The sequence below is a fragment of the Streptomyces rapamycinicus NRRL 5491 genome (assembly GCF_024298965.1).
In the GTDB taxonomy this organism is placed as follows: Bacteria; Actinomycetota; Actinomycetes; order Streptomycetales; family Streptomycetaceae; genus Streptomyces; species Streptomyces rapamycinicus.
Genome location: NZ_CP085193.1, coordinates 10,512,226 through 10,627,568 on the forward strand (window position 1 = coordinate 10,512,226; position 115,343 = coordinate 10,627,568).

Annotated in this window: 77 protein-coding genes and 10 pseudogenes (2 of these 87 only partly in view); 49 read left to right on the forward strand and 38 right to left on the reverse strand. The window is 73.3% G+C overall.

Annotation, left to right across the window (positions count from 1 at the left end; all coding sequences use genetic code 11):
• On the forward strand, nt 1–491 hold the end of the coding sequence (locus tag LIV37_RS43710; protein ID WP_020873479.1) for an ROK family protein. 739 nt of this gene lie to the left of the window's left edge; the window shows 491 of its 1,230 coding nt (coding positions 740–1,230); its start codon lies off the left edge, out of view; its stop codon occupies nt 489–491.
• A gap of 12 nt (nt 492–503) precedes the next feature.
• On the opposite strand, the gene LIV37_RS43715 is transcribed toward LIV37_RS43710, so the two are convergent.
• Nucleotides 504–1,091 carry a DUF4865 family protein gene (locus tag LIV37_RS43715; protein ID WP_121823811.1) on the reverse strand — a complete coding sequence of 196 codons (588 nt, stop codon included), beginning with the start codon at nt 1,089–1,091 and terminating at the stop codon, nt 504–506.
• Nucleotides 1,092–1,322: 231 nt separating this feature from the next.
• Here LIV37_RS43715 and LIV37_RS43720 point away from each other — a divergent pair, with 231 nt between their 5' ends.
• Nucleotides 1,323–1,625, forward strand: coding sequence for an SHOCT domain-containing protein (locus LIV37_RS43720; RefSeq protein WP_020873481.1), 303 nt, complete (start codon nt 1,323–1,325; stop codon nt 1,623–1,625).
• Nucleotides 1,626–2,009: 384 nt separating this feature from the next.
• Here the strand turns inward: LIV37_RS43720 and LIV37_RS43725 are convergent.
• Together LIV37_RS43725 and LIV37_RS43730 are read right to left on the reverse strand one after the other, a co-directional pair.
• A pseudogene (locus tag LIV37_RS43725) lies at nt 2,010–2,450 on the reverse strand (ATP-binding protein); the annotation flags it as partial.
• Between the two features lie 184 nt (nt 2,451–2,634).
• A complete protein-coding gene (locus LIV37_RS43730) occupies nt 2,635–2,970 on the reverse strand; it encodes a hypothetical protein (RefSeq protein ID WP_020873483.1) in 336 nt (111 codons plus the stop codon).
• A 152-nt stretch (nt 2,971–3,122) separates the two neighbouring features.
• Here LIV37_RS43730 and LIV37_RS43735 point away from each other — a divergent pair, with 152 nt between their 5' ends.
• The gene (locus LIV37_RS43735; RefSeq protein WP_020873484.1) at nt 3,123–4,271 is read left to right on the forward strand and encodes a PLP-dependent cysteine synthase family protein; all 1,149 of its coding nucleotides are present in this window, start codon (nt 3,123–3,125) and stop codon (nt 4,269–4,271) included.
• 81 nt (nt 4,272–4,352) lie between these two features.
• On the opposite strand, the gene LIV37_RS43740 is transcribed toward LIV37_RS43735, so the two are convergent.
• Together LIV37_RS43740 and LIV37_RS43745 are read right to left on the reverse strand one after the other, a co-directional pair.
• Nucleotides 4,353–4,823, reverse strand: a complete 471-nt coding sequence (locus tag LIV37_RS43740) for an SRPBCC family protein (RefSeq protein ID WP_121823809.1) — start codon at nt 4,821–4,823, stop codon at nt 4,353–4,355.
• Between the two features lie 24 nt (nt 4,824–4,847).
• On the reverse strand, nt 4,848–5,693 hold the full coding sequence (locus LIV37_RS43745; RefSeq protein ID WP_020873486.1) for a DeoR/GlpR family DNA-binding transcription regulator: 846 nt from the start codon (nt 5,691–5,693) through the stop codon (nt 4,848–4,850).
• A 202-nt stretch (nt 5,694–5,895) separates the two neighbouring features.
• On the opposite strand from LIV37_RS43745, the gene LIV37_RS43750 reads away from it, so the two are divergent.
• A complete protein-coding gene (locus LIV37_RS43750; RefSeq protein WP_373920792.1) occupies nt 5,896–8,280 on the forward strand; it encodes a hypothetical protein in 2,385 nt (794 codons plus the stop codon).
• Here the strand turns inward: LIV37_RS43750 and LIV37_RS43755 are convergent.
• The 5 genes from LIV37_RS43755 to LIV37_RS43775 all read right to left on the reverse strand — a co-directional run bounded on the left by LIV37_RS43755 (nt 8,250) and on the right by LIV37_RS43775 (nt 14,999).
• Complete coding sequence (locus tag LIV37_RS43755) at nt 8,250–10,685, reverse strand: right-handed parallel beta-helix repeat-containing protein (protein WP_020873488.1); 2,436 nt, start codon at nt 10,683–10,685, stop codon at nt 8,250–8,252. The genes LIV37_RS43750 and LIV37_RS43755 overlap by 31 nt on opposite strands.
• A 191-nt stretch (nt 10,686–10,876) precedes the next feature.
• A complete protein-coding gene (locus LIV37_RS43760; protein ID WP_121823808.1) occupies nt 10,877–11,479 on the reverse strand; it encodes an Rv1733c family protein in 603 nt (200 codons plus the stop codon).
• An 80-nt stretch (nt 11,480–11,559) separates the two neighbouring features.
• Nucleotides 11,560–13,317 carry a GAF domain-containing sensor histidine kinase gene (locus LIV37_RS43765; RefSeq protein ID WP_020873490.1) on the reverse strand — a complete coding sequence of 586 codons (1,758 nt, stop codon included), beginning with the start codon at nt 13,315–13,317 and terminating at the stop codon, nt 11,560–11,562.
• 115 nt (nt 13,318–13,432) lie between these two features.
• Complete coding sequence (locus LIV37_RS43770) at nt 13,433–14,482, reverse strand: universal stress protein (RefSeq protein WP_020873491.1); 1,050 nt, start codon at nt 14,480–14,482, stop codon at nt 13,433–13,435.
• A gap of 91 nt (nt 14,483–14,573) precedes the next feature.
• Nucleotides 14,574–14,999 (reverse strand): ATP-binding protein, encoded by a 426-nt coding sequence (locus LIV37_RS43775; RefSeq protein ID WP_051573807.1) that lies wholly within the window; start codon nt 14,997–14,999, stop codon nt 14,574–14,576.
• A 259-nt stretch (nt 15,000–15,258) separates the two neighbouring features.
• On the opposite strand from LIV37_RS43775, the gene LIV37_RS43780 reads away from it, so the two are divergent.
• Nucleotides 15,259–15,708, forward strand: coding sequence for a Crp/Fnr family transcriptional regulator (locus tag LIV37_RS43780; RefSeq protein ID WP_020873493.1), 450 nt, complete (start codon nt 15,259–15,261; stop codon nt 15,706–15,708).
• Nucleotides 15,709–15,831: 123 nt separating this feature from the next.
• Nucleotides 15,832–16,524 (forward strand): response regulator, encoded by a 693-nt coding sequence (locus LIV37_RS43785; protein ID WP_020873494.1) that lies wholly within the window; start codon nt 15,832–15,834, stop codon nt 16,522–16,524.
• Nucleotides 16,525–16,938: 414 nt separating this feature from the next.
• Here LIV37_RS43785 and LIV37_RS43790 read toward each other — a convergent pair whose 3' ends face one another.
• Nucleotides 16,939–17,433 carry a DUF6643 family protein gene (locus tag LIV37_RS43790; RefSeq protein ID WP_020873495.1) on the reverse strand — a complete coding sequence of 165 codons (495 nt, stop codon included), beginning with the start codon at nt 17,431–17,433 and terminating at the stop codon, nt 16,939–16,941.
• A 237-nt stretch (nt 17,434–17,670) separates the two neighbouring features.
• Here LIV37_RS43790 and LIV37_RS43795 point away from each other — a divergent pair, with 237 nt between their 5' ends.
• Nucleotides 17,671–19,065, forward strand: coding sequence for a TerD family protein (locus tag LIV37_RS43795; RefSeq protein ID WP_121823807.1), 1,395 nt, complete (start codon nt 17,671–17,673; stop codon nt 19,063–19,065).
• A 25-nt stretch (nt 19,066–19,090) separates the two neighbouring features.
• Here the strand turns inward: LIV37_RS43795 and LIV37_RS43800 are convergent, their stop codons facing one another.
• Nucleotides 19,091–20,374 (reverse strand): glycosyltransferase, encoded by a 1,284-nt coding sequence (locus LIV37_RS43800; RefSeq protein ID WP_020873496.1) that lies wholly within the window; start codon nt 20,372–20,374, stop codon nt 19,091–19,093.
• A 95-nt stretch (nt 20,375–20,469) separates the two neighbouring features.
• On the opposite strand from LIV37_RS43800, the gene LIV37_RS43805 reads away from it, so the two are divergent.
• Both LIV37_RS43805 and LIV37_RS43810 read left to right on the forward strand, forming a co-directional pair.
• The gene (locus tag LIV37_RS43805; protein WP_020873497.1) at nt 20,470–21,249 is read left to right on the forward strand and encodes a glutamate racemase; all 780 of its coding nucleotides are present in this window, start codon (nt 20,470–20,472) and stop codon (nt 21,247–21,249) included.
• Nucleotides 21,250–21,347: 98 nt separating this feature from the next.
• Nucleotides 21,348–21,905 carry a hypothetical protein gene (locus tag LIV37_RS43810; protein WP_020873498.1) on the forward strand — a complete coding sequence of 186 codons (558 nt, stop codon included), beginning with the start codon at nt 21,348–21,350 and terminating at the stop codon, nt 21,903–21,905.
• 71 nt (nt 21,906–21,976) lie between these two features.
• Here LIV37_RS43810 and LIV37_RS43815 read toward each other — a convergent pair whose 3' ends face one another.
• The gene (locus LIV37_RS43815; RefSeq protein ID WP_309471232.1) at nt 21,977–22,990 is read right to left on the reverse strand and encodes an O-antigen ligase family protein; all 1,014 of its coding nucleotides are present in this window, start codon (nt 22,988–22,990) and stop codon (nt 21,977–21,979) included.
• Between the two features lie 215 nt (nt 22,991–23,205).
• On the opposite strand from LIV37_RS43815, the gene LIV37_RS43820 reads away from it, so the two are divergent.
• From LIV37_RS43820 to LIV37_RS43830, 3 genes are all read left to right on the forward strand, one after another.
• The gene (locus LIV37_RS43820; protein WP_020873501.1) at nt 23,206–23,685 is read left to right on the forward strand and encodes an NUDIX hydrolase; all 480 of its coding nucleotides are present in this window, start codon (nt 23,206–23,208) and stop codon (nt 23,683–23,685) included.
• A 55-nt stretch (nt 23,686–23,740) separates the two neighbouring features.
• The gene (locus tag LIV37_RS43825; protein ID WP_020873502.1) at nt 23,741–24,547 is read left to right on the forward strand and encodes a 3-hydroxybutyrate dehydrogenase; all 807 of its coding nucleotides are present in this window, start codon (nt 23,741–23,743) and stop codon (nt 24,545–24,547) included.
• A 221-nt stretch (nt 24,548–24,768) separates the two neighbouring features.
• Entirely contained in the window at nt 24,769–26,805 is a 2,037-nt protein-coding gene (locus LIV37_RS43830) for a helix-turn-helix domain-containing protein (RefSeq protein WP_121823803.1), read from the forward strand.
• Between the two features lie 14 nt (nt 26,806–26,819).
• Here LIV37_RS43830 and LIV37_RS43835 read toward each other — a convergent pair whose 3' ends face one another.
• Both LIV37_RS43835 and LIV37_RS43840 read right to left on the reverse strand, forming a co-directional pair.
• Nucleotides 26,820–28,253: an MFS transporter gene (locus tag LIV37_RS43835; RefSeq protein WP_020873504.1), complete on the reverse strand. Its 1,434-nt coding sequence runs from the start codon at nt 28,251–28,253 to the stop codon at nt 26,820–26,822.
• Between the two features lie 162 nt (nt 28,254–28,415).
• Nucleotides 28,416–29,096, reverse strand: a complete 681-nt coding sequence (locus LIV37_RS43840) for a TetR/AcrR family transcriptional regulator (RefSeq protein ID WP_020873505.1) — start codon at nt 29,094–29,096, stop codon at nt 28,416–28,418.
• Between the two features lie 123 nt (nt 29,097–29,219).
• On the opposite strand from LIV37_RS43840, the gene LIV37_RS43845 reads away from it, so the two are divergent.
• Nucleotides 29,220–30,431 (forward strand): cytochrome P450 family protein, encoded by a 1,212-nt coding sequence (locus tag LIV37_RS43845; protein ID WP_020873506.1) that lies wholly within the window; start codon nt 29,220–29,222, stop codon nt 30,429–30,431.
• A 74-nt stretch (nt 30,432–30,505) separates the two neighbouring features.
• Here LIV37_RS43845 and LIV37_RS43850 read toward each other — a convergent pair whose 3' ends face one another.
• The 7 genes from LIV37_RS43850 to dhaK all read right to left on the reverse strand — a co-directional run bounded on the left by LIV37_RS43850 (nt 30,506) and on the right by dhaK (nt 38,107).
• A complete protein-coding gene (locus tag LIV37_RS43850) occupies nt 30,506–31,867 on the reverse strand; it encodes a cytochrome P450 (protein WP_020873507.1) in 1,362 nt (453 codons plus the stop codon).
• Between the two features lie 82 nt (nt 31,868–31,949).
• Nucleotides 31,950–33,311 carry a cytochrome P450 gene (locus LIV37_RS43855; RefSeq protein ID WP_020873508.1) on the reverse strand — a complete coding sequence of 454 codons (1,362 nt, stop codon included), beginning with the start codon at nt 33,309–33,311 and terminating at the stop codon, nt 31,950–31,952.
• A gap of 14 nt (nt 33,312–33,325) precedes the next feature.
• Nucleotides 33,326–34,249: a terpene synthase family protein gene (locus tag LIV37_RS43860; RefSeq protein ID WP_020873509.1), complete on the reverse strand. Its 924-nt coding sequence runs from the start codon at nt 34,247–34,249 to the stop codon at nt 33,326–33,328.
• Complete coding sequence (locus LIV37_RS43865; RefSeq protein ID WP_020873510.1) at nt 34,246–35,325, reverse strand: polyprenyl synthetase family protein; 1,080 nt, start codon at nt 35,323–35,325, stop codon at nt 34,246–34,248. Before LIV37_RS43865 ends, LIV37_RS43860 begins: the two co-directional genes overlap by 4 nt.
• A 687-nt stretch (nt 35,326–36,012) precedes the next feature.
• Nucleotides 36,013–36,423: a dihydroxyacetone kinase phosphoryl donor subunit DhaM gene (gene dhaM, locus LIV37_RS43870; RefSeq protein WP_020873511.1), complete on the reverse strand. Its 411-nt coding sequence runs from the start codon at nt 36,421–36,423 to the stop codon at nt 36,013–36,015.
• A complete protein-coding gene (gene dhaL, locus LIV37_RS43875) occupies nt 36,420–37,055 on the reverse strand; it encodes a dihydroxyacetone kinase subunit DhaL (RefSeq protein ID WP_020873512.1) in 636 nt (211 codons plus the stop codon). The genes dhaM and dhaL overlap by 4 nt, the downstream gene beginning before the upstream one ends.
• Nucleotides 37,056–37,114: 59 nt before the next feature.
• Entirely contained in the window at nt 37,115–38,107 is a 993-nt protein-coding gene (gene dhaK / locus LIV37_RS43880; protein WP_121823802.1) for a dihydroxyacetone kinase subunit DhaK, read from the reverse strand.
• Between the two features lie 141 nt (nt 38,108–38,248).
• Between dhaK and LIV37_RS43885 the strand changes: the two genes are divergently transcribed.
• Both LIV37_RS43885 and LIV37_RS43890 read left to right on the forward strand, forming a co-directional pair.
• Nucleotides 38,249–40,357 carry a pyridoxamine 5'-phosphate oxidase family protein gene (locus LIV37_RS43885; protein ID WP_020873514.1) on the forward strand — a complete coding sequence of 703 codons (2,109 nt, stop codon included), beginning with the start codon at nt 38,249–38,251 and terminating at the stop codon, nt 40,355–40,357.
• A gap of 136 nt (nt 40,358–40,493) precedes the next feature.
• The gene (locus LIV37_RS43890; RefSeq protein WP_020873515.1) at nt 40,494–41,684 is read left to right on the forward strand and encodes an acyl-CoA dehydrogenase family protein; all 1,191 of its coding nucleotides are present in this window, start codon (nt 40,494–40,496) and stop codon (nt 41,682–41,684) included.
• A gap of 75 nt (nt 41,685–41,759) precedes the next feature.
• Here LIV37_RS43890 and LIV37_RS43895 read toward each other — a convergent pair whose 3' ends face one another.
• Nucleotides 41,760–44,153 carry an ATP-binding cassette domain-containing protein gene (locus tag LIV37_RS43895; RefSeq protein ID WP_020873516.1) on the reverse strand — a complete coding sequence of 798 codons (2,394 nt, stop codon included), beginning with the start codon at nt 44,151–44,153 and terminating at the stop codon, nt 41,760–41,762.
• 240 nt (nt 44,154–44,393) lie between these two features.
• On the opposite strand from LIV37_RS43895, the gene LIV37_RS43900 reads away from it, so the two are divergent.
• From LIV37_RS43900 to LIV37_RS43935, 8 genes are all read left to right on the forward strand, one after another.
• The gene (locus LIV37_RS43900) at nt 44,394–44,822 is read left to right on the forward strand and encodes a helix-turn-helix transcriptional regulator (RefSeq protein ID WP_020873517.1); all 429 of its coding nucleotides are present in this window, start codon (nt 44,394–44,396) and stop codon (nt 44,820–44,822) included.
• Nucleotides 44,823–44,832: 10 nt separating this feature from the next.
• Nucleotides 44,833–45,249 carry a VOC family protein gene (locus tag LIV37_RS43905; protein ID WP_185058116.1) on the forward strand — a complete coding sequence of 139 codons (417 nt, stop codon included), beginning with the start codon at nt 44,833–44,835 and terminating at the stop codon, nt 45,247–45,249.
• Nucleotides 45,250–45,404: 155 nt separating this feature from the next.
• Nucleotides 45,405–46,355 (forward strand): oxygenase MpaB family protein, encoded by a 951-nt coding sequence (locus tag LIV37_RS43910; RefSeq protein ID WP_020873519.1) that lies wholly within the window; start codon nt 45,405–45,407, stop codon nt 46,353–46,355.
• 22 nt (nt 46,356–46,377) lie between these two features.
• The gene (locus LIV37_RS43915; protein ID WP_121823800.1) at nt 46,378–48,687 is read left to right on the forward strand and encodes a serine/threonine-protein kinase; all 2,310 of its coding nucleotides are present in this window, start codon (nt 46,378–46,380) and stop codon (nt 48,685–48,687) included.
• A 124-nt stretch (nt 48,688–48,811) separates the two neighbouring features.
• The gene (locus LIV37_RS43920) at nt 48,812–50,368 is read left to right on the forward strand and encodes a phytoene desaturase family protein (protein WP_020873520.1); all 1,557 of its coding nucleotides are present in this window, start codon (nt 48,812–48,814) and stop codon (nt 50,366–50,368) included.
• Between the two features lie 108 nt (nt 50,369–50,476).
• Entirely contained in the window at nt 50,477–51,580 is a 1,104-nt protein-coding gene (locus LIV37_RS43925) for an NAD(P)H-dependent flavin oxidoreductase (RefSeq protein WP_020873521.1), read from the forward strand.
• Nucleotides 51,581–51,673: 93 nt separating this feature from the next.
• Entirely contained in the window at nt 51,674–53,245 is a 1,572-nt protein-coding gene (locus LIV37_RS43930; protein ID WP_020873522.1) for an acyl-CoA synthetase, read from the forward strand.
• A gap of 206 nt (nt 53,246–53,451) precedes the next feature.
• On the forward strand, nt 53,452–54,093 hold the full coding sequence (locus LIV37_RS43935) for a chorismate mutase (protein ID WP_020873523.1): 642 nt from the start codon (nt 53,452–53,454) through the stop codon (nt 54,091–54,093).
• An 8-nt stretch (nt 54,094–54,101) separates the two neighbouring features.
• On the opposite strand, the gene LIV37_RS43940 is transcribed toward LIV37_RS43935, so the two are convergent.
• Both LIV37_RS43940 and LIV37_RS43945 read right to left on the reverse strand, forming a co-directional pair.
• A complete protein-coding gene (locus tag LIV37_RS43940; RefSeq protein ID WP_121824925.1) occupies nt 54,102–54,620 on the reverse strand; it encodes a GNAT family N-acetyltransferase in 519 nt (172 codons plus the stop codon).
• A gap of 177 nt (nt 54,621–54,797) precedes the next feature.
• Complete coding sequence (locus LIV37_RS43945; RefSeq protein WP_020873525.1) at nt 54,798–56,435, reverse strand: acyl-CoA synthetase; 1,638 nt, start codon at nt 56,433–56,435, stop codon at nt 54,798–54,800.
• 165 nt (nt 56,436–56,600) lie between these two features.
• Here LIV37_RS43945 and LIV37_RS43950 point away from each other — a divergent pair, with 165 nt between their 5' ends.
• The 6 genes from LIV37_RS43950 to LIV37_RS43975 all read left to right on the forward strand — a co-directional run bounded on the left by LIV37_RS43950 (nt 56,601) and on the right by LIV37_RS43975 (nt 63,190).
• Nucleotides 56,601–57,407 carry a crotonase/enoyl-CoA hydratase family protein gene (locus tag LIV37_RS43950; protein WP_020873526.1) on the forward strand — a complete coding sequence of 269 codons (807 nt, stop codon included), beginning with the start codon at nt 56,601–56,603 and terminating at the stop codon, nt 57,405–57,407.
• Between the two features lie 68 nt (nt 57,408–57,475).
• Nucleotides 57,476–58,435, forward strand: a complete 960-nt coding sequence (locus LIV37_RS43955; protein ID WP_020873527.1) for a Zn-ribbon domain-containing OB-fold protein — start codon at nt 57,476–57,478, stop codon at nt 58,433–58,435.
• Nucleotides 58,436–59,512, forward strand: coding sequence for a thiolase domain-containing protein (locus LIV37_RS43960; RefSeq protein WP_020873528.1), 1,077 nt, complete (start codon nt 58,436–58,438; stop codon nt 59,510–59,512).
• Nucleotides 59,509–60,675, forward strand: coding sequence for a thiolase domain-containing protein (locus tag LIV37_RS43965; protein ID WP_020873529.1), 1,167 nt, complete (start codon nt 59,509–59,511; stop codon nt 60,673–60,675). Before LIV37_RS43960 ends, LIV37_RS43965 begins: the two co-directional genes overlap by 4 nt.
• Nucleotides 60,676–60,768: 93 nt before the next feature.
• Entirely contained in the window at nt 60,769–61,014 is a 246-nt protein-coding gene (locus tag LIV37_RS43970) for a DUF397 domain-containing protein (RefSeq protein ID WP_020873530.1), read from the forward strand.
• A gap of 343 nt (nt 61,015–61,357) precedes the next feature.
• Nucleotides 61,358–63,190, forward strand: coding sequence for an AMP-dependent synthetase/ligase (locus LIV37_RS43975; RefSeq protein WP_121823799.1), 1,833 nt, complete (start codon nt 61,358–61,360; stop codon nt 63,188–63,190).
• A gap of 14 nt (nt 63,191–63,204) precedes the next feature.
• On the opposite strand, the gene LIV37_RS43980 is transcribed toward LIV37_RS43975, so the two are convergent.
• Entirely contained in the window at nt 63,205–64,305 is a 1,101-nt protein-coding gene (locus LIV37_RS43980; protein WP_020873532.1) for an isoafricanol synthase, read from the reverse strand.
• A gap of 252 nt (nt 64,306–64,557) precedes the next feature.
• Here LIV37_RS43980 and LIV37_RS52265 point away from each other — a divergent pair, with 252 nt between their 5' ends.
• Nucleotides 64,558–66,156 (forward strand): ATP-binding protein, encoded by a 1,599-nt coding sequence (locus LIV37_RS52265; protein ID WP_309471230.1) that lies wholly within the window; start codon nt 64,558–64,560, stop codon nt 66,154–66,156.
• Nucleotides 66,157–67,551: 1,395 nt separating this feature from the next.
• Nucleotides 67,552–68,052, forward strand: a complete 501-nt coding sequence (locus LIV37_RS43990) for a hypothetical protein (protein WP_020873536.1) — start codon at nt 67,552–67,554, stop codon at nt 68,050–68,052.
• A gap of 92 nt (nt 68,053–68,144) precedes the next feature.
• Here LIV37_RS43990 and LIV37_RS43995 read toward each other — a convergent pair whose 3' ends face one another.
• Nucleotides 68,145–70,169 (reverse strand): N-acetylmuramoyl-L-alanine amidase, encoded by a 2,025-nt coding sequence (locus LIV37_RS43995; protein ID WP_020873537.1) that lies wholly within the window; start codon nt 70,167–70,169, stop codon nt 68,145–68,147.
• Between the two features lie 168 nt (nt 70,170–70,337).
• Nucleotides 70,338–71,441, reverse strand: a complete 1,104-nt coding sequence (locus tag LIV37_RS44000; RefSeq protein WP_020873538.1) for an aminoglycoside phosphotransferase family protein — start codon at nt 71,439–71,441, stop codon at nt 70,338–70,340.
• A gap of 247 nt (nt 71,442–71,688) precedes the next feature.
• Here LIV37_RS44000 and LIV37_RS44005 point away from each other — a divergent pair, with 247 nt between their 5' ends.
• Entirely contained in the window at nt 71,689–73,197 is a 1,509-nt protein-coding gene (locus LIV37_RS44005) for a DNA-binding protein NsdB (RefSeq protein ID WP_020873539.1), read from the forward strand.
• A gap of 193 nt (nt 73,198–73,390) precedes the next feature.
• On the opposite strand, the gene LIV37_RS44010 is transcribed toward LIV37_RS44005, so the two are convergent.
• Complete coding sequence (locus tag LIV37_RS44010; RefSeq protein ID WP_020873540.1) at nt 73,391–74,974, reverse strand: PP2C family protein-serine/threonine phosphatase; 1,584 nt, start codon at nt 74,972–74,974, stop codon at nt 73,391–73,393.
• 314 nt (nt 74,975–75,288) lie between these two features.
• On the opposite strand from LIV37_RS44010, the gene LIV37_RS44015 reads away from it, so the two are divergent.
• From LIV37_RS44015 to LIV37_RS44040, 6 genes and pseudogenes are all read left to right on the forward strand, one after another.
• The gene (locus LIV37_RS44015) at nt 75,289–76,713 is read left to right on the forward strand and encodes a hypothetical protein (protein WP_020873541.1); all 1,425 of its coding nucleotides are present in this window, start codon (nt 75,289–75,291) and stop codon (nt 76,711–76,713) included.
• Between the two features lie 337 nt (nt 76,714–77,050).
• A complete protein-coding gene (locus LIV37_RS44020; RefSeq protein ID WP_121823798.1) occupies nt 77,051–78,217 on the forward strand; it encodes a glycosyltransferase family 4 protein in 1,167 nt (388 codons plus the stop codon).
• 23 nt (nt 78,218–78,240) lie between these two features.
• A complete protein-coding gene (locus LIV37_RS44025; protein ID WP_121823797.1) occupies nt 78,241–79,470 on the forward strand; it encodes a glycosyltransferase in 1,230 nt (409 codons plus the stop codon).
• Complete coding sequence (locus tag LIV37_RS44030; RefSeq protein ID WP_420834373.1) at nt 79,358–80,653, forward strand: SGNH/GDSL hydrolase family protein; 1,296 nt, start codon at nt 79,358–79,360, stop codon at nt 80,651–80,653. The genes LIV37_RS44025 and LIV37_RS44030 overlap by 113 nt, the downstream gene beginning before the upstream one ends.
• Nucleotides 80,650–84,292 (forward strand): annotated as a pseudogene (locus LIV37_RS44035) (hydantoinase B/oxoprolinase family protein). The gene LIV37_RS44030 and the pseudogene LIV37_RS44035 overlap by 4 nt, the downstream one beginning before the upstream one ends.
• Nucleotides 84,289–84,747, forward strand: a complete 459-nt coding sequence (locus tag LIV37_RS44040; RefSeq protein ID WP_020873546.1) for an ankyrin repeat domain-containing protein — start codon at nt 84,289–84,291, stop codon at nt 84,745–84,747. Before LIV37_RS44035 ends, LIV37_RS44040 begins: the two are co-directional and overlap by 4 nt.
• A gap of 143 nt (nt 84,748–84,890) precedes the next feature.
• Here the strand turns inward: LIV37_RS44040 and LIV37_RS44045 are convergent, their stop codons facing one another.
• A complete protein-coding gene (locus tag LIV37_RS44045) occupies nt 84,891–85,061 on the reverse strand; it encodes a hypothetical protein (RefSeq protein WP_254807152.1) in 171 nt (56 codons plus the stop codon).
• A gap of 84 nt (nt 85,062–85,145) precedes the next feature.
• Between LIV37_RS44045 and LIV37_RS44050 the strand changes: the two genes are divergently transcribed.
• Together LIV37_RS44050 and LIV37_RS44055 are read left to right on the forward strand one after the other, a co-directional pair.
• Nucleotides 85,146–85,307: a hypothetical protein gene (locus tag LIV37_RS44050; RefSeq protein ID WP_254807153.1), complete on the forward strand. Its 162-nt coding sequence runs from the start codon at nt 85,146–85,148 to the stop codon at nt 85,305–85,307.
• A gap of 223 nt (nt 85,308–85,530) precedes the next feature.
• A pseudogene (locus tag LIV37_RS44055) lies at nt 85,531–85,779 on the forward strand (WhiB family transcriptional regulator); the annotation flags it as partial.
• A 172-nt stretch (nt 85,780–85,951) separates the two neighbouring features.
• Here LIV37_RS44055 and LIV37_RS44060 read toward each other — a convergent pair.
• The 3 genes and pseudogenes from LIV37_RS44060 to LIV37_RS44070 all read right to left on the reverse strand — a co-directional run bounded on the left by LIV37_RS44060 (nt 85,952) and on the right by LIV37_RS44070 (nt 88,297).
• A complete protein-coding gene (locus tag LIV37_RS44060) occupies nt 85,952–86,875 on the reverse strand; it encodes a 5-oxoprolinase subunit C family protein (protein ID WP_020873549.1) in 924 nt (307 codons plus the stop codon).
• Nucleotides 86,872–87,515 (reverse strand): annotated as a pseudogene (locus tag LIV37_RS44065) (5-oxoprolinase subunit B family protein). The gene LIV37_RS44060 and the pseudogene LIV37_RS44065 overlap by 4 nt, the downstream one beginning before the upstream one ends.
• A 2-nt stretch (nt 87,516–87,517) precedes the next feature.
• Nucleotides 87,518–88,297: a LamB/YcsF family protein gene (locus LIV37_RS44070; protein WP_020873551.1), complete on the reverse strand. Its 780-nt coding sequence runs from the start codon at nt 88,295–88,297 to the stop codon at nt 87,518–87,520.
• Nucleotides 88,298–88,558: 261 nt separating this feature from the next.
• Here LIV37_RS44070 and LIV37_RS44075 point away from each other — a divergent pair, with 261 nt between their 5' ends.
• The 9 genes and pseudogenes from LIV37_RS44075 to LIV37_RS53085 form a co-directional block, all read left to right on the forward strand.
• Nucleotides 88,559–89,275, forward strand: coding sequence for a GntR family transcriptional regulator (locus LIV37_RS44075; RefSeq protein ID WP_121824922.1), 717 nt, complete (start codon nt 88,559–88,561; stop codon nt 89,273–89,275).
• A gap of 140 nt (nt 89,276–89,415) precedes the next feature.
• On the forward strand, nt 89,416–90,138 hold the full coding sequence (locus tag LIV37_RS44080; protein WP_020873553.1) for a DUF969 domain-containing protein: 723 nt from the start codon (nt 89,416–89,418) through the stop codon (nt 90,136–90,138).
• Nucleotides 90,135–91,102, forward strand: a pseudogene (locus tag LIV37_RS44085) (DUF979 domain-containing protein). Before LIV37_RS44080 ends, LIV37_RS44085 begins: the two are co-directional and overlap by 4 nt.
• A 13-nt stretch (nt 91,103–91,115) precedes the next feature.
• Nucleotides 91,116–91,759: pseudogene (gene pcp, locus LIV37_RS44090) on the forward strand (pyroglutamyl-peptidase I).
• 47 nt (nt 91,760–91,806) lie between these two features.
• Nucleotides 91,807–92,849 (forward strand): annotated as a pseudogene (locus LIV37_RS44095) (DUF2891 domain-containing protein).
• A 128-nt stretch (nt 92,850–92,977) separates the two neighbouring features.
• Nucleotides 92,978–94,508 (forward strand): annotated as a pseudogene (locus LIV37_RS44100) (hypothetical protein).
• Nucleotides 94,509–94,575: 67 nt separating this feature from the next.
• Nucleotides 94,576–95,435 (forward strand): annotated as a pseudogene (locus tag LIV37_RS44105) (hypothetical protein).
• A gap of 63 nt (nt 95,436–95,498) precedes the next feature.
• Complete coding sequence (locus LIV37_RS53080) at nt 95,499–97,868, forward strand: coiled-coil domain-containing protein (RefSeq protein ID WP_254807154.1); 2,370 nt, start codon at nt 95,499–95,501, stop codon at nt 97,866–97,868.
• A 694-nt stretch (nt 97,869–98,562) separates the two neighbouring features.
• Nucleotides 98,563–101,316, forward strand: a pseudogene (locus LIV37_RS53085) (coiled-coil domain-containing protein); the annotation flags it as partial.
• A 10-nt stretch (nt 101,317–101,326) separates the two neighbouring features.
• On the opposite strand, the gene LIV37_RS51915 reads toward LIV37_RS53085, so the two are convergent.
• The 5 genes from LIV37_RS51915 to LIV37_RS44160 form a co-directional block, all read right to left on the reverse strand.
• Entirely contained in the window at nt 101,327–102,634 is a 1,308-nt protein-coding gene (locus tag LIV37_RS51915; protein ID WP_276064750.1) for an Ig-like domain-containing protein, read from the reverse strand.
• A complete protein-coding gene (locus LIV37_RS44135) occupies nt 102,622–110,973 on the reverse strand; it encodes a beta strand repeat-containing protein (protein WP_276064751.1) in 8,352 nt (2,783 codons plus the stop codon). The genes LIV37_RS51915 and LIV37_RS44135 overlap by 13 nt, the downstream gene beginning before the upstream one ends.
• Nucleotides 110,974–111,196: 223 nt before the next feature.
• The gene (locus LIV37_RS44150) at nt 111,197–112,663 is read right to left on the reverse strand and encodes an aldehyde dehydrogenase family protein (RefSeq protein ID WP_020873569.1); all 1,467 of its coding nucleotides are present in this window, start codon (nt 112,661–112,663) and stop codon (nt 111,197–111,199) included.
• A complete protein-coding gene (locus LIV37_RS44155; RefSeq protein ID WP_020873570.1) occupies nt 112,660–113,817 on the reverse strand; it encodes an aromatic ring-hydroxylating oxygenase subunit alpha in 1,158 nt (385 codons plus the stop codon). The genes LIV37_RS44150 and LIV37_RS44155 overlap by 4 nt, the downstream gene beginning before the upstream one ends.
• A 129-nt stretch (nt 113,818–113,946) precedes the next feature.
• Nucleotides 113,947–115,343 carry the 3' portion of a GcvT family protein gene (locus LIV37_RS44160; RefSeq protein WP_214664197.1) on the reverse strand. The gene runs 1,042 nt beyond the window's last position, so 1,397 of the gene's 2,439 nt are visible here — the last part of the coding sequence; its start codon lies off the right edge, out of view; it ends in the stop codon at nt 113,947–113,949.

Below are 115,343 nucleotides of genomic sequence, written 5' to 3' on the forward strand. Positions count from 1 at the left end.
GCGCCGGGCTCGCCCTCGAGGTGGGCCATCTGACCGTCAACCCCGAGGGCCCGCCCTGCCACTGCGGCAGCCGTGGCTGTCTGGACATCGAGACCGATCCGCTCGCCTTCCTCACGGCGGCCGGGCGCGCACCGGGCCCGGAGGTGTCCCTGCTGCAGCAGGCCCGCGATCTGCTGCGCGAGGAGTACGCCACGGCGGCGTCCGTAAGGGCGGCCACCGAGCAGCTCATCGACCGCCTCGGCCTCGGACTCGCCGGTCTGGTCAACATCCTCAACCCGGACCGCATCATCCTCGGCGGGCTGCACCGCGAGCTCCTGGAAGCCGACCCGGAACGGCTGCGCGCGGTGGTGGCTGAGCGCAGCCTGTGGGGCCGGAGCGGGGGCGTGCCGATCCTGCCGTGCACGCTGGACCACAACAGCCTGGTCGGAGCGGCGGAGTTGGCCTGGCAGCCGGTGCTGGACGATCCGCTGGCGGCCCTGGGCGTGGGCTGACCCGCTCAGCGGTCACCAGTGCCGGCCCCGGGGCAGCGCGTCCAGGTCCGGGGTCGACAGATGGAGCACCTGGTAGCGGTCGCCGGGCTCCGAGGGCGGTGCCGACTCCTCCCAGAGGGTGAAGTGGATCAGCTCCCAGCCGTGCGGGTCGACGCCGAGGGCCGTGGTGTGGACGCCGTCCTCACGGGCGCGCTCGGCCAGCCGCGCGAGCGCGCCCCCGACGGCGGAGGCGGGATCGGCGGCGGCCGGGACCGGCTCGGCGTGGCGGGTGGCGGCGCGCGGCACGGTGCCCGCGGCCGGGCCCCGCTCGAAGCCGAGCCCCTGCCAGTGCTCGACCGAGGGCCTGCCGAAGTCCCGGACGATGCCCTGGAACCCAGGGCCCCACAGGAAGCGGTTCATGGCCTCGGGCGAGGTCCACAGATAGAACGGGGCGTACTGATGGACCGGCGAGCCGTCCACACCGCGCTCCCGGATGCCGTACGCCTTGAGGCCCAGCCCTGAGAAGTCGTCGAGCAGTGGCCCCTTCGTCTCCACCCGGTGCCGGATGATCTTCATGTCGTAGTCGGCGGGCAGGGTGATCCGGTACTGCATGGCGAGCATCGGTGAACTCCTGTCGGCGGGGCGTGCGTTCGCGTGGGTGTTCGTTCTCGGCTCCGTTGATCGTACACACTAGTAGGTACAGAATGCGGCCGAGCCGGTGCGCGTACTCCCCGGGAGGTACCGGAACTGTCGTCGGCCGTACGACGACCGGGGCACCGTAAGGGAGTGATCCTCGGGAGTGGCCACGAGATGAGGGCCATGAGAAACCCACTCCCGAGGAGCGCGATCACCATGAACACCCTGGCGCACGGCTTCGCCGACGGCGACGGCCCCGGACCGTGGATTCTGCTCGTCCCGCTGATGTGGGCGCTGGTCGTCGGCGGCGCGGTCTTCGTGCTGCGGCGCGCCGGATGGCGCGGACGCGCCCCCTGGCGGCACGGCCCCGGCCCCGTGGACTTCGGCGAGCGATCGCCGATCGCGGTGCTGGGCCGTCGCTTCGCGGCCGGTGAGATCGACGAGGACGAGTACTGGCGCCGACTGTCGGTCCTGGACGAGCAGTTCGGCCGCCATGCGACGAAGGGCGGGGCCCTCTGACGGCGGAGGCCGGGGCGGTACGGACCGCCGGGCGCATCCGGGCTGTCCCGCCTCGCCGGAGGCGGGACGCTCGCATGCTCAGCGGGCGGCTGCCGACCGGGCGGCCGCGGGGGCCCGCTCGCGCACCGCGGGCGCCGGGGCGGCGGGCGCGGCCGGTGCCGGGGCCGGAGCGGCGACAGCGGGGGCCGGTGCCGCGGCGACGGGTTCGGGGGTGACGGGCGCGGGCGTCGGTGCCGGGGCGACGGGTGCCGGGGCGACAGGCGCCGGTGCCGGGGCGGTGGCGGGCTCGGGCACGGGGCCGGTGAGGGGCACGGTGGGCGCCGGCGCCGGACGGGAGGCACCTGTGCGAAGGGGCGGCGCGGCGCGGCCCGTTCCGGCGCGGCCCGTTCCATGCGACGCGAAGGGCGGCTTGGCGGTGGCGGTGGGCCGCGGCACGGCCAGCGTGAACCAGACGACCTTCCCGCCGCCATCGTCCCGTGCGTGCATCCCCCAGCTCTGGCTGACGGCCGCGACCAGCGCGAGCCCCCTGCCATGCGTGGCGAGGGGATCGCACGCCTGGACGCGAGGCAGTCGCGGATCCTGGTCGCGGACCGAGACGGTCAGCCGGTCCAGCATGAGAGCGATCTCCACCGTGCACTGCTTGTCCGGCTCGGCGTGCCGATGGACATTGGTGAGCAGTTCGGTGACGCCGAGCGCCGCCGGGTCGATGAGCGGATCCAGATGCCAGTAGCGCAACTGCGCCGACACGATTCTGCGGACCTGTCCGATCCGCGACGGCAGGGCCTGCAGCTCCACCGTGCAATGCCTGCTAGGACGACTGATCACGGCTGCGACTCCCTGAAGACGTGGGGCTAGCCTGATTCAGATGCGGGCGACGAACACGTTCAGCAGTGGTGGCTGCTGGGCGCGACCGGTGGGACGGTTCTCAGCGTCACCGCTTGTTGACCCTCAGTGATACTGATACTCGTCCAGGGTCGGTCCCACCGCGCGCACGCGCAACTCGGCCGCGTCACCTCTTCGAGGCATGCCCCCGGGCGGACCGGACGGCGTCGAGGAAGCGGCTGGCGGCGCCCGAGCCGGACTTGGCCGAGGTGGACTTGGCGTCCTGCGAGCCGAGAGTGAGGCGGTAACGGGTGCCGTTCACCGTGGCCATGGCCTGGTCCCCGTCCACGAACCAGGGCTTGCTCGCACGCACCGACTGCACGGGCGCACTGTCGATCTCGCTGCCGTAACTGGTCAGCAACTGCAGCCTGCCGTCCTTGATCATGACCTGTCCGGCGCGGGTGACCGAGCGCAGGAATCGCTCGATCCGCACTCCTCTGGCGTTGAACTCCGTATCGGCCATCACAACCGCCTCCCCGATGGCTCCGGCTGGCACTGTGCCGCCGCCTCTCATTTTCCCTGTTGCGCAGTGTGCCCGTGACCGGCCCCGGACACCAGGGCGCACTGGGGGACAATGAGGATCGAAACGGCATGAGTATGCCACCTGGGCTGGGCATGAGGCACAAGCAGGAGGAGTGGGCGTTGGACGGCACGGCGCGCGGGAGTATCGAGACCATCGACGTGGATCGCAGCGACCACGGCTACCGCGCGTGGCTGAAGGAAGCCGTCCGTAAGGTGCAGGCCGATGCCCAGCGGTCCGCGGACACCCATCTGCTGGGCTTCCCGCTGCCCGAGCGCTGGGGGATCGACCTCTACCTCAAGGACGAGTCCACCCACCCCACGGGAAGTCTCAAGCACCGCCTGGCACGCTCGCTGTTCCTCTACGGGCTGTGCAACGGCTGGATCCGGCCGGGCAAGCCCGTGATCGAGGCGTCCAGCGGCTCGACCGCCGTATCCGAGGCGTACTTCGCCAAGCTGATCGGGGTGCCCTTCATCGCGGTGATGCCCCGCACGACCAGCCGGGAGAAATGCCGCCTGATCGAATTCCATGGCGGCCAGTGCCATTTCGTGGACGACCCGCGGACGATGTACGAGGAGTCCGCCGCCCTCGCGGCGGAATCCGGGGGTCACTACATGGACCAGTTCACCTACGCCGAGCGGGCCACGGACTGGCGCGGCAACAACAACATCGCCGAGTCGATCTATCAGCAGCTGCGTCTGGAGCGCTATCCCGAACCGGCATGGGTCGTGGCCACGGCGGGCACCGGCGGCACCTCGGCGACCATCGCCCGCTATGTCCACTACATGCAGTACGACACCCGGGTGTGCGTCGCCGACCCGGAGAACTCCTGCTTCTTCGACGGCTGGGTCCACCACGACACCCACGCCTCCAGCGACCACGGCTCACGCATCGAGGGCATCGGCCGCCCCCGGATGGAGCCCAGCTTCGTACCGGGCGCGATCGACCGGATGATGAAGGTCCCGGACGCGGCGAGCGTCGCGGCCGTGCGCGCCCTGGAGCGGGCCATCGGCCGTAAGGCGGGCGGCTCCACCGGTACCGGGCTGTGGAGCGCGCTGCGGATCGTCGCGGAGATGGTCGCCGCGGGGCGGACCGGGAGCGTGGTGACGCTGTTGTGCGATCCGGGGGAGCGGTATCTGGACAAGTACTACTCGGACGCGTGGCTCGAGGAGCAGGGGCTGGACATCGAGCCGTATGTGAAGACGCTCGACATCTTCCTCACCACGGGCAACTGGACTGACTGACCTCCGCCCTTACGGCCACCGTCACGCGCGTATGGCCGCCGCCACGTCCTTACGGTCGCCGCCCCGCCCGTACGGCCTTCGTCAGGCCGCCGCCACCATCCGGTCCAGGTTCCGCACCGCCTGGTGGAACGCGCGCCGCAGACCCGGCCGCATCGCCCGTACGGCACCGCGCAGCAGCGCCGTGCCGTCCACCGCGAAGACATAGCGCACCACGGTCCCGCCGTCCGAGGGCCGCAGCGTCCACTCCTCCAGCAGCGCCCGCAGCCCCGGTGCGTTGGTCTCGTCGACACGGTAGGCGTAGCGCTCATGCGGATCCGCCGCCATGACCGTCTCGCGGAAGCGGGTGCCGCCCATGAGGCGGATCTCCCTGCCCTTGCCGCCGTCCGTGGAGCGGGCGTCCTTCACCTGCCGGAACCACCGCGGCCAGCCCTCGACGTCGGTGAACGCTTCGAACACCGCCTCCGGAGCGGCCGAGATCTTGGCGACGAAGACGAGCCGCACCGGGGCGGCCTCGGCGTACTCCAGCCCGACGGAACGCAACCGGTGTGTCATGGACACACGATAACTGCCGGGGTGTCAGATGTCTGCGGTGCGGACCGGCTCGCCCGCCACCACCAGCTCCGGCAGATACTCGGAGATCTCCGCCCGCGCCTCCTCCGGCAGCCCCGGGTCCGTGACCAGCGCGTCCACCTGGTCCAGCGAGGCGAAGGAACTCAGCCCCACCGTGCCCCACTTGGTGTGGTCCGCGACCACCACCACCCGCCGCGCGGCCCGGACGAAGTGGCGGTTGGTCTCCGCCTCGGCGAGGTTCGGCGTGGACAGACCGGCCTCCACCGATATCCCGTGCACCCCGAGGAAGAGCACATCGAAGTGGAGCGAGCGCACCGCCGCGTCCGCGACCGGCCCCACCAGCGTGTCCGACGGCGTCCGCACCCCGCCGGTGAGCACGACGGTGGCCGCGCCGGGGCGCGGGCCCACCCCGCCGAGCGCCGCCGACCGCTGGGCGTTGTAGAACACGTCGGCCACCCGGACCGAATTCGTGACCACCGTCAGATCGGGCACCTCCAGCAGCTGCTGGGCCAGCGCGAACGCCGTCGTGCCCCCGGCCAGGGCGATCGCGGTGCCCGGCGTGGCCATCGCGGCCGCCGCCTTGGCGATGTCCTCCTTGGCGCTCAGCTCGAGCCCCGACTTGGCCTCGAATCCGGGCTCGTACGTGCTCGCCTCGGCCACCGGCACGGCCCCGCCGTGCACCTTCTCCACCACGCCCAGCCTGGCCAGCGCGTCGAGATCGCGACGAACCGTCATGTCCGAGACATTGAGCTTGCGCGTCAGCTCGTTGACCCGCACCCCGCCGCGCCGCCTGACCTCATCGAGAATCAGGGCACGCCGCTGCTCCGCGAGCAGGTTCTGGTTGTCGCTCACCCTGCCACGTCTCCCTCCGGCCGGCCCTCGTCGCCCGCGCGTTCATCTTCGCATGAGGCGAGGACAGCCGAGTGCCGGTGCACCCAGGGTTACGATTTCGCCACGCCCGCCGTGTCAGGGTCGGGGAAGGTGGCCGATGGGCACAATCCTGGAGCCGGCACGACCGCACCACACCGGATCGGGGGACACGGTGCCATCGACCATGCGTACGGACACACCGGCCGACGCGTCGGAACAGGCCATGACGGCCCGCAAGGGCGGGGCGCCACCACCCGATCTCGAACTCCTCGTCCACGGGGTGGGCGGCACCACCCCCGAGGAGATGCTGGGCGATCCGCGCACCAGCCTGGTCACCGGCGACGAGACCGCGGCGGTCTACCGCAGGGCGGACGACATCGACGCCGAGCAGCGCCCGCCGGAGGACCGCGAGGGCCCGGACCGCGACGGCCCGATCCGCGAGGCGTACGTCTGGTGCAACCTCACCTCGGGCAACAGCTCCCGCGCCCTGTGGCTGCTTTTACTGCCGTTCATGGTCGCCAACCTCGCCCACTGGATGCGGCCCCCGGCCGACCGGCGCGAGCGGACCGTGCGCACCTACGGCCTGCTCGTCCGGCTCGTGGCGCTCACCCTGACCGTGCTGCTGATCGCCGGGGCCTGCGAGGTGGCCCTGGACCTGGTCGCCTGGCAGTGCGCCGGTTCGGCCGACTGCGCCGGGGGCAAGTCCTGGCTCGGCTTCCTGTCCCCGGAGAACCACGGCTGGTGGAGCCAGCCCGGCCGCAGGCTCGCCCTCGCCGCGGTGCTGCCCGGCGCGCTCACCGGACTGCTGTGGTACCTGTCCAACCGCACCTGGAGCGCGTACGAGGCCTCCCCGCCGCTGGAGCGCCCCGTCGACGAGTCCGCCCCCGAGGCGGGCAACCGCCCCGCGCTGTGCCTGCCCGGCTTCTGGTACGGCCGCAGGATCGTCGCCCGGCTGCGCGCCGCGCACACCGCCGCGGGCTTCCTCACCATCGCGGCGGGCCTGACCCTGCCCACCACCACCTACGACCGCGAACCGGGCGGCAGCGGGCTGCACGACACCGCGGGCTGGGCGCTGCTCACGCTGCTCTGCGCGTGCGCGGTCACGGTGGTGGCCGTGGTGTGCTACCGCGGCCGCAGCGAGTCCAAGGTCGACGGCGAGCTTGACCGCCTCACCATCACCGCGCTGCCCGGTGCGGCCCTCGCGGTGCTTGCCCTCTCCGTCCTGTACGCCGGCTGGTCCCGCCCGGGCTGGGTCTCCACCGGCCAGCTGCCGGGCAACGAGGCGTTCTGCGCCATCGCCATAGGGGAGGGCGCGCTGATCGTGGCCATGGCGGTGTGCGCCCTGGTCCTGCACCGGGCCGCGCCCGGCCGCACCCCGCTGTACGGGCTCGCCGGACCCGCGGTCGCCGTGCTCGCCTGCGGGCTCGGCGCGGTGCTGGCGGGCGGTGTCGGCCAGCGCTTCGCCGACTGGCTGGACGGCGGCGGCACCCCGGGTGAGGGGCCGGGGACAGCGCCGCCGGTGCTGCTGACCTGGCTGGCCACGGCCATCCCCGCGCTGCTGCTGGTCCTGGTCGTCCTGCTGGTGATCTTCACCGTAAGGGTGTGGCGGGTGCGCAACCGGCTGCTGCCGACCATCATGGACGGCTACCCGGGGGAGCGGCCCGACGCCGTGCGGACCCGGCGGATCGCGGGCACGATCGCCCGCGCGGGACTCACCGACTCCGCCCCCTGGATCGTCGGCCCCGTCGCGCTGCTCACCCTGCTGTTCGGCGCCCTGGCCGTCACCGCGGCCTGGGTCACCCACGAGGTGCCGGGGCGGGCCGCCGACGGCGCGCCCGGAGCCGTGGACGCCGCCGCCCAGACCGCGCAGGCGCTGGGCTCCTGGCTGATGGGGCTGGCCTTCCTGATGCTGGTCACCTGGGCCCGCCGCGCCTACCGCAGCCCCTCCGCGCGCCGCACCATCGGCATCCTGTGGGACGTGGGCACCTTCTGGCCGCGCGCCGCCCACCCCTTCGCGCCGCCGTGCTACGCCGAGCGGGCGGTACCCGATCTCACCTGGCGGATGGAGACCTGGACCCGCCGGCACGGCGGCCGGCTGGTCATCTCCGGCCACTCCCAGGGCAGTGTGCTGGCCGCCGCCGCGGTCTGGCAGGTGGACCACCGCACCCGCGGCCAGGTCGCGCTGCTCACCTACGGCTCACCGCTGGAGCGGCTCTACGGACGCTGGTTCCCCGCCTACTTCGGGCCCACCCAGCTGCTCTCGCTCCACGGCGAGGTGCGCTGCTGGCGCAATCTGTGGCGCTACACCGACCCGATCGGCGGCCCCATCAAGCTGCCCGACGGCAGCGGGCCCGAGGTCGACTGCGGCGCGCTCAAGGACCCGCTGGCCTACGGCCGTACGACCGAACACCCGCTGCCCGCGCCGATCCTGGGACACGGCGACTACCAGGCCGACCCCGTCTTCGACCGGGAGCGGGCCGGGCTGCTGGCCCGGCTCCCGGAGCAGACGCCGCCACCGGCGGAGGAGGAGGCCGTCGGTCAGATGAGCTCCGGCAGGTCCTCGGGGTAGAGCAGCGTGAGGTCGTCCGTGGTCGGGTCGCTCAGCTGGGCGACCCGACCCGCGTGCCGCTCCACCATCGCCTCGAAGGTCTGCCGGGCGGTGCGGCCGTTACCGAACGCCGGGCCCTTCGGAAGCGCCGTGAAGTACTTCAGCAGCCCCTCCGACGCACCCTCGCCGATCCGGTACTCATGCTCCTCGGCCTGCTGCTCCACGATCCGCAGCAGCTCCTCCGGGCTGTAGTCGCCGAAGGTGATGGTGCGCGAGAAACGGGAGGCCACACCGGGGTTGACGGACAGGAAGCGCTCCATCTCCGCCGTGTACCCCGCGACGATGACCACGACCGAGTCCCGGTGGTCCTCCATCAGCTTGACCAGCGTGTCTATGGCCTCCCGGCCGAAGTCCCGGCCGGAGTCCTCCGGGGAGAGGGCGTACGCCTCGTCGATGAACAGCACCCCGCCGCGCGCCCGGTCGAACGCCTCCTGGGTGCGGATGGCCGTGGAGCCGATGTGCTCACCGACCAGGTCCACCCGGGAGACCTCCACCAGATGGCCGCGCTCCAGCACCCCGAGGGAGGCCAGGATCTCCCCGTAGAGCCGGGCCACCGTCGTCTTACCGGTGCCGGGGGAGCCGGTGAAGACCAGATGGCGGCGGACGGAGGCGGCCTTGAGCCCGGCCTCCTGACGCCGCCGGCCCACCTCGATCATGTCGGTGAGGGCCCGCACCTCGCGCTTGACGCTCTCCAGCCCGACCAGCGCGTCCAGCTCGCCCAGCACCGCCGTGGACGGGCGGACGGCGACCGGGGGCTCGGCGGCGGGCGCGGAGGTCTGGGCGGCCCGCTGCGCCGGGACGCCGCCCAGCAGCCCGCCCGTCGAGACGGTCTCCACGGCGGGCGCGGTGATCTGGGGCTGGGCGGGCGCGCCCGGGGAGCCCAGCGCCGTGGTGGCGCTCTCGTCGCTGGTGCAGTCCTCGACGATCGGACCCGCCTCGGAGAACTCGTAGCCCCCGCGCGCACAGCGCTCCGTACGGCACCGGGTCAGCGTGGTGCGGCAGCCGTCGATGATGTGGAAGCCATAGCCCCCGCTGCCGGTCACCCGGCAGCCGGTGAAGGTGCCGCGGCCCTCGGCGGAGACGTAGAACCCGGCCTCCGTCGGCCCGGAGACCGTGGTGCGCTCGACCGTCGGATCGGCGCCCTTGGTGACGATCACTCCGGTGGCCGCGCCGTCTATGGTGCAGTTGGCGAGCGTGCCGCCGCTGCCGTGGTCGCGGAACCACGCCCCGGTGGCCGCCTCCCGGATGCGGCAGTCGTCGAGCTGGACGATGGCCCCGTCGCTGACCGAGACCGCGGTGGAGCGCACCTGGGACAGATCGCTGTCGACCACGTCGACCCGCGACCCCCGGTCCAGGACGAACAGCGCGTCCGGCACCTCGCGCACCCGGCACGAGTCGAGCACCGCGGTGGCCCCGTCGCTCACCCACACCGCCGGATAGTCGCCGGTGCTCTCGTGCAGCTCGCACTGGTTGGCGTCCACCCGGGTGCCCGGATCCCACACCGACAGCCCGTTGCGCCCGAACCGGCGCACCGTGGAGCGGGTCAGCGTCAGCACCGAACGCGACCTCAGGTCGATCGCGTTCTCCGGGACGTCATGGATCTCGCAGTCGGCGAGCGTGAGCACCGCGTCCGTGTCCAGGTTGACCCCGTCGCCCGTCGTACGGTGCACCCGGCAGTCGGTCAGATTCCCCGTCGCACGCCCGGAGACCTGCACCCCGGCGCCCCGGATCTCATACACCTCACAGCCGACGGCCTCCAGCGAGGAGCCCTCGCCGGTCAGCGAGAACCCCGCGCCGGACGCGTGGTGCACCCGGCAGCGGTCCAGGCGCGGGCGGGCGCCGCCGCGCACCGCCACCCCGGACTGCCCGGCGGCCACCACCTCGCACTCCTCGAACACCCCGCCCGCGCCGTCCAGCACGCTGAGCCCGACGCCCGCGGGGTTGTCCACGGTGCAGCGCCGCACGGTCGGGCGGGCGCCGCCGCGCACCTCGATGCCGACCGCCGAGCGCGTGGCCACCCGTACGTCCGTCAGCTCCGGGGTGGCGTCCTCGATCAGCAGCGCGGGGGCGGCCGAGTCCTGGCCCTCGACATGCAGATCCTGGACCACGGCGGAGGCCCGTATCGTCAGCGCGACTCCGTCCACCGGCGCGATCCGCACCGAACCGCGTGCCGAGCCCTCGGGCCCGCGCAGGGTGACGGCCCGGCCCACCACCAGATTCTCGCGGTAGGTGCCGGGCGAGATGGAGAGCACGTCACCGTCCCCGGCGGCCTCCAGGGCCGCCGTGAGGGAGGCGTACTCTCCGGTGCGGCGCCGCCACCGAGACGTTCCGCTGTGCGTCACCTGGACGACCGAGCCCTGTGCCATGGTGCTGCTGTGCCCCCACCTCGTGCGTTGCCGGTGTGCGCGCCTGACCGCCGCTGCTGACTGCCGCTGCGCATATGGAATGCCCCACCGTAGCGTGCGCGAGGCGCCATGAGTTGACGTGGCTGTGGAGCACGGGGGGAGTTGTGTGTTCGTATGACAACTCCCGGCCGGGCGGTGCCCGCTCGCACAGGTCAGCTGTCGGCGTCCGCCCGTCCCCAGTCCTGACCGGCCCGCTCCCAGGCGATGCCCCACTGTGTGTAGCGCCGGCGCATGAGCCGCCATACGACCAGCCGCCGGGCGCCGTCCACCAGGACCACCGTCACCCCGGCCGCGCCGATTCCGGCCAGCACGGCGTGGGTGGCGGCCGTCGCGGTGTCCAGCGGGCGGCCCACCGGGCTGCCGTGGTCGTCGGTCCAGATCCGGAACCGCTCACCGGGATCCGCGCCGGGATGAGCACCCAGCGTGCCCTCGTGTCTGCTGCCGTCCGGCCCCGTCCAGCGGGCGAGGACGCGGCGATGGGCGTCCCTCGCGGAAGCGGTCTCGGGATCGGAGTCGATGGGTGGATGCGGCAGCACCTTCACCACGGTGGCCGAGAGCGGATGGCGCTCGGCGCGCTGCTTCTGCGCGGCCTTCATCAGCGCCCCGTGTGCCAGGGACCCCGACGTCCAGCCGACGGCGGGGGCGACGAGCAGGATGAGCACCGCGGCGACCAGCGCCGCGCACGCCTCCAGCACGTCCGTCTTACGGCGCAGCGGGTTGCGCCGCCAGCGCCACAGCCCCCAGATCATTCGCATGGATCACATACCCCCTTCCCCATTCGTGAGTACCGCATGGCGGGCCGGATATGCGCGTATTCGGCGGAGAGAGAGCAATATCACGGGGCCAGCCCTTTCGCCGTTCCGGCGGGCCGTCGGCGGTACAGGGGGACGCACCAGATCAGCCGGGTGCCGCCCGCCTCGGGCGCCTCGATGTCCAAAGTGCCGCCCAGGAGTTCGGCCCGTGACCGCATATTGATCAGCCCTCCGCTGGGGGCGGCGCCCCCGGTGCCCACCCCGTTGTCCGTGACCTCCAGGGTGATGTCGGCGCCGACGGTCAGCCGCACCTCCACCCGCTGGGCATGGGCGTGCCGCACGGTGTTGCTGAGCGCCTCGGCCAGCACCGCCAGCACATGGTCGCCGGTCTCGTCCGGCACATCGGTGTCCACCGGGCCGTCCATCAGCAGCGACGGGGCGAAGCCCAGGGTGTCCGAGGCCGAGCGGACGGCATTGACCAGCCGGCGCCGCAGCGTGGCGGGTTCACCGCCGTCGTCCCCGACCGTGCGCAGGGCGAAGATCGTGGAGCGGATGATCTTGATGGTCTCGTCCAGGTCGTCGACGGCCCGCCCCACCCGTTCGGCCGCCTCCGGGCGCTCGATCAGCCGACCCGCGCTCTGCAGGGTGAGCCCGGTCGCGAAGAGCCGCTGAATGGCCAGATCGTGAAGGTCCCGGGCGATCCGGTCCCGGTCCTGGAGCAGCGCCATGTGCTCGGACTCGGCGCGGTGCCGAGCCAGTTCCAGGGCCAGGGCCGCCTGCGCCGCGAACCCCGAGAGCAGCTCCACCTCATGGTCGTCGAACGGCTGCCGCCCGGCCAGCCGGCACAGCCGCAGCGCACCGGAGGCCCGCTCGCCCGCGACCAGCGGTACGGCCACCACCGGGCCGAACTCGCTCTCCGGAGCCGGCAGCGGCCAGGACCGGGCCCGCGAGTCCACCCGTACGTCCGAGGCGACCGCGGGGCGCCCGGTGCGGGCCGCGAGCCCGGCCAGCGAGCCGTCGGACGGCACCACGAGCCCGCCGATGAGCTCGGCGTCATGCCCCTCCGCCACCTCGACCATCAGCGAGTCCGTACCGGTGGCCGGCAGCAGGATCGCCGCCGAGTCGGCGAGGGCCACCTGGAGGGCGAGCCGGGCGATCAGACTCAGCACCTCGCCCGCCGAGGTGCCCGCCAGCAGCGTACGGGTGATCACGCCGAGCGCTTCCAGCCACTGCTCGCGGCGCCGGCTCTCGTGGTACAGCCGGGCGTTGTCGATGGCCACCCCGGCGGCGACCGACAAGGTGGTCAGCACCGCCTCGTCATCGGCGTCGAACTGGACGCCGCCGCGCTTCTCGGTCAGGTAGAGGTTCCCGAAGACCTCGTCACGGACCCGGATCGGCACGCCCAGGAACGAGCGCATCGGCGGATGGTGCTCGGGGAAGCCGTAGCTGGCCGGATGCTCCGACAGATCGGTGAGCCGCAGCGGCTGGGGGTGGCGGATCAGCTCGCCCAGCAGCCCGTGGCCACTGGGCAACGGCCCGATGCGGTGCGCCTGTTCCTCGGACATGCCCACCGGCAGGAACTGCGAGAGCCGGTGCCGGTCGACCACGCCCAGCGCGCCGTACTCGGCGTCCGCCAGCACCACCGCGGACTCCACGATCCGGCGCAGCACCTGCTCCAGGTCCAGCTCGCGGCCCACGCTGAGCACGGCCTCCAGGAGGCTGTGCATCCGGTCCTGGGTGGACCGGGCCGCGTCCAGCCGCGCCTGGAGCTCGTCGAGGAGCTGGTCGAGCCGGAGTTGGGGGAGGGCCGGATGGCGCCCCTGGTCCGCACTGCCCGACACCTGGCCTCCATCCCCCCATGACCCGCTCACCAGCAGGGTAGCCGGGGCGGGGGCCGGTGGTGGCGGGGATGGAAGGAACTCGGCCAGGGTCGGGGGGCCGCCGGGGGACCGGCGCCTAGGAAACCGGCACCACGGCGACCGGGCACTTGGCGTGATGCAGTACGGCGTGGTTGACAAGGCCCAGTTGCAGGCCGAAGTGCCCCTGCCGCCGCCGGGCCCCCACCACCAGCAGATCCGCGTGCGCGGAGGCGTCCAGCAGCGCCTTGCGCGCCGAGCCCTCGACCGGGCGGTGGGCCACCGGCACCGGCGGCAGCCCGGCCGCCGTGGCGCCGCCCAGCGTCTCGTCCAGGAGCTCGGCGGCGCGCCGCTCGTGCGCCTCACGCGCGCTTTGCGTCTCACGTGCCCCGTGGGTCTCACGTGTCGCGTGGGCCTCATGTGTCCCTCGCACCTCACGCGCCCCGTGCGTGGCACGTGCCCCTTGCGCCTCACCCGCCCCCTGCTCCCCGTGCGCGCCGTGGTCCCCGCGCCCGCCGTGATTCCCGGGCCTCGCGTGGTCCTCCGGGCCCGCGCAGCGCCAGGCGTGCACCGCCTCCAGCTCGCCGCCGCGCAGCCGCGCCTCGCGGAGGGCGAACGCGACGGCGGCGGAGGGCGGCGCGGGCTCCTGCTCGCCCGGGCGCTCGCGCTCGGCGATCCCCACCACCACCCGGTTCATCCCGCCGCGCACGTTCTCCGCGCGGCCGCGCACCACGACCACCGGGCACTGGGCGCGGGCCGCGATGCCCAGTCCGACCGAGCCGAGCAGCAGCGAGGCGAACTCGCCGCGGCCGCGCGAGCCGACCACCAGCGCCTCGGCGCTCTTCCCGGCGCGCAGCAGCGCGGTCACCGCGTCGTCCGCCGCCAGGTCGGTCATCACCTTCAGGGCCGGTACCCGCCGCCCGGCCCGCTCGGCCGCGGTGGCCAGCACCGCCTCGCTGTGGAGCCGCTCGGCGGGGCGGTCGGCGGCCGTTCCGGGGATGTAGCCCTCGTACCGCTCCCACAGCGAGGCGTGGACGATGCGCAGCGGCAGCCCGCGGCGCCCGGCCATCTCGGCCGCCCAGTCCAGTGCGTCCGAGGCGGCGTCCGAACCGTCGACCCCGACGACCACGGGAAGTTCCACCGTGCCCACCGCCTCTCCTGCCGGCACCTGGGAATGTCCCTTCCCATTGTCCCGCCGATTGTCCCGCCGAAGCGGTCGCCGAGGGAGCCCGGCGGCTCACTCAGCGCAGCCGCATGGCCAGCGTCACCACGGCGCCCACCGCCCCCGCGCTGATCACCAGCCGGTCGGTGACCAGCTGGGTCAGCCACAGCCCGCGGCCGCTGGTCGCGCCGTCCAGCCCCGGCAGGATCCGCGGGATGACGTCCTCGGAGAAGCCGGGCCCGGAGTCGCTGATCCGGCACTCCAGTTCGTCGCCGATCCGCCGCAGCAGCAGGGATCCGGTGCCGCCCGCGTGCTCGATGGCGTTGTTGGCGATCTCGTCCACGGCCAGCACGAAGTCCCCGCGGCGGGTCTCGCTGAGCCCGGCCCAGGCCGCGCACTCCTCGACCTGCACCCGCAGCCGGGGCAGCTCATCGGCGGTGAAATGACGGTGGAGCAGGTGTTCTCCGGCTCGATCGGCGGACCGACGACGAGGGTCGGCTAGCACCAGTGCCTCCCGTTTGGTGACGAGTACGAGCGACAACACAGGGTCGGTGAAGCAGCCGAGGGTACGGGGAGCGGCATCTCATTGGGCACGACGACCACGAATGACGTGTCATATCGGAAACGTGACTGAAAATGGGTAAGGGTGAAGCGATACCCGATCGACGGTGTATCGCTTTGGATCGGCTGCCTCTCGTATCCACAGCTCGTTCGCTCAGAGACGCCGAGGGGCGAGGGGGGAGAGGAGACGGCAGAGTGAGGTCATGATGGGACTGCTGAGCGCGCTGAAGACCGAACACCGTGAGCGGCTGATGGCGCTCGCCCACGATGTGTCCTTCCCCTCGGGCGGCCGCATCTTCGAGGAAGGCCGTAAGGCCGACCGCTTCTGGATCATCCGGACCGGCGCGGTCACCCTCGATCTGCATGTCCCGGGGCGGCGGGCCGCGGTGATCGAAACCCTCGGCCCCGGAGAGCTCATCGGCTGGTCCTGGCTCTTCCCGCCGGACACCTGGCACCTGGGCGCGGAAGCGCTCAGCCCGGTGCGCGCACACGAGTTCAACGCCGAGGCGGTGCGCCGGCTGTGCGACGAGGACCCGGAACTCGGCTACGCCCTCGCGCTGGCCTGCGCCCAGGTGATCGGGCGGCGGCTGCAGAGCGCCCGCACCCGGCTGCTGGACCTGTACGGACCCTACGCGGGCGGGATCTCGCCATGACCGGGCCGGAAGGCGCGGCGGGCGGCCCGGGGGCCGAATGGCCCCTTACGCTGCCCTGCGCCAGAACGTAAAGCTGGGCAGCCGGATCGCGACCGGCGACCCGCGCGCCATGGAGGAGAGGCCGTGCCCCAGACAGCCGACCCCGACGGCCCCATCGGGGTCTTCCTGCTCGACGACCACGAGGTGGTGCGGCGCGGACTGCGTGATCTGCTCGACGCCGAATCCGATCTGAAGGTGGTCGGCGAGGCGGCCAACGCCCGCGAGGCCATCGCCCGCGCCCCCGCCGTACGGCCACACGTCGCGGTGCTCGACGTACGGCTCGGCTCCTCGGGCGAGGGCGGGGACCACGAAGGGATCGAGGTCTGCCGGGAGTTGCGGGCCCGGCTCCCCGACCTCGCCTGTCTGATGCTGACGTCCTTCGACGACGACGAGGCGCTGTTCGACGCCATCATGGCCGGGGCCGCGGGCTATGTGCTCAAGCAGATCAACGGGTCCGACCTGGTGTCCGCGGTGCGCACCGTGGCCGAAGGCCGCTCCATGCTGGACCCCGGCGCCACCTCCCGGGTGATGGCCCGGCTGCGCGGCCCCGCGCCGAGCGGGCCCGTGGAGCTGGAGAAGCTGTCCCCGCGGGAGCGGGAGATCCTCCAGCTCATCGGCGACGGGCTGACCAACCGGCAGATCGCAGAGCGGCTGTTCCTGGCCGAGAAGACCGTCAAGAACCGCATCTCCTCGATCCTGTCCAAGCTGGGCGTGGGACGGCGGATCCAGGCCGCGGTGATCGCCGAGCGGATCAAGGAGCGCGAAGCGGGTCAGTGAGCCCGTGGGCGATGCCCGGTAAGGGTGTCCGGATGACACCCTTACGGTGGCCGTCACGGTGACCGCGTGCGTCTCGTACGGTGGCCGTCACGCTGAACACGTGCGTTTCGCGCGGAGCGCGAGACCGGTCCCCTCCCGGCCCCGCGCCCCACGCCGAACGGGACGGGACCGGTCGACATGCTCATCACCACAGTGGAGTGAGAGCCCGGCCCGCCCCCGGTGGTGGAGTTGGCTCGCGGAACTGCTCGGTCCAGCATCGCGGTGCGCCCCGCCGCCGGGTAGGGGCCGAACGGCCCTCATAAATCGGGCGCGAACGGTCCTCACAACGAATCAGGGGCCGGACGGGGATACCCCATCCGGCCCGGACCTTCCCGCGACCGGGCACTGCCCGGTCGCATCACCTCCCGACGTGTGTCAGTAGCCGCCTCCCGGCTGCGGCCCTCGGCCGCCCGGGTACTGCTGACGCCCGTAAGGGTCGTCGTACGGAGAGGGCGCGGGTGCCGCCGGGCGAGGCGCGACCGGACGCGTCATGGCCGGGCGCATCGCCTCGTACCCCATCGGCGAGGCCGGCGCGGGGCGCTGCATCTGCGGCTGCTGGGCGCCCGGGTAGCCCCGCGGTCCCGTCGGCTGCGGCGGGATGTAGGGCGAGTGCGCCTGCTGCAGGCCGGTGGGCTGCGGCGCGTGCTGCTGGTACCCCTGGTTGGGCTGCGGGGAGGGGGCGGCCGGCAGCGCGGGGAGCGCCGAGGGCAGCGCCGGAAGATGACTTCCGGTGTCATAGGCCGACGGCACCCTGATGGGTGCGATCTGCGGTGTCCCCCGCTCGGCGACAAGACTGTCGTAGATGGGGGTGTCCGGGAAGGACGGCGAGGAGTAGTAGCCGCCACCGTAAGTGCTGCGGGGGGAGGTCATAGACCATAAGTTAAGCCCACCATGTGCTGATTGGGGAGTCCGGTAGGAGGGTTGTTTTCAGTGTTCGGAGTGGCCATGGATCCCCAATCCGAGCGAACCCGGGAAAATCGGTCGTCAGGGTACGTTGAGATCGTGTAAAGAGCGCGTTTTCAGCGGGTAGCCACCCGTCGTCCGCGCTGTGCGACGGCCGAGCGGCCCGATCCGAGCGAACAGAAAGGCAGGGGGACGGAAATGGCGATGCGCAAGGGCGGTAACACGCCAGTACCGGCTGAGGCGGTGCGGATCGAGCTGGGCTGGCGCGCCGGACCAGGGGCGCCGGACGTGGACGCCTCGGCGCTGCTGCTGGTGTCCGGAAAGGTCAGGTCCGACGGGGACTTCGTGTTCTACAACCAGGCGGCGCACTCCTCCGGCGCGGTGCGCCACGAGGGGAAGCGGACCGCGGGTGACACCGTGACCGACACCCTTTCGGTGGACCTCGCCCGGGTCGAGCCCGCCGTCGACACCGTAATCCTCGCGGCCTCGGCCGATGGCGGAACGTTCGGCCAGGTCCCCGGTCTGAACATCCGGGTGCTGAACGCGGCGGGCGGCGCGGAGATCGCCCGCTTCGACAGCGAGGACGCCACCGTCGAGACCGCCTTCGTCCTCGGCGAGCTGTACCGCAGGCAGGGCTCCTGGAAGTTCCGCGCGGTGGGCCAGGGGTACCAGAGCGGTCTCGCGGGGCTCGCCACGGACTTCGGCATCTCGGTCGACGAGCCGCAGCAGGCACCGGCTCGGCCCGCCGCCCCCGTCCCGGCTCCCGCCGCCCCGCCGAACGCCGGGCAGAACCCGTACGCGACCCAGAACCCGTACGCCGCCCCGGCGCCGCCGGCCGCCCCCGCGCCGCCGTCCGGCCCGCCCGCCGGGGCGTACCCGCCTCCGACGCCCACCGCCGTCTCCACGCCCCTGCCGCCGCCCCCGCCCACCGCCCCGGCCCCCGCGCCCGCCGGGGCGCCGGTGAGCCTCAGCAAGGTCACCCTGACGAAGGAGGCGCCCTCGGTCTCGCTGACCAAACAGGGCGGCACCTCCGGCACCATGCGGGTCAACCTCAACTGGCAGGTGCACAAGCAGTTCTCGGGATGGGCCTCCAAGCTCGGCCGGGCCATGGCCATGCACAGCGACCTCGATCTCGACCTGGGGGCGCTGTTCGAACTCGCCGACGGCAGCAAGGGCGTGGTCCAGGCACTCGGCAACTCCTTCGGCTCGCTGCACCAGCCGCCCTTCATCCACCTGGACGCCGACGACCGCACCGGTGCCCGGGCGGCCGGTGAGAACCTCACCATCAACCTCGACCACCAGAAGCTGTTCCGCCGGATCCTGATCTTCGTGACCATCTACGAAGGTGCCCGCAGCTTCGCCAACCTCCACGCCACGGTCACCCTGCAGCCGCAGTTCGGCGCCCCGATCGACTTCTCGCTCGACGAGTGCACCGTGCCGTCCCCGGTCTGCGCGCTCGCACTCATCACCAACACCGGCGGCGAACTCGTCGTCCAGCGCGAGGCCCGCTATCTGGTGCCGCAGCGCGGCACCAGCCCGCAGCGCACCCTCGACCACGCCTACGGCTGGGGCATGAACTGGACCCCCGGCCGCAAGTGAAACCCCGGTGCACGGGGCGCGGCCGTCAGGGCGCGGCGCTGGGGCGGGCGTAGGTGCGCCCCTTCCAGGCCGCGCCCTGCCCCAGGTGGTGCCGCACCGCCGAGTCCACCGTCATCAGCAGATAGAGAAGCGCCGTCAGGGGCAGCAGCGGCGCCAGCCACAGCGTCTGACGGTAGTAGCGCAGCATCGGGATGTAGCTGCCCGCCATCAGCGCCCAGGCGGCGGCGCCCAGCACCAGCGGGACGGAACGCCCCGTCAGCACCCCGGCGACCACGGCCGCGGGCGGCACGAGATACACCACCGCCAGCCCCGCGACCGTCACCAGCAACAGCAGCGGATTGTGCCGCAGCTGGGTGTACGCGCTGCGCGAGACCATCCGCCACAGCTCGCCCAGCCGCGGATACGGCCGCACGCTGTCGACCCGGTCGGCCAGCCCCAGCCAGATCCGACCGCCGGACCGTTTCACCGCGCGGGCCAGCGCCACGTCGTCGATGACCGCCTGCCGGATCGCCTCCGGGACCCCGGCCCGCTCGGCCGCCTCCCGGCGCAGCAGCACACAGCCGCCCGCGGCCGCCGCGGTGCGCCCCCGGGGCCGGTTGACCCACCGAAAGGGGTACAGCTGCGCGAAGAAGTAGACAAAGGCGGGCACGATCAGCCGCTCCCAGTAGGTCACCACCCGCAGCCGCGCCATCTGGGAGACCAGATCCAGCCCGTCCACCTCGGCCGCGCGCACCAACTCCCGCAGGGAGTCCGGCTCATGGGCGATGTCCGCGTCCGTCAGCAGCAGGTAGTCCACGCCGCCGTCGTCGCCCTTACGGTCCGCGTCCCGGCCGTCCGCGTCCTTACGGTCCGCACCGTCCGCGTTCCCACGGTCCGCGGCGAGGCGGGTCGTGGCGAGCGCCATGCCGTGCCGCACCGCCCACAGCTTGCCGGTCCAGCCGGGGCCGGGTTCGCCGGGGGAGTCGACGGTCAGCGGCAGCCCGCCGTGTTCGTCGGCCAGTTCACGGGCCAGCTTTCCGGTGCCGTCCGAGCTGCCGTCGTCGATCAGGAAGATCTCCGCCGGGCCCGGATAGTCCTGGGCGAGCAGCGAGGGCAGACTGGCCGGAAGCACCGCGGACTCGTCCCGGGCGGGCACCACGACGGCCACCGAGGGCCACAACGCGGGCTCCGGCGGCCCGGACCCGTCCGGTTCCGGCGGCCCCGAGCCACCCGGGCCGCTCCGGGGCAGCCGTACGTCCGTACGCCAGAAGAAGCCCTGGCCCAGCAGCAGCCACAGCCATGCGGCCAACGACCCGGCGGCGATCCACATCAGCGCGCTCACCCGCCGAAGTCTGCCCGAAGGTGTGCCCGGCCGCCGGGCGCACGGGACCGATCCATTAAAGTGACCGGGTGAAGATCGCGCTTATGGACTCCGGAATCGGGCTGTTGCCCACCGCCGCCGCGATGCGCCGACTGCGACCGGACGCCGATCTCGTCGTCTCCTCCGACCCCGCCACCATGCCGTGGGGCCCGCGCACCCCCGAGGACGTCACCGGGCTGGCCCTGGGCTGCGCCCGGGCCGCCGCCGCGCACCGTCCCGACGCGCTGATCGTCGCCTGCAACACCGCCTCCGTCCACGCCCTGCCCGCACTGCGCGCCGAACTGGAGCCCGGGTTGCCGATCATCGGCACCGTGCCCGCCATCAAGCCCGCGGCGGCAGGGGGAGGGCCGATCGCGATCTGGGCCACCCCGGCCACCACCGGCAGCCCGTACCAGCGCGGACTGATCCGTGACTTCGCGGACGGCGTCGAGGTGACCGAGGTGCCGTGCCCGGGGCTCGCGGACGCGGTGCAGCACGCCGACAACGAGGGGATCGACGCCGCGGTGGCCGCCGCGGCGGCCCGCACCCCGCGCGATGTCACGACCGTCGTCCTGGGCTGCACCCATTACGAACTCGTCGCCGACCGGATCCGGACCGCCGTACAGCGGCCGGACGCGCCGCCGATCGTCCTCCACGGCTCGGCCGGAGCCGTCGCCGCCCAGGCCCTGCGCCGGATCGGCGCCGACCCCTTCCCGCCGGACGGCCCGGTCACCCCGGGTGGTCTGACCGTCATCCTCAGCGGACGCGAGGCCGTCCTGCCGGAGGTCGCCCTGACCTACGCCGAAGGCGTGCTGCTGGCACCCGTCGCCCCGACGCGCGCCTGACGGCGACGCCTCCTGCGGTGAGCTGACCGAAACGCTCCTCACCAGCGGATTCACCCGCCCCGCTGCCGTGGTGCCGGAAGGTGGGTACGCTGCCAACCATGAGGCACCACGACCACGGAGAGCCGAGCGCCCACGGGCAGCCGCCCGCGGTCTGGATCGGACGCGCCCACAATCGCGTGCAGTGGCTGCTGGCCGTGGCGGGCGCCGCGTGCCTGGCGCTCGGTGTCGACCTCGCCGTCGACTCGCCCTGGGGCTCGGGCATCGCCCCGCTCCTGATGGCCGTCATCGGCTGTGTCGCCGCCGGGCTGCTGATGCTCTTCGGCACCCTCGCCTTCGTCCATGTGGCGGTACGGGTCGACGACGAGGTGCTGGAGATCCGCTGCGGCCATATGGGGCTCCCACGCCGCCGCATCCGGCTCAGCGACGTGGTCCACGCCGATGTGGCCCGTAAGGTCACCCCCTGCCAGTGGGGCGGCTGGGGCTACCGCTGGCGCCCGGAGAAGGGCACGGCGGTGGTCGTGCGCCGGGGCGAGGGCCTGGTGGTCCGCCTCGGGGACGGCCGCGTCTTCACGGTCACGGTGGACGACGCGGAGGCGGCGGTCCGGGTCATCCGCGACCGGCTGCGGCTGATCGCGGCCCGCACCTCCCAGGTCTAGGGGTCTTCTGACGGATCCCCGTTCCCCTCTTTCGGGGGACGCGTTCCCCCTCGCGGCCTCCGGGGGCTCGCTCATGGCACCGCTCCCGGGCCGTCGTCCAGGCGGCGGGCGGTCGCCAGTCCGGCGAGGAGGCCCGCCCCCGCGGTGATCTGGGAGAAACTGAGGGCGTTGCCCAGACAGGACTCGACGGCCAGGGCCGTGAGGGTCGCGGCCGCCGTAAGGACCACGGGAGTGGGGCGCGGGGAGCGCCACAGGGCGTGGAGCAGCCAGCCGAAGGCCGCGCCCAGCAGGGCCACCCCCGGCAGCCCCTGACCGGCCGCCTGCTGGAGCGGCGCCGAATGCGGCTTGGCCTCCGGGCCCAGCGGCTGGGCCGCCGCGGGGCTCAGCTCACCGAAGCGGTCCGGGCCCACGCCGCGCAGCGGATCCGTCTCCCCGATGCGGGCGGCGTCCTGCCACAGCCGGATCCGGTGCTCGGTGAGATGGGCGCGCAGGGCGGGCGGCAGTCCACCCGGGAACGAGCCCTTGGCCACCGCCCAGGTGCCGCCGACCGAGACCGCCGCGATCAGCGCGCAGGCGGCGAGCGCCGGCAGCCGCCGCCGGGGCCGGGCGGCGAGGAGCGAGCACACCAGGACGGCGCCGCTCGCCACCCAGCCGACCGTCGAGCCGGCCGCCACCGCCGTGAGCGTGATCGCCGCGGCCGGCAGCCACAGCGCCGGGCGGAGGATCCGCGGGGCGGCCCAGGCCGCGCAGCAGAGGGCGCCCGTGGCCAGGGTGAGCTGGGCCGCGCCCGGTCCCTCGTGGCCGGTGAGCCCGTACGGCGAGGTGCAGGCCAGACCGAACCCGGCGAACCCGGCGGCCGCCGCTCCGGCGACCGGCAGCAGTGCTCCGGCGATCCGGCCGCAGGCGTACCCGGCGGCCACCGCCAACACCGCCAGCAGGACCCCCTCGGGGCGGGCCGGGCGCCCCATGGCCGCGATCAGCGCCCATACGGCGCAACCGGCGAGGATCAGAACCCCCGCGACATCGGACGCACCGGCGCAGCCGGTGGCCGGTCTGCCGTGGTCCTGCACGACAGGTTCCACCACTGATGACGTCATCCCGCCGACCCCCCGTCGTGACGGGCATCGCGCCGGCGCCCTTACGGCCGTCGCGCGAGCCATGACACCCGAAACCGTAGCGCTTGTCGTAAGGAATGTGTATATGGTGCGCAGAAACGATGAGTCGGTCGTGAATCGCCCGCCGTGGAGGGCGCCGTACGGCCGCCGCGCGCGCCCCCATTTCCGCCCGATACCCTCGGCCCATGGCGACCCCCGACTTCATCCGTGACCTCAGGGCCTCCATCGGCCACGAACTGCTCTATCTGCCGGGCGTGAGCGCCGTGGTCTTCGACGACCAGGACCGGGTGCTGCTGGGCCGCCGGGCCGACAACGGCCGCTGGACCATCATCTGCGGCATCCCCGAACCCGGTGAGCAGCCGGCCACGGCGGTGGTCCGCGAGGTCGAGGAGGAGACCGCGGTGCGCTGCGTCCCCGAACGCATCGTGCTCGTACGGACCCTGGCGCCGGTGACCTACCCCAACGACGACAAGTGCCAGTTCGTGGACGTCTGCTTCCGCTGCCGCGCCGTCGGCGGCGAGGCGCGGGTGAACGACGACGAGTCGCTGGACGTCGGCTGGTTCCCGCTCGACGCGCTGCCCGAGATGGAGGACTTCTCCCGGTCCCGGATCAAGCAGGCGATCGAGGACGGCCCGACATGGTTCGAGCCCATCGTCGAGGAGTGAAGTATGTGCCGCCCCCACATCGGTCCGGGCCCGACGGCTGCCTAATGTGCCCCTCATGAGCGCGTCCACCACACCAGGCCCGGACTCACGGCCGTCCGGCGGCCTCGACCTCTCCGGCCGTACCGCACTCGTCACGGGCGCCGCCGGGGGCATCGGCCGGGCCTGCGCGCTGCGGCTGGCCACCGCCGGGGCGCGGGTGCGGGCCGTCGACCTGGATGCCGAGGGCCTCAGCGACCTCGTCGCCGCGGCCACCGGACTGCCGGGCCCGGTCGAGGCCCACCCCTTGGACCTCACCGGCCTCGACGCGGCCGAGCGGGTCGCCGCGGGCACCGACATCCTGGTCAACAACGCCGGGCTCCAACTCGTCCGGCCCATCGAGGACTTTCCGCCCGAGGTCTTCTCCCGGGTGCTCACCGTGATGCTCGAGGCCCCCTTCCGGCTGGTGCGCGGCGCGCTGCCGCATATGTACGCCCAGGGCTGGGGCCGGATCGTGAACATCTCATCGGTGCACGGGCTGCGCGCCTCCCCCTACAAGTCGGCCTATGTGGCCGCCAAACACGGTCTGGAAGGGCTCTCCAAGGTCGCCGCCCTGGAGGGCGCGGAGCACGGGGTGACCTCCAACTGCGTCAACCCCGGCTATGTGCGCACCCCGCTCGTCGAGCGGCAGATCGCCGACCAGGCCGAGGCCCACGGGATCTCGCCGGAGCGGGTGGTCTCCGAGGTGATGCTGGCCGACGCGGCGGTCAAGCGGTTGGTCGAGCCCGAGGAGGTCGCCGAGGCCGTCGCGTACCTCTGCGGTCCGCACACGTCCTTCATCACCGGGGCCTCGCTCAGCATGGACGGCGGATGGACCGCCCACTGAGCGGCCCGTCGGATCGGCCACCGGCCCTCGATGGCCGATTGGCTCAGCCACTGGACCATGAAAGCGGATTGGCCGGGCCACCGGCGGACAGTGGCCGATTGACCGAGCCACCTCCGGACGATGGCCAATTGGCTCAGCCACCGGACCGCCTGCTGCCCGGCCGCCCCGTCGACAAGGCACCGGGCCGCCTTACAGCTGGCGCCGCCGCGCCCGGCGGGAGTATGCCTGTGCCCATGCCCGACGACCGGCCGGAGAACCCCTACCTGGAACTGCTCGCACGCGGCGCGCCCGCCGAGGCGTACGAGCGTCCGGTGCTGCGTGCCCGTGCCGACAAAGCCCCGGCCGACCGGCTGGCGGCCCTGGAGGCCGCCAAGCTGCTCGCTCTGCGGGTGCGCGGTGAGCTGGAGGGGCGGCGGCGCCGCGAGGCCGAGCTCTCCGCGCTCTTCGAGACCGCCCACGACCTGGCGGGGCTGCGCGACCTGGACGCGGTGCTCCAGGCCATCGTGCAGCGCGCCCGCTCGCTGCTGGGTACCGAGGTGGCCTATCTGACGCTCAACGACCCGACGGCCGGTGACACCTATATGAGGGTCACCGACGGTTCGGTCTCGGCCCGCTTCCAGCAGCTGCGGCTCGGCATGGGGGAGGGGCTCGGCGGTCTGGTGGCCCAGACCGCCCGCCCATACGTGACCGAGAGCTACTTCCACGATCCGCGGTTCCAGCACACCCACGCCATCGACGCGGGCGTCAGGGACGAGGGGCTCGTCGCCATCCTCGGGGTGCCGCTGCTGCTCGGCAGCGGTGTCATCGGGGTGCTGTTCGCGGCCGACCGCCGGGCCCGGGTGTTCGAACGCGAGCAGATCGCGCTGGTCGGCTCGTTCGCCGCCCACGCGGCCGTGGCCATCGACACCGCCCATCTGCTCGCCGAGACCCGTACGGCGCTCGCCGAGCTGGAGGCCGCCAACGAGATCATCCGGGACCGCAGCCGGGTCATCGAGCGCGCCTCGGACGTCCACGACCGGCTCACCGAGCTGGTGCTGCGCGGTGGCGGGGTGCACGACGTGGCCGACGCCGTGGCCGAGGTGCTCAGCGGCTCGGTGGAGTTCCTCGAGTCCGGCGAGGCGCCCGCGGCAGCCGTCGACCGGTCCCGGGCCGACGGCCACGCGGTGCGCGACGGCGAGGAGGACTGGGTCGCCGCGGTCTCGGCGGGCGGCGAACTGCTCGGCGCGCTCGTGCTGCGCGGCCACCCCCGGCTCGACCCCGTGGACCAGCGCACCCTGGAACGCGCGGCGATGGTCACCTCACTGCTGCAGCTTGCCCGCCGCTCAGCGGGCGAGGCCGAACAGCGGGTGCGCGGCGAGCTCCTGGACGACCTACTCGACGCCCCCGACCGCGAGCCCCGGCTGCTGCGCGAGCGCGCCGCGCGGCTCCAGGCGGACCTGGACACGCCCCATGTGGTGCTCGCGGCGGGCATCGAGGCCCCGGGCATGGGCACACCCAGCACCGGGTCCGGCAACGCCCACGGCACCCCGCACGCCGCCGCACACGGAAGCGGGCCCGGAAGCACGTCCGGCACGTCCGGCACGTCCAGCGGCGCGCCCGCCGAGGACGCCGCGGGCCGGCGGCGGCTGTGGTCCGCCGCGTCCCATCTGGCGGCCACTCGGCACGGTCTGGCCGCCGCCCGCGACGGCGGCACCGTCCTGCTGCTGCCGCTCGCCGACGGCGACACCGCCGACGCCCTCGCCCGCCGCACCGCCCGGCAACTGGGCACCGCCGTGCACGCCGCGGTCACCGTGGGCGCCTCCGCGTCCGTTCCCGCGCCCGCCGCACGGCCCGGGGAGGTCGCCGCGGGCTACGCCGAGGCGCGACGCTGTCTGGCCGCCCTGCGGGTGCTGGGCCGGGCCGGGCAGGGCGCCGCCGCCGAGGACTTCGGCTTCCTCGGTCTGCTGCTGGCCGGGACCCGCGAGGGTGCCCCGGACGGCACCGGCGTCCAGGACTTCGTGCACCGCACCGTGGGCGCCGTCATCGACTACGACGAGCGGCGCGGCACCGAACTGATCCGCACGCTCGACGCGTACTTCGCCGGCGGGATGAGCCCGGCCCGTACGAAGGACGCCCTCCACGTGCACGTCAACACGGTGGCGCAGCGGCTGGAGCGGGTCGGGCGGCTGCTCGGTCCCGACTGGCAGTCGCCCGCCCGCTCCCTGGAGATCCAGCTCGCCCTGCGGCTGCACCGCCTGACCTCGGCCGTGGGCTACTGAGCCTCGGCCGTGGGCTACTGAGGCGAGGACGAACGGGCCGCGCGCTTCGCCGTCTCCGTCTCCGTCGTCGGCCCGGGGGAGGGGGCCGAGGTCGGTTCGACGGCGGCCAGATCGCGGTCCCGGGTCTCCTTGGCGACGCCCACGGCCACCAGGGTGAGCAGGGCCGCCGCGATCACGTAGAGGGCGATCGGCGTGGCGCTGTCGTAGTCGGCCAGCAGCGCGGTGGCGATGAGCGGGGCGGGCGCACCGGCCGCGACGGACGAGAACTGCGCGCCGATCGACGCCCCCGAATACCGCATCCGGGTCGCGAACATCTCGGAGAAGAAGGCCGCCTGCGGCGCGTACATCGCCCCGTGGAAGACCAGCCCGACCGTCACGGCGAGTACCAGGGCCGGGAAGCCCTTGGTGTCGATGAGGAGGAAGAACGGAAAGGCCCACGCGCCCACGCCGACCGCGCCCAGGAGGTACACCGGGCGGCGCCCGACCCGGTCCGACAGCGCGCCCCACGCCGGGATGACCGCGAAGTGCACGGCCGAGGCGATCAGTACGGCGTTGAGCGCGGTCTGCTTGCCGAGGTCCACATGGTCGGAGGTCGCGTAGACGAGGACGAAGGCGGTGATGACGTAGTAGCTGATGTTCTCGGCCATGCGCGCGCCCATGGCGATCAGCACATCCCGCCAGTGGTCGCGCAGGACCGCCACCAGCGGCATCTTCTCGTCGGCGCCCTCGTCCCCGCCCGCGGCCGCCTTACGGGCCTCGGCCCGGGCCAGCGCGGCCTTGAACACCGGCGATTCATCGACAGAGAGACGAATCCACAAGCCGACCAGCACCAGCACCCCCGAGAGCAGGAACGGCACCCGCCAGCCCCATGACTCGAAGGCGTGGTCGGAGAGCGTGGCCGTCAGCGCGGAGAGCACCCCGGTGGCCAGCAGCTGACCCGCGGGGGCGCCGGTCTGCGGCCAGGACGCCCAGAACCCGCGCCGCCGCGCGTCCCCGTGCTCCGACACCAGCAGCACCGCCCCGCCCCATTCGCCGCCCAGCGCGAACCCCTGCAGCAGACGCAGCGCGGTGAGCAGTACGGGCGCCGCCGAGCCGACCGTGGCGTGGGTGGGCAGCAGCCCGATGGCGCAGGTCGCGCCGCCCATCATCAGCAGACTCAGGATCAGCAGCTTCTTACGGCCGAGCCGGTCGCCGTAGTGGCCGAATACCAGGGCACCGACCGGCCGGGCGGCGAAGCCGACCGCGTAGGTCAGGAACGACAGCAGCGTCCCGACGAGCGGGTCGGAGTCCGGGAAGAAGAGCTTGTTGAAGACGAGCGCGGCGGCCGAGCCGTAGAGGAAGAAGTCGTACCACTCGATGGTGGTGCCGATCAGGCTCGCGGCGACGATACGGCGCAGCGAGCCGGGTGGGGTCGGGGGAGCGGAGGCCGGAGAATCCGGGGTGGGCATGGGTCACCACTTCCGAGCGGGGTGCGGGGACGGTTTCGTGTTGCCACACCGTAGAAATGCGCAGTTCGGCTCGGATATGTAGGCGGGCGACATACTTCACCCGGCCACTGTGGTGACACGCCCCGCCCAGGGACGTCCTGGACGTCCCGCCCCGGACGCCCCCTAGTCGGCGCGTCCCGTGCGCGGCCGACGTACCTTGCCGAGCTGGAGCATGGCGGCGTTGAGCTGCTCCGGGGTGAGCGAGGGGGCCGGGAGCGGATGGGATCCCTCGGGGCGCAGCCCGTCGAGCAGCAGGGCCAGATAGCGGCGCCAGGCCAGCGGCGCGGCGACGGTCGAGCCGGGGACCGCGCGGCCGAGCGCGGCCAGCATGAACTGCAGGTCCTCCGCGGTGGCGTCCGGCCGGACCTTGCCCTGCTTCTGGGCACGGCCCAGAAGGTCGTCGAGCGTCTTGTGGTTCTCCTTACGGAGCGCGTCGAGCGAGGGGACGCCCTGGATGCCGGTGGTCATCAGGTCGTTGGTGCCCCGGTCGGCGGCGAGCAGTCCGAAGATGCGCTCCAGGTAGGCTGTGAGCCCGGCCCAGGCGTCGGTCGCGGAGCGGGCCTCCTCGGCGGCCCGCAGAATGTCCCGAAGGGAATCGCCGAATACCGCCTCGATGAGTTCCGCCCGGCCGGCGAACCGCCGGTAGAGGGTGGCGCTGCCGACTCCGGCCCGACGGGCGATGTCGTCGAGCGGGGCGTCCACACCCTGATCCGTGTAGATCTCCCGGGCGGCAGCTATCAGCATCTCGCGGTTGCGCCGTGCGTCTCGGCGCAACGGTGTCTCTTTCTCCACACGGCTGCCCATGGCCCGCAACCCTAACACTAACCGGGGGAATCTCTCCGGTTAGGTGTTAAGATCATCGCCAGGGCGGGGAACGATCCCCGGTTCTGGCTTCGGGGGAAGCCGCCAACCGACTGAGGGGATCACATGCCCCAGGATCTGTCCGCGCTCGGCGCGGATTTCGTCGTCAACCCGTATCCGGTCTACGCACGGCTGCGGGAGCGGGGCCCGGTCCACCGGGTGCGTACCGACGCCTCCGGTGAGTTCTGGCTCGTCGTCGGCCATGAGGAGGCCCGCACCGCGCTGACCGACCCCCGGCTGAGCAATGACGTCCGGCACTCGGCAGCGTGGCAGGACGACGGCGGCAACGCCATCGGACGGAACATGGTGCAGACCGACCCGCCGCACCACACCCGGCTGCGGGGGCTGGTGGCCCGCGCGTTCACCCCGGCCCGGATCGAGGCCCTGCGTCCCCGCGTCCGGCAGATCGCGGACGAACTGCTGGCCGCGATGGCCCCGCTGGGCCGGGCCGACCTCGTCGAGGACTACGCGCTGCCGCTGCCCCTGGCCGTCATCTGCGAGCTGCTGGGGGTGCCGGAGACGGATCGCAAGGCGTTCCACGACTGGTACCTCGAGAGCACCGACCTGACCCGCCCGGAGGCCGCCGGTGCCGCCGCCCAGGCCCTGACGGGCTACTTCGCGGAGCTCATCGAGGCCAAGCGCCGCGGCCCCGGCGACGATCTGCTCAGCGCCCTGGTCCGCACCATGGACGGGGACGGCGACGCGCTCTCCGACGGCGACGCGCTCTCCGACGAGGAGATGCTCGGCATGACGTTCGTGCTGCTGGTCGCGGGCTACGAGACCTCCGCCAACCTGATCTCCAGCGGTACCCTCGCCCTGCTCCGCCACCCCGAGCAGCTGGCCGCGCTGCGCGCCGACTGGTCGCTGCTGGACGGCGCGATCGAGGAGATGCTGCGCTACGACGGCCCGGTGGAGAGCGCCGCGTTCCGCTTCACCAGGGAGCCGATGGAGATCGCGGGCACGACCATTCCGGCCGGGGAGCCGGTGGGGGTCGTCCTGGCCGCCGGGTCGCGCGACCCCCGGCGCTTCGCCGAGCCGGACCGCTTCGACATCCGGCGCGCACCGCGCGGCCATCTCGCCTTCGGACATGGTGTCCACCACTGCCTGGGCGCCCCGCTGGCCCGGCTCGAAGCGGCCATCGCCTTCCGGGCCCTGCTGGAGCGCTGCCCCGATCTGGCCCTGGACGCCGATCCGGCCGAGCTCGCCTGGCGGCCCAGCCTGATGCTGCGCGGGCTGCGGCGGCTGCCGGTACGTTTCACCCCGGCTCCGGACGCCTGATCCCCCGGCCGGGAGCACCCGTCGGACCGCGGTGGCCACCCGCCGCGGTCCGCCGGGTCTGCGGGGCACGGCGTTCAGCGTGGTTCCGGAATCATCCGCAGCGCACCGGCCGTGAGGCTCATCTGCGGCCTCGGCCGGATCTTCGTCCCCGGAATCGGGCGCATCCGCCAGCGGCCCGCGATCGCGGCCAGGGCGAGCGTCGCCTCCGTCATGCCGAAGACGTCTCCGATGCACTTGCGGCTGCCACCGCCGAACGGCAGATACGAGCCGCGCGTCACCTCCTTGGCCCGCTCGGGGAGCCAGCGGTCGGGGTCGAAGGTCTCCGGGCGGGGAAAGAGGACCGGATCGCGGTGCAGCACATACGGGCTGATCAGCACGTCCGACCCCGGGGGCAGCCGCCGCCCGCCGAGCTCGGTGGTCTCGGTGGTGGTCCGGGTGAACAGCCACGCGGGCGGGAAGAGCCGCAGCGCCTCGCTGAACACCCGCTGGGTGTACGCGAGCCGGGGCACGTCGGCGTAGCGCGGGGCGCGCCCGCCCAGCACCTCGTCGACCTCGGCGTGCAGCGCGGCCTCGGCCCGGGGATTGCGGCCGAGCAGGAACCAGGCCCAGGTCAGCGCGGAGGCGGTGGTCTCGATCCCGGCCAGCAGCAGGGTCATGACCTGGTCGTGGATCTCCTGGTCCGACATCGTGCCGCCGGTCTCGTCGTCCTGTGCCGCGAAGAGCGCGGACAGCACATCGCCGCGGTCGCCGTCGTCCGACGCCTTGTAGTCGTCGATCATGCGGTCGATGAGCTGGTTCAGCCGGGCGAGCGCGTCGTCGAAGCGCCGGTTCGCCGCGAGCGGGAGCTTGGCCAGCAGCCTGGTGGGGTCGATCGCCTGCCGGTAGGCGCCCTCCACGACGATGGGCAGACAGTGCTGGATCTCGGCCACGGCATGCGGCGCCATATCGGTCGAGAAGAGCGCACGGGCGGTCACCCGCGCGGTGAGCGCGAGCATCTCGTGGCTGACGTCGATGGGCCGGCGCGCCGTCCACGCCGTGGACTCGGCCTCGCACTCCCGCTCCATCACCTCGGCGTACTTGGCGATCCGGGCGGCGTGGAACGCGGGCTGCACCAGTCGGCGTTGCCGCCGGTGGTCCGCCCAGTCGGAGGTGATCAGGCCGTTGCCCAGGATGGGCTTGGCCTTCTCCTTGACCGGCCCGCCGGTGTCGTAGACCCGCGCGTTCACCAGCACCTGCTGGATCAGCTCCGGATGGCAGGGCAGATAGACGGGCCGGGGCCCCAGCCGGAGCTCGACCAGATCGCCGTGGGCGGGCAGGGAGGCCAGGAACTGAAGCGGTTTGCGGCCCATGAGCAGGGCATGGCCGGCCAGCGGAAGCCCGCCGGGGGCGACGGCGTGCCGCCAGTTGCGCGTCGCCGGTTGCTGCGCGGTCCTCATGCGGAAGATGTCCTTCACTCGCGAGGTGGGGTACGGAAGGTGCGGGGTGCCCGGTCCGGGGCGGACCCCGGACCGGACGTCGTCAGCGCGGCTCGCACACCATGGGCAGCGGGCCGGGTTCGAGCGTCGCCTTCGGCTCGGGGCGCAATGTCGTCCCGGGCACCGGGCGGAGACGCCAGCGGCTCGCGATCGTGGCCACGATGAGGGCGGTCTCGGTCAGCGCCAGCACGTCCCCGATGCACTTGTGGCTGCCCGCGCCGAACGGGAGCAGCGCCCCGCGCTCCACCTCCTTGGCGCGGTCGCCGAGCCAGCGCTCGGGGTCGAACCGCTCGGGGTCGGGGAACAGCTCGGGGTTGTGGTGCAGCGCCTGGGCGCTGTAGAGGATCATCGTGCCCGCCGGGACGGTCCGGCCGCCGAGTTCGGTCTCGGCCGCCGTGACCCGCATCGCCATCCAGGACGGCGGATACAGCCGCAGCGACTCGGTGATGACCCCGCGGGTGTACTCCAGGGACGGCAGGTCATCGAAGGTGGGCGAGCGGCCCTCCAGGATCTCGTCGATCTCGGCGTGCACCCGCTTCTCCACCTCCGGGTGGGCGCCCAGGAGATGGAAGACGAAGGCGAGGGTCGAGGCGGTGGTCTCGCTCCCGGCCACCAGGAAGGTGACCACCTGGTCGAGGATCTCGCCGTCGTCAAGGCCCTTCCCGGTCTCGGGGTGTTCGGCGCGCAGCAGCGTGGAGAGCAGATCGCCGTGGTCGGCGCCGGAGCGCCGGCGCTCGCGGATCATCTCGTCCACGATTCTCCGCAGCCGGGCATTGGCCCGGTCGTAGCGCCGGTTGCCCGGGGTGGGGAGCTTCTCCATGATCCCCAATGGCGCCATCGTGCGCTTGTAGATGCCGTCCGAGACGATGCGCAGACAGTGGCGCGCCTCGTCGATCGTCGCCTCGTCGATCCCGGTGGAGAACAGCGTCCGCGCGGCCACCCGCATCAGCAGGGCGTGCATGGTGTCGCTGATGTCCAGGGTGCGCCCGGGCTCCCAGGAGCCGATCGCGGCGCGGGTGTCATCGGCGACCGCGGCGGTGTAGGCGGCGATCTTCGGGGTGTGGAACGCGGGCTGGATCATCCGCCGCTGGTAGCGGTGGTCCTCGCCCCGCGAGACCGAGAGGCTGTTCCCGAGCAGCTGCCGCGCCTTGTCGAAGACCCCGCCCTTGTCGAACACCCGGGGGTTGAGCAGCACCTGACGGACCAGCTCGGGATGGCAGGCCAGATAGGCGCGGCTGGGCCCCAGCCTGACCTCCACCAGATCGCCGTGGGCGGGCAGGGAGGCCAGGAACTGCAGCGGACGGCGCCAGAGCGCCAGGGTGTGCCCCAGCAGCGGCACCGAGCCGGGCGCCGTGCCGGTGGTCCAGGAGCGCTCCGGCTGTGCGGAGCTCTTCGTGGGAGTCACGGGTCCCCGTTCCCTCACTGGATGCGGGAGTTGACGTCGTTGACGGCCGTCTTGTAGCGCTTGTTGCTGGTCGTCCAGACGAAGTTGCCGTAGATCAGATCGAGGAAGACGTCCTGCGTCAGCTGATCGAACGCCTTGATGCACTCGATGTCCTCGATCATGTCATCGAGCCGGGCCTGGAAGAACTCCTTGAACGCCGTCTCATCGCTCACATCGCAGAGCCGGAAACAGTTGGTGATCTGGTCCAGGGAGACCTCGCGGTCATAGGAGTAGAAGTCGTTGACGATGGTGAGTCCGCGGGTGGTCATGCGCGCGGCCAGGCTCGTCTTGGCGTGTTCGGTGAACTCCGGATGCCGGTAGATCGGATACGACATCTTCATCCAGAAGTCGACGCCGATGTCGGTGACCCGGAAACGGAAATACTGTTCCGGGGACGTGGTGCACAGCGCCGCCTTGATGGGCGAGTCGCGGAACATATGGTCGCTGGTGACGAAGGCGCGTGCCGCCTCGTACGCGACCTCCGCGTCCTCGGGGCCGTAGTACTTCTCGCAGATCTTGCGCAGCTGGGGCAGGAAGAGACCGAAGTCGTGGAGCGCGGGATCCATGTCGTCCCACACGAACGTCACGCAGTTCAGGACGCAGACGGCCTTGAACGCCTCCATGTCCTTGATATGGCGGGGGCTCTGGGACCACAGCACCACCCCCACATAGGAGATCCAGCGCTCATCGGAAACCGATTTTCCGAGCGGCGCCACCGCCGCGTTGCAGTCGTCGATGACCTCACGCAGTTCGGCGTCGGTCAATTCGACCTTGGTGGGCCGGGTGACGACATGGCGGTCGAACATCTCCTGGAAGCGGCGGGTGCACTCCTCCAGGTACGGGCGGACGCTGTTCCGGCTGATGTCCTGGGCCCCGGCCGTGGAAAGTCCTGTCGTCATGAGTTCCTCACAGTGGCCATGCGGGCGATCTGCTTCAGCGCGTTGACCGCGTCCGCGGTGAATGGGGCGTCGTCGAGGGCCCGCAGGGCCTGCGTCCGGCGGTCGTCGATCATCTGCTCGACGGCCTCCCGGGCGGTGGTGGCGGCGAAGATCTCCTGAATGGTCGCGGCGTCCCGCTCGTCCAGCAGCGGATTGCCGATGAGGCTGCGCAGCCGCGCCGCCTGGCCGGTGTCGGAGCCGCGCAGGGCGAGCGCGATCAGGGTGGTGTTCTTCCCGGCCCGCAGATCGTCCAGCTGGGACTTGCCGGTCGACTCCGGATCGCCGTACACGCCCAGCAGATCGTCGCGGAGCTGGAACGCCTCGCCGAGCGGCAGGGCGTAGGCGGTGAACGCCTCCATGGCCTCCGGTCCGGCGCCCGCGACGGCGGCTCCGACGTGCAGCGGACGCTCGATGGTGTACTTGGCGGTCTTGTACCGGTTGACCGTGAGGGTGGCCTCGACGTCGTCCGTCAGCTCCCCGGTGGCCTGCAGATCGAGGTACTGGCCCAGCATCACCTCGGTGCGCATCTCCGACAGCAGCGGCAGTACGGCGTCGAACTGGTCGGGCGTCAGACCGGCCGAGTGCAGGAGCTCGTCCGACCAGGTGAGGGCGAGGTCGCCGAGCAGCACCGCCCCGCTGACCCCGAACCGCTCGATCTGATCCGGTCTGCGGTCGGTGGCGCACAGCGCGGCCAGGGTGCGATGGATGGTCGGCCGGCCGCGACGGGTGTCGCTGTCGTCCATGACGTCGTCGTGGATCAGCGCGAAGGCGTGGAACATCTCCAGACAGGCGGCCACCCGGAACACCGTCTCGGTGTCCTCGCCGCCGCCGACGGCCTGCCAGCCGGTGACACACAACAGCGGCCGTATGCGCTTTCCGCCGGACAGGAAATCCTTCAGCAGCCCGGAGAGATACGGCAGATGGTGTTGCGGAGTGGTGCCGGCCTTGGCCGTCAGGAAATCTTCGAGTACGACGTCCACCGACTTGCGGACGGTATCCGCATCCAAGCGGCCGGGGCTGAGCGTGGGCGTGGTCATGCGACTGACTCCTCCACGTCGAAATGTCGAAATCCGTTGATTAAGGAGAAGAAAACAGGCACGCGGAAACCCTTGCTTCCTACGGAAAAGATGGATTGCCGTCCGTGCTCTGTACGGCACCACGAAGGCAGGCGTGCGTCATGACCGCCGCCCCATGGTCGATATATCGAACGCCCGTGACGGGCGCGACGATCAGACGCTCAGGGAATCGTGCGGTCGGCGCGGTCGGGTCATTTCCGCGCGTGGAATCCGGGCCGGGCCGCAAAGAGGCCACGGCCGGTGCGACACCCGCGTGGACATCATCGGTTCGATGGATGCCAGGTGTGCGCGGGCACACTCAATTACGCCCATTTTATTCCCCCTGAGTGCCGCCGGTCCCCCCACTCGGACATGAGCAGTCTAGACGCAAGATCGACGGATTCGGAAGCCCGTTCTGGTATCGCGCCTATCACTTGACGGCTGAAGGGGGCGGGGTGCTGTCGCCGCGCCCGGAGCGGTCCGAAACCGGGCAACTCGCCCCGTACGCGCCGAGTAACAGTGGAATAAGCGGCGGCGCAAATATGCACCCGGAGTGTTCGTTGAAAAGTGAACAGGACGCCGAAGGAACAGGGGCCGGACTGAACGGGGGCGAACGGAACGGGGCCCCGCCGTCACCGGCGGGGCCCCGTCCAATAGCGCGCGGCGGTATCAGACCTTGCGGTAGTCGTACGCCTCCGAGGCGGCCTGGAGCACCGCCTCCACATCCGCCCCGGTGGAGGCCGTGACGAGCGCCGCGACCGCGCCCTCCACGAGCGGCGCGTCCACCAGCCGGGTGCCGTCGGGCAGTTCGTCGCCCTCGGCCAGCAGCGCCTTGACGGACAGGACCGCGCTGCCCAGATCCACCAGGACCGCCACTCCGGCGCCCCGGTCGACCGCCTGGGCCGCCTCCGCTATCAGCTCCGGACTGGTGCCGAACCCGCCGTCCGCGGTGCCGCCCGCGGCGCGGACCGGTGCCGTGCCGCCTCCGGACAGCGCCTTCGCCAGTTCGGCGACGGAGTCGGCCACCGCCGCGCTGTGCGACACCAGGACTATGCCGACCTTCCCGCTCTCGTCGGTCATCGGCCCGCCTCCGCCAGTGCGCCGATGATCAGCGCCGACGAGGTGGCGCCCGGGTCCTGGTGGCCGACGCTCCGCTCACCCAGATAGCTGGCCCTGCCCTTGCGGGCCAGCATCGGCACGGTGGCCAGCGCCCCCTTCTCGGCGGCCTCGCCCGCGGCCGCGAACGAGCCGGTGCCCGCGCCCAGCGCCTCGACGGCGGGGAGCAACGCGTCCAGCATCGTCTTGTCGCCGGGCGCGGCGCCGCCGAGCTGCGCCACCGCGTCCACCCCGGCCCGCAGCGCGTCCGCCAGCTGCTGCGGGGTGATCTGCTCGGCGTCGCCGAGCGCCTTTCCGGCGCGCCGCAGCAGCGTCCCGTACAGCGGCCCGGAGGCCCCGCCGACCTTGGAGATCAGCTGGCGCCCGGCCAGGATGAGCGTGGCCCCGGGCGAGCCCGGGGGCTCCTTCTCCAGCGCCTCGGACACGGCGGCGAAGCCGCGCTGCATATTGGTGCCGTGGTCGGCGTCGCCGATCGCGGAGTCCAGGTCGGTGAGACGGGTCGCCTCACGGCTCACGGACGTGGCGGCGGCGGTGAGCCATCGGAGGAAGAAAGGGGTGTCGAGCACGTCGTCGACGGCGGGTTCACTGCTGGACACAGACGCCTCCTCGGGGTGTAGCCAACGGCGACAGCGTACGTATCGGGGGCCGGCCGGCCTCAGGCGCCCCAGCGCAGCCCGGCGGTCCGCACGGGCGCGTCCCACAGCCGCAGGAGGTCCTCGTCGACCTGGCACAGCGTGATCGAGGCGCCCGCCATGTCGAGTGATGTGACGTAGTTGCCGACGAGCGTACGCGCCACCGCCACCCGGCGCTCGCCGAGCGCCCGGTGCACCTCGGCGGCGAAGCCGTACAGCTCCAGCTGCGGGGTCGCCCCCATGCCGTTGACGAGCAGCAGCACCGGGCTGTCCGGGCGCAGATCCTCGACCACCACCTCCACCGCGTAGTCGGCGATCTCGCGGGAGGTCATCATCGCCCGCCGCTCACGCCCCGGCTCGCCGTGGATGCCCACGCCCAACTCCAGCTCCCCGGCGGGGAGGTCGAAGGTGGGGCCGCCCTTGGCCGGGGTGGAGCAGGCGGTGAGCGCGACGCCGAAGCTCCGCGAGAGCTCGTTCACCCGCCGGGCGATCGACTCCACCCGCTCCAGCGGCGCGCCCTCGTCGGCCGCCGCGCCCGCGATCTTCTCCACGAACAGGGTGGCGCCGGTGCCGCGCCGGCCCGCCGTGTAGAGGCTGTCGGTGACCGCCGCGTCGTCGTTGACCAGGACCTTGGCGATCTGGATGCCCTCGTCCTCGGCGAGCTCGGCGGCCATGTCGAAGTTGAGCACGTCGCCCGTGTAGTTCTTGACGATGAACAGCACGCCCTTGCCGCTGTCCACGGCCGCCGCGGCGCGCACCATCTGGTCCGGCACCGGGGAGGTGAACACCTCGCCGGGGCAGGCGGCGTCGAGCATGCCGGGGCCCACGAAACCGCCGTGCAGCGGTTCGTGCCCCGAGCCGCCGCCGGAGACCAGTCCCACCTTGCCCTCGATCGGCGCGTCCCGCCGGACGATCACCCGGTTGTCGACGTCGACGATCAGCTCGGGGTGGCAGGCGGCCAGTCCGCGCAGGGCGTCGGCGACCACGGTCTCGGGGACGTTGATGAGCATTTTCATAGGTGTGTCCGTCCTCCGCCGGATGGGGGTGTGCACCGCTGCAACAGCGTACGGATCCGTCGCGTCCCTGGCACCCCTTGGACACTGAGCCGAACGGCCTAATAGGACGAAAAAGGTACATAGTCATCATATGGTGCGCGCATGGAGAATACTGCCGCACCGGCGGCCGCCGTCCTGCCCCCGCGCCCCCAGCACCGCCCGCCGCAGCGGTATCGTCGTCCGGCCCCCTGGCTCGGCCTGGTCGCCATCGGATACGCCGTGGTCCAGCTCGCCATGGTGATCCCGCACACCGGGCACGCGCTGGGCTGGGACGAGTCCGTGTATGTCTCCCAGGTCGATCCGCGCACCCCGCCCGCGTACTTCAGCGCACCCCGCTCGCGCGGCGTCAGTCTCCTGGTCGCGCCCCTCGTATCCGCCACCGACTCCATTCCGGCGCTGCGGATCCTGCTGATGCTGCTGTCCGCGGGCGCGCTCTACGGCGCCTTCCGGGTCTGGGCCCGGCTGCTGCCCGCACCCCAGGTGGCCCTGGCCGCGCTGCTGTTCTCCGGGCTGTGGATCACCCAGATCAGCGGGCCGGCGGTGATGCCCAACCTCTGGGTGGCGATCGGCGCCGTGGCCGCCGTCGGCTGGTTCCTCCGGGTGCCCGACGAACCGAACGCCCGCTGGTGGCTGGCCGCCGTCCTCGCGGGCGTCACCCTGGTCCGCACCCCCGACGGGGGATGGCTCACCCTGCCGCTGCTGATCGGCGCGATCGGGGTGCGCACCTGGCGCCCCGCCCTGCTTCCGCTGATCGGCGGACCGCTGCTCGGCGCCGCCCAGTGGATCGGCGAGGCGTACGACCGCTTCGGCGGCATCGGGGAGCGGCTGAACGTCTCCAGCGACGTCGAGGGCGGCATGGGCCTGCACTTCAGCGTCGGCGCCGCGCTGCGCAGCCTCAACGGGCCCCAGCTGTGCCGCCCCTGCGAGGTGCCGCTGCGCCACCCGGAGCTGACCGTGTGGTGGCTGGCGCTGCCCGTGCTGACCCTTCTCGCCGTGCACACCGCCCTGCGCGACCGCCAGGAGCTGCGCCGGGTGCGGGTGGGGCTCGGCCGCCCGGCCGTCCGGCCCCCGGGCGTACCGCTGACCGTGCTGCCCATCGCCTGCGCGGCCACCCTCGCCCTGCCCTATCTGCTGCTCATCGGCTACTCCGCACCGCGCTTCCTGATGCCCTCCTACGCGCTGCTGGCGCTGCCGATCGCCGGGCTGGTGTTCCGCGCCGTACGGGCCGCGCGGTCGCCGCAGCACCTGGCGGTCGCCCTCGGGGTGATCATCACGCTCCATCTGGCGAGCCAGTTCGTCATCCTCAACCACACCGCCAAGCAGTCCGACGCCACCACCGGCCGCTATCGCACCGCCGCGAAGGGGCTCCAGCGGCTGGGGCTGCGCCCGCCCTGCCTGGTGACCGGTGACCGCGCCCTGCCCGTCGCGTACCACGCGGGCTGCTCCTCCGCCCAGACCAGCGGGAACAACCGGTCCACCACCCTGCCCTCGCTGCTGCGCCGCGCCGCCCGGGAGCCGACCGCGCTGCTGCTGCGGCGCGGCCGGGCCCGGCCCCCGGCCTACGCCCGCACCTGGGTCGCCTATCCGCTGCCGGGCACCGAGTGGAACGCGTATCTGCCCCCGGACCAGGCGCGGGAGTGGGAAGTCCGGAAATCCCGACAGGAGACGTCCGGAAACGGTCCGAGCATGGGCGCCATGACGATGACCTACCCGACCACCAGCTGGGCCGGATTCGCGGCGGCCGAGCCCGCCTTCGCCGAGTACGCCCAGGACCGCTTCCGGCGCTACCGCCACCATGTGCTGGCCACCCTGCGCCAGGACGGCTCCCCGCGGGTCACCCCGCTCGAAGTGAACTTCCTCTCCGGCGAGTTGTGGCTCGGCATGATGCCGGAGTCGCGCAAGGCGCTGGACCTGCGCCGCGACCCCCGGTTCTCGGTGCAGGCCAACCCCGGCCCGGGCGAGGACCTGACCGAGGGCGACATCCGGGTGAGCGGCCGGGCGGTCGAGGTGACCGACCCCGGGACGATCGCCCGCTTCGCCGAGGAGATCCGGCCGCCCGAGCCCTTCCACCTCTTCCGCGCCGAGGTGACCGAGGTGGTGCACACCACCCTGGAGAACGGGCGGCTGGTACTGCGCACCTGGCGTCCGGGCCAGCCGGTTCGGGTCGTACGGCCGGGCGGCGACGACACCCCGTCCCGGACGGCGGGCTGAGACCCGGGCCGTGGACCGGGTCGACCCGCCCGGTCCACGGCCCTTCCGTATTTTTGGAACACGTTCTACCGTGCCCCTCGATCCCAGGACGCTCCCAGCCCGCCGTCATGGCGCACGCGAGACTCCAGGAGGGGCCGTGGACCTCGAATACACCCCTGATCAGCGGCGGTTGCGCGATGAGCTGCGCGCGTACTTCGCCGAACTGGTCCCCGATGACGCCTACGCCCGCTACGCCGACTCCACCGGGCAGAAGCGGTTCTACCGCGAGACCATCCGCCGGCTCGGCACCGACGGCTGGCTGGGGGTGGGCTGGCCCGAGGAGTACGGCGGGCGCGGGCTCGGCCCGGTCGAGCAGTTCATCTTCTTCGACGAGGCGGCCCAGGCCGGGGTGCCGCTGCCGCTGATGGCGCTCAACACCGTCGGGCCCACCATCATGCGGTTCGGCACCGAGGAGCAGAAGGCGTACTTCCTGCCCAAGGTGCTCTCCGGCGAGATCGACTTCGCGATCGGCTACAGCGAGCCCGACGCCGGTACGGACCTCGCCTCCCTCAAGACCCGCGCGGTGCGCGACGGCGACACCACCTCCGGCCACTACACAGTCAACGGCCAGAAGACCTGGACCACCAACGGCGACACCGCCGACTGGGTCTGGCTCGCGGTCCGCACCGACCCCGACGCCAAACCCCACAAGGGCATCAGCATCCTGCTGGTCCCGACCGACGACCCCGGCTACTCCGCCACCCTCATCAAAACCCTCGCCTCCCACGACACCACCGCCAGCTACTACGAGGACATCCGCGTCCCGGCCACCCGCCGCGTCGGCGCCGAGAACGAGGGCTGGCGCATGATCACCACCCAGCTCAACTACGAGCGGGTCACCCTCGCCGCCCACGGCACCATGGCCATCCGCGCCCTGCGCGGCGTCCGCCAGTGGGCCGCCGACACCAAGCTGCCCGACGGCCGCCGGGTGATCGACCTGGGCTGGGTGCGCGGCCGGCTGGCCCGCACCCACGCCCGGCTCGACGCCATGAAGCTGCTCAACTGGCAGATGGTGGAGGCCCTCGAGCGGGAGGCCCTCACCCCGCAGGACGCCTCCGCCGTCAAGGTCTACGGCTCCGAGGCACGCCGTGACGCCTACGCCTGGCTGATGGAGATCGTCGGCGCCGCCGGTCCGCTCAAGGAGGGCTCGGCGGGCGAGGTCCTCCACGGCGAGCTGGAGCGCGGCTACCGCAGCAGCGTCGTCTTCACCTTCGGCGGCGGCAACAACGAGGTCCAGCGGGAGATCATCTCCTGGATCGGGCTGGGGATGCCACGGGTGCGCCGCTGAGCCGCCGCCCGGCGGCGCTTCCCGCGAGGGGTCCGGTGCCGGGCCCGGTGCCGGTGCCGGTGGAGACCGCCCCGGTCAGCCGCCGACGTACGCCGCGAGGTGCTCACCGGTGAGGGTGGACCGGGCGGCCACGAGGTCGGCCGGGGTGCCCTCGAAGACGACGCGGCCACCGTCGTGACCGGCACCGGGGCCGAGGTCGACGATCCAGTCGGCGTGCGCCATGACGGCCTGGTGGTGCTCGATGACGATGACCGACTTGCCGGAGTCCACGAGCCGGTCCAGCAGCCCGAGCAGCTGCTCGACATCGGCGAGGTGCAGCCCGGTGGTCGGCTCGTCCAGGACGTAGACCCCGCCCTTGTCGGCCATGTGCACGGCCAGCTTGAGCCGCTGCCGCTCGCCACCGGACAGCGTGGTGAGCGGCTGGCCGAGGGTGAGGTAGCCGAGTCCGACGTCCGTCATCCGCTGAAGGATCTTGTGGGCCGCCGGGGTGCGCGCCTCGCCGCTGCCGAAGAACTCCTCGGCCTCGGTCACCGGCATCGCCAGCACCTCGCTGACGTCACGGCCGCCGAGGTGGTAATCCAGCACCGAGGCGCTGAACCGCTTGCCCTCGCAGTCCTCGCATGGGGTGGCCACGCTCTGCATGATCGCCAGGTCCGTGTAGATGACACCGGCGCCGTTGCAGGTGGGGCAGGCGCCCTCGGAGTTGGCGCTGAACAGCGCCGGCTTGACGCCGTTGGCCTTCGCGAACGCCTTGCGGATCGGGTCCAGCAGCCCGGTGTACGTGGCCGGGTTGCTCCGGCGCGAGCCGCGGATCGGGGTCTGGTCCACCGAGACCACACCCTCCGGGGCCGGGATGGAGCCGTGGACGAGCGAGCTCTTGCCGGAGCCCGCGACGCCGGTGATGACGCAGAGCACCCCGAGCGGGATGTCGACGTCGACGTCCCGCAGGTTGTTCGCGGACGCGCCCCGGATCTCCAGTTGCCCGGTGGCCTTGCGGACCGTGTCCTTGAGCGTGGCCCGGTCGTCGAGATGGCGGCCGGTGACGCCGTCACTCGCCCGCAGCCCCTCGACGGTGCCCTCGAAGCACACGGTGCCGCCCGCCGTGCCGGCGCCGGGGCCGAGGTCCACGACATGGTCGGCGATGGCGATCGTCTCCGGCTTGTGCTCCACCACGAGCACGGTGTTGCCCTTGTCCCGCAGCCGCAGCAGCAGGTTGTTCATCCGCTGGATGTCATGCGGGTGCAGACCGATGGTGGGCTCGTCGAAGACGTACGTCACATCGGTGAGCGAGGAGCCGAGGTGGCGGATCATCTTGGTGCGCTGGGCCTCGCCACCGGAGAGCGTGCCCGAGGCCCGGTCGAGTGAGAGATAGCCGAGGCCGATCTCCACGAACGAGTCCAGGGTGTGCTGGAGCTTGGTGAGCAGCGGCGCCACCGACGGCTCCGTCAGCCCGCGGACCCAGCCGGCCAGGTCACGGATCTCCATCGCGCACGCGTCGGCGATGTTGACCTTGCCGATCTTCGAGGAGCGGGTCAGCTCGCTGAGCCGGGTGCCGTCGCACTCGGGGCATTCGGCGAAGGTGACCGCCCGGTCCACGAAGGCCCGGATGTGCGGCTGCATCGACTCCCGGTCCTTGGACAGGAAGGTCTTCTGGAGCTTCGGGATCAGCCCCTCGTAGGTGAGGTTGACCCCGTTGATCTTCACCTTGGTCGGCTCGCGGTAGAGGAAGTCGTGCCGCTCCTTCTTGGTGTACTTGGCGATCGGCTTGCCCTTGTCGAAGAAGCCCGACTCGGAGATGACCCGCACCACCCAGCCGTCCCCGGTGTAGGTGGGAATGGTGAACGGGTCCTCGGAGAGCGACTTGGAGTCGTCGTACAGCTGGGCGAGGTCGATGTCGGAGACCCTGCCCCGGCCTTCGCAGTGGGTGCACATGCCGCCGGTGCGGCTGAAGCTCACCTTCTCGGTCTTCGTCTTCTCGGCCCCGCGGTCGACCGTGAAGCCACCGGTCGCCGAGACCGAGGCCACGTTGAAGGAGTACGCGGCGGGCGGGCCGATGTGCGGTGTGCCGAGCCGGCTGAAGAGGATGCGCAGCATCGCGTTGGCGTCGGTGGCGGTGCCCACGGTGGAGCGGGGGTCGGAGCCCATCCGCTGCTGGTCGACGGTGATGGCGGTGGTCAGCCCGTCGAGCACGTCGACCTCGGGGCGCGCCAGGTTCGGCATGAAGCCCTGGAGGAAGGCGCTGTAGGTCTCGTTGATCAGCCGCTGTGACTCGGCGGCGATGGTGTCGAACACCAGCGAGCTCTTGCCCGAGCCCGAGACGCCGGTGAACACCGTCAGCCGACGCTTCGGGAGCTCGATGCTGACGTCCTTGAGGTTGTTCTCACGCGCGCCGTGCACCCGGATCAGATCGTGGCTGTCGGCGGCGTGGGGTTCAGGCGACCCCGCGTCCTTGTCCGTGGCCCTGCTCATGGTGTCTCCATCTGTTCGGGCGGGGGCCGTCGCGCGGCCCCCGCCGGTGTCGCCCGAATCGACCCGACCGGCTTCGAACAATACGTCCGATTCGCAGGTCATGGCTTGACGCTAGCCACGCCCCCGTGACCGGGGCTTCTTCATTCCTGATCGGTTGCCGTCCCGACCCGGTACCCTCGACCGGTCCGGGCGCCCGTCGCTCCCGGGCCGCACCGGCGCCCGCTGTGGGAAACTGAGCCGGTGAAACGGCAGGATCTCGATGACCTCGTCCGGCTGCGGCGGGCCCGCGACCGGATGGACCGCGACTACGCCGAGCCGCTCGACGTCCCGGCGCTGGCGCGGGGCGCCCTGATGTCGCCGGGCCACTTCTCCCGCAGCTTCCGCGCCGCCTTCGGCGAGACCCCGTACAGCTATCTGATGACCCGCCGCATCGAGCGGGCCAAGGCGCTGCTGCGGCGCGGCGACCTCACGGTGACCGAGGTCTGCGTCGCGGTCGGCTGTACCTCACTGGGGTCGTTCAGCTCGCGCTTCACACAGCTGGTCGGCGAGAGCCCGAGCGGCTACCGGGCCCGCGGCCATGACCACGGCGCCGCCATCCCGGCGTGCATGGCCAAGATCCACACGCGACCGGTCAGGAATGGAGAAGCGGGCTCCGCCCCCCGGCCGTAGCGTGAGCGGCATGGACATCACCCTTTCCACATGCTTCATCGCCGTCGACGACCACGACAAGGCGATCGCCTTCTACCGCGATGTGCTCGGCCTCGAGGTGCGCAATGACGTCGGATTCGAGGGGATGCGCTGGGTGACCGTCGGGTCGCCCTCGCAGCCGGACGTGAGCATCGTCCTGGAGCCGCCGCTCGCCGACCCGAACGCCTCACCGGCCGACAGACAGACCATGGCGGAGCTGCTGGCCAAGGGCCTGCTGCGCGGCGTCCTCTTCGCGACGGACGACTGCGACGCCACCTTCGAGCGCATCAGCGGCGCGGGCGGCGAGGTGCTGCAGGAGCCCATGGACCAGCCCTACGGCGTCCGCGACTGCGCCTTCCGCGACCCCGCCGGCAATCTGCTGCGCTTCACCCAGCCGCTCAAGAAGTGAGCCCCGGGCGGCCCCGCCCCGCAGGGGCGCGGGGCTGTATCGATATGCGGCTCCGCCGCGGGGCGCGACCAGCCACGACGGCGCCGCAGACGATCGACGGCAGGTCAGGGCACGTCCAGCGGAGCGCCTAGGCTGGCCGTCGGGAGGTGGTGGCCATGGCGGCGGCCATACGGCGGGGCGGACCGGACGGCGACCCGGGGCTCTACGGTCCACGGTCGGTCACCTGGCAGATGCACGGCGACCCGGTGATGTGGATCGCGGGCGTGCGTGCCCTGTACCTCCAGGCCCTGCATCCGCTCGCGGTGCGCGGCGTCACCCAGAACTCCGACTTCCGCAAGGACGCCTGGGGACGGCTGCTGCGCACCGCGCGGTTCGTCGCCACCGTCACCTACGGCACCACCGAGGCGGCCGAGCGGGCGGGCGCCAAGGTCCGCGGCATTCACCGCAGGCTCTCCCTGACCGACCCGGCCACCGGGGTCCGGTACGGGGTCGACGAGCCCGAGCTGCTGCTGTGGGTGCACTGCGCCGAGCTCGACTCCTACCTCCATGTGATGCGGCGCTCCGGCTATCCGCTCACCGACTCCCAGGCGGACGCCTACGTCGCCGAGAACGTGGTGTCCGCCCGGCTGGTCGGCCTCGACCCCGCCGCCGTACCGGGCGATACGGCGGCGCTCGCCGCCTACTTCGCGAAGGTGCGCCCCGAACTCGCCGCCACCCCCGACGCCCGCGAGGTGGACGCCTTTCTGCGGCGGCCCCCGGTCCATGCCCTGCTCGTCCCGGCGCGCGAGGTGATCTGGGGGCGCTTCGCCTCGCTCGCCTACGGGACGCTGCCCCCGTACGCCCACGCACTGTACGGGCGCCCGGCGCCCCCGCCGCGGGTGGTCACCCGCAGGCTGCGGGCGATGGGCGGGGCGCTGCGCTGCATCCCGCCCAGGGCCCGCTGGCAGCTGCCGCCGAAGCACATCATGCGGGCGGTCGAACGGCTCGGCCCGGGCAGCCGCCCCTCGCCCTACAAACTGCGCAGAAACGCGGCCATACTGGACAGCGGGGATGCGACGGGTGCACGGCCGTTCGCGGCCGGTCTCCACGGGGGCGGCGGGAGCTGACTTCCGCCAAGGCAGGGGGAGCATGGCGGACATCAAGCTGATCCAGGGCCGGTACCGGCTGCTGGACCGGATCGGGCGCGGGGGAATGGGCGAGGTGTGGCGGGCGCGGGACGAGTCGCTCGGCCGCCGCGTCGCCGTCAAATGCCTCAAACCGCTGGGGTCGCGGCACGACCCCTCGTTCACCGGTGTGGTGCGCGAGCGCTTCCGGCGGGAGGCGCGGGTGGCCGCCGCGCTGCAGCACCGGGGCGTCACGGTGGTGCATGACTTCGGCGAGCACGAGGGTGTGCTGTACCTGGTCATGGAGCTGCTGGAGGGCCGCGACCTCGGTCGGCTGCTGGGCGACGACGCGCGCCGGCCGCTGCCGGTCCCCGAGGTGCTGGACATCGCCGAGCAGGTGGCCGAGGCCCTCGCCTACACCCATGACCAGGGCGTGGTGCACCGCGACCTGAAGCCGGCCAACATCATGCGGCTCACCGACGGCACCGTGAAGCTCTGCGACTTCGGCATCGCCCGCCTCGGCGACGACGTCGGCTTCACCTCCCGGCTCACCGGCACCGGCATCGCCATGGGCACCCCGCACTACATGTCGCCCGAGCAGATCGCGGGCGGCCCGGTCGACCACCGCAGCGATCTGTACTCGCTGGGCTGTGTGCTCTACGAACTGGCCACGGGGGCGCCGCCGTTCGCCCTCGACGACGCCTGGGCGATCCTCGTCGGCCACCGCCACACCCCGCCCGCACCGCCCCGCCGCCACCGGCCCGAGCTCCCCGAGCCGTTCGAGCGCGCCGTCCTCGATCTGCTGGCCAAGACCCCGGAGGACCGTCCGCGTGACGCCGCCGAGTTCGCCGGGCGGATCGCCCCGGGGCGTGCGTCCCGGCGGCCGTCGCCGTTCCCCGAGCCGCGCGGCGCGCTCCCGGCCGCGGGACCGTTGGTTCCCAGCCTTCTGACCGCCGGGCCGCCGGCTCCGCGCCTCCCGGCCTGGGCCCGTCGTATGACCACCGGGTCCAAGGCGCACACCGGCGGGGTGGGACTGCTGTCGGCGACCCCGCCCGACGCGTCGGCCGCGCTCACCGGCGCCTGGACCGGGGGCCGGGCGGGGGGCCGGAGCGGGGGCCGCGGCACCGCTGACCCCGCCCCGCCGGGGATGCGGGCCCGGTTCGCGGAGCGGCACCGCGCCGGGCTGGACCTTGGGCGGGCGGGCCGCTGGGCGGAGGCCGTGGAAACCCACCGCGCGGTGGCCGCCGAGCGCGAGCTCGCACTGGGCGCCGACCACCCCGACACCCTCGCCAGCCGCTACGAGATCGCCTTCGCCCTCGGGATCCTGGGCCGCCCCGGCGACGCGCTGCGCGAGTACGAGCAGGTCGCGGCGGGCCGCTGGCGCGTCCTGGGCCCCGACCATCCGGACACCCTCGCCGCCCGTCAGGAGACCGCGTTCACCCTGGGCCGCCTCGGCCGCTTCACCGAGGCCCAGGACGTCTACACCGCCGTGCTCGCCGCCCGCGAGCGGACCATCGGCGCCGACCACCCCGACACCCTGCGCTGCCGCCACAACCTCGCCTTCAACCTGGGCTGTCTGGGGCGCCGGGCGGAGGCGTACCGGATGGCGGAGCGGGTGGCCGCGGCCCGCGCCCGGGTGCTGGGCCCCGACCACCCCGACACCCTGGTCACCCGCTACGAGGTGGCCTGCGCCCTCGGCCGCCTCGACCGCTGGGGCGAGGCCCTGGGCATCTTCCGCGAGGTGGCCGCCGCCCGCGCCCGCACCCTCGGCCCCCACCACCCCGAGACCCTCGCGGCCCGCTATGAGATCGGCGCCGGTCTGGGGCGGTTGGGCCGGGGCGAGGAGGCCCTCGCGGTCTACCGCGCCCTGGTCGAGGACCGCACCCGCGCCCAGGGCCCGGCCGATCCGGAGACCCTGCGCGCCCGGCACGGCCTCGGTGTCGGCCTGGGGCGGTTGGGCCGCTGGGAGGAGGCGCTCGCCGAGGCGCGGGAGGTCTGCGCCCTGCGCGAGCGCGCCCTGGGCCCGGACCACCCCGACACCCTGGTCAGCCGTCGCGAGGTCGCCGTCGCCCTGGGCTGGCTCGGCCGCTGGTCCGACGCGCTGACCGGCTACCGCCGGGTGACCAGCGCCCGCGTGCGCGTCCTCGGCCCCGACCATCCCGACACCCTGGTCAGCCGCGGCGACGAAGCGCACTGCCTGGAGCGGCTGGGCCGCCGCGAAGAGACGGCCGAGGCGGCTGAGGCGGCCGGGACGGCTGAGGCGGCCGGGACGGCTGAGGCGGCCGGGACGGCTGAGGCGGCCGGGACGGCGGGGCGGCGTCCTCGGCCGAGGTGACCTCCGGCGGCAGAGGTGACCTCCCGTGGCCGAGGCGATCCCCTGCGGCCGAGGTGACCCCTGGCAGCCGGGGCGACCCCCTGGCGGCCTGGCCCCGGCGATCACCGCGTGCTAACCAGAGGGCATGTCTCACAGCGATGCGTACGACGTCGTCATCGTCGGCGGTGGTCACAACGGTCTGGTCGCCGCCGCGTACCTCGCCCGCGCCGGGCGGAGCGTGCTGGTGCTCGAGCGCCTCGGCCACACCGGTGGCGCCGCCGTGTCCACGCGGCCCTATCCCGGGGTGGACGCACGGCTCTCCCGTTACTCCTACCTGGTCAGCCTGTTGCCGCGGCGGATCGTCGACGACCTCGGACTGCGCTTCGCGGTGCGCAAGCGCGCGGTGTCCTCGTACACGCCCGACGTCCGGGGCGGGCGTCCCACCGGGCTGCTGGTGGACACCGCCGCCACGGGCAGGACGCGCGCCGCGTTCGAGCGGCTGACCGGGTCGGACCGGGAGTACGCGTCCTGGGAGCGGTTCTACGGCATGACCCAGCGCGTCGCCGAGCGGGTCTTCCCCACGCTGACCGAGCCGCTGCCCACCCGGGAGGAGCTGCGGGCGCGGATCGGGGACGACGCGGTGTGGCGGGCGCTGTTCGAGCGGCCGCTGGGGGAGGCGATCGAGGCCGCGTTCGACGACGACCTCGTCCGGGGTGTGGTCCTCACCGACGCGCTCATCGGCACCTTCGCCCATGCCCACGACCCGTCGCTGCGTCAGAACCGCTGCTTCCTGTACCACGTGATCGGCGGCGGCACCGGCGACTGGGACGTTCCCGTCGGCGGCATGGGCGCGCTCACCGACGCGCTCGCCGACGCCGCCCGCGCGGCGGGCGCGCGGATCGCGACCGGGCGTGAGGTCATGTCGATCGCCACCGACGGCACCTCGGCGGAGGTGCGGTACGCGGGTGAGGCGGGGGAGGGCACCGCGGCCGCCCGGTATGTGCTCGTCGGGGCGGCGCCCCGCGAGCTGGCCCGGCTGCTGGGCGAGGAGCCGCCCGCCCCGCCCGCCGAAGGGGCCCAGCTCAAGGTGAACATGCTGCTGCGCAGGCTGCCCGCGCTGCGCGACCGCGAGGTGGACCCGCGCGAGGCGTTCTCCGGGACGTTCCACATCGCCGAGGGGTACGGCGCGCTGGAGGAGGCGTACCGCCAGGCGGCCGCGGGGGAGCTGCCCCACCGGCCGCCGTCGGAGATCTACTGCCACTCGCTGACCGACCCGTCGATCCTCGGCCCGGAGCTCGCCCGCGAGGGCTATCAGACCCTGACCCTGTTCGGACTGCACACCCCCGCCCGGCTGTTCACCGAGGACAACGACGCGGCTCGCGCCGCGCTGCTGCGCGCCACCCTGGCGGAGCTGGACGCCCATCTGGCCGAGCCGATCACCGACTGTCTGGCCCTGGACGCCGACGGCCGGCCGTGCATCGAGGCCAAGACCCCGCTGGACCTGGACGCCGACCTGCGGCTGCCCGGCGGCAACATCTTCCACCGGGACCTGGCCTTCCCGTACGCCCAGGAGGGCACCGGCCGCTGGGGCGTGGAGACGCGCCACGCCAATGTGCTGCTGTGCGGCGCGGGCGCGGTGCGCGGCGGCGGGGTGAGCGGGATCCCCGGGCACAACGCGGCCATGGCGGTGCTGGAGAAGTGACCTCCGGGAGCCCTCCGGACGGCCCCGGGACGGTTTTCTTGCGCCGAATCTGACGTAGCGTCAGAAAAACTCTTCCTTCGTCCGGCGCGCTGCGGCATCCTGCCGACCATGCAGACGGAGCTGAGCGCAAGGCTGGGTGTCGAGCACGCCGTCTTCGGCTTCACGCCGTTCCCCGCCGTGGCCGCGGCGATCAGCCGGGCCGGCGGCTTCGGTGTGCTCGGCGCGGTCCGCTACGGCGCGGGCGAGGAGCTGGCCCGCGACCTCGACTGGATGGAGGCGCACACCGACGGCAGACCGTACGGCCTGGACGTCGTGATGCCCGCGAAGAAGGTGGAGGGGGTCACCGAGGCCGATATCGAGGCGATGATCCCCGAGGGCCACCGCACCTTCGTCCGGGAGACCCTCGCCAAGCACGGCGTACCCGAACTGGCCGAGGGCGAGGCGTCCGGCTGGCGGATCACCGGCTGGCTCGAGCAGGTGGCCCGCAGCCAGCTCGACGTGGCCTTCGACTACCCCGTGAAACTCCTGGCCAACGCCCTGGGCTCACCCCCGGCCGACGTCGTCGCCCGAGCCCATGACCACGGCATCCTCGTGGCCGCCCTCGCGGGCAGCGCCCGCCACGCCCTCCACCACAAGGAGGCCGGGCTGGATGTCATCGTCGCCCAGGGCTACGAGGCGGGCGGCCACACCGGCGAGATCGCCTCCATGGTGCTCACCCCCGAGGTGGTGCGGGCGGTGGACCCGCTGCCCGTACTCGCCGCGGGCGGCATCGGCAGTGGCGAGCAGATCGCCGCCGGGCTGGCGCTGGGCGCCCAGGGCGTGTGGATCGGCTCCCTCTGGCTCACCACCGAGGAGGCCGAACTCCATTCGGCGGCCCTCATCCGCAAGCTGCTGGCGGCCGGATCCGGGGACACCGTGCGCTCCCGCGCCCTGACCGGCAAACCCGCCCGCCAGCTGCGCACCGAATGGACCGACGCCTGGGAGGACCCGGACGGCCCGGGCCCGCTGCCCATGCCGCTGCAGGGGCTGCTGGTGGCCGAGGCCGTCTCGCGCATCCAGAAGTACGAGGTGGAACCGCTGCTCGGCACGCCGGTCGGCCAGATCGTCGGCCGGATGGACTCCGTCCGCCCGGTGCAAGCGGTCTTCGACGAGCTGACCCGCGGCTTCGAGCGCGCCATCGACCGCGTCAACCGCATCGCCGGACGCGCCTGACCGCGCCCGCCCCGCACACCACCGCCCACCCCGTCCATCCACCCCCGTTCGATATTCCCCTGACCCCGCCGTCAGAAGGAGGACCGGACCGCCATGTCCCCTACACCCAACGGCTTCTGGGCCCAGGCCGCGCTCGAGCCCGACCGCACCGTGCTCATCGCCCCGGACGGCGAGGAGTGGACCGCCGGGCGGCTGCACAGCGCGTGCAACCGGCTCGTCGCCGGGCTGCGCGCCGCCGGGCTGCGCCGCGGCGACGCCCTGGCGGTCGTCCTGCCCAACGGGGTGGAGTTCTTCGTCGCGGCGCTCGCCGCCACCCAGGCCGGGCTCTATCTGGTGCCGGTCAACCACCATCTGGTCGGCCCCGAGATCGCCTGGATCGTCTCCGACTCCGGCGCCAAGGTGCTGATCGCCCATGAGCGCTACGGCGGGCAGGCGGCCGCGGCCGCCGACGAGGCCGGGCTGCCCGCGACCCACCGCTATGCCGTCGGCGCCATCGACGGCTTCCGCCCGTACGCCGAACTCCTCGAGGGGCAGCCGGAGGAGCCGCCCGCCGACCGCGAGCTGGGCTGGGTGATGAACTACACCTCCGGCACCACGGGCCGGCCGCGCGGAATCCGCCGTGCGCTGACCGGAAAGCTCCCCGAGGAGAGCCACCTCGGCGGCTTCCTGCGGTTCTTCGGCATCACCCCGCGCGCCGAGGAGCCCGACCACGTCCATCTGGTGTGCTCACCGCTCTACCACACCGCCGTCCTGCAGTTCGCGAGCTCCTCGCTGCACATCGGCCATCCCCTGGTGCTCATGGACAAGTGGACGCCCCAGGAGATGCTGCGCCTGATCGACACCTACCGCTGTACGCACACCCATATGGTGCCGACCCAGTTCCACCGGCTGCTCGCCCTCCCCGACGAGGTCAAGCGGTCCTACGACGTCTCGTCGATGCGCCACGCCATCCACGGCGCCGCGCCCTGCCCCGACCACGTCAAGCGCGGGATGATCGACTGGTGGGGCGGCTGTGTCGAGGAGTACTACGCGGCCAGCGAGGGCGGCGGCGCCTTCGCCACCGCCGAGGACTGGCTGAAGAAACCGGGGACCGTCGGCCGCCCCTGGCCCATCAGCGAGATCGCCATTTTCGACGACGAGGGCACCCGGCTCCCGGCCGGTGAACTCGGCACCGTCTACATGAAGATGAGCACCGGGGGCTTCGCCTACCACAAGGACAAGTCCAAGACCGAGAAGAACCGCATCGGCGACTTCTTCACCGTCGGCGACCTCGGCCTCCTGGACGAGGACGGCTATCTCTACCTCCGCGACCGCAAGATCGACCTGATCATCTCCGGCGGGGTCAACATCTACCCCGCCGAGATCGAGGCCGCGCTGCTCACCCATCCGGCCGTGGCCGACGCCGCCGCCTTCGGAATTCCCCACGAGGACTGGGGCGAGCAGGTCATCGCGGTGGTGGAGCCCGCCGAGGGGCATGCGCCGGGACCCGGTCTTGCCGAGGAGATCCTCGCCCACTGCACCACCCGGCTCGCGGGCTACAAATGCCCCAAGTCGGTGGAGTTCATCGCCGAGATGCCGCGCGACCCCAACGGCAAGCTCTACAAGCGGCGGCTGCGCGAGCCGTACTGGGAGGGGGCGGCCGACGCGGGCCAGACCCCACACTGAGCGTGGGATGACCCCACACTGAGCGTGGGGTCGGCCGCGACGGCCCGCCCGATCCGGCCATTTCGCTCAAGGGGCCGGTTCCGCTTCCCGCGGGACCGGCCCCGTGGCGTGCTCGCGGTGCGGCGCCCTATCGTTCCAGGACCCGCCCCCCGGCCGCCCGGACGACGGCGCGGGCCGCCCGTACCGCCGAGAGAGGAACCTCGCCCATGCGACCGCATCCGTCCCCGCGCCATGCGCTGATCGCCGTGCTGGCCGCCGCCGTGCTGGCCACCGGGGCCACCGCCGCCGTCGCCGCACCGGCCGCACCGGCCGCACCGGCCGGACCGGCCGGACCGGCCGGACCGGCCCACGCCCGGCACGGCACCCTGCGGCCGCTGGTCGACCTGGCCGCGCAGCGGGTGCTGGTGGCCGACGAGGTCGCCGCCGCGAAGTGGGGCACGGACAGCCCGATCGACGACCCGGCTCGGGAGCGGGAGGTGTTGGAGGCGGTGGCGCGGCAGGCCGAGGAGCTGGGCGCCGACCCGGTGGCCACGTCGAGGATCTTCCGCGACCAGATCGAGGCCAGCAAGGTGGTCCAGCGCGGCCTCTACAGCCGCTGGGACGCCGACCCCTCACAGGCGCCCACCGAACGCCCCGACCTCGGCCGGGTCCGGCTGGAGATCAACCGGATCAACGGCGAACTCGTGGGCGCCATCGCGGACTCGGCGGCCGTGCGCGAGTCCCCCTCCTGCGTGGGACACCTCACGGCGGGGGCCGCCGCCGTGGTCCACGGGCGGCGTCTGGACCCGCTGCACACCGTGGCGCTGGGCCGCTCGCTGCCCTCGGTGTGCGAGCGCGGAGCGCCGTAAGGCGGTGGTCAGGGCGCGGGACGGTCGTTGAGGACGCGCTGGAAGAGCAGATGGTCCCGCCAGGCACCGGCGATGTGCAGATAGTCCGGCGCCATGCCGATCCGGGTGAATCCGCAGCCCAGCAGGGTGCGTTGGGAGGGGACGTTCTCCACCAGGGTGCTGGCCTCGATCCGGTGCAGTCCGAGCCGCTCGTCGGCCGTCCGGCAGACGGACCGGACGGCCAGGGTGGCCAGCCCGCGGCCGACGTGTCCGGCGTCGATCCAGTAGCCGAGATGGGCGTTGCGCCAGGGGCCGAGGACGATGTGCGACAGCGTGACCGCGCCCAGGATCCGCTCGCCGCCGGCCAGCACCCAGGGCACCAGCCGGCCGGACTCCCACTGCTCCAGCTGGTCCCGCAGCCGGGCGGCCTGGCCGTCGGCGGTGAAGAAACCCTCGCCCCGCCGCGGGCTGGAGGGGCGCAGATGCTCGAGGTTGCGCGTGAACGCGTCCGCGAGCGCCTCGGCGTCGTCCTCGACGACGATCCGCATCGTGATCCCGTCGGCGAGGGTCACAGGAGGGGGAACGATCACCCGGTCAGCCTAGTCGGTCTCACTGAAGTCCGGCGGTTCGGTCGCGCCCCGAAGGGGCGCGGGGCTGGGTCGATGTGCGGCTCCGCCGCGTGGGCGCGACCAGCCACGATGCAGCCGCAGACGATCGACGGCAGGTCAGGGGGCTTCCCGCGGAGCGCTTCGGTCCGCTCCCTCCGCCTCCGCCACCGCCCGCGCCCAGCGGTAGTCCGCCTTGCCGCTGGGGGAGCGCTGGATGCGGTCGGTGAAGACGACCGTACGGGGGATCTTGTAGCCCGCGAGCCGCTCCCGGCAGTGGTCGCGGACCGCGTCGGCGGTGAGCGCGGACGCCTCCGTACGGGGCTGGACGACGGCCGCGACGCGATGGCCCCAGCGGGTGTCCGGCACGCCCGCCACCAGCGCGTCGTACACATCCGGATGGGCCTTCAGGGCCTGTTCGACCTCCTCCGGATAGACCTTCTCGCCCCCGGTGTTGATGCACTGGGAACCGCGCCCGAGGACGGTGATCACACCGTTCTCGTCGACGGTCGCCATGTCGCCGAGCAGCACCCAGCGCTCCCCGTCCGCCTCGAAGAACGTCTCGGCGGTCTTCTTCGGGTCGTTGTAGTAGCCGAGCGGCACATGGCCGCGCTGGGCGATCCGGCCGGGCTCACCGGGTGCCACCGGGGCGAGGGTCGCCGGGTCCACCACCGTCGTCCGGGCGTTGACGCTCAGCCGGAAGCCCTTCTCGGGGCCGGAGTCGGCGGTGGCCGTGCCGTTGAAACCGGACTCCGAGGAGCCGAAGTTGTTCAGCAGCAGGGTGTGCGGGGAGAGCTCGGCGAACTGGGCGCGTACGGTCTCCGAGAGGATCGCGCCCGAGCTGCTGACGCTGAGCAGCGAGGAGAGATCGGTGCCCTTGAGGGGCCCGGTCAGGGCGTCCACCAGGGGGCGCAGCATCGCGTCGCCGACCAGCGAGGCCGCGGTGACCTTCTCCTTCTCGATGGTCCTCAGCACCTCCTCCGGCACGAACTTCCGGTGCAGCACCACCTTCTGGCCGAAGTTGAACGCGATGAAGGCCGTAAGGGTGGAGGTTCCGTGCATCAGCGGCGGGGTGGGGAAGAAGACCAGTCCCTCGCCGCCCGCGGCCACCCGCTCGGCCAGCTCCTCCGGGCGTTCGACGGGCTGGCCGGTCGGGGCGCCGCCGCCCAGTCCGGAGAAGAAGAGGTCCTCCTGCCGCCAGACCACGCCCTTGGGCATCCCGGTGGTGCCGCCGGTGTAGATGATGAAGCGGTCGTCGGCGGACCGGGCCGGGAAGCCGCGCTCGGGCGACCCGGACGCCTCGGCGTCGGCGAACGCCACGGACGGACCGGGGCCGTCCCCGGTGCCGACCCGCACCAGATGGCGCAGGGTGCCGGTGTGGGGCAGCGCGGCGGCCACCCGTTCGCCGAACTCGGCGTCGTAGACCAGCGCGGCCAGCTCCGCGTCCCGGTAGAGGTAGACCAGCTCGTCCTCGACGTAGCGGTAGTTGACGTTCACCGGCACCGCCCGGATCTTCAGGCAGGCGAGCGCGGTCTGGAGGTACTCCACGCCGTTGCACAGATGCAGTCCGACATGCTCGCCCGGGGCGATCCCGCTGTCCATCAGATGGTGGCCGAGCCGGTTGGCGGCCGCGTCCAGCTGGGCGTAGCTGAGGCGTCGCCCGGCCCCGGTGCCGGGGTGGTCGAGGTACACCAGCGCCTCTCTGCCGGGCACCGTGTCGACGATCGACTCGAACAGGTCGGCAAGGTTGTACTCCATGGCTCCTCCTGACCCCTCGATCCGGCGGCTCGGCGCTCATTAGAGCCGCGCCGGGATGAGGTGGGAAGGCCTTCGGAACAAGAAATCTGACTGAGCATCAGATTCCTCTTGAAGTCGGTCCCCGGCTGCTGCAACCTGTTCTAGGTCTCGAGACGGGAGGACGTCGTGACAAGCGGGACCGAACACCTCATCGTCGAGCGCGTCGGCGCGACCCTGGTACTCACCCTGAACCGGCCCGAAGCCAGGAACGCGCTCTCGCTGCCGATGCTGGTCGGGCTGTACGACGGCTGGACCGAGGCCGACGAGGACGACGCCGTGCGCTCCGTGGTGCTCACCGGCGCCGGCGGGGCCTTCTGTGCGGGAATGGACCTCAAGGCGCTCGCGGGCGGCGGCCGGATGGACGGACAGCACGTCCGCGACCGCCTCGCGGCCGACCCCGATCTGCACTGGAAAGCCATGCTCCGCCACCATCGGCCGCGCAAGCCGGTGATCGCCGCCGTGGAGGGCCCCTGTGTCGCGGGCGGCACCGAGATCCTCCAGGGCACCGACATCCGGATCGCGGGCCGCGGCGCCACCTTCGGACTCTTCGAGGTCCGGCGCGGACTGTTCCCCATCGGCGGCTCCACCGTACGGCTGGCCCGCCAGCTGCCCCGTACCCACGCCCTGGAGATGCTGCTCACCGGGCGCCCCTACCCGGCCGAGGAGGCGGCGCGGATCGGGCTGATCGGCCATGTCGTCCCGGACGGCACGGCGCTGGAGAAGGCACTGGAGCTCGCCGAGCTGATCAACGCCAACGGCCCGCTGGCCGTCGAGGCCGTCAAGGCGTCGGTCTACGAGACCGCCGAGATGACCGAGACCGACGGCCTGAAGTCCGAACTCGAGCGCGGCTGGCCCATCTTCGACACCGCCGACGCCAAGGAGGGCTCGAAAGCCTTCGCGGAGAAACGGCCGCCGGTCTACCGCCGGGCGTGACCCCCACACCTCAGGCCCGCCGCACCCACCACCCACCCCGCGGCCGCGCGGAAGGAGACGCACCCCCCATGACCCCGGCTCCCTCACCCGAGGTGCTCCAGGCGCCTCTGGTCGTCGAGTTCCCGTTCACCCGCTCCCTCGGCCCGGTGCAGAGCGCCTTCCTCACCGGACTGCGGACACGCACGGTGCTGGGGGTGCGCACCACCGACGGCCGGGTGCTGGTGCCGCCCGTCGAATACGACCCGGTCACCGCCGACGAGCTGGCCGACCTCGTCGAGGTCGCCCCCACCGGCACCGTCACCACCTGGGCCTGGAACCCCTCGCCGCGCCGCGGCCAGCCCCTGAGCGCCCCCTTCGCCTGGGTGCTGGTGCGGCTGGACGGCGCGGACACCGCCCTCCTCCACGCCCTGGACGCACCCGGCCCCGACGCCGTGCGCACCGGGATGCGGGTGCGGGTCCGCTGGGCCGCGGAGCGCGAGGGCGCCATCACCGACATCGCCTGCTTCGAACCGTACGACGGCGCCGAGGGCGGCGAAGCCGTGCCGCACAGCGGAGAGTTCACCGACCCCGTCAGCGGCATCGTGGCCCCCGCCCGCCTCGACTACAGCTACGCGCCCGGCCGCGCCCAGTCGCGCTATCTGAAGGCCCTCGCGGGCCGCACCACCTACGGGGAGCGCTGCCCGTCCTGCCGCAAGGTGTACGTCCCGCCCCGGGGCGCCTGCCCCACCTGCGGTGTCGCCACCGCCGAGCAGGTGGAGGTCGGCCCGCGCGGCACGGTCACCACCTTCTGCATCGTCAACATCAAGGCCCGCAACCTCGATATCGAGGTGCCGTACGTCTACGCCCACATCGCCCTTGACGGCGCCGATCTGGCCCTCCACGCGCGCATCGGCGGCATCCCCTACGACGAGGTGCGCATGGGGCTGCGCGTGGAGCCCGTATGGAGCGAGGACGGCCGCTACCCCGACCACTACCGCCCCACCGGCGAACCCGACGCCGACTACGACACCTACAAGGAGCTGTTGTAGATGCGAGAGGTGGCCATCGTCGCCTTCGGCCAGAGCGACCACCGGCGCGACACCCCGGAGATCTCCGAGGTCGAGATGCTGATGCCCGTCCTCCACCAGGTGCTCGACGCCGTCGGGCTCCGGGCGGGCGAGATCGACTTCACCTGCTCCGGCTCCTGCGACTATCTGGCGGGCCGCGCCTTCTCCTTCACCATGGCCCTCGACGGCGTCGGCGCCTGGCCGCCCATCTCGGAGTCACATGTGGAGATGGACGGCGCCTGGGCGCTGTACGAGGCGTGGACGCGGCTGCTGACCGGCGAGGCCGAGACCGCGCTCGTCTACTCGTACGGCAAGTCCTCGCCCGGCGATCTGCGGGAGGTCCTGACCCGCCAGCTCGACCCGTACTACGTCGCGCCCCTGTGGCCGGACTCGGTCTCCCTCGCCGCCCTCCAGGCCCAGGCGCTGCTCGACGCGGAGGACACAGGGGACACCGTCGCCGACGAGCGGGCGCTGGCCGGGGTCGCGGTGCGCTGCCGGACCGCCGCCGAGGACAACCCCCATGCCCAGCTGGCAGGTTCACCCCCGCCCGAGGCCCTTCTGGACGAGCCGTATCTGGTGCGGCCACTGCGCCGCCACGACTGCCCGCCGGTCGGCGACGGTGCGGCCGCCGTCGTGCTCGCCGCCGGGGACACCGCGCGCCGGCTCTGCCGCCGTCCCGCCTGGATCCGCGGCATGGACCACCGGATGGAGGCGCACGGCCTCGGCGTACGGGACCTCACCCGCTCCCCGTCCAGCCGGCTCGCCGCCGAGCGCGCGGGTGCCTTCGAGACCCCCGTCGACCTGGCCGAACTGCATGCGCCGTTCACCTCACAGGAGCTGATCCTCCGCCGTGAGCTGCGGCTGGGGGAGGACGTACGGGTCAATCCGTCCGGCGGGGCGCTCGCCGCCAACCCCATGATGGCCGCCGGGCTGATCCGCCTCGGTGAGGCCGCCGCCGCCATCCACCGCGGCGCCGCCGACCGGGCCCTCGCCCACGCCACCTCGGGCCCTTGTCTCCAGCAGAACCTGGTGGCCGTCCTGGAAGGGGATGCCTCATGACGAAGGAGCCGGTGGCCGTCGTCGGGATCGGCCAGACCAAGCACACCGCCGCCCGCCGTGACGTCTCCATCGCCGGGCTGGTCCGGGAGGCCGCCGTACGGGCCCTGGAGGACGCCCAGTTGACCTGGTCGGACATCGACGCCGTCGTCATCGGCAAGGCCCCCGACTTCTTCGAGGGCGTGATGATGCCAGAGCTGTACCTCGCCGACGCGCTCGGCGCGGTCGGCAAGCCGATGCTGCGCGTGCACACCGCGGGCTCGGTCGGCGGCTCCACCGCGCTGGTGGCCGCGGGCCTGGTCGCCGCCCGCGTCCACCGAACCGTCCTCACCCTCGCCTTCGAGAAGCAGTCGGAGTCCAACGCCATGTGGGGGCTGTCCCTGCCCATCCCCTTCCAGCAGCCGCTGCTGGCCGGGGCGGGCGGCTTCTTCGCCCCGCACGTCCGGGCGTATATGCGGCGCACCGGCGCGCCCTCCGGCATCGGCGCCCTCGTGGCCTACAAGGACCGCCGCAACGCCCTGCGCAACCCCTACGCGCATCTCCACGAGCACGATCTGACGCTGGACCAGGTGCGGTCGTCCCCGATGCTGTGGGACCCCATCCGCTACTCCGAGACCTGCCCCTCCTCGGACGGCGCCTGCGCCATGGTGCTCACCGACCGCGCGGGCGCGGACCGCGCCCCGTATCCCCCCGCCTGGATGCACGGCGGCGCCATGCGCAGCGAGCCGACGCTCTTCGCGGGGAAGGACTTCGTCTCGCCGAGGGCCGGCCGGGACTGCGCGGCCGATGTCTACCGCCAGGCCGGGATCACCGATCCGCGCCGGGAGATCGACGCGGTGGAGATGTATGTGCCCTTCAGCTGGTACGAACCCATGTGGCTGGAGAACCTGGGCTTCGCGGACGAGGGGGAGGGCTGGAAGCTCACCGAGTCGGGGGTGACCGAGCTCGACGGCGAACTTCCGGTCAATCCCTCGGGCGGGGTGCTGTCCACCAACCCCATCGGGGCGTCCGGCATGCTGCGGTTCGCCGAGGCCGCGCTCCAGGTGCGCGGGCGGGCGGGCGAACACCAGGTCGACGGCGCCCGTAAGGCGCTCGGCCACGCCTATGGCGGAGGCTCGCAGTTCTTCTCGATGTGGGTGGTCGCGGACACTTCACCCGCCGGATGAGTCTCCTGCTCACTCCTCCTTTCGTGGCCTGTGCGGCACCGGCCGCGATCGCTAGGGTGGGGCGCGGACGACGATGCGGGAGGATGAGCTGACGTGGCCGATACCACCACCACCGAACAGCCACTGACAGGAAGCGGCGAGAAGCCCGAACTCGACCTCTCGGGCGCCCAGTGGCAGTCGAGCAGCCAGGGCGTGGGCGATGTGGAGATCGCCTTCATCGAGGGATTCATCGCGATGCGCCACGGCCGCCGCCCCGAGGGCCCGGCGCTGATCTTCACCCCGGCCGAGTGGCGCGCCTTCGTCCTGGGCGCGCGCGAGGGCGAGTTCGACCTCACCTGAACCGGAGAGGCTGATCGGGGCGGGCGGATCCGGCAGGACCGGATGGCCCGCCCCGTAGTGTGTTATCGGCCAGGATCAGAAACGCGGGGCGGCCTGATGGCGCCTCATATCGCGGGGCAGGGCCTCCGGGTCCGTTACCCATAAGGTCATCGCGACTTCACGACCCCCTCACACCTCATGCCGAAATGTGAGCGTGACTCACGGTAACATCGGCAGGTCGCGCCGGGTCTCCATGGGTGGGAGCAGAATCGTCCACGCTCTATGCAGCCCCGGCCCCGGGAGGTAGTTTTCCCTCCCACCTCCCCGTTGCGCGGGGCGGAAAGTCGGCTGAAAAGGGGGTGTCGTGCGCGAATTCAGTCTCCCTCAGATGGTGGAACCACTGCGCGCGGGCGGGCTCGCGGACTCGGTGTACGAGCTGGCGGACCGCGAACCTGACAGGATCCAGCTCGCCCGGCGCGACGCCGCCGACCGCGACCAGTGGACTCCGGTGACCGCCGCGGCCTTCCGGGACGAGGTCCTGGCGCTGGCGAAGGGCCTGCTGGCCGAGGGAGTGCGGTTCGGGGACCGGGTGGCCCTGATGGCCCGGACGCGCTACGAGTGGACGCTGTTCAGCTACGCCCTGTGGTCCGTCGGCGCCCAGGTGGTGACCGTCTACCCCACCTCCTCGGCGGAGCAGGTGGGCTGGATCCTGGCCCGGACGAGGGCCGTGGCCGTGGTGGTCGAGGGCGAGGACGACGCCATGACCGTCGGCGCCGTCTGCGACGCCCTTCCCGCGCTGCGCTCCATCTGGCAGATGGACCAGGGGTGCGTAACGGAGCTGTGGCGGCGCGGCGCCGGGGTCCACGACGAACTGGTCACCGAGCGGCGCTGGCTCGTCGAACCCCGCTCCACGGCGGTCATCTGCTACACCTCGGGCACCACCGGACGGCCCCTGGGGTGCATGATCACCCACGCCAATCTCGCCGCCGAGTGCGACACCGTCTTCGCGGGCTGGAGCGGACTCTTCGCCGAGCCCGGACAGCGGCCCGCCATCCTCGCCTTCCTCCCGCTGGCGCACATCTACGGACTGATGGTCCAAGTGCTCTGTGTGCGGAGCGGCATCCTCCTGGGGCACGAGCCCGAGCTCAGCCCGTCCTCGCTGCTGCCGTCCTTCCAGTCCTTCCATCCGACCTGCGTCTTCGCGGTGCCCTATATCTTCGAGCGGATCCTCGGAGCCGCCCGCACCGCCGCCCAGGACGCGGGCAAGGGCTCCCTCTTCGAGCGGGCCATGGACACGGCGGTGCGCTACGCCGCGGCGGTCGAGCGGCAGACACAGGGCGCGGGGAAGGGGCCGGGCCCCGGGCTCAGGGCCGCCCACGCCGTCTTCGACCACATGGTCTACCGGCGGCTGAGGGCCGTCCTGGGCGGCCGGGTGCGCTACGCGGTCACCGGCGGCTCACCGTTCAGCCGGGAGCTGGGGCTGATGTTCGCCGGCGCCGGGATCACCGTTTACAACGGCTACGGCCTTACCGAGACCACCGCCGCCGTCACCGCGCAGCCACCCGGCCGCCCCAGGCACGGCACCGTGGGCCGCCCGATGCCGGGCACGGCGGTGCGCATCGCGCCGGACGGCGAGGTGTGGGTGCGCGGCGGCACCGTCTTCGCGGGCTACGTGGACGATCCGAAGGCCACCGGGGCCGCGGTGCGCGACGGCTGGCTGCACACCGGAGACGTCGGATTCCTCGACGGCGAGGGCTATCTGACCATCACCGGCCGTAAGAAGGACATCATCATCACCAGCGGCGGCAAGAGCGTCTCCCCGCTGCTGCTGGAGGAGCGGCTGCGGGCGCATCCGCTGATCTCGCAGTGCGTCCTGGTGGGCGACAACCGCCCCTTCGTCGGGGCGCTGATCACCCTGGACGCCGAGATGCTGAGGCGCTGGCACCAGGTGGTCGGCGCGCGGCTCCCGGTCGGCCGGGAGCACGCGTCGGCGAACAAGGCGCTGCACGCGGAGATCCAGCAGGCGGTCTCCACGGCGAACCTCTCGGTGTCCAGGGCGGAGTCGATCAGGGCCTTCCGCATCCTCCCGAAGGAATTCACCGTGGCGGACGGGCTGTTGACGCCCTCGCTCAAACTGCGGCGCGACGCGGTCTACAAGCTCTGCGCCGCGCAGATCGAGCAGCTCTACGCGAACTGAGCGATCGAGCAGCTCTACGCCAACTGAGCGCCGGTCAGCTGGGCCCAGGGCCGCTGCCGCCCACCGCTGACCGCCTCGGTGCCCTGCTCGTCGTACCGGGCCGTACGCAGGGACCAGCCCAGATTGCCCGTCATCACATGCCGCATGCCGTCCACATAGCGCGCCACGCCGCGGTGGGTGTCCGGGTCGGCCCCCGCCTCGGCGAGCAGCGCGGGCAGCTCGGCCGCGGTCTCCTCGAACCAGCCGTACCGGGCATTGGCCAGGTCGGCGACATGACGTACCGCGTCCTCAAGTTCACCACCCGCGCGCTCCCACTGGACGATGACGCTGTTGTGGACGTCGCCGACGGCCAGCTCCTTGTCCAGGGAGGCGATGTCATTGGTGAAGACCACCACATCGTCCGTAGCCTCCCGCATCCGGGCCAGCGGGAAGCCGCCGTGCAGGGCGGGCGGCAGGGTGTAGCCGCCGAACGGCTCGTTCAGGTCGAGACAGGGCTGTACGCCTATCGAGTGGCGCCGCAGCGCCAGCACGTCCTCCACCGTGCGCGGCGCGTCGGCGCCGCCGGCCCCGGGCCGGGCACCGGTCCGCTCCAGCGCCTCGCGGTGGTAGGAGTGCAGGTACTCCAGCCAGTGGTGGCGGAAGCGGTCCCGCCACACCTGGGGCCGCCCGGAGTTGATGCGGCGCCACAGGTCGCGGAAACTCTCCAGGAGCGGCCCGTCGTCGCCGCCCGCCCTGCCGTGCGCCGGATCCTCGTCGGTGATCCGGATGACGTCCGCCACCAGCCGTGCCACCGCCTCCGGACGGCTGCCCAGCTCCCCGTCGAACTGATCGTCGAAGACGAAGTACCAGCCCACGAGGTCACTGCCCAGGTTCAGATCGGCGCCGGTCGCGCGGGGGTAGAACACGCCCGCCAGTACGTCGAAGCGGAGCGCGTCGTACTCCGCGACGGACGCGCGGTCCTCGAAGACGCCGAACCGCGAGAGCCATTGGATGGTGTGGTGCCTGGCCGCCTCGGTGCCGGGACTGAGGTCCGCGGAGGCCGGAAAGCCGAACAGGGCCGCCCGGCGCGGCAGTGCCGTCCGACGGGAGTGTGGTCGCGCAGCGTGCGTGTGCATGAGTCGTGTCCGCCCCCTTCGTCGTTCGGGCAACCCGAGCCCGCATGTACCACAGGCGAAAGCGGTATCTGGCCAACCCGTTGAATCCGGTCATCCTCGCGTGCGGAACGTGGCATCGATAGAGGAGGTGGTGAATTGGCGTGTGCCACTGGCAATGCCCGGCGGAAATCCCCCCATGGGGGAGCTACGCAGCGTGCCATCCGCGCTACGCTCGGCGTCACCTGCCGGAGGGGAAGCAACGTGGCGGAGTACATGAGCCAACAGAACCGGACGCGTCGGACACTGCTGGAGCGGGAGCGGGAGCTGCGCGCGGTGGACGCCGCGCTGACCGAACTGTGCGGTACGGATCCCGGAGACGGGGCCGAGACCCGCGGCGGCGGAGTGATCGCCTTCGAGGGGCCCGGCGGCGCCGGCAAGACCGCGGTGCTCGGCGAGGCGCGCCGAAGGGCCGCCGCCCGCGGCTGCACCGTGCTCCGGGCCCGCGGCGGCGAGCACGAACAGGGCGCGGCCTTCCATGTGGTGCGCCAGCTCTTCCAGCCGGTGCTCGCGGAGAGCGGCGAGGACGAGCACCGCAGGATCCTCGGCGGCTGGTACGAGATCGTCGCGCCCGCGGTCGGCCTGGTGGTCTCGGGCCACGGCGGCGCACCCGATCCACAGGGCGTCCGCGACGGCCTCGACTGGCTGGTGACCCGCTTCGCCGTGGAGCACGCCCCGGTCGTCATGATCCTCGACGATGTCCACTGGGCCGACCCCGAATCGCTGGACTGGCTGACCCGGTTCGCCCCGCGCACCGCCGATCTGCCCCTGCTGCTCGCCGTCGGCTACCGCCCGGAGGACCTGACCGCCGACGTCGTCGCGATACGGACTCTGGTCGAGCGCCAGGGATCACGGCCCCATGTGCTGGCGCCGCTCACCCCGGGCGGAGTCGGCAGGATCGTCCGTGAGGTCCTCGGGGACCACGCCGACGAGGCGTTCTGCCGCGAGTGCTGGGCGATGACCGGCGGCAACCCCTGGGAGGTCACCGAGCTCACCGCCAAGATCCGCGACCGCCGGCTGAAACCGCAGTCGGAGAACCTGCCCGCGCTGCGCGAGCTGGTCTCCGCGGCCAAGGACAGCGGGCTCAACGACCGGCTCACCCGCCTCGGCACCGCCGCCGTCCGCCTCGCCTGGGCCGTCGCCGTACTCGGCATCGAGGCCACCCCGGCGCTGACCGCCAATGTCGCCGGGCTCAGCGAGACCGAGGCCGCCGACATGGTGGCCCGGCTCGTCGACGCGCGGATCCTGGCCCCGCCCCGCCGCGCCCCGGCAACGGCACCCGGCCCCTGGAGTACCTCCACCCGCTCATCGCCACCGCCGTCTACCAGGCCATCCCCGGTGCCCTGCGGGTGGCCATGCACGGTCAGGCCGCCACCGTGGTGCTCGGCGCGGGCCTGGGCTCCGCGGCCGCCGGCCGGCATCTGCTGGAGATGCACCCCGAGGGCGACCCGTGGGTGGTGCGCCATCTGCGGGCGGCCGCCCGGGAGTATCTGCGCGCCGGAGCCCCCGTCGCGGGGCGCCGCTGTCTGGCCCGGGCCCTGCGCGAACCGCCCGCCCTGGAGGAGCGCGCCGCCGTGCTGTACGAGCTGGGCTGCGCCGCCCAGCTCACCGAACCCGACGTCACCGTCAACCATCTGCGGGCCGCGCTCGAGGAGCCCGCGCTCGGCCCCGAACTGCGTGAGGCGATCACCTACCGGCTCGCCCAGGCATACGGCCACAGCGGCCGGATGGAGGAGGCCGCCCAGGTCTTCGCCGACGAGGTCGGGCGGGCCACCAGCGCCCGCACCCGGCTGCGGATGCAGACCGAGCAGCTGATGTGGAACATGTTCCGCGCCGACGAGAAGGAGTCGCCCGCCCGCTCCCGGCGGCTCGCCCGGCTCGCGGACCACCTCACCGGCCGCGGCATGGCCGAGCGCTATCTGATGGGGCTGCGCGCCTGGGACGCGATGACGCGCGGAGAACCGGTCGCCACTGCCCTGCACTACGCGGAGGAAGCCCTCGGCGACGGCCTCAGCTGGACCGATGACGACTGGGGCTTCGAGGTGCCCATCCTGGTCGCCCTGGTCTTCCTCCACTGCGACCAGCCAGGACGCGCCGAGGAGCTGTTCAACAAGGGCATCGCCGAATGCGAGCGCAAGGGCTGGCGCGGCTCCCACCTTGCGTTCGGCTTCACCCTCCTCGGCTATGCCCGGCTGCGCCGCGGCGCCCTCGGCGAGGCGGAGGAGCTGGCCCGTGAGGGGATGCGGATCGCCGATCTGGTGGGCTCCTCGACACCCGCCCACTGGACCGCGGTCGGCACCCTCATCGGAACGCTGATCTGCCGGGGCCGGGTCCAGGAGGCTCAGGAGTTCGCGGCCCGCCACCGCGGCGAGACCCTGCCGCAGGCCACGCTCTGCCCCGATGTCCCGTCGGTCCGCGGTGAGCTGCTGCTGGCCGCCAGCCTCCACCGCGAGGCCCGGAACCAGCTCACCGAGGTCGGCCGCCGCATGGACGGGCGCGGTATGCGCAACCCCGCCTGGTGCCCCTGGCAGCTCCACCTCGCGCAGGCCCTCGCGCTGACCGATCCCCGGCAGGCCGCCGAGGTCGCCGACGACGCGGTGCGCCGCGCCCGTCAGTTCGGCACCCACTCCGCCATCGGCAAGGCGCTGCACGCCGCCGCCACCGTCACCCAGGGGCCGGACCGGATCAAGCTGCTGGCCGAGGCCGTCAGCCATCTGATGCGGTCACCGGCCGCGTACGACCTGGCCGTGGCGCTGGTCGACCACGGCGCCGCGCTGCGCCGCATCGGCCTGCCCCAGGAGGCCGGCGACCGGCTCTACCGCGGTCTGGAGGGAGCGGTGCGCTGCGGCGCCGACGCGCTCGCGGCCCGGGCCCGCGACGAGCTGTCCGCGGCCGGGCTGCGCCCCATGCAACTGCGAGTCGATCACACCAGCCCGCTGACCTCGCAGGAGCAGGTCATCGCCGAGCGGGCCGCCGAGGGCTGGTCGGACGCCCGGATCGGCGAGGCCACGGGGCTCGAGGAGCGCGAGGTCGCCCGGCTGCTGTCCGATGTCTACCGTAAGGTCGGCACCGACCGGTCCGGGCTGGCCAAGCGGCTCATCACCCCCACGGTCGGCCTTCCGCAGCGCCCGGCGCCCGACCCCGGATGAGGGGTGCGGCCCGGCCGCTCCCCGGCACGGCAACCGGCGCGCGGCCACGTACCATGTCCGCATGTCCTTCCTCCGCCGCCGCAGCGCCGCCACGCCCACCGGGCCGGACTTCGACGTCCTCGCCATGGACCCGGGAGACTGGCCCGGCGACCTCGGGGCGGGGCTGCTGCCCGCTCCGGACGGCACCTGCCAGGGCGTCTTCCTGCGCTACGACCTGTTCGGCGGCCGCGGCCCGGCGATGATCATCGGCAATCTGCCCGAGGGGTCCCCGGCCCGGGAGGTCGCCGAGGGCCAGCCGCCGTTCGAGGTGACCCAGCTGCTGGCGGCGCTGGGGAACGACGAGCCGGTTCAGGTGGTGGACACCGAGGACAGCCCGGTCATGCACGAGGACAATCTGCTCATCGTCCGCCGGATCAAGCTCTCCGAGGGCCGGATCTCCTGCGCCCAGTTCGACCGCAGCGACGGTGTGCTCGTCACCATCGCCAGCTGGGACCGGCCGATCACCGACGATCTGTACCGGCTGCTCAAGCCGCTGCCCGCGGAGATGTTCCAGCAGCGCTGACGGACCTTCGCCGGGGGCCGTGAGACGCCCGTACGGTCGCCCACCGGCCCCCGGCCGCCCGTCATACGGCGTCGGACTGACGGCCCATCAGCTCACTTCCCCGAGCGCCGGACCGTCACATCGGCGGCCCGGACGAACGCCACCCGGTGCCCGAACTGGATCTGGTAGTACACATCCTGGCCGCGCACCACCTTGTGGCCGGCCGGATCGAAGGTGGTCGCCCACAGATACTCGCCCCGCACCCTGAGCCCCAGCGGATAGGACTGCCCGGCGAGCAGCTTGTACGGCAGCGGCGAGACCGCCTGCACCGGCACACCCTCCGGATACGCCTCCTTCTCCGGGTAGGCGCGGCCGTACACCGGAACCTCCGCGGCCCCGGCCCTGGGCGTCACCACGAGCCCCTTGGCGCTCACCGCCGTCGGCCGCCGCTTGGGGTTCTGGAACCAGGCCCGCTGGCCGAGGTACCAGATCGCCGTCCAGTCGCCCTCGTGCCCCGCGACCGCGAACTGCTGCCCGGTGGTGGCGCGGGCGCCGGTGTCGTTCACCCCGGTCGTGGAGTCCGAGCCGTCCGGGCGCAGCCCGATGTCCTTGACCAGCGGGGCGTCCGCGCTCGGCGCGGTGTGCAGCCGCACCGCGGACGAGCCGTGCGGGGCACAGGCCTGGCCCGCCGTCTCGCAGTCGGTGTACGCGGGCCGGTTGGTGTCGTAGTCGGGGCGGACGGTGACCAGGCCGCCGGAGGAGCCCGCGGTGCGCCGGAAGGGCGCGCCGAGCAGGGTGAAGTAGTGCGCCCAGTCCCAGTAGGGCCCCGGGTCGGTGTGCATGCCCTTGATGGTGGAGGTGGTGGTGCCCGGCACATTGTCATGGCCCAGGATGTGCTGGCGGTCCAGCGGGATGTCGAACCGCTTGGCGAGATAGCGCACCAGCCGTGCCGAGGAGCGGTACATCGTCTCCGTGTACCAGGCGTCCGGGGCGGTCAGGAACCCCTCGTGCTCCAGGCCGATGGACTTGGCGTTGACGTACCAGTTGCCCGCGTGCCAGGCGACGTCCTTGAGCGGCACATGCTGGGCGATATGCCCGTCGGAGGAGCGCAGGGTGTACTGCCAGGACACATAGGTGGGGTCCTGGACCAGCTTGATGGTGGTGTCCCAGGAGCCCTCGGTGTCATGGATGACGATGTAGTCGACGGACTGCGAGGAGGGGCGGTCGCCCAGGTCGTGGTTGCCGTAGTCGCCCTCCCCGAACTCCTCGTAGGGCGCCGGGATCCACTCGCAGGACACGTCCTTCGGGGCCTCGACCCGCGGATCCCGCGCCCGGGACGGCAGACCGAGCGTCCGCAGCTGCCGGGTGTCCGGGGCGACATCGGGGGCCGCGTCGAGGGAGACCCGCTCGCCGCCGGCGGTCGTCCGCGCGGCACCGCCGCGGATCACCCCGTACACCTCGTCGGCGAAGAAGGCCGCGGCCGCGGCGTCATCGGCACCGGAGTAGGCCGCCACCGCCGCGTACCAGTCGGCGGGATCCTCGCTCGACGGCAGCCCCAGCCGCTTCTGCGTGGCGGCCAGCAGCGCCGCGCCGCCGCGCACATTGGCGCTCTCGTCGCCGCGCAGCGCCGCCGCGGACAGCCCGGTGAGGTCCGCGGCGCGGCTGAGGGTGCGCAGCCGGGCGGGCAGCTGCCGGGGCTGGGGAACGGTGGCCTTGGGGACCCTCAGCGGCCGGGCCAGATCGCCGCGCGCGTCCTCGGTGCCCTGGCTGTGGTGCGGGGCGGTGAGCAGGGCGGTGTGGGCGTCGGTGAGGTGCATGGGGCCATAGCCACCGGTGACGCTGGGCGCGCCACCGTGGCCGTCCCAGCGCGACTGGAGATATGACACGCCCAGGAGCACGCTCAGCGGAACGCCGTACTCGGCGGCAGCGGTCGCGAAGGCGCGCCGCAGGGTCCCTCCGTCGGCACCAGGTCCATCGGCCCGGCGCTGGTCGGCATGGGCGGCGGGGGTGGCGGAGACCAGTGGGAGCAGAAGGGCGGCGGACGCCGCGGCTCCCGCGGTCCGCAGCGTGGTTCTCCGGGTGGGGCCGGACGGGCTTCTGTGCGCGTCGTGGGCGCTGTCCTGTGCGGATCCTGGCATTGCAGCCTCCTCAAGCGGGCCGGGCCGAGCCGAGCCACTTAGAGATATGCGCTGCCAGGCGTGGCGTCAATCGCCGTCACCCGGACGGACGTTCGTATGTCCACCCGCCTGCGGCGCGTCACCGGTCCAGACCGGTGACGCGCCAGGCGGCCGCCACCCCGCCTCCGCTCAGCGGGTGCCGACCGCCGCCCGCACCGCGCGCCGGGCCAGCGCGCAGTCGTCGTGCAGCCGACGCAGCAGCAGCCGCTGCTCCTCACCGGCCGGCACCGCGCCCGGCACCACGGGAGCGGGGTCGTGCATGGTGCGCTGCACCGCGGTCTCGTACTGCCGGATCTCCCGCGTCAGCACCAGCATCAGATTCACCAGGAAGGAGTCCCGCGCGGCCGGGCCGGCGGCCTGCGCCAACTGGCTGATCTGGCGCCGGGTGACGGGGGCGTCGCCCAGCACCGTCCACAGCGTGGCCAGGTCATAGCCGGGCAGATACCAGCCCGCGTGGTCCCAGTCGAGGAGCACCGGGCCCGCGGGGGACAGCAGGACGTTGTTCAACAGGGCGTCGCCGTGGCAGAACTGCACCGGGGTCTGCCGCCCGCAGGCGTGCGAGACGCCGCGCAGCAGCTTCTGCAGATCGCCCATGTCCCGGTCGGTCAGCAGCCCGAGCTCGTGATAGCGGGCCAGCCGGGCGGCGTAGTCGATGGGGGCGTCGAACAGATCGGCGGGCGGCCGCCACTGGTTGATCCGGCGGATCGCACCCAGCACCGCGCCCAGATCGGCACGCGGCGGGGGCTCGGTGGGGTGGCGCTGCGCGGCCGCGATCCGCCCGGGCATCCGCTCGATGACCAGCGCGCAGTTGTCCGGGTCCGCGGCGATCAGCCGGGGCACCCGCACCGGCGGGCGCTGGCGGACGAACGCCCGGTACATCGCTATTTCCCGGCGGAACCGCTCGGCCCACGCCGGGGAGTGGTCCAGCAGGCACTTGGCCACCGCCGTGCTGCGCCCGGTCGCCCCGATCAGGAGCACGGACCGGCCGCTGCGCCGCAGCACCTGCACCGGGTTGAACTCCGGACAGATGCGGTGGACCGAGGTGATCGCGGTGCGCAGCTGCGCACCCTGTGGACCGGACAAGTCGAGTCTCCCGCGGGGCGGCACGGAGCCGAGGGCGGCGGTCCGCCGGGCCCGGCCGCCGGGGGCGGGATCGAGGTACGGCCCATTGCCGGGCAGCTGCCGCCGGTACGGCCGGGGCGGGGCGGACACGGAGGACGATGCTGCGTACATGGGCGAGACAGATCCCTTCGTGTGCCGACGAATTGCGTACGCACCCGGCCCCGGGGCGGGGCCGCACCCTGGGGAATGCGGTTCGGTCGAACTCGAGCCGCCACCGGGCCGGGTAACGCACTCCTACATCACACCCCTGTGCGGGTGGCACACCATCTGGCGGACCCTGGCGAACCCTGGCGAATAGTCGCACGGCTCGTGACGGGACCGTTACTGTCAAGTCAGCCGAGGAACCTGGGGGCTTGACGTGACGAGGGAACCCAACACCCGTCTTGCGGACCTGTTCGGCCTCGCCGGCTGGTCCAAGGGGGAGCTCGCGAGGCTCGTGAACCGGAAGGCGGCGGCCATGGGCCATCCGCAGCTGGCGACCGACACCTCGCGGGTGCGGCGTTGGATCGACACCGGCGAGACGCCGCGCGATCCCGTGCCCAAGGTGCTGGCGGCCCTGTTCACCGAGCGCCTCGGTCGAGTCGTGACCATCGAGGATCTCGGGTTCGGACGAGGGGGGCGCGCGGGAAAGGGGCAGTCCGGCGACGGGCTGCTCTGGCCGCCCGAGTCCACGGCCGCGGTCCTCACCGAATTCACGGGAATGGACCTTATGTTCAACCGACGCGGCTTGGTGGGTGCGGGTGCCGCGCTCGCCGCGGGATCCGCCATCACCGGTGCCATGAGCGACTTTCTGCTCTCCGACCCCACCCTCGCCACCGACGCGCCCCGTACCGACAACCCCCTCTCCGTCGAGCCCGTGGGCTTCGACCGCTACGAGGCCGCCCCCGTGGGCTCCCAGGAGATCGACGCCCTGGAGACCTCGGTTGAGGTCTTCCGCGCCTGGGACGCCGCCCGCGGCGGCGGGCTCCAGCGCAAGGCCGTGGTGGGCCAGCTCAACGAGGTGGGCGGCATGCTCGCCTACCGCCACCCCGAGCACCTGCAGCGCAGACTGTGGGGGGTGGCGGCCAATCTGGCCGTCCTCGCCGGCTGGATGTCCCATGACGTCGGCCTGGAGCCGACCGCCCAGAAGTACTTCGTCATCGCCGCCCACGCGGCCCGCGAGGGCGGCGACCGGCCCCGGGCGAGCGAGGCGCTCTCCCGGGCCGCCCGGCAGATGGTGCACCTCGGTCGCCCGGACGACGCGCTGGAGCTGATGAGGCTGGCCAAGTCCGGTGCGGGCGAGGCGGCGCTGCCGCGCACCCGGTCCATGTTCTGCACCATCGAGGCATGGGCGCAGGCGTCCAAGGGCCAGGGCCAGGCGGTGCGGCGCGCCCTGGGCGAGGCGGAGGAGCTGTTCGTCTCGGACCGGGACGACGGACCGGCGCCGAGCTGGATGCAGCTGTTCAACGAGGCCGATCTGCACGGCATGCAGGGACTGGTCTACCGCACCCTGGCGGAGCATGAGCCGGGGGTGGCGGGGATCGCCCAGAGCCATGCCAAGAAGGCGCTGCGGATGCGGGAGGGCGGGCGCCAGCGGTCCCAGATCTTCGACCACATCTCCATCGCCTCGGCCTGTTTCCTCGGCGGCGATCCCGAGCAGGCCGACCGCTATGCCCGGATGGCACTGCTGACGATCGAGCAGAACTCCTCGCACCGCACCTGGGACCGGCTGCGCGAGATGTACCGGCTCACCGGGCGGTACGGCACATCACCGGCGATCCGGGAGCTGCGCGAGGAGATCCAGCAGGTGATGCCGAAGGGAGGCGCGGGTAAGGGTGGCACGGGGCTGAAAGGGCCCGGTTCCATGGCCAAGAGCGCGGCCGTCTAGCGACCGGGCCACGCCGTACGCAGGGCATGACGAGGGGCAGTACGCGGGGTCAACGCCCTACGAGGGGCCGACGTCTTGCGCGGGGTCAAGGCCTCACGGGGAGTCGACGCCTTACGGGGAGCTGACGTCTTACGCGGGGTCAGCGCCCTCCGCAGGGGCCGTTCATCGCGTCACGCCGACGCGGGGCGCCGCGTCATGCGCGGGCGCCGGTGACCCTGGCGATCAGCACACAGGCGTCGTTCTCGCGCGGCTCGTCGCCGAACGCCTCGGCCACCGTCCGCACGCACTCCTGTGCGCCTTCGGCGGCGGTCAGTCGTGGCGCGAGCGCGAGCAGCCGCTCGGTGGCGCCCTCGGCGTCCCGGGCGAGCCGTCCGGTGTGCAGCACCAGCAGATCGCCCGGCTCCAGCCGCTCCTCGCACTGGGTGTACGCGGCGCCCGTCGTGGCGCCGAGCAGCACCCCGTCGGGAGAGCGCAGCGGGCGCCCCGTCCCGTCGCGGAACAGCAGCGGAGCGGGGTGTCCGGCCTGCGCCCACGCCAGGGTGCGGGTGCGCGGGTCGTACCGCGCGCAGACGGCGCCGACCAGCGCGGGCTGGGAGGAGACGGCGAGCAGCTGGTTGAGCCGCCCCATCACCGCGCCCGGCTCGATCCCGGCCACCGCCATGCCGCGCACGGCGCCCAGCAGCATGGCCATGCCGCAGGTGGCGGTCACACCGTGGCCGGTGAGGCCGCCGACGCTCAGCAGGGTGTGGCCATCGGGGAGTTCGAGCGCGTCGTACCAGTCGCCGCCGATCTGGGCGCTGGACTCGGAGGGGAGGTAGTGGGCGGCGAGGTCGAGGGCGGCGCCGTCGGGCGCCGGTCCGGCGCCCGGGAAGCCGTCGCGGGCCGGGAGCCGGAGGGAGCCGCGCCAAGGCGGCAGTACGGCCTCCTGCACCTCCACCGCCAGCCGGCGCTCGGTCCGGGCGATCCGCCGCTGGTGGCGCAGTGTGTCCCGGCTCTCGCGCACCGCGCGCTCGCTGCGGCGCAGTTCGCTCACGTCCCGGAGCACGGCCCACATGGAGGCGGTGCTGCCGTCGGTGTCCAGCACCGGCTCGCCCGCCATATGGACGGTGCGCACCACCTCGTCCTCGCGCACGACGCGGAACTCGCCGTCGATCGGCTTTCCGTCCACCAGACAGTCCGTGACCATCCCGGTCAGGATCGGCTGGTCCTCGGAGAAGACCCAGGAGGGCAGCTCGTCGAGGGTGAGCCCGCCGTCCCCGGGGTCGCGGCCGAAGATCCGGCAGAGCTCGTCGGACCAGGTCACCTCGTCGGTGAGGAGGTTCCACTCGGCGCTGCCGACCCGGCTCAGCAGCGAACCGGGGCCGGTGGCGGTGTGACCGGCGGCCTCACTTCCGGCCGGGGCCCCCGCCGCCGCGTCGGCCTCCGGCCCGGCGGGATCGACGGTCTCGGCGGGATCGGCCGTATCGACGGCATCGGCCGTATCGACGCGATCGACAGTTTCGGAAGGGCCGGCCGTCGCGGGGGCGTCGGCGGGCAGTCCCTCGCGCAGCTCGCCCAGATGCCGGCCCAGATCGTCCAGCTGGTGGACGGCGAGCTCGCACAGTGCGCGCTGCCAGCGCACCTGCGCGTCATCCGTGCCGCCCAGGTCCGCGACGGTGTCGCGGCGGACGGCGTCGAGCCCGCCGCGGAGCCGCTGGGTCTGCGAGATGAGGGCGTCCACCGTGTCACGCTGGGGAGGCGATACGGCGGGATGGTCCGCGGAGCGGGGGGACGGCATGACGTTCTCCGATACGGGCGCGGCGCGGCCGGGTCTTGAGGGAGGGACCGGTAACGACTCTTGCACAGGGTGCGACATCCCGTAAGCGGTTTGGCAATACCCGATCCGGTGGTGCTTGTGGCATATGCCGATGGCCTTCCGGGTGCATGTCGGGCGGGAATCGGCGGAGGGCGCGATTCCGGGTAGGCTGCGGCGCTCGGGAGTCCCCTCAGTCCCGCACCGTTCATCAGGCATACGGCGGCAGGACATCGGCAAGAATGCCGATCGACGGAAATCCCGTTGCCAGCGAACCTCCCGCACCGGATGCTGACCTCATGTTCGATCCAGACATAGCGCCCAGCGGCACCCTGCTCGGCCTCCTGCAGCGAGGCCGCGGCGACGGGACCCTGCACGCCCTCGCCGCGCCGCGGGCCGAGGCGCTCGCGGCACTGCACCACTGTGTGCTGCGCGACCCCCGCCGTGACTGGCAGGTCGAGAACCGCTCGCTCTATTACGCCAGGCTCTGTCTGGACCTCGACGCCGGGCTCGACGAGATCGAACAGCATCTGTTCCACCCCGACGACCTGGTCAACGACGACGAGGAGCGCACCGGGCTCGCCCTCTCCGTCCTCGGCCACCTCGCCGCCTACGGCAGGTCCGACGCTTTGCGGCTGCTGCGCCGCTACGCCGCGGCCGGCAGCAACTGGGAATGGGCCCTCGACGAGCTGGCCCTGCGCGACGACGACACCGGGCTGCGCGGCCTCGCCCCCGCCATCCTCGCCCACTTCCCCCGGAACCCCGACGGCGACGCCGAACTGGCCGCCGTGGTGCGCGGCGCCTACGAACCCCGGCCCTGGCGGCTGTGGGCCGACGACCCGGACCACGGGCCGCGGGTGCGCGCGGCGGCCGAGCGCGGCGCCTTCGACCGATGGCAGCGCCAGCTGCGGCCCTCGGGGCCGCGCCCCGGCTGGAGCGTCCACGACATCCTGCTGTGGGCCCAGCGCGAGCACGATCTGAAGCCGGACGCCCGCCGGCCCGACGCGGCCGCCCGCTGTCTGGCCGCCGTCGCCGGTCCCGAGGACCGGCCGGAGCTCCTCGCCGCCGCCGCGTCGGCCCCCGACGCCGCCCGCGCCGCGGCACTGCGGCACCTGGCGGAGATCGGCGACCCCGAGGTGCTCGACCTGATCGAGGCCGCCGTGACCGAGCCGGACGCCTCACAGCTGGTCTCCCAGGCGGCCCTCTCCGCCTTCGAACGCATGCGCAGTATCGCCGCCCTCGACCGGGCCCGCATCTGGGCCCACCGCCCCGACGCGCTCGGGGATGCGGCGGCCGCGATGCTCTCCTGCCGCGGCGGTCAGTACGACACCCCACTCGTACTCGCCGCACTCCGCCGCACGGTGCGGGCCGAGGGCCCGGACGCCCAGACGCTGTGGACGCTCGTCGACGGCGCCGGGCGCCTGACGATCTCCTGTGCCGCGCCCGTCCTGCGCCATATCTACCGGGAGACGGCCTCCTCCCATCTACGCGGCCGCGCCGCCCGCGCGCTGGCCGCCACCGATCCGTCCTTCGCGGCGGGCTTCGCGGTCGAATGCCTCTGGGACTGCGAGGAGAGCACCCGCGAAGTCGCCGCCCGCCACGCCGCCACCGCCGACGCCCGCGTCGTCGAACAGCTCCGCCGGCTGGCCGCCGACCCGGCGGAGGAGGCCGAGGTCCAGACGGCGGTCCGCAGCCGCATCGGACCCGAGACCCCGGGCTTCTGACCCCTCCCCGGCCGCCCCCGGCATACGGCCCCGGGGCAGGCGCCCCGAGACCGGGGGGGGCAGGCAACCCCCAAGGCGTCGGCCGCGTCTTCCTGGGCATGGGTGAGAGGCTCATCACCCTCCGTATCTCCGCTCCGTCCCGAACGGGGCCGTCGCAGCGAAACATTCACGCCGAGTGACCGGCCGCTGATTCCGGCGGGTTCATGCGGGTTTGCGGCGATCCCTCCAGGGGCCTGAGCGGGCCCCTCGAGGTGCGAGGGCCAACGCTCATGGGACGTTCCACGGCGCGAAACGTTCACGACGCCGGGGCCACCCTTCGTACGCCGACAACACCGGTATGCGTGTCGCCATCGTGACTGAATCCTTCCCACCCGACATCAACGGCGTCGCTCACTGCACGCTGCAGACCGCGGACCACCTCCACCGCCGTGGTCATCACCCCTTGGTCATCGCACCGGCGGGTCCCCCCGGAGGACCACCGCCCGCCGCGGCCGGCGGTCCACCCGAGAGCCAAGGGGAGATGGACCGGTCGCATCCGTACCCCGTCGTCCGTATCCCGTCCCTGCCCCTGCCCGGCTATCCGCAGGTGCGGGTCGCGCTGCCCAGCCGGAAGCTCGCGGCCGCGATCACGTCCCACGGCAGCGATGTCGTCCACCTCGCCAGCCCCTTCGTCCTGGGCGCGCGCGGGATGACGGCCGCGCTCCGGCTGCGGATACCCGCGCTGGCCGTCTACCAGACCGACCTGGGCTCCTACGCCCGCACCTACCTCGGCGCGGGCGAGAACGCCGCCTGGCGGCGCATCCGCGCCGTGCACACCGCCGCCGACCGCACCCTCGCCCCCTCCACCGCCGCCGCTCGCGACCTGGACGAGCACGGCGTGCCGCGGATCCGGCTGTGGCCGCGCGGGGTCGACACCGAGCGCTTCCACCCCTCGCGCCGCGACCCGGAGCTGCGCCGCTCGTTCGCCCCCGGCGGTGAGCTGATCGTCGGATACATCGGCCGCCTCGCCCCGGAGAAGAACGTCGAACTGCTCGCGCCGCTGAGCGAGCTGCCCGGTGTCCAGGTGGTCGTGGTCGGGGACGGGCCGAGCGAGCCCGCGCTGCGGGCGGCCATGCCGAGGGCCCGCTTCCTCGGCCGCCGCACCGGCAACGACCTGGCCCGCGTCTTCGCCTCGCTGGACGTCTTCGCCCACACCGGGCCCCAGGAGACCTTCTGCCAGACCGTGCAGGAGGCCCAGGCCAGCGGCGTCCCGGTGATCGCGCCCGCGGCGGGCGGCCCGCTGGACCTCATCGACCACGGGCGCACCGGGCTGCTGGTGCCGCCCGGGGACGCGACCGAGGTGAGCGACGCCGTATCGCTGCTCGCGGCCGACGCGAAGCTGCGCGCGGCGCTGGGCCGCGCCGGCCGGGAGGCGGTCGAGGGCCGCACCTGGGCGGCGATCGGCGACCAGCTCATCGACCACTACACCGAGGTCCTGGCGGCCCGTACGGCGGTCGCCGCATGAGCGCCGTGGGAGGAGAGCAGAGCATGAGCAACGGCAAGGGACTGCGCATCGTCCGGCTGGCCAACTTCGTCACCCCCGCCTCCGGCGGGCTCCGCACCGCGCTGCGCGAGCTCGGGGCCGGATACCAGGCGGCCGGGCACGAGGCCGTCCTGGTGGTGCCGGGCGAGCGGGTCTCGGACGAGCACACCCGGCAGGGACGGGTGATCACGCTGCCCGGGCCGACCATCCCCGGCACCGGCGGCTACCGCGTCCTGACCGACCGGCGGCGGCTGACCCGGCTGCTCGACGGCCTCGCACCGGACCGGCTCGAGGTGTCGGACCGCACCTCCCTCCGCTGGACGGGGGAGTGGGCGCGGCGCGCCCGCGTACCGGCCGTGATGGTCTCCCATGAGAGCGCGGACGCCGTGCTGCGCACCTGGGGGGTGCCGGACGGGTTCGCCGAGGGAGCCGCGGACCGGCTCAACCTCCGTACCGCGCGGGCGTACTCGCGGATCGTCTGCACCACCGAATGGGCGGCGCGCGAGTTTGTACGGATCGGCGCGCGGAACGTCGTACGCGCCCCGCTGGGCGTGGATCTCGGCCACTTCCACCCCTCCCACCACGACGCGGCGCTGCGGGACCACCACCGCGGTGAGGCGGCCGTGCTCATCGCCATGTGCTCGCGGCTCTCGCCAGAGAAGCGGCCGGGCCGGGCGCTCGACGCGCTCGCCGAGCTACGGCGGCGCGGCGTCTCAGCGGCGCTCGTGGTCGCCGGGGACGGGCCGCTCCGGCCGCGCCTGGAGGCCCGCGCCCGCGCCGAGGGGCTGCCGGCCGTCTTCATCGGCCATGTGGCGGAGCGGGCGGGGCTCGCCGCCATCCAGGCGAGCGCCGATGTGGTGCTGGCGCCGGGTCCGGCGGAGACCTTCGGCCTCGCGGCGCTGGAGGCGCTGGCCTGCGGTTCACCCGTCGTCGTCAGCGCGCTCTCCGCGCTGCCGGACATCGTCGGCGCGGCGGGCGAGACCGCGGCCGACAACGGAACGGCCTTCGCGGACGCCGTCGAGCGCGTCCTCGGCCGCTCGGAGCCGCTGCGCCGGGCGGCGGCCCGGGCCCGGGCCGAGCGCTACGGCTGGCCCGCGGCGGTCGCCTCCTTCCTGGCCGCCCATGACGCGTCCACCGAGGGCGTCCGGTGCGCCGACGGCGGTCGGCTCCCGGCCGCCGCGCTCCCGGCCGCTCCGGCGGTCTCCGCGCCCCGGGCCGTCGGCGGTGTGCGGTGAGCGCAGCCGACGCTCACACGGGGGCCGCGCTGGTACGGAGCCGTCCCGTACGGAGGCCGTCCCTAAGGACGGCCTCCGTACGGAGGCCGTCCGTACGGAGGCCGTCCTTACGGAGACGGGGTGTGCGGGGCAGGACGCGGCCGCTGCCCCGCACCGGGCGGGCCGGGCGCCGGGCACGACATCGGGCGACGCGGAGGCCACGGGCGCGGGCGAGGGCGCGGGCGAGGGCGCGGAGCCGCGCAGGCTGCGGTTCGCCGCCCTCGGCGACTCGCTCACCGAGGGGCTCGGCGACCCGGCGCCCGGCGGCGGATGGCGTGGCTGGGCCGCGCTGCTGGCGGCGGCGGCCGGGCCGCACCCCGACGAGCCGGTCGAGTTCGTCAATCTGTCCCGCAGCGGGGCGCTGGCCGCCGATGTCGCCGACGAACAGCTGCCCGCCGCCCGCCGCGCCCGCCCGCATCTGGTGTCGGTCGTGGTCGGCGGGAACGACACCCTGCGGGACTCGTTCGACATCCACCGGGTCGCCGAGGCCCTCGACCGCACGATCGGCGCGCTGCGCGCCGACGGCGCCGTGGTGCTCACCGCCTGCCTGCCCGACCCCGGGCGGATGCTGGGGCTGCCGTCCGCGCTGGCCCGCCCGCTGGGGCGCCGGATGCGCGCGGTGAACTCAGTGGTGCACGCGCTGTCCCAGCGCCACGAGGCGGTCCATGTGGAGCTGAGCGACCACACCTGGGTCGCCGACCGGCGGGCGTGGAGCGTGGACCGGCTGCATCCGAGCGAGCTCGGGCACCGGTTGCTGGCCAGGGAGTTCCACGGCGCCCTGCGCGCCCGGTCCATCGCGACCGGCGCCCCGCCGTCCCTGGAGCTCGACGGCCCCGCGCCCTCGCGCGCCGCCTCCGCGTGGTGGATGGCGACCCGCGGCACCCGCTGGATCGCGGACCGCTGCACCGACCTCCTGCCCGGTCTGGTCGCGCTGGCGGCCCTGGAATGGCGCCACCGCCTCAAGGGCACCGGACATCTGCTCGAGGACCGGGACCGGCGGGCGACGCTCGCCGCGCTCACCGCGGTGACCCGCGGCCCGGCCCCCGCCCACCTTCCGCACCCGGCCACCGCCCCACTGCCCCACCCGTCCGCCGATCCCGTCATCGCCGGCACACCGCCGTCCGCTGCGACAATGGCGGGGTGACGGGTCGCTGGGAATTCTGGATCGACCGGGGCGGAACCTTCACGGACGTCGTAGGCAAGCGTCCGGACGGCCGCCTGGTCACCCGCAAGCTGCTGTCCCACCACCCCGAGCGCTATCCGGACGCGGCCGTCGCCGGGATCCGGCGGACGCTGGGGCTCGGCCCCGGCGATCCGGTCCCGGCCGACCGGATCGACGTCGTCAAGATGGGCACCACGGTCGCCACCAACGCCCTCCTGGAGCGCAAGGGCGAGCCCACCGTCCTCGTCGTCACCGAAGGGTTCCGGGACGCGCTGCGCATCGCGTACCAGAACCGTCCCCGCCTCTTCGACCGCCGGATCCTGCTCCCCGAGGCGCTGTACGACCGGGTGGTGGAAATCCCCGAGCGGGTGGACGCCCATGGCGAGGTCGTCCGCCCCCTGGACCTCGACGCCGCCGCCGAGGCGCTGCGCGCCGCCCACCGCGACGGCTTCCGCGGCGCCGCCGTCGTCCTGCTGCACGGCTATCGGCACGCCGCACACGAACAGGCGGTCGCCGCGGTGGCGCGCGACCTCGGTTTCGCCCAGGTGAGCTGTTCCCACGAGGTCAGCCCGCTGATGAAACTGGTGTCCCGCGGCGACACCACCGTGGTCGACGCGTATCTGTCGCCCATCCTGCGCCGCTACGTCGAGGACGTGGCCGCCGAACTGCGCGATATCCGGCTGATGTTCATGCAGTCCAACGGAGGGCTGCGGGAGGCCGCGCACTTCCGGGGCAAGGACGCAGTGCTGTCCGGGCCCGCGGGCGGTGTGGTGGGCATGGCGCGCTCCGCCGGCGAGGCCGGACACGACCGGGTCATCGGCTTCGACATGGGCGGCACCTCGACCGATGTCTCGCACTACGCGGGCGAGTTCGAGCGGATCTTCGGCACCGAGGTCGCCGGGGTCCGGATGCGCGCCCCGATGATGAACATCCACACCGTGGCGGCGGGCGGCGGTTCGGTGCTCCACTTCGACGGCCGGCGCTACCGCGTGGGGCCGGACTCGGCCGGGGCCGTCCCCGGCCCCGCCTGCTACCGGCGCGGCGGCCCGCTGACCGTGACCGACGCCAATGTGATGCTCGGCCGGATCCAGCCGGACCACTTCCCCGCGGTCTTCGGCCCGCACGCCGACCAGCCGCTGGACGCGGTGACGGTCCGGGAGCGCTTCGCCGCGCTCGCCGAGGAGATCGCGGAGGCCACCGGCGACCGGCGCGGACCGGAGGAGGTCGCGGCGGGCTTCCTGGACATCGCGGTGCTCAACATGGCCAACGCGGTCAAGAAGATCTCCGTGCAGCGCGGCCGTGACGTCACCCGTTACGCGCTCACCAGCTTCGGCGGCGCGGGCGGCCAGCACGCCTGCGCGGTCGCCGACGCCCTCGGCATCGGCACGCTGATCGTGCCGCCGCTGGCGGGGTGCTCTCCGCATACGGCATCGGGGTGGCCGACGCCACCGCCATGCGAGAGCAGGCCGTCGAGGCGGAGCTGGGCGAGGAGACGCTGCCGCGGGTGCGGGAACTGTGCGCGCGGCTGGCCGGTCAGACCCGTGGCGAACTCCTCGCGGACGGGGTCCCGGAGGACACCCTGGACACCGTCGCCCGGGTCCATCTGCGGTACGCGGGCACCGACTCCAGCATCCCCGTCCCGCTCGGTTCCGCCCCCGCGATGACCGAGGACTTCGTCCGGGCGCACCGCACCCGGTACGCCTTCACCATGGACAAGCCGCTGGTCGTCGAGGCGGTGTCGGTCGAGGCGGTCGGCGCGTCCGGGCCCACCGGCGGCCATGCCGTGGAACGGCCGCCCGGGGAGGGCGAACTGGCTCCCGTGACGACCGTAAGGATGTTCTCGGACGGGCACTGGCAGCGGACGGAGCTCTACGAACGCGACCGTATGCGCCCGTCGGACCGGGTCACCGGGCCCGCGGTCGTCGCCGAGGAGGACGCCACCACCGTGGTCGATCCGGGCTGGCAGGCCACCATGGGCGAGCGCGGCCATCTGCTGCTCACCCGGGTCCGGCCGCGCCCGATCACCACCGCGGTCGGCACCGAGGTGGACCCCGTGATGCTGGAGGTCTTCAACAGCCTCTTCATGGCCATCGCCGAACAGATGGGCGTCCGCCTGGAGCACACCGCCCACTCCGTCAACATCAAGGAGCGGCTCGACTTCTCCTGCGCCCTCTTCGACGCCGAGGGCAACCTCATCGCCAACGCCCCGCACATCCCGGTGCACCTGGGCTCCATGGGCGAGTCCATCAAGGAGGTGCTGCGGCGCAACGGGGGCGCGATGCGGCCCGGCGATGTGTACGCGATCAACGACCCGTACCACGGAGGCACCCATCTGCCGGACGTCACCGTGGTCAGCCCGGTCTTCGACGAGCCGGGGGACCAACTGCTCTTCCTCGTCGCCTCGCGCGGCCACCACGCCGAGATCGGCGGCATCACCCCCGGCTCCATGCCCGCCTTCAGCCGCACCATCCAGGAGGAGGGCGTCCTCTTCGACAACTGGCTGCTGGTACGGGACGGGGCGCTGCGCGAGCGGGAGACCCGCGAGCTGCTGACCGGCGGGCCGTATCCGTCCCGCGCCCCGGACGCCAACCTCGCCGATCTGCGCGCCCAGATCGCCGCCAACGAGAAGGGCGTCCAGGAACTGCGCCGGATGATCGGGCAGTTCGGCCTCGACGTCGTGCACGCCTATATGGGGCACGTCCAGGACAACGCCGAGGAGTCGGTGCGCCGTATCGTCGCCGGGCTGCGCGACGGCTCGTACCGCTACGAGACCGACGGCGGGGCGGTCATCCGTGTCAGCCTTACGGTGGACCGCGACGCGCGTGGCGCCGTCCTGGACTTCACCGGCACCTCGCCCCAGCGGCCGGGCAACGACAACGCGCCCAGCTCGGTGGTGATGGCGGCCGTGCTCTATGTCTTCCGCACGCTGGTGGCCGAGGACATCCCGCTCAACAGCGGCTGTCTGAAGCCCCTGGAGGTCCGCATCCCCGAGGGTTCCATGCTCGCGCCCGTCTTCCCGGCCGCCACGGTCGCCGGAAACGTCGAGACCTCCCAGGCCGTCACGGGCGCCCTGTACGCGGCCCTGGGCGTCCAGGCCGAGGGCTCCGGCACGATGAACAACGTCACCTTCGGCAATGACCGCGTCCAGTACTACGAGACGGTCGCCAGCGGCTCCGGCGCGGGGGACGGCTTCGACGGCGCCGACGCCGTACAGACCCATATGACCAACTCCCGGCTGACCGACCCCGAGGTGCTGGAGTGGCGCTATCCGGTGCGGGTGGAGAGCTTCGCGATCCGCCGGGGCAGCGGCGGCCGCGGCCGTTGGCGCGGCGGCCACGGCGTCACCCGCCGCATCCGCTTCCTGGAGCCGATGACCGTCGCCCTCCTCACCGGCCACCGCCGGGTGGCCCCGTACGGCATGGCCGGTGGCGAACCGGGAGCGCTGGGCGCGAACCTGATCGAGCGCGCCGACGGTTCGGTGGACCGCCTGGACGGCCGCGACGCGGCGGACGCCGGGGTGGGGACGTCCTGGTCCTCCACACCCCGGGCGGCGGCGGTTACGGCCCGCCGGAGGAGGCCGGGGACGGATTGTCGGTGGCGGATGCCAGATTGGACGCATGACCGACTGGCAGGACATCCACGACTGGACGGATCCGCGGGCCGTGCGCGCCGCGCTCGCCGCGGGAGCCGACCCTGACCGCATCCTCGGCGGCCATATGGCGCCGCTGCACTCCGCGGCCTGCTCGGGAAGCGCCGAAGTGCTGGCCGAACTGCTCACGGTGGCGCGGGAGGTGGACCAGCCGGACGCGGCGGGCCGCACCGCGCTGTGGCACGCGGTGCGCAACTGGGACCGGGAGAAGGCGTCGGCGCTCATCGCGGCCGGGGCCGACCCCTGGCGGCGCCGGGAGGCCGACGGGCGGAGCCCGGGTGAGCTGGCGTGGTGGACGCCGCTGGCCGACCTGGTGGCCGGGGCGCCCGGCGCCCGGGAGCCGTCCCCCGAGGAGCGGGCCGCGCAGCGGGCGGCCGATGAGCTGATCGCCGCCTTCGACGGCGAGGGCGGGGAGTACCAGGACTGAGGCTGTGTGGCGTTCGTGGCCGGACGGAGCGTGCCGGAGGTCGTGGCCGCGCTGGGCGGAGACATCGTCGCCACCATCGGCGAGGACGAGGACGAGGTGGAGGACGGCGAGGAAGAGAACGGCGAGGAAGGAGGCGGGGCCGACTACGCGGATGTCCTGCTGGAGGAGGAGGGGCGCCTGCTGGTCGGCGCGGCGCCCGGTGGCGTGGTGCTCCAGCAGTTCGACGGGATCGCCATCCACGGCGAGGAGGTGCTGGCACCGCTCTCCCGGGGCACCGTGGCCGTCTCGGTCTTCGACCACCCCGACGCCTTCATCCACCCCTCCATAGCCCGTGACGGGGCGATGTGCTCCTGCCAGGAGGTCATGCTCGACCCGGAGCGGGGCGACCCGGAGGAGGCATGGCGGTATCGGTTCGGGACGGCGGGCATCCGTCCGGCTGGACGGCGCGGGCGCTGGCGATGGCCGCCGCGGCCACGGGGGTCGCGGTCGACGGCGGTCCGCGCTGGATCGGCCGGCCGGGCAGCACCGTCATCCTGCTGCCCGAGCGGCTGCGGGACTGACGCCCCTGGGAGGGCCCCCAAGCCGCCCCGGGGCTCAACCAGGCAGCCCGATATGAGGCATGGCGTGTTCGGATCCGTTTGCCGCCGCCACGATCGGAAACCCGAACCGTGTCAAAGCCCGCCCGGACGCGCCCGAATGACCCACGGGCGCCCGCCCCGCGCACCCCGCGCGTGAGCCCGACGGCGGGTGCTTTCAGCAACGTCGTTCACGGAAGGGGCAGCCATGGCCTGGTGGCATAACGCCGAATGCACGCACGAGGATCCGGAGCTGTTCTTCCCCGTGGGGGTGGCGGGTCCGGCCGCCCGGCGGCAGGAGTCGCTGGCCAAGGAGGTCTGCCGGCGCTGTCCGGTGATCCAGGAATGCCTGGACTACGCACTGGAGAGCGGAATGACCCACGGGGTCTGGGGCGGTACCGGTGAGGAGGAGCGCGCGCGCTGCGCCGTAAGGCACAGCGCAGGCAGCGCGTCGGCGCACGGCGCGCCCGCTGAGCGCTCCGCGGGAAGTGCCGCGAGGTGCGGTCGTTCATCCGCGGCTGTGCCGTGGCCGGCCACGCGGCGGAGCCGCATATCGACACTGCCGCGGCGGAGCGGCATATCGACACAGCCCCGCGCCCCTTCGGGGCGCACCCGAACCGCACCGGACTTCAGCGAGGCCGCTCAGGCCCGTCCGGGACGGTCCGCCCGGCAGTCCGACCCCAGGAGGTCCGGCCCAGCGGGGTGAACCGCACCGGAGTGCCGGGGACGGCCTGCGCCGCGGCGGCCAGATACCGCTCCGGCACGACGCCCACGACGGGGTAGCCGCCGGTTGTCGGATGGTCGGAGAGGAAGAGCACCGGCCGTCCGTCCGGCGGGACTTGGAGCGCGCCGAGCGCCATGCCCTCACTGGCCAGCTCACCGTCCCGCGCCCGCTCCAGCGAGGGGCCCTCGGTCCTCAGCCCGATCCGGTTGCTCGCGGCCGAGACGCGGAAGTCCCCGGTGGAGAGGGTGCGCAGCCCCGCGGGGGTGAACCAGTCGTCGCGCGGGCCGAGCACCACGGGGAGCACCAGTTCGGGTGCGACGCCGCGATGGGGAACCCCGTCCACGGCGGGCACCGGCCCGCGCGGCCGCCCGAGCCGCAGCACGGCGCCGTCCGCGAGCGGGGCTGGGCCCAGCCCGGAGAGCACATCCGTGGCCCGGCTGCCGAGCACCGGCTCGGCCTCGACACCGCCGTCGAACGCCACATAGCTGCGCACCCCGTGGGCGGCGGCCCCGGCCTCCAGGAGCGAGCCCGACGGCACCCGTACGGCCGCGCCCCACGCGGCGGGGCGGCCGTCGACCGTGACCGGACAGGGCGCGCCGGTGACCGCGACCGTCGCCGGGCGGCGCAGCCGCACCGCGCAGCCGGTGAGCGTGGTCTCCAGGGTCGCGGCCCCTTCGGCGTTGCCCACCAGGCGGTTGGCGAGCCGGTGGGCGGGCTGGTCGAGCGCCCCCGAGCGGGGCACCCCGAGATGGGCGTGGCCGGCGCGGCCGAGATCCTGGACGGTGGTGAGGGCTCCCGGCCGTACGACGACGAAGGCGCTGTCGGTCATGGCGCCGCCCCTTCCGGGGCCGCGCTGCCCGATACCGGGACGAAGCGGACGCGAGTGCCGGGGGTGAAGAGCGCCGCCGGTTCCCGCGCGGTGTCCCACAGCACGGTGTCCGTGGTGCCGATGAGCTGCCAGCCGCCGGGGACGAGCGCGGATAGACGCCCGTGTACCCGCCCGCGAGGGCCACCGAGCCGACCGGCACCCGGGTCCTGGGCGTGGCGTGGCGCGGCACGTGGAACCGCTCGGGCAGTCCCGTCAGATAGCCGAAGCCGGGCGCGAAGCCGCAGAAGGCCACCCGGAACTCGGCGCCGGAGTGGATCCGTACGGCCTCCTCGGGCGTCACCCCCCACCGCCGCGCGACCTCGTCCAGATCGGGCCCGTCGTACCGCACGGGCACCTCGACGATCTCGCTGTCGCCGCGGTCGAGGGGCGGTATCCGCCAGCCGGGCAGCTCGGCCGCGAGCCGCCCGGGGTCGGCGAGCCCGTCGAGGAACACGGTGCGGGCGGCGGGCACGATCTCGCGCACGGAGGGCAGCCGCCGCTCGGCGGCGCGGCGCAGCAACTCCGCGTGGAGCGCCTCCGCCGCCTCACCGCTGTCGAGCTCGATGAGCAGCCCGTGCTCACCGACGGGCAGGGTCCGCACCGTCATATGAACGCCGCCACGCGCACCCCCGCGGCGGCCAGCTCGGACCGCACCCGGCGGGCGAGGTCGGCGGCGCCGGGGGTGTCGCCGTGGACGCACAGCGAGCGCACGTCCACCTCGATGCGCCGTCCGTCGACCGAGGTCACCGCGCGGTCGCGGGCGAAGCCCAGGGCGCGCTTGACCACCGTGTCCGGGTCGTGGACCACGGCGCCGGGCTCGGTGCGCGGTACGAGCGTCCCGGCGGCGGTGTAGGCGCGGTCGGCGAACGCCTCGGCGATCACCGGCAGCCCGGCCGTGCGGGCTGCCTCGTGCAGCCGGGACCCGGGCAGCCCCAGCACCGGCAGCGGACCGCCGACGGCCAGCCTGACGCCCTCGATCACGGCCGCGGCCTGCGCCTCGTCGTGCACGCTGCGGTTGTAGAGCGCGCCATGGGGCTTGACGTAGTGCACCCGCGTCCCGGCGGCACGGGCGAAGATCTCCAACGCGCCGATCTGATAGGCGATCTCGTCGGCCAGCTCCCGGGGCGGGACGTCCATGCTGCGCCGGCCGAAACCGGCCAGGTCCCGGTAGGAGACCTGGGCCCCGACGCGCACCCCGCGCTCGGCGGCCAGCTCGCACACCCGGCGCATGGTCGAGGGGTCCCCGGCGTGGAAGCCGCAGGCGACATTGGCGCTGGTGACGATGGACAGCAGGGCCTCGTCGTCGGTGAGCTGCCAGCGGCCGAACCCCTCGCCGAGGTCGGCGTTGAGATCGATGGACAGGTTCGCCAAGGATGCGGTCATATCCGTCCGTTCGGGCGTGGGGATACGTGAGGGGATGCGGATGGCACCACAAGGTAAGCGATCGTTGAACGATCCGACAAGATGGTTGTTGTCCAGTAGCGGTTTCTGGGCTTGACTTCTCGCTATACGGGACGAACGAGACACCGAACAGGGGCTGATGTGGCGTACGGGGCAAAAGGTGCAAATCGCCGTTCCGGCGAGTCGTCGGACGAGTCGCCGGAGGTGTCGGAGGCGCCGGAGACGGCGGAAGCCGTGGAGCCGGTGGAGCCGGACGGGTACGCCCCGGTCCCCGGTCTCGCCGCCGGTCTCGAGGCCGACCGGGCGCTGCTGGGGCGCACCAGCACGGCGGAGCGCGTCGCGGACATCCTGCGCGACCGCATCGCCGAGGGGTTCTTCCCGCCCGGCACCCGGCTGTCCGAGGACAGCGTGGGCGGCGCCCTCGGGGTCTCGCGCAACACCCTCCGGGAGGCGTTCCGCCTGCTGACCCACGAGCGGCTGCTGGTGCACGAGCTGAACCGCGGCGTCTTCGTCCGCGTCGTCACGGTGGACGACCTCAACGACATCTACCGCGTGCGCCGGCTCGTCGAATGCGCGGCGGTGCGCGGTCTGGGCGAGCCGCCGTACGAGGTGCGGGCGGTCGAGGCGGCGGTCCTGGCGGGCGAGCGCGCCGCCCGGGACCGGGCCTGGGAAGACCTGTCCACCGCCAATATCCGCTTCCATCAGGCGATCGTCTCCCTCGCCGAGAGCCCCCGGGCCGACGAACTGATGCGCGCGGTGCTGGCCGAGCTCCGGCTGGTCTTCCACGTCATGGCCGACCCCCGCCGCTTTTACGCTCCCTATCTGGTGCGCAACCGTCAGATCCTGGAGGTGCTCCAGGGCGGCGACGCGATGGAGGCCGAGCGGCTGCTCGCCTCCTATCTGGACGATTCCCAGGGACAGTTGGCCGACGCCTACGGGCGGAAGATGTCCCGTCGATAGAGGTTTCCCAGCGGTAAACGATCCGGCGGGGCCGGAACAAGTTCGTTTCAGGCTCTTGTCGGATCGTTGAACGAACGCCTAGCCTCCGGTGCACCCTCCTCACGCCCCCGTGAGGTCCTTGTGCGCGGAAGGCGGGACGCATGATCGTTCTCCTTGGCGTCCTCGTGGTGATCCTCGGATTCGCCACACGACGCAACCCGTTGCTGGTGGTGGGGGTCGCCGGCATCGCCACCGGACTGCTGGCCAAGCTCTCGCCCCAGGAGATCCTGGCGGCCTTCGGCAACGGCTTCGCCTCCAGCCGCTCGGTGACGATCTTCGTCATCACCCTGCCCGTGATCGGCCTCCTGGAGCGCCACGGCCTCCAGGAACAGGCCCGTACCCTCATCGGCCGGCTCGGCAAGCTCACCACCGGCCGGTTCCTCGCCCTCTACCTGTTGCTGCGCCAGCTCACCGCCGCCCTCGGCCTCACCAGCATCGGCGGGCCGGCCCAGAGCGTCCGGCCCATGGTCGCGCCGATGGCCGAGGGTGCGGCGGAGCGCCGCCACGGCCCGCTGCCCGAGCGGGTCCGCGAGCGCGTCCGCTCGTACTCCGCCAGCGCCGACACGGTCGGGCTGTTCTTCGGCGAGGACTGCTTCCTGGCCATCGGCTCGATCCTGCTGATCACCGGGTTCGTCAACACCACGTACCACACCCACCTGGAGCCCCTGCAGCTGGCGCTGTGGGCCATCCCCACCGCCGTCTGCGCGTTCCTCATCCACGGCTTCCGGCTGCTGCGCCTGGACCGCTCGCTGGACCACGACCTCGCCGCCTCCGGCGGCCGATCCGCTGCCGAGGGCAGCCGCACCGCGGAGGAAGCCAAGTGATCAAGGCGGAGTGGTTCTACTGGCTCGTCGGCGCCGTCTTCCTCGCCATGGCCGCCCAGATGGTCGTCGACCGCACCAACCCCAAGCGCCTCGGCTCGGCCGCGTTCTGGGGGCTGCTCGGCGGCTGCTTCTTCTACAGCAGCTGGGTGGTGGAGAAGAAGGCCCCGGCCGAACCGCTGGGCGTCGCCGTCCTCGCCATGGTCTGCCTGGGCGGCTTCCCGCTCACCGGGCGCGGTGTGCCGCGCACCACCACGCCCGAGCAGCGCGCCGCCTCGGCCGCCCGGCTCGGCAGCAGGCTGTTCGTCCCGGCGCTCACCATTCCGCTGGTCGCCGTCGTGTGCGCCTCGGCCGTCAAGCACTGGCACATCGGGGGCGAACCGGTCCTGGAGGCGGGCAGCGAGACCATCCTGGGCCTCGGCTTCGGGGCGATCGTCGGGCTGCTGGTCGGCATGGTCGTGGTGCGCGAGCGGCGGCCCGCGGTGCCGCTGCACGCGGGCCGGAGCCTGCTGGAGTCCATGGGCTGGGCGCTGCTGCTGCCGCAGCTGCTCGCCGTGCTCGGCTCCATCTTCCAGGAGGCCGGGTGGGCACCCAGGTCGGCAAGATCACCGAACAGGTGCTGCCGGAGGGCCAGAAGTACGTGGCCGTGGCCGTCTACTGCGTGGGAATGGCCCTGTTCACCGTCATCATGGGCAACGCCTTCGCCGCCTTCCCGGTGATGACCGCCGCCATCGGCTGGCCCGTGCTCATCCAGCAGATGCACGGGGACGCGCCCGTCGTCCTCGCCGTCGGCATGCTGGCCGGATTCTGCGGCACGCTCGTGACACCCATGGCCGCCAACTTCAATCTGGTGCCCGCCGCCCTGCTGGAACTCAAGGACCAGTACGGGCCCATCAAGGCGCAGATCCCCACCGCCGGAGCGCTGCTGGTCTGCAACATCGCCATCATCTCGCTGTTCGCCTTCTGAAGGGGCCGCTGCTGTGACCCGCGTGCTTCTCACCGGCTTCGAACCCTTCGCGGGCTCGGCCGTCAACCCGTCGTGGCAGGCCGTATCCCTGGTGGCCGCCGATCCGCCGCCCGGCACCGAGGTCACGGCCGTACAACTCGCCTGCGTCTTCGGCACCGCCCTCGAGGAGCTTTCCGCCGCCGTGGCGGAGGCCGACCCCGACCTGGTGCTGTGCGTGGGCCAGGCGGGCGGCCGTCCCGGTGTCACCGTCGAGCGAGTGGCGATCAACGTGGACGACGCCCGCATACCCGACAACGCCGGTCGTCAGCCCATCGACGAACCGGTGGTCGAGGGCGGTCCCGCCGCCTACTTCGCGTCCCTGCCCGTCAAGGCGTGTGTCGCGGCCGTCCGCGAGGCCGGGATTCCGGCCGCCGTCTCACAGACCGCCGGAACGTTTGTGTGCAACCACGTCTTCTACGGTCTGGCCCATCTCATCGCCACCGAGCGGCCCGCCCTGCGCGGCGGCTTCGTCCACCTCCCGTACGTGCCCGAACAGGTCGTGGACGGCGCCGAACCCGCACTGCCCGCCGCCCTGGCCGCCGACGCGCTGCGGGCGATCGTCGGGCGGCCGTGCACACCCGGACCGATCTGCGCGTCGCCGAGGGGGCAACGCATTGAACGCCTATGAGCCGGACGAGCCGAACGCTGCGAACGAGCCGGACGAGATGAACGAGCCGGACGGGACGAGGGGCGAACTCGGCCGGTACGCGGCCCGGTTCGCCGCCCTCGCCACCGCCAACGTCACCCGGGCCTACCCCAACGCCCCCGCGCATCTGCTGCGCGGTCCCGAGGACCTGGTCGAGCCGCGCCGGCACCACCCCGCCTTCTACGGCTCCTACGACTGGCACTCCGCGGTCCATATGCACTGGCTGCTGGTCCGGCTGCTGCGCCGCTGCCCCGACCGGATCCGCGCCGACGAGGTCACCGCCGTACTGGACGGGCACCTTACGGCCGGCGCCCTCGCCGCCGAGGCGGACTATCTGCGCGCCCATCCCTCCTTCGAGCGCCCTTACGGATGGGCCTGGCTGCTCGCGCTGACGGCCGAGTGCCGGAGCCTGCCGGGGCCCGCGGGCGAGCGCTGGGCGGAGGCCCTGGAACCGGCCGCCGACGCCGTGTGCGCACTGCTGAGCGAATGGCTGGAACGCGCCACCTACCCGGTGCGGCACGGCGTCCACACCAACAGCGCCTTCGCCCTCGGCCTGGTCCTGGACAGCGCGGCCGCCGCGGGCGTCAAGGGATCGTCGAACCGGTCACCGAGGCCGTCCTCGACTGGTTCGCCGACGACCGTGACGCCCCCGTCCACTGGGAGCCCTCCGGACAGGACTTCCTCTCGCCCGCGCTCACCGAGGCCGAGACGGTCTGCCGGGTGCTGCCGGAAGAGGAGTTCGCGCGCTGGCTGGAACGTTTCCTCCCCGGCGTCGAATGGGGCGCGCCCGTCACCGTGCTCACCCCGCCCATCGTCTCCGACCCCGCCGATCCGCAGATCGGTCACCTCCTCGGCCTCATCCTCAGCCGGGCCGCCGCGCTCCGCCGCCTGGCCGCCGCCCTGCCGCACGGCGATCCGCGCGCGGACGTGCTGCGGACGGCGGCCCGTGACCATCTGGCCGCCGGGCTCCCGGCCACCGTCTCCGGGGACTTCACCGGCGACCACTGGCTCGCCACCTTCGCGGCGCTCGCCCTGGACGGACCACCGGCCGGTGAGCCGTAGACTGACGGATCGGTGAGGTGCGGGGGCGCGCCGGTGTACACGCGTGCACGCGCGGGGACCTGGTGTGCCATAGCGGGATCTCCGTGCCGTTTCGTACGTTGTCGGTGCGACCGCCTACTCTGTGCGACGTGACATCTCCACCCCCGGGGGCCGCCGCGCCCCAGCTCAACACCGCTGAAGGGGCCGCCCGGCCGGCCCCGGGCCCGGCCGCCGACGAGGGCCTGGCCCGGCGGTTGCGCGCGCTCGCCTGCACCGCGCCGCTGCACGACCTCGACGCGCGCAAGGCCAACCTCGCGGGGGAGTACGGGGTGTACGCGATGGCGGAGGTCGCCCTCGCCGCCATCGATCTCGTCACGCTCCACATGGACTTCGACACCGGCGCCGACCACGAGCAGATAGTGGTCAGGCTGCTGCCCCGGGTGGCGGCCCAGGCCCCCGGGCGCCCCGCCGCAGAGCACGACCGGGTCGCCCGCTGGGTGCTGGAGAACCTGATCAACGTCGGCAGCGTGGACCGCGGCTTCCGCGCCGTTTACGGCACCTTCGGACCCGATGGGGTGTATGTCCGCAGGGACTACGACTTCAAGCTGATCGAGGAGGTGCCGGGCCCCGGCGGCAGCGTCTATCTGCGCACCACCGACGAGGCGGTCAACGTCCTGGTCGGCGCCCTCGACACGGATGTCACCAGCGCCCAGATCGCCGCCGAGGTCAAGCTGGAGGTCCTGATCAGCCGGGGCCGCCTCGCCGATGCCCAACTCGCGGCCGAGCAGGCCCGCTACCGCACCGTGCAGTACTCGGAGACGCTGCGCCGCACCCTCGACGCCACCCGGCGCAACGTCCGCGCCGTCGACTGGCTGAGCACCGTCCCCGAGCTGATCAGCGAGGCGCTCGACCACGTAGCCGACCGCTACCGCCACGAGAACGCGATCCTCACCAACATCCGCAAGGCGCGCGACGAGGCCGAGAGCGCCGAGCACAAGCGGCGCGCCGCCGAGCTCGTCGACATCGTCAAGGACTGCATCCGGCGCCACACCCAGCTGCAGTCCCGGCTGCTGGAGGCCGGTCCGCTGTTCCGCGCCGAGCAGGACCGCCAGGCCTTCGCGCCCCCGGCCCCGCGCTCCGGATACGACCTGTACGGACAGCTACTGGCCCCCGTCCTCCCGCTGCCCGTCGAGCGTGCGGGCCGGGTCACCGACGCGTTCTTCGCCCGCGGCACGGGGCTGCGCACCCCGACCTCGGTGCGGATGAGCGACTTGGTCGAGATGCTGCTCACCCCGCCGTGGAGCGGGAGCACCTCGGCGCCGAGATGCCCGAGCCCGACCTCATCGCCACCCCCGACGACAGCCGCTTCAGCGAGGAGCAGCTGGCGGTGGCCATGGAGCTGCTCGAACTGCCCGCGGACGCCCCGCGACGGCTGTCCGGGCTGCTCGCCGACGCCCGCCGCCGCGACCCCGATCTGCCCTATCTGATCGCCCTCCTCACCGTCCACGCCGCGAGCCCCCGGTCGGCACCGCCTACCGCCAGGGCGAGCAGCGGCTGCTCTTCGCCGTGGACGACGGCACCGAGCTGGACGACCCCGAATTCGGCGGTGCCGACCTGATAGTGGGCACCGCCCTGCTGGACGCGGCCGGTATGGCGGCCGACCGCGCGGAGGTGGCGTGATGACCGCGACCCATGAGTACGCCCCGCGCGAGGAGGTTCAGCCGTGACCGAGTACGACATCGACGAGATGACACCGCCGGACGCGGCGCCCGCCCCGGCGCCCGCCGGGCTGACGCCCGCCGACGCGGCCGACGCCGCGCGGCTGGTGGCCTTCGGGCTCCAGCCCAAGCTGCTGCCCGCGCGGGACGTCGAATACGCCGAACTGCTGCGCCGCCACCGCGACGAACCGGCGTTCGCGCGCCTCACCGACGCCATCGCCGCCGGTCTCGGGCTCATCGTGCTGGAGGTGTCGACCCGCGCCGGAATGGCGGTGACCGCCGCCGAGGACTCCGTCTTCGCCGTCCGCATGGGCGACTACGCCCGGCGCGCCGCCACCGACTCCGCCGACCGCTTTCTGCACGGCCTCGCCCATCTCGCCGTCGCCGCCCTGGCGTTCCCCCGCCCCGAGGACCTCGCCGACGACGGCTATATCGGCCGCGTCACCGTCAACGGGGTCGACGCCTTCGTCCGCCAGGCGTGCCGGCGGCTGGAGGAGCGCGCCGAGGAGCAGGGGGAGAACACCGACCCCGCCACCGGTGCGCCCGGACTGGAGTCCGCCTGGCGGGTCTACGCCCGGCGCAGCGCGACCGGCGCCACCAAGGACGCGCGCAGGCTCGCCGGTTCCACCACCGGCATCGTCGGCAAGGCCGTCGCCTTCCTGGTCGACTCCGGCTTCCTCCAGCGCACCGGCGACGAATCCGGCGGCACCTACCGCACGACCGCCCGCTATCAGCTCCAGGTGCGCGACATGGCGGCCTCCGCCGCCATGGCCGAGCTGCTGGAGCTCGGCGTCGTCCCCGTCGGAGACGGCGGCGCCACCCTGCTGCCCCCGACCAGGGCGACGACCTCGACCTGGTGGCCGACGCCGGTCTCCCCTTCCACTCCTGAACCCCGACGCCCGGCCCCCCGCCAGCCCGACACCACCACACCTTCCGACAACGAGAGTCCGCCATGTACGAGCTGTCCCGGATCCGCCTCTACTCCATCGGGCCGGCCGGTGCGCGTTACGCCGACACCGTGCTGGACCTGCGCGGAGTCGGCGAGCCGGTGCCCAGCCCCGCGCCCACCCAGGCGGAGTTCTTCGAGGAGGAGCCGGTCGGCCCGCCGCGCCGCCCCGCCCCCGCCGGGGTGCTCTTCCTGGAGAACGGCGGCGGCAAGTCCGTCCTGCTCAAGTTGATCTTCTCGGTGATGCTGCCCGGCCATCGCAACACCCTGGGCGGCGCCAGCTCCGGTGTGCTGCGCAAGTTCCTGCTCGCCGACGACTGCGGGCATGTCGCGCTGGAGTGGCAGCACACCGTCACCGGTGAGACCGTCGTCGTCGGCAAGGTCAGCGAATGGCGCGGCCGTCAGGTCTCCAACGACCCGCGGAAGTTCGCCGAGGCGTGGTACTCCTTCCGGCCCGGCCCCGGAATGAGCCTGGACTCGCTGCCGGTCGCCGAGTCCGCCGCGGTGCGGCCCGTCGTCGAGGGCGCCTCCACCGCCCGCGGCCGCCGCCGCACCATGAAGGGGTTCCGTGACGCCCTTACGGAGGCCGCCAAGGCGTACCCGCATCTGGACGTGGTCTGGGTGGAGATCCACGAGCGCTGGAACGAACACCTCGGCGAACTCGGCCTCGACCCCGAACTCTTCCGCTACCAGCGGGAGATGAACGCCGACGAGGGCGAGGCCGCCGGGCTCTTCGCGGTCAAGAACGACTCCGACTTCACCGACCTCCTGCTGCGCGCCGTCACCGACACCCGCGACACCGACGGGCTCGCCGACCTCGTCCACGGCTTCGCCCACAAGCTGGGCCGCCGCGCCGAGCTGACCGCCGAGCGTGAATTCACCGCCGGTTCGCTCGATCTGCTCCAGCGCATCGCGGACGCCGCGGAGCGGCGTGAGCAGGCGCGCGGTGTGCACGCGGGCGCCGAGCGCCGCACCCGTACGCTGGCCCGGCGGCTGTCCGCGCGCGGCGCCGAGGAGCGGGCGCGTGCCGCCGAGCTCGCCGAACGGGTCGCCTCCGCCGCCGAGGCCGTCACCGCCGCCGAGGGCGCGCGCGGCCGCAGCGACCTCGTCGCCGCCGAACTCGCCTTCCGGCACGCCTCCTTGGCGCTCGCCGCCGCCGAGAAGGGCGCCGCCGCGCAGCGCCGCGAGCTCAACGACGCCCGCACCCTGCACTCCGCCTGGCAGGCCGCCGAGACGGTGCTGCGCCACCGCGCCGCCGCCGACCGGTCCGCGCGCGTGGCCGCCGCCATCCGCGAGGCCGAGCGGGACGCGGCCCCCGCGCTCGCCGCCCGCGCCAAGGCCGCCGCCGACCTCGTCCGCGCCCTGCACGCGGCCGCGGAGGACGGCGAGCGGGTCGCCAACGAGGAGGAGGAGCGCTCCGCCGGCCTCCAGGAGGCGGGCGAGGCCGCCCACCGCGACGCCACCTCCGCCGCCACGGCGGCCCAGCGCGCCCGCAGTGACGCCGAGCATCTGCGCCAGCGGCTCGCAGAGGTCGAGCAGGAGACTGCCGAGGCCGTCCGCGCCGGATGGCTCGACGACTCCGCCCCCGACGCCGACCCGGCCCGCGCCGCACTCGCCGCCAGCGACGCCGAGAAGACCACGGTCGCCGCCTTCGACGAGGCCCGCGAGACCGCCCGGCGCACCGCCGACCACGCGAAGTCGGCCGCCGCCGAGGAGGCCCGCACCGAACTGGCCGCGGCGCGAGCGGTGGACGCGGCCCGGGCCGCGCAGTCCGCGTACGACGCGGAGCGGCGCGCCGCTGAGGCGCTGGGCGCGGAGCAGCGCCTGGTCGAACTGCTGGGTCTGCCGCAGCCGTCCGCCGCCGTCCCCGCCCCGCGCGGCGCCGAGACCCGCCCGTCACCGGCGGACGCGCGCGCGGCGCGCGGGGTGACGGTACGCATTCCGGACGCGGACGGCGTGGGCCGCCGAGGCGCCCGGGCCCTGCCGACCGACTCCGACCGGGCCGGGTGGATCACGGTCCACGTGGACGAGGAGGACGGGGACGACGTCGGCCTCTCGCAACTCCCCGCCGCCTTCCGCGCGGACCCCGCCGCCCACACGATCCCCGTGGACGGCGAGCCCGCGCCCCACGACCACGCCTACGCCCCCGAGGAGCCCCCACCGACACCCGCGCCCGCCTCGCGACAGAGGACGCCACCGGACCGGGCGCCGCCCCGGGTTCCGGAGCCTGGTCGACGGATGCCGTCGCCGACGCGGAGGGCGCCCCGCCGTTGCGGGGGACAGCCTCTCGGCCGCTGGACCGGTGGGCGGGGCAGATCGGGCGGAGCGCGACGCCGCCTCCGTCGGCGACCGGTGGCTGGGCACCGGCCGGGGTGACGGGGCGGGGGACACCGCGCTCGTCGGTGGTGAGGCGGAAGGGACGCGGCCCGCTCGGCATGGGGCGGCCTGCGCCGAGGACGCGGAGGCGAGTCCGGGGGAGGCTCACCGGCGTCGTCCGCTCGCCGCGGAGTCGCGGCCCGCGGGGCGGGTGACGGTGCGGCTCGACGACGCCGAGGGCGCCCCCTCGGGCGATGACGGCCCGCGCCCGGAGGACCCGCGCGGCGGCGCCCCGGCCGTGGCGGACGGTCACCGGCCGTCCGGGGGCGTGTTGGCTCCGGTCGGGGACGGTGACGGGGGTCAGTGCGGGACGGGGGTCGCCACCGGCACCGCCGTCATTACCGACGCGGCGCCGTCGGGCCGCCCGCGCGGCGGCGCCCGGGTGGTGGCGGCCGGCTCCCGGCCGCCCGGGGAGGTGTCGGCCCGGGTCGGGGGCCACGACGACGGTGAGGGCGCATCAGAGGCTGCCGCCGACGCCACCGACGGCGGTCAGGCTGAGGCGGAGGCCGTTACCGGTAACGCCGACAACCACGCCGCCGATACCGACTCCGTCACCGGCACCGCCGACAACCACGCCGCCGCCGACGCCGGTTCCGGCTCCACCGCCGACGACTCCGACTGCTGGAGCCCCGAGCCCGGCGGCGAGCCGGACCGCGACCGCGGTCGCCGCCCCAAGACCGCCCCGCGGACCCTCGTGGACGGGCCGCTCACCGCCGAGGAGTTGGACCGGAACGCCGAGGCGTTGCGGGAGCTGCTCGAGGAGAGCGTGGGCTCCGCCGAGCGGCAGTTGTTCGAGCTGCGGACCGCTGCCGCCGAGGACGCGCGGATCCTGGGGGCGCTCGGTGACGGAGGGCTGTTGCCGCCCAGCGCCGATGTGCTGGCGGCCGTCGAGTTCCTCGGCGAGCACGGCATCCCCGCGCTCCCGGGCTGGCGCTATCTCGCCCAGGCCGTGGACCCCGTCGACCACGCCGCCGTGCTCGCGGCCCGGCCCGAGCTGGTGGACGGCGTCGTCATCACCGACCCCGGCACCCACGCCCGCGCCCGTGAGGTGCTCGGCCAGGCGTCGCTGCTGCCGCGGTCCGCCGTGGCCGTCGGGACGTCGGCCGCGCTGCTCGCGCCGACGCCCGCGCCCGACGCCGAGGACAGCGGGGTCTTCCTCGTGCCGCCGAACCCGGCGATGCACGACGAGCGCGCCGCCGACGACGAGCGGCGCGAGCTGCGGGCCCGTGCCACCGCGCGGGACGAGGAGATCAGGGCACTCGCCGCCCGGCTGGCCGGGGACCGGGCGCTGTCCGCGCGGCTCGCCTCCTGGCGCACCGGCTGCCCGGCCGGGCGGCTCGCGGAGCTCGCGGCCGCGGCCGAGACCGCACGGGAGGCCGCCGACACCGCGCAGAGCGACCTCGTGGAGGCGCGCACGGCACGGGCCGAGGCCGACGAGGCCGCCACCGAGGCCGCCCGGGTCCGGGACGAGCGCCAGGAGGCGGCGCAGCGGGCCCGCCGGGTGGCGGACGCGCTGGCGGGTCTGGCGTACCGGCTGCGGGAGCGCGCCACCTGGCAGACCCGGCTGCGCGAACTGGCCGAGGAGGCCGTCGAGTACGAGGAGCGCGCCGCGGGCTGTGTGGACCGGGCCCGCGCCGCCGACGAGGACCGGCGCGCCGCCCAGCGCGCGGCCGACGACGCGCGCCGTACCGCCCGCGCCCTGCGCGCCGAGCGCGCGGAGATCGCGGGTGCCCCCGACGACCTCGGCGAGGCCACCGGGCCGCCCTCCGCCTCGCTGCCCGCGCTCCGCGAGGCGTACCGCGCCGCCTCCCAGGTCTACGAGAAGGTCGGCGTCGGCGCCGACCTCCGCGCCGAACAGGCCCGCGCCGAGAGCGACGAGAGCGCGGCCCTCGCCACCCTCGACCGACTCACCAACAAGGTCCGCACCCGCGCCGCCCAGCTCCTGGAGGGCACCGACGGCGCCGACGGCCCCTCCCGGCAGGCCGCCGCCGCCCGCGCCGAATCGCTGGTCCAGATGCTGGAGAGCCGAGCGTCGACGGCGAGCGAGCAGCTGGGCCGGCTGCGCGGCGAGGCCGAGCGGCTCGCCCCCGCCGACGGCGACGCCCACACCGAGCTGCCGGAGGAGACCGTCCCGGCCGACGCCGAGCAGGCGAAGGAGCTGCTGCGCAGCGCCAACGGCGAACTGGCCGCCCGTACGGACGCCCTGGAGAGCGCCCGCACCGCCCACGCCGACCTGGTGCGCGCCCACCGCGCCGCCGAGGACGCCGCGGGCGGCTTCGACGAGACCGCCGCCCTGCTGCGGGATCTGCTGCGGGACGGCCCCGGCGCGGAGGACGACGGCGAGCGGCCCGAGCCGTACGCCGGGGATCTCGCCGAGGCCCGTCAGGCCGCCGCCGAGACCCGCCGCTCACTGCGCGGCTGCGCCGCCGACCTGTCGGCGGCCGAGTCCTCGCTGCGGGAGGCGAGCGACGTCCTCGTACGGCACGCCAACTCCACCCGCTACGAGCAGGTGCGCACCCCCGCCCGCCAGCAGATCCGCGAACTCCCCGCGGCCGCGCTGCCCGAGCACGCCGCGGCCTGGGCCGAGGCGTTCGCGCCCCGGCTGCGCGTGCTCACCGACGAGTTGGAGCAGCTGGAGCGCAACCGCGACTCGATCGTGGACCGGCTGCGCGGCCTCGTCGAGTCCTGCCTGGCCACCCTGCGTTCGGCGCAGCGGCTCTCCCGGCTCCCGGAGGGGCTCGGCGAGTGGTCGGGCCAGGAGTTCCTGCGGATCCGCTTCGAGGACCCCGATCAGGCCTCGCTCACCGAGCGGCTCGGCGAGGTCATCGACGAGGCCACCCGCTCCGCCGTCCGGAAGAACTCCGATCTGCGCCGGGACGGCATGTCGCTGCTGCTGCGCGGGGTCCATGCCGCGCTCCAGCCGCGCGGGGTGGCCGTGGAGATCCTCAAGCCGGACGCGGTGCTGCGGGCCGAGCGGGTGCCGGTGGGGCAGATGGGCGATGTTTTCTCCGGCGGCCAGCTGCTGACCGCCGCCATCGCGCTGTACTGCACGATGGCGGCCCTGCGCAGCAACGACCGGGGCCGGGACAAGCACCGCCACGCGGGCACGCTCTTCCTCGACAACCCCATCGGCCGCGCCAACGCCACCTATCTGCTGGAGCTCCAGCGGGCGGTGGCGGACGCGTTGGGGGTGCAGCTGCTCTATACGACGGGGCTGTTCGACACCACGGCGCTGGCCGAGTTCCCGCTGGTGATCCGGTTGCGCAATGACGCGGATCTGCGGGCCGGGCTGAAGTACATCAGCGTCGAGGAGCATCTGCGGCCGGGGCTGCCGGTCCGCGAGCCGGAGGAGGAGCAGCAGGTCCACGGCCAGATCACCGCCACCCGGATGTACCGCCGCCCCGAGGCGGACGCGGAGGCGCCGGACGGGGCGGCGGACCGGGCATGAGCCCGGTGGGTCATCCCGAACCGGTGTTCACCGTCTGGGTGACGGATGCCGAGGAGGCCGCGTAGTTGACGTCCCCGTTGTAGTTGGCGGTGACGGTGTGCGTCCCCTTCTGCAGCGGGTTGAACGTCGCGGAGGCGGTGCCGTTCACCAGCGTCACCACCTGGGGCGTCCGGTCGGTGATGGCCAGGGTGACGGTTCCGGTGGGCGTCCCCGTACCGGGGGCGACGGAGGAGACGGTCGCGGTGACCGTCACCGGATCGCTCACCAACGAGGGGTTCGGGGAGGAGACCACGGCCGTGGTGGTGGCCGCCTTGTTCACGGTCTGGGTGTCGGTGCCACTGGACGTGGCGAAGTTCTCGGTCCCGTTGTAGGTGGCCGTGATGGTGAACGGGCTCCCGGTGGTGGTCGTGTAGGTGTGGGTGACGGTCGCGATGCCGCCGGAGAGGATGCCCACGGCGGTGTTGGTGCCGTCGCCGAACGAGAAGGTGACCGCTCCGACCGGGGTGCCGGACGCGGACGAGACCGTCGCCCTGATGGTCACCGGCTGGCCCACCACCGAGGGGTCGGGGATCGAGGTCACGGTGGTGGTGGTCGCGGCCTTGGCGTTGATGGTCTGGGTGTCGGTGCCGCTTGACGCGTTGAAGTTGATGTCCCCGTTGTAGGTGGCCGTGATGGGGAAGGGGCTGCCGGTCCTGGTGGTGTAGGTGTGGTTGACGGTCGCGACGCCGCCGGAGAGGGTCACGGTGCTGTTGCCCGTACCGTCTCCGAAGCTGAAGGTCACGGTGCCGGTGGGGGTTCCGGCGCCGGGGGAGAGAGATCCCACGGTGGCGGTGAGGGTCACCGACTGCCCGGTCGCCGAGGGGTCCGGCGCGGAGACCACGGCCGTGGTGGTGGCCGCCCGGCCCACGGTCTGGCTGTCGGAGCCGGTGGAGGTCGTGTAGTTGGTGTCGCCGTTGTAGGTGGCGGTGACCGTGTAGGGGCTGCCGGTCCTGATGGTGTACGGGTGGGTGGTGGTGGCCGTGCCGCCGGACAGGGGCGCGGTGACGGTGGGTGCGCCGTCCCCGAAGGAGAAGGTGACCGTCCCCGTCGGGATTCCGGCGCCGGGGAGGACCGATGCCACGGTGGCGGTGAGGGTCACGGTCTGGCCGGTGACGCTGGGGTCGGGCGCGGAGGCGACGGTGGTCGTCGTGGCCGCCTTGTTGACCGTCTGGCTGTCGGTACCGGTGGACGAGGTGTAGCCGTTGTCCCCGTTGTAGGTGGCGGTGACGGTGTACGGGCTGCCCGAGGTCCCCGCGTAGGCGTGGGTCACGGTGGCCACGCCCCCTGCGACCGGCGCCGTGGCGGCCGGTGTGCCGTCCCGAAGGAGAAGGTGACCGTCCCCGTCGGGGTTCCGGCGCCCGGCCCGACCGCGGTGACGGTGGCGGTGAGGGTCACGGTCTGGCCGCTGACGGTGGGGTCGGGCGCGGAGGCGACGGTCGTGGTGGTGGCCGCCTTGTTGACGGTCTGGGTGTCGGTGCCGGTGGAGGGCGCGAAGCCGGTGTCGCCGTTGTAGGTGGCGGTGACGGTGAAGGGGCTGCCGGTGGCTCCGGCGTACGCGTGGGTGGCGGTGGCCGTGCCACCGGACAGGGGCGCGGTGACGGCCGGGGTGCCGTCCCCGAAGGAGAAGGTGACGGTGCCGGTGGGCGTCCCGGTGCCCGGGGCGAACGCGGTGACGGTGGCGGTGAGGGTCACGGTCTGCCCGGTGACGCCGGGGTCGGGCGAGGAGGACACCGCCGTCGTGGTGGCCGCCCTGTTGACCGTGTGCACATCGGTGCCGGTGGACGCCGCGTAGTCGGTGTCCCCGTTGTAGGTGGCCGTCACGGTGTACGGGCTGCCGGAGGTCCCCGCGTAGGTGTGGGCGACGGACGTGAGGCCGTCGGCGAGCGGCGCGGTGGCGGTCGGCGTGCCGTCGCCGAAGTCGAAGGTGACCGTCCCGGTCGGCACCCCGGCCCCCGGGGCGACCGGCACCACCGTCGCGGTGAGGGTGGTGGGCTGACCGCTGACCGTGGGATCCGGCGAGGAAACCACCGCCGTCGTGGTGGCCGCCTGGTGCACGGTCCGGGCGTCGGTGCCGCTGGACGGGAGGAAGCTGGGGGCGCCGTCGTAGGTGGCGGTCACCGTGAAACCGTCGGCGCTCGTATAGGTGTGGCTGATGGTGGCCACCCCGCCGGTCAGCGGCGCCGACGCGGCCGGGGCGCCGTCGCCGAAGTCGAAGGTGACGGTGCCGGTCGGCACCCCCGCCCCCGGGGCGACGGGGGCCACGGTCGCCGTGACGGCCACCGGCTGCCCGACCACGGAGGGATCGGGCGCGGAGGTCACCGCCGTGGTCGTGGACGCCGGGGCGACCGTCTGGGTGTCGGTGCCCGCGGATGAGCTGAAGTTGACGTCCCCGCTGTAGGAGGCGATGACCGTGTACGGGCTGCCCACCGCGGTCGTGTAGGGGTGGACCACGGTCGCCACCCCGGCGGAGAGCGAAGCGGTGGCGGTCGCTGTGCCGTCGCCGAAGCCGAAGGTCACCGTGCCGGTGGGCACCCCGGCACCGGGCGGGGTCGGTGCCACGGTCGCGGTGAAGGCCACCGCCCGGCCGGTCACCGAGGGGTCCGGCGACGAGGTCACGGTGGTCGATGTGGTGGCGGCGCTCACCAGCACCGTATGCGTCGCGGTGGCGGTGGACGGCGCGAAGTCGGCGTCGCCGCTGTAGGCGGCGGTGGCCGTGAAGGGGCTGCCGACCGAGGTCGCGTAGGGGTGGGCCACGGTGGCCACCCCGCCGCTGACCGGTGCGGTGGCGGTCGGCGAACCGTCGCCGAAGTCGAAGGTGACCGTGCCGGTCGGGCTGCCCGCCCCCGGGGCCGCGGCGGAGACCCTGGCGGTGAAGGTGACCTGCTCGCCCGCCACGGACGGGTCCGGCGAGCTGACCAGGGAGGTGGCGGAGTCCGCCTGACCGACCGTCTGGGTGTCGGTTCCGGTGGAGGCGGTGAAGTCGGCGTCGCCGCTGTAGGAGACGGTGATGGTGTACGGGCTGCCGGAGGTGCTCGCGTAGGTGTGGGTGATGCTCGCCGCCCCCTGGGCCAGCGGCGCGGTGACGGCCGGGGTGCCGTCGCCGGGGTCGAAGGTGACGGTGCCGGTGGGGATTCCGTCCCCCGGTACGGCCGGTGCGACGGTGGCGCCGATGGTCACCGCCTGACCGGCCACCGAGGGGTCGGGGGCCGAGGTCACCGTGGTGAAGGTCGCGGCCGGGTTCACGGTGTGGGTGGCGGTGCCGGTGGACGCGGTGAAGTCGGCGTCGCCGCCGTAGTCCGCCGTGATGGTGTACGGACTGTCGAAGGCGATCGGATAGGCGTGGGTGATGGTCGCCGCCCCGCCGACGACCGGCGCCGTGACGGTCCCCGTGCCGTCGCCGAAGTCGAAGGTGACCGTGCCGGTGGGGGCTCCGGCTCCGGGCGCGACGGCCGTGATGGTGGCGGTGACCGTCACCGGCTGGCCGGTGACCGACGGATTCGGCGACGAGTCCACCGTCGTCGTCGACAACGCCCGCTCGACGAGGTGCGTCTCCGTGTTCACCGAGCCGATGAAGCGGGCGTCCCCACCGTAGGCGGCGGTGACCGTGTACGGGCTGCCCGCCGCCGTCGCGTACGTGTGCGCGGCCGTCGCCACACCGTCCGCCACCGGGACGTCGACCGGCGCGGTGCCGTCGCCGAAGTCGTAGGTCACCGTGCCCGTGGGCGCGCCCGCGCCCGGGGCGACCGGCGCCACCCTCGCGAGGAACGTCACCGGCTGGCCCGTGACCGACGGCTCCGGCAGATCGCTGATGGCGACGGTGGTCGAGGCGCGGCCCACGGTCTGGGTGCCGGTGCCGGGGGACGTGAGGAAGTCCGCGTCGCCGTCGTAGGTGGCGGTGATGGTGTACGGGCTGCCGGAGGCGTCGGTGTAGGCGTGGCTGACGGTGGCCACGCCCCCCGCCATGGGCGCGGTGACCGGGGCCGTGCCGTCGCCGGGGTCGAAGGTGACGGTTCCGGTGGGGGTTCCGGCTCCCGGTGCGACGGCGGAGACGGTGGCGGTGAGGGTCACCGGCTCACCCGTCACCGAGGGATCGGGCGAGGAGGCCACATCGGTGTGGGTGGCGGCTTGGGCGACGGTGTGGGTGTCGGTGCCGGTGGAGGCGGTGAAGTCGGCGTCGCCGCCGTAGTCCGCCGCGATGGTGTACGGGCTGCCCGAGGTGTCGGCCCAGGCGTGGGTGACCGTGGCCACCCCGGCCGTGACCGGCGCGGTGGCGGGGGCGGTGCCGTCCCCGAAGTCGATGGTGACGGTTCCGGTGGGGGTTCCGGCTCCCGGTGCGACGGCCGAGACGGTCGCGGTGACGGTCACCGGCTGGCCCGCCACCGACGGATCCGGTGCCGAGACCACCGCCGTGGTGGTCAGGGCCCGGCCCACGGAGTGGGTGACGAGGTCGCCGGAGCCGGTGAAGTCGGGGCTGCCGCCGTATGTGACGGTGACGGGGTACGGGCTGCCCGCCGCGGTCGTATAGGCGTGCACGGCCGTTGCCAGGCCGTCGACGACCGGGGCCGCGGCCGGGGTGCCGCCGTCGCCGAAGTCGAACGTCACCGTGCCCGTGGGCGAGCCCCCGCCCGGTGCCACCGGCGCCACGGTCGCCGTGAAGGTGACCGGCTGGCCCACGACGGACGGCTCCGGCGCGGAGCTCACCGTGGTGGTCGTCGCGGACTGCAGGACGGTTTGCGGCTCGGTGGCCACCGAGGACCGGAAGTCGTCGCTGCCGCCGTACGTCGCGGTGATCGTGTACGGGCTGCCGAGGCTGCTCGCGTACGTGTGCGAAAGGATGGCGGCCGCACCGGTCAGGGGCACGTCGACCGGCGGAGTGCCGCCGCCGAAGTCGAAGGTGACCGTGCCCGTCGGCGTTCCCGCCCCCGGGGAGACCGCCGTGACCGTGGCGGTGACGGTCATCTCCTCGCCCACCACCGACGGATCGGGATCGGCGGTCACCGTGATGGTGGTCGAGGACGGCTGCACGGTGTGCACGTCGGCGCCGGTGGAGGGCGCGAAGTCGCCGTCGTCGCCGTAGGTGGCGCTGATGGTGTACGGGCTGCCGGACGTCCCCGTGTAGGCATGGGTCACCGCCGCCACACCGGCCACGCTGGGCGCGGTGACCGTCGGCGTGCCGTCGCCGAAGTCGAAGGTGACGGTGCCGTTGGTGGTGCCCGAACCAGGGGCGACGACCGCCACGTTGGCGGTGACGGTCACGGGCTGGCCGACCTCGGTCGGGTCCGGCGAGGAGAAGACGGTGGTGGAGGTGGCCCCCGGGTTCACGGTCTGGGTGAGGGTGTCCGCGGATCCGGTGAAGCTCACGTCCCCGTCGTAGGTGGCGGTGACGGTGTAGGGGCTGCCCGCGGTGTCCGGGTAGGCGTGGACGGCGATCGCCGTCCCGTCGGTGAGGGGCGCCCGGACGGTCGGAGTGCCGTCGCCGAAGTCGAAGGTGACCGTGGAGGACGGGGTCCCCGCGCCCGCCTGTCCCGATGCCACGGTCGCGGTGAAGGTGACCGGCTGGCCGGTCACGGACGGGTTCGGCGCGGAGGTCAGCGTCGTGGACGACGGGGCCGGGGTCACGGTCTGGATGTCCAACCCGGCCGACCCGGTGAAGTCGCCGTCCCCGCTGTAGACCGCGCTGATGGTGTACGGACTGCCCGCAGTCGAGGCGTAGGCATGGCTGGTCGTCGCCGTGTCGCCGGTCAGTGGGACGGTGACGGTCGGCGTGCCGTCGCCGAAGTCGAACGTCACGGTCCCGGTGGCGGTGCCCACGGCGGGCGGCAGGACCGTCACCGTCGCGGAGACGGCCACCGCCTCGCCGACGACGGACGGGTCCGGGGTGGTGCTCACCGTCGTCGCGGTGGCGGAGACGCTCATCGCCACCGGCTGGACGGCGGTGCCGGTGGAGGTGGCGAAGTTGTCGTCACCGCTGTAGGTGGCGGTGATGGTGTACGGGCTGCCGGTGGTGGAGGTGTAGGCGTGCGTCGTCGTGGCCACACCGTTCGCGACCGGCACGGTGGCGGTCGTGGTGCCGTCGCCGAAGTCGAAGGTCACGGTGCCGGTGGCCGCGCCCGCGCCCGGCGGCACCGGCGCCACCCGCGCGATCAGCGTCACGGTCTGGCCCACCGCCGACGGAGTCGGTGACGAGGTCACGACGGTGGTGGTCGCGGCCGGTTCGACGGCGTGGACGAGGGTGTTCTCGGACGGGGCGAAGTCGCCGTCGCCGCCGTACTCGGCCGCGATGGTGTACGGGCTGCCCGCCGTGCTGGCGTAAGCATGGGTGACCGTGGCCGAGCCGCTCACCAACTCGGCGGTGACCGCCGGGGTGCCGTCCCCGAAGCCGATGGTGACCGGCCCGGTCGGGGTGCCCGCGCCGGGCCCGGTGGGGACCACGGTGACCGTGACCAGCTCCCCCGTGACGGTCGGGTCGGGCGTGGCGGTGATCGTGGTGGCGGTTCCGGCCGGGTCGACGGTGTGGAGGCGGGTGCCGACGGATGCCACGAAGTTGGCGTCGCCGTCGTAGTCGGCGGTGACCGTGTACGGACTGCCGACCGCGGTGGTGTAGGCGTGGTCGGTGGTCGCCGAACCGCCGGTGAGGGGGAGGGCCACGGGCGCGGTGCCGTCGCCGAAGTCGAAGGTCACCGTGCCGGTCGGGGTGCCGGAGGCGGGGGGCACGGCCGCGACGGCCGCGGTGAAGGTCACCGTCTGGCCGGTCACCGAGGGGGACGGCGAGGTGGTCAGCACCGTGGTCGACACGCCCTGGACGACCTGATGGGTGCCCGCCGCCGAGGACGTCAGGAAGTTCGGGTCGCCGCTGTAGCTGGCCGCGACCGTGTACGGGGTCGCCGACTCCGGGTTGGTGTGGGCGACCGTGGCCGTGCCGCCGGTCACGGGCGCCGTGACGGGTGGCGTGCTGTCGCCGAACTCGAACGTCACCGTGCCCGTGGGCGAACCGGCCCCCGGGGTGCCGGGGGTGACCTTCGCGATGAACGTCGTGGACTGCCCCACGCTGGACGGGTCGGGCACGGAGCTGAGGGCGGTGGCGGTGGCGGCCGGTTCGACGGTCTGGGTGTCGGTGCCGCTGGACGCGGTGAAGTCCACGTCGCCGTTGTAGGTGGCGGTGACCGTGTAGGGGCTGCCCGTGGTGTCGGGGTAGGCGTACGTGGCGGTCGCGGTGTCGCCTGAGAGGGAGGCGGTGAGGGGCGGGGTGCCGTCCCCGGGGTCGAAGGTGACCGTCCCGGTCGGGGTGCCCGCGCCGGGCGGCACCGCCGTGACCGTGGCGGTGAAGGTCACGGGGTCGCCCACCGCCGAGGGGTCGGGCGCGGTGGTCACGGCGGTGGCGGTGGCGGCCGGCTGGACGGTCTGCGAGTCGGTGCCGAGGGACGTCAGGAAGTTCGCGTCACCGTTGTAGGTGGCCGTGATGGCGTACGGGCTGCCGGAGGCGCCGGTGTAGGTGTGCGTGGCCGCCGCCTGGCTCGCGGACACGGGCTGGGTGACGGTCGGGGTGCCGTCGCCGAAGTCGAACGTCACCGTGCCCGTCGGCGTGCCCGCCCCCGGGGCGACCGCCGTGACCGTGGCGGTGACGGTCACCGGCTCGCCCACCGCCGAAGGATCGGGCGCGGAGGACACGGCGGTCGCGGTCGAGGACTGCCCCACCGACTGGAGGTCCGTCCCCGTGGAGGCGGTGAAGTTCGTGTCGCCGTTGTAGGTGGCGGTGATGGTGTAGGGGCTGCCGGCGGTGTCGGTGTAGGTGTGGCCGGTGGTCGCCGTGCCGCCGGCGAGGGGCGCCGTGACGGTCGGGGCGCCGTCCCCGAAGTCGAAGGTGACCGTCCCGGTGGGGGTGCCCATACCGGGTGGTACGGCCGTGACCGTGGCGGTGATGGTCACCGGCCGGCCGACGACGGACGGACCCGGTGCGGAGCTCACCGCGGTGGCCGTCCCCGCCTGCTCGACGATCTGGGCGTCCGTGCCCGTGGAGGCGGTGAAGTTCGTGTCGCCGTTGTAGGTGGCGGTGACCGGGTACGGGCTGCCGGAGACGTCCGCGTACGCGTGGGTCACCGTGGCCGCACGGTTCGTCAGCGGCTGGGTGACGGCCGTGGTGCCGTCGCCGAAGTCGAACGTCACCGTGCCGGTGGGCGCACCGGCCCCGGGCGGCGCGGGGGCCACCTGGGCGATGAAGGTGACGGTCTGTCCGGGCACGGACGGATCGGGGGCGGAGTTCACCGTGGTGGTGGTCGAGGCCTGGCCCACGGTCTGGGTGTCCGTGCCCGTCGAGGCCGTGAAGTACAGATCGCCGCCGTACTCGGCGGTGACGGTGTACGGGGCGGCCGACGGCGCGGCGTAGACGTGGCCCACCGTGGCCGTGCCACCGGTGAGGGAGACGGCCACGGTCGGGCTTCCGTCGCCGAAGTCGAAGGTGACGTTGGAGGTGGGGGTGCCCGCCGTGGGCGGAACGCCCGCCACCACGGCGGTGAAGGTCACCGGCTGGCCGACGACGGAGGGGTCGGGCGCGGAGGTGAGGGTCGTGGTGGACGGCGCCACGTAGTTGAAGCCGTCCGGAACCGTCACGCTGCCCCCGGCGGTGGTGACGGTGATGTCGGCGGGGCCGGGCACGTTCGGGGGCGTCACCACGACGAGCAGGGTGTCGGAGATCGACCCGAAGGACGTGGCGGGGACGCCGCCGAAGGTGACGGCGGTGACATGCCCGAGCCCGGTGCCGGTCAGGACGACGGGCTCGCCGCCCGCGGTGGACCCCGTGGCCGGGCTGACGTCGGTGACGACCGGCACGGCGGCATAGGTGTAGAGCAGCCGGTTGCTCACCCCGCCCACCGTGATGACGTACACCGGAACGGTGCCGGGCCCCGAGGCCGGGGGAGCGGTCACGAGGAGGTGCTGGTCGGAGACGGCCGTGGGGTGGGCGACGGAGTCGCCGAAGTGCACCAGCCCCGCGGTGCTCAGATTGACGCCGGTGAGCTCGACGATGTCGCCCCCGCCGAGCGGTCCGGCGACGGGCGTGATGCCGGTCAGGGTGGGCCAGGGGAGGTAGAAGAACGAGCCGATGGGGGCCGTGCCGCCCGGGGTGGTGACATACACCGGGACCGAGCCCGTCCCCGAGGGGCTCACCGCGACGATGGTCTGGTCGTCGAGGACGGAGAAGCTCGCCGCCCGACGGGTGCTGAAGAACACGTCCGTGGCGCCCGAGAAGTGGCTGCCGATGACGGTCACCAGCGTCCCGCCGCTGTACGGGCCCTGGTCGGGGAAGATCCCGGCGAACTGGTTGAAGAGCTCGTACGCGCCCAGCGGGCGAACGGCATCGAGGCCCGACCGCGCCCCGGGGAGCACCGGCCGGTCCGGATCGCCGGGGAGGGGGCCCATCAGGGTGCCGCGGCGGAGAGCGGCCAGCGCGTCGAGGCGGTCGAGCGCGGTGCGCACCACCAGCCGGTCGGGCATGCTCCGCGCCGGGAGCGGGATCGGCGCGCTGAGCGTCGGAACGAGCCTGTGGGATTCCGGATCCACGACGGCGATGCAGTTCTCACCGGGATCGGTGACGAGGACGAGTCCCAACGGGCGACAGGGCATGACGGCTCCGATCTGGCAAGGCGTCTTCCACTCCGCCGGAAAGGATGGGCAGCCCACCGGAATCGGACGGATTCAGTAACCCATTCCAGTGGGACCCGGGCAATATCCTCGGCCGTGGCTCACCCGAATGGCGCAGCGCGCACCGCACCGTCCCGCCCCGCCCTGTCGTCCCGCCCCGCCCCGCCGTCCCGGACCCGGAGCCGGAGCCGGACGGACTCCCCGGTCAGGCGAACCAGCCCTGCGGACGCGGCCGCGTATTGCGCCAGATGTGCTTGGCCTCCCGGTACTCCGCGAGCCCGCTGGGCCCCAACTCCCGCCCGGTCCCGGACTGTTTGAACCCGCCCCACTCCGCCTGCGGGAGACAGGGGTGGTAGTCGTTGATCCAGACGGTGCCCAGCCGCAGCCGCGAGGCCACCCGCTGCGCCCGCCCCTCGTCACCGGACCATACGGCCCCGGCGAGCCCGTACACGGTGTCGTTGGCCAGCCGCACCGCCTCGTCCTCACCGGCGAAACGTTCCACCGTGAGCACCGGCCCGAAGGACTCGTCGGCCAGTACCGACATCCCGCTGTGGCAGCGGTCGAGGACGGTCGGCAGGAAGTAGTAGCCGTCGGCCAGGGCCGGATCGTCGGGGCGGGTGCCACCGCAGCGCAGCCGGGCCCCCTCCGCGAGCCCGGCCGCCACATACGCCTCGACCTTGGCCCGGTGCGCGGCCGAGATCAGCGGGCCGGTCTGGGCCCGCTCGTCGAACGGCCCGCCGAGCCGGATGCCGCGGGCCCGGCGCACGACCTCCTCGACGAAGGCGTCGTGCACCGGCTCCTCCACCAGCAGTCGGGCCCCGGCCGAGCAGACCTGCCCGGAGTGGAGGAAGACCGCGGTGAGCGCGTAGTCCACGGCCGTGTCGAAGTCCGCGTCGGCGAAGACCACATTGGGGTTCTTGCCGCCCAGCTCCAGCGAGGTCCGCTTGACCGTGCCCGAGGCCGCGGCCATGATCCGGCGCCCGGTCCGCAGGCCCCCGGTGAAGGACACCATGTCCACATCGGGGTTGTCGGTGAGAGGGGCCCCGGCCTCGGCGCCCGGGCCGAGCACCAGATTGGCCACCCCGTCCGGCAGTCCGGCCTCCGCCAGCAGCCGCATCAGGGCGATCGCGGTGCTGGGGGTCAGCTCACTGGGTTTCAGTACGAAGGTGTTGCCCGCGGCGAGCGCGGGCGCCACCTTCCACGCGGTCTGCAGCAGCGGATAGTTCCACGGGGTGATCAGTGCGCAGACCCCGACCGGTTCGTAGACCACCCGGCTGACGGCGTACTCGCTGCCGGTGTCCACGACCCGGTCCGCCTCGGTGCGCACCAGCTGTCCGTAGTAGCGGAAGCACGCCACCACACCGTCGATGTCGGCGTCGCTCTCGGCCAGGCGCTTCCCGGTGTCCAGGGACTCGGCGCGGGCGAGCGCGGCCTTGTCGCGCTCGACCAGAGCGGCGACGCGCAGCAGCAGATCGCCGCGCGCCCCGACCGGGGTACGGGGCCAGGGCCCCTGGTCGAATGCCTGGCGGGCGGCGGCCACCGCTTCGGCCGCGTCCTTGCCGCCGCCCTCGTCGACGACCGCCACCAGCGATCCGTCGGCCGGGCAGCGGATCTCCCGGGTGCGCTCGTCGATCGCGCCGGTCCACTGGCCACCGATGAAGAGGTCCGTCACGGGCATTCCTCCGCTTCCGGGGTCGGGACATGGTCGGTCACCCATCGGTGGAAGGCGCCGATGTGGTGTTCGCTGGGGACGAGCACCCCGCCGTCGCGGTAGGCGCGGGAGTCCATGGCGGGCTGGGTGCGCTCACAGGCGTCGAAGTCCTGGGTGTTGACCCGGTGGAACAGCTCCACCGACTTCGACAGATCCCGATCGGACGCCACCACTTCGGGTGCGTAGAGCCAATCGCATTCGACCAGCGTGCGATCGGGAGCGAGCGGGAACATCCGGTGCATGATCACGTGGTCGGGAACCAGATTGAGGAAGACCTGCGGCCGTACCGTGATCGCGTAGTAGCGGCGGTCCTGTTCGTCGGCGATCCCCGCGAACCGGTCGAACCCCTCGCTGCCGTCCACCGTGAACCCCTGGGCCTCCTCGGCGAACTCCGCGCCGTGCCCGACGAAGTACTGCGCCGCCAGCCCGTCGGCGAACTCCGGGAGCACCTCGGTCAGTTCGGGGTGGATCGTCGCGCAGTGGTAGCACTCCATGAAGTTCTCGACGATCAGCTTCCAGTTGGCCTTGACGTCGTAGGAGATCCGGCGGCCCAGCGCCAGCCCCGCCACTCCGTAGCGCTCCACGGAGTCCGCGTCGCCGAGCCGCTCGGCCACCTCCCCGATCACCGTCTCCTCGAACGACGGTGGCTCCTCGGCCAGGCAGACCCAGACATAGCCGAGCCATTCGCGAAGCCGTACCGGCACCAGTCCGCGCTCGCCCCGGTCGACATCGGGCATCTTCGACAGGTTGGGGGCGGCGGTGAGCCGGCCGTCCAGATCGTAGGTCCAGGCGTGGTACGGGCATTGCAGCGAGCGCCGCACCGTACCGGACTCCTCGGTGCACAGCCGGGCGCCGCGGTGGCGGCAGATATTGAGGAACGCCCGCGCCTCACCCCGCCGGTTGCGGGTGATCAGCACGCTCTCCCGGCCGACCTGCACGGTGCGGAAGGCACCCGGCCGGTCCAGGTCGGCCCCGCGCACCGCGCAGAACCACATGGCCTCGAACAGGTGCTCCTGCTCCCGGCGGAAGACCCCGGGAGCGGTGTACCAGTGGCCGGGGAGAGTGGCGAGCAGACTGGGGGGCGTGATGGCGGGGGACTCGGGAGCCACAGTCATGGGTTCTCCTCAGGCGGTCGCGGCGGTCAGCCGGCGGGGGTCGAAGAGCTCGATGGGGTGGGCGGTGTCGCCGGTGAGTGCCAAGGGGGGCCTCCAAGCGGCCGTTTCCCGCTCGCGCGGCGCTCGGTGTCAGCGGCGGATGCGCTCCATGCGCGGGTCGAAGAGCGGCTCGGCGGCGACGGTCGCGGGCACCTTCTCGCCGAAGTACTCGATGTGGACGGCGGTGCCGGGCACCGCGGCCGCGGCGGGCAACCAGGCGTAGGCGACGGTCCGGCCGATGGTGTAGCCGTAGGACGCGCTGGTCACATAGCCCGCCGGGACGCCGTCGGCGTACACCGGCTCCTTGCCCAGGACGACCGCGGCCGGGTCGTCCAGGGTGAGACAGGTCAGCCGGCGCGCCGCCGTCTCCTCGGAGCGGCCCTCGAGCGCCGCGCGCCCGACGAAGTCGCCCTTGTTCATCCGGACGGCGAAGCCGACCCCGGCCTCGTAGGGGTCGTGCTCGGTGGTCATGTCATGGCCCCAGGCGCGATAGCCCTTCTCCAGCCGCAGGCTGTTGAAGGCCGAGCGCCCGGCGGCGATCACCCCGTGGCGCTGCCCGGCCTCCCACAGGGTGTCCCACAGCCGCAGTCCCATGTCGGCGGTGGTGTAGAGCTCCCAGCCGAGCTCGCCCACGTAACTCAGCCGCATCGCGGTCACCGGGACATGGCCGATATAGGTCTGCCTGGCCTTGAAGTAGCCGAACGCCTCGTGCGAGAAGTCGTCGCGGGTGAGCGGCTGGACCAGCTCCCGGGCGAGTGGGCCCCACACCCCGACGCAGCAGGTCCCGGGGGTGATGTCCGCGATGTGGACGTCATCCGGCGCGTGGCGCAGCAGCCAGTCCAGGTCCAGCCCGCCGTTGGCGCCCACCTGGAAGTGGTGCTCGGAGAGCCGGGCGACGGTGAGGTCGCTGCGGATGCCCCCGGCCCCGTCGAGCAGCAGGGTGTAGGTGACCGCGCCGGGCTTCTTCGCCAGCTGATTGGTGGTCATGCGCTGGAGGAAGTCCAGCGCCCCGGGCCCGGTGACCGCCAGCCGCTTGAGCGGCGTCATGTCGTACAGCGCGACCCGCTCCCGGGTGGCCCTGGCCTCGGCGGCGGCGATGGGCGACCAGTAGCGGGCCGACCAGGCGTCGCGCGGGGGCAGTTCGACGGACTCGGCGAGCGCGGCGTTCGCCTCGTACCAGTGCGGCCGCTCCCAGCCCGCCGCCTCCAGGAAGTACCCGCCCAACTCGCGCTGCCGGACGTGGAAGGGGCTGACCCGCAGCGGACGGGGCTGCTCCATCGGCTGCAGCGGATGGATGACGTCGTAGACCTCGGCGAAGTTCTGCTGACCCCGCTCGGTGACGTAGGCGGGGGAGCGCTGGGCGTCCTCGAAGCGGTACAGATCGCATTCATGGACGTCCATGCCCGGCCGCCCGTCCGTCATCCACTCGGCCACGGCCCGGGCCACGCCCGCGGAGTGGGTCACCCACACCGCCTCGGCCAGCCAGA

What these genes read in the sequence shown, in the direction of transcription:
- LIV37_RS43800 (WP_020873496.1), bottom strand. Translation starts at nt 20,374, where the DNA reads ATGTGGATCGCCGCCGGGTCGTTGGCCGCATGGCTGTGGCTGCTGCTG.
- LIV37_RS43965 (WP_020873529.1), top strand. Translation starts at nt 59,509, where the DNA reads ATGACGAAGGAGCCGGTGGCCGTCGTCGGGATCGGCCAGACCAAGCAC.
- LIV37_RS43955 (WP_020873527.1), top strand. Translation starts at nt 57,476, where the DNA reads ATGACCCCGGCTCCCTCACCCGAGGTGCTCCAGGCGCCTCTGGTCGTC.
- LIV37_RS43820 (WP_020873501.1), top strand. Translation starts at nt 23,206, where the DNA reads ATGGCGACCCCCGACTTCATCCGTGACCTCAGGGCCTCCATCGGCCAC.
- LIV37_RS43885 (WP_020873514.1), top strand. Translation starts at nt 38,249, where the DNA reads ATGGAGAATACTGCCGCACCGGCGGCCGCCGTCCTGCCCCCGCGCCCC.
- LIV37_RS43735 (WP_020873484.1), top strand. Translation starts at nt 3,123, where the DNA reads ATGAGGCACAAGCAGGAGGAGTGGGCGTTGGACGGCACGGCGCGCGGG.
- dhaK (WP_121823802.1), bottom strand. Translation starts at nt 38,107, where the DNA reads ATGAAAATGCTCATCAACGTCCCCGAGACCGTGGTCGCCGACGCCCTG.
- LIV37_RS43715 (WP_121823811.1), bottom strand. Translation starts at nt 1,091, where the DNA reads ATGCTCGCCATGCAGTACCGGATCACCCTGCCCGCCGACTACGACATG.
- LIV37_RS43830 (WP_121823803.1), top strand. Translation starts at nt 24,769, where the DNA reads ATGCCTGTGCCCATGCCCGACGACCGGCCGGAGAACCCCTACCTGGAA.
- LIV37_RS43845 (WP_020873506.1), top strand. Translation starts at nt 29,220, where the DNA reads ATGCCCCAGGATCTGTCCGCGCTCGGCGCGGATTTCGTCGTCAACCCG.
- LIV37_RS44060 (WP_020873549.1), bottom strand. Translation starts at nt 86,875, where the DNA reads ATGACCGACAGCGCCTTCGTCGTCGTACGGCCGGGAGCCCTCACCACC.
- LIV37_RS43810 (WP_020873498.1), top strand. Translation starts at nt 21,348, where the DNA reads ATGAGGCACCACGACCACGGAGAGCCGAGCGCCCACGGGCAGCCGCCC.
- LIV37_RS43980 (WP_020873532.1), bottom strand. Translation starts at nt 64,305, where the DNA reads ATGCACACGCACGCTGCGCGACCACACTCCCGTCGGACGGCACTGCCG.
- LIV37_RS44015 (WP_020873541.1), top strand. Translation starts at nt 75,289, where the DNA reads ATGTTCGATCCAGACATAGCGCCCAGCGGCACCCTGCTCGGCCTCCTG.
- LIV37_RS52265 (WP_309471230.1), top strand. Translation starts at nt 64,558, where the DNA reads ATGAGCCAACAGAACCGGACGCGTCGGACACTGCTGGAGCGGGAGCGG.
- LIV37_RS43925 (WP_020873521.1), top strand. Translation starts at nt 50,477, where the DNA reads ATGCAGACGGAGCTGAGCGCAAGGCTGGGTGTCGAGCACGCCGTCTTC.
- LIV37_RS43990 (WP_020873536.1), top strand. Translation starts at nt 67,552, where the DNA reads ATGTCCTTCCTCCGCCGCCGCAGCGCCGCCACGCCCACCGGGCCGGAC.
- LIV37_RS43905 (WP_185058116.1), top strand. Translation starts at nt 44,833, where the DNA reads ATGGACATCACCCTTTCCACATGCTTCATCGCCGTCGACGACCACGAC.
- LIV37_RS43960 (WP_020873528.1), top strand. Translation starts at nt 58,436, where the DNA reads ATGCGAGAGGTGGCCATCGTCGCCTTCGGCCAGAGCGACCACCGGCGC.
- LIV37_RS44155 (WP_020873570.1), bottom strand. Translation starts at nt 113,817, where the DNA reads ATGACTGTGGCTCCCGAGTCCCCCGCCATCACGCCCCCCAGTCTGCTC.
- LIV37_RS43805 (WP_020873497.1), top strand. Translation starts at nt 20,470, where the DNA reads ATGGACTCCGGAATCGGGCTGTTGCCCACCGCCGCCGCGATGCGCCGA.
- LIV37_RS44025 (WP_121823797.1), top strand. Translation starts at nt 78,241, where the DNA reads ATGAGCAACGGCAAGGGACTGCGCATCGTCCGGCTGGCCAACTTCGTC.
- LIV37_RS43835 (WP_020873504.1), bottom strand. Translation starts at nt 28,253, where the DNA reads ATGCCCACCCCGGATTCTCCGGCCTCCGCTCCCCCGACCCCACCCGGC.
- LIV37_RS53080 (WP_254807154.1), top strand. Translation starts at nt 95,499, where the DNA reads ATGTACGAGCTGTCCCGGATCCGCCTCTACTCCATCGGGCCGGCCGGT.
- LIV37_RS43795 (WP_121823807.1), top strand. Translation starts at nt 17,671, where the DNA reads ATGCGCAAGGGCGGTAACACGCCAGTACCGGCTGAGGCGGTGCGGATC.
- LIV37_RS43755 (WP_020873488.1), bottom strand. Translation starts at nt 10,685, where the DNA reads ATGGCACAGGGCTCGGTCGTCCAGGTGACGCACAGCGGAACGTCTCGG.
- LIV37_RS43995 (WP_020873537.1), bottom strand. Translation starts at nt 70,169, where the DNA reads ATGCCAGGATCCGCACAGGACAGCGCCCACGACGCGCACAGAAGCCCG.
- LIV37_RS43825 (WP_020873502.1), top strand. Translation starts at nt 23,741, where the DNA reads ATGAGCGCGTCCACCACACCAGGCCCGGACTCACGGCCGTCCGGCGGC.
- LIV37_RS44135 (WP_276064751.1), bottom strand. Translation starts at nt 110,973, where the DNA reads ATGCCCTGTCGCCCGTTGGGACTCGTCCTCGTCACCGATCCCGGTGAG.
- LIV37_RS43915 (WP_121823800.1), top strand. Translation starts at nt 46,378, where the DNA reads ATGGCGGACATCAAGCTGATCCAGGGCCGGTACCGGCTGCTGGACCGG.
- LIV37_RS43730 (WP_020873483.1), bottom strand. Translation starts at nt 2,970, where the DNA reads ATGGCCGATACGGAGTTCAACGCCAGAGGAGTGCGGATCGAGCGATTC.
- LIV37_RS44050 (WP_254807153.1), top strand. Translation starts at nt 85,146, where the DNA reads ATGGCGGTATCGGTTCGGGACGGCGGGCATCCGTCCGGCTGGACGGCG.
- LIV37_RS44000 (WP_020873538.1), bottom strand. Translation starts at nt 71,441, where the DNA reads ATGTACGCAGCATCGTCCTCCGTGTCCGCCCCGCCCCGGCCGTACCGG.
- LIV37_RS44080 (WP_020873553.1), top strand. Translation starts at nt 89,416, where the DNA reads ATGATCGTTCTCCTTGGCGTCCTCGTGGTGATCCTCGGATTCGCCACA.
- LIV37_RS43860 (WP_020873509.1), bottom strand. Translation starts at nt 34,249, where the DNA reads ATGACGACAGGACTTTCCACGGCCGGGGCCCAGGACATCAGCCGGAAC.
- LIV37_RS43720 (WP_020873481.1), top strand. Translation starts at nt 1,323, where the DNA reads ATGAACACCCTGGCGCACGGCTTCGCCGACGGCGACGGCCCCGGACCG.
- LIV37_RS43740 (WP_121823809.1), bottom strand. Translation starts at nt 4,823, where the DNA reads ATGACACACCGGTTGCGTTCCGTCGGGCTGGAGTACGCCGAGGCCGCC.
- LIV37_RS44020 (WP_121823798.1), top strand. Translation starts at nt 77,051, where the DNA reads ATGCGTGTCGCCATCGTGACTGAATCCTTCCCACCCGACATCAACGGC.
- LIV37_RS43850 (WP_020873507.1), bottom strand. Translation starts at nt 31,867, where the DNA reads ATGAGGACCGCGCAGCAACCGGCGACGCGCAACTGGCGGCACGCCGTC.
- LIV37_RS44030 (WP_420834373.1), top strand. Translation starts at nt 79,358, where the DNA reads ATGACGCGTCCACCGAGGGCGTCCGGTGCGCCGACGGCGGTCGGCTCC.
- LIV37_RS43910 (WP_020873519.1), top strand. Translation starts at nt 45,405, where the DNA reads ATGGCGGCGGCCATACGGCGGGGCGGACCGGACGGCGACCCGGGGCTC.
- LIV37_RS43790 (WP_020873495.1), bottom strand. Translation starts at nt 17,433, where the DNA reads ATGACCTCCCCCCGCAGCACTTACGGTGGCGGCTACTACTCCTCGCCG.
- LIV37_RS43930 (WP_020873522.1), top strand. Translation starts at nt 51,674, where the DNA reads ATGTCCCCTACACCCAACGGCTTCTGGGCCCAGGCCGCGCTCGAGCCC.
- LIV37_RS44070 (WP_020873551.1), bottom strand. Translation starts at nt 88,297, where the DNA reads ATGACCGCATCCTTGGCGAACCTGTCCATCGATCTCAACGCCGACCTC.
- LIV37_RS43840 (WP_020873505.1), bottom strand. Translation starts at nt 29,096, where the DNA reads ATGGGCAGCCGTGTGGAGAAAGAGACACCGTTGCGCCGAGACGCACGG.
- LIV37_RS43940 (WP_121824925.1), bottom strand. Translation starts at nt 54,620, where the DNA reads ATGCGGATCGTCGTCGAGGACGACGCCGAGGCGCTCGCGGACGCGTTC.
- LIV37_RS43750 (WP_373920792.1), top strand. Translation starts at nt 5,896, where the DNA reads ATGCGTACGGACACACCGGCCGACGCGTCGGAACAGGCCATGACGGCC.
- LIV37_RS43935 (WP_020873523.1), top strand. Translation starts at nt 53,452, where the DNA reads ATGCGACCGCATCCGTCCCCGCGCCATGCGCTGATCGCCGTGCTGGCC.
- LIV37_RS44040 (WP_020873546.1), top strand. Translation starts at nt 84,289, where the DNA reads ATGACCGACTGGCAGGACATCCACGACTGGACGGATCCGCGGGCCGTG.
- LIV37_RS43895 (WP_020873516.1), bottom strand. Translation starts at nt 44,153, where the DNA reads ATGAGCAGGGCCACGGACAAGGACGCGGGGTCGCCTGAACCCCACGCC.
- LIV37_RS44010 (WP_020873540.1), bottom strand. Translation starts at nt 74,974, where the DNA reads ATGCCGTCCCCCCGCTCCGCGGACCATCCCGCCGTATCGCCTCCCCAG.
- LIV37_RS43945 (WP_020873525.1), bottom strand. Translation starts at nt 56,435, where the DNA reads ATGGAGTACAACCTTGCCGACCTGTTCGAGTCGATCGTCGACACGGTG.
- LIV37_RS43865 (WP_020873510.1), bottom strand. Translation starts at nt 35,325, where the DNA reads ATGACCACGCCCACGCTCAGCCCCGGCCGCTTGGATGCGGATACCGTC.
- LIV37_RS44045 (WP_254807152.1), bottom strand. Translation starts at nt 85,061, where the DNA reads ATGAAGGCGTCGGGGTGGTCGAAGACCGAGACGGCCACGGTGCCCCGG.
- LIV37_RS43780 (WP_020873493.1), top strand. Translation starts at nt 15,259, where the DNA reads ATGATGGGACTGCTGAGCGCGCTGAAGACCGAACACCGTGAGCGGCTG.
- dhaM (WP_020873511.1), bottom strand. Translation starts at nt 36,423, where the DNA reads ATGACCGACGAGAGCGGGAAGGTCGGCATAGTCCTGGTGTCGCACAGC.
- LIV37_RS43760 (WP_121823808.1), bottom strand. Translation starts at nt 11,479, where the DNA reads ATGCGAATGATCTGGGGGCTGTGGCGCTGGCGGCGCAACCCGCTGCGC.
- LIV37_RS43920 (WP_020873520.1), top strand. Translation starts at nt 48,812, where the DNA reads ATGTCTCACAGCGATGCGTACGACGTCGTCATCGTCGGCGGTGGTCAC.